Raw genomic sequence first — 115,343 nt, forward strand, 5'->3', positions numbered from 1 at the left:
CTTGGGCACTATAAAATATTTTGTGTAAATGTAAAATACGGGATTCAGTATGGGTTCCGTATTTTTTATTTAATAGCTTTGCAAAATGAAGAAAATTATGAAAGAGAAGAATCATGTAGTGCCTGATGAGGTATTAAGTAAGGAGTTCCTTAGCCAGTTCAAAACAGAAGCTGATGTCAGCAAGTTTCTGAAGCAGTTACACGCGCAGGTATTGGAGAAAATGCTTGAAGGTGAGATGGATGCCCATCTGGGTTATGAGAAGAATTCGGTTTCCGGTCATAACAGCGGCAATTCCCGTAACGGCAGCTACCCCAAGAAAATCCAAACCGAACACGGTGAAGCGGTCATACCTATTCCCCGTGACCGTAACGGTGAATTCGAGCCCATAGTTGTTCCCAAACACGAGAGTCGTGGGCTTTCCATAGAAAAACTTGTTATCTCCCTATATGCCAAAGGAATGAGCGTGTCCGACATAGAAGAGGAGATGCGTGAAATCTATGAGATAGAACTGTCCACATCAGCCATTTCCATCATCACGAACAAAGTCAATCAAGCTGCTCAGGAATGGCAGAACCGCCCTTTGGACCCGGTCTATCTTATCGTTTGGATGGACGGTATTGTCTTCAAGGTTCGTGACAACGGTAAAATCATCAACAAGACTGTCTATCTCTGTATCGGTCTGAAACAGAACGGCTTGAAGGAAGTCCTTGGCATGTGGGTGGGAAAATCAGAAAGTTCTTCATTCTGGATGGGTGTCCTGACAGATTTGAAGGCCCGCGGAGTGCAGGACATACTGATTACCTGCACTGACAACCTGAACGGATTTACCGACACCATACGTGCCGTATTTCCTCAATCTTCCACGCAAATATGTGTCGTACATCAGATTAGGAACTCCTGCAAATATGTCGTTTACAAGGACAAGAAAGAGTTTACAGCCGATATGAAGAACATCTATAACGCGCCCAACAAGGAGGCTGCTGCCGTGGAACTGGATAATTTGGAAAAGAAATGGGGAGGGAAGTACCCTTATGCCATCCTCTCATGGAGGAATAACTGGGATGACCTGACTGTTTTCTTCCAGTTCCCATTGGAAATCAGGAAAATAATCTACACAACAAACCTCATAGAAAATCTGAATGGAAAAATCAGAAAGTACACTAAATCAAAACTTTCATTCCCTTCGGATGATGCTGTGAAGAAAATGGTATACCTTTCTCTGATGGAGATTGAGAAGAAATGGACAATGCCGATTACTAACTGGGGATTGATTATGAATCAATTTATGCTTATTTTTGAAAACAGAATTCAGATATAAGAGAACTTATAACTGAATCCCGTTTCTATTTACACAAAATTATGGATACTGCCTCTACTTGACTACTTACTACTTAACTACTTACTACTTGACTACTTACTACTTGACTACTTACTACTTGACTACTTACTACTTGACTACTTACTACTTAACTACTTACTACTTGACTACTTACTACTTGACTACTTACTACTTGACTACTTACTACTTGACTACTTACTACTTACTACTTAACTACTTACTACTTGACTGCTTAACTACTTGACTACTGAGACTACTTAAGAACTGAAGTGTACATTCTTATAATAAAGAGTGTACACTTTTTATTTGTACTTTTGATATTAATCGTATATATTTGCTCCCGCTACAATCTCAAATTACATAATAGTTCAACTCGATATCACTATGAAACCACTTTATCAGGAACTCCCGTTTTCTGTGGAACACTACATCAACTTTTACAGGGAAGATCTGCCTTATTTCATTGTTCCGTGGCATTATCATCCCGAAATAGAGATCATGTGTATAGAGCAGGGAAGCGGTACCCGCTTTGTTGGTGATCATATCGAAAATTATGAAGTGGGCGATGTCTGTATCATCGGACCTCAGTTGCCCCATGAATGGAGGAATGACAAAGAGTTTTTCGGAGAAGGAACCGGATTGCGTTCCGTATGCCTGTGTGTGTATTTCCGTAAAGAGCTGTTTGAGGGGGTCATGATTAATTTGCCCGAATTCATGAATATCCGTAATCTGATAGAACGTTCCCGGCGGGGGATAAAATTCACCGGAACCGCCCGTGACCGTATTGCGGACTTTATCCGCAGCACTTTCAATTCGAATGGGGCGGTACGGGTTACCAATCTGATCACTTTGCTCGAAATGATGGCTAATACGGAAGAATATGAACTTCTCGCCAGTGTAGGTTTCACCCAGTCCGTCAATTCTTCCGACTTTGAACGTTTCAATAAGATATATCAATATCTGGTGAAGAACTTTAACCAACCGATTAAACTGGAAGAGGTAGCCGGCTTGGTAGGTCTTACCCCTACTGCCTTTTGCCGCTATTTCAAGGAGCGGACCAAGAAGACCTTCGTACAATATCTGAACGATATGCGTATCGGACATGCCAAGCGGCTCTTGATTGAAGGAAAAATGAAGATATCCACCGTAAGTATGGAAGTGGGATTCAATAACCTGTCCAACTTTATCGAGCAATTCAAAAAGAGCGTCCATATGTTGCCTACCGAATACCAAAAACAGTATGGTGTGAAAAATAAAAAAGCGATTTAGAAGCCCTCTATCCTACATTATTCACACTCAGTAGTCAAGTAGTAAGTAGTTAAGTAGAATACATCAGACAAGTCATTTCTACTTAACTACTTACTACTTGACTACTGTATATGAATTATTCAGGCTATATTCTGGAATATTATCAATTAAAATCCATATACCTGTATAAATGATAAGATAACATAATTATCGGGGAAGATAGGAGACAGACCGCCTATGGCTATGGCCTACCTTTGTTCCCATCGAATTATATGTGGAATCTTAAAATATAGGTGATTATGGAAAATAACAAAATTGTCTTTCCGGAACTGTTCTTTACCGATAAGAATCTGGTGGGACGCGATGTCCTCAAAATCTCCCGGAATTTATCCGACTTGAAAGGCATCTTTGCCGATGCGGAAGCTTTCGAACGAATGCCCCAGAATCAGCTTGCTTATGAAGTCAGCAGTTTTTTACCCGAAAAAGAAGGAACTCCGGGCGGATTGTACTTCGGCATTACCTATCTGTATCCGGGGAAAGTCGGCAATGAGTACATGATGACGAAAGGACATTATCATGCCAACGTCGACCGTGCGGAATTCTACTGGGGACTGGAGGGTGAAGGTATGCTGATCCTGATGGACGGGCAGCGTAATGTGTGGGCCGAACATGTATTTCCCGGCAGCTTGCATTACATTCCGGGAGGAGTAGCCCATCGGATGGCAAATACGGGAAGCTCCCTTTTCTCGTTTGCTGCCTGCTGGCCTTCGGACGCCGGGCATAATTATGCCGAGATTGCAGAAAACGGATTCTCTGCCAGATTGATGGAAGTGAATGGTGTCCCTCATTTAATCTGACCGGCAATGTATTGTATAGCAATAGATTTAGGAGGTACCATTATCAAGATCGGTTTGGTGAAAGGAGCGGAAATCCTTGAATTCAACTCGTTTCCCGCCAAAGCAGGGAGTCTGGCCGACAATCTTCCTGTTATGGAGACGGTAATAGACCGGTTGTTAGGAAAATGGAGGGTATCGAAAGAAGAACTTTCCGGCATAGGGCTGGCCTTTCCCGGTATGGTCAATCCGAAGGAGAAAAGGGTGACTTCCACCAATGATAAATACGATGATGCCTGTGACATAGATCTGGCTTCGTGGGTTTACAGGAATTGGGAAACTCTTTTCATTATCGATAATGACGCCCGCCTGGCACTTGCCGGAGAGTGGTGTTTCGGTGCCGGAAGAAATAGCAGGAACATGGTAATGATGACCATTGGTACGGGAATCGGTACCGGGGTCGTACTGGATGGACGGATTATAAAAGGAACTCATTATCAGGCAGGGTCGTTGGGCGGACACATCGTCGTGGACTATCGTGGACGGCGTTGTACTTGTGGAAACATCGGGTGTGTGGAAGCAATGGCTTCTTCCTTTTTCCTGCCGGAGATTATCCGTACCCATTCCAAGATCAGCAATGAGTATAAGGCGAAAGCTTCTTCTTACGACTTTAAAACCCTGTTCGGTTTAATGAGACAGGGAGAGCTGGAAGCCACTCTTTTATGTCAGGATTGCATGGATGTATGGGCGGCGGCCATTATCAATTACATCCATGCTTATGATCCGGAGATCATCGTGATAGGCGGCGGGATTATGCGTAGTGCGGATATCATATTGCCTTATCTGAAAGAACGGATCGACCGTCTGGTTTGGTCGCCGGAAAATGAAGTAGAGATCAGAGCCTCCTTATTGGGGGATAATGCCGCTCTTTTGGGAATTTCGTGTACGTTGTCAACAATAAAAAAAGAAAAATGCTATGAACAGATATTTTAATGAGAAATCTAATTATGATAAGTATCCGGTGGTGAACGTGCCGGGTATGGAGGAAGAGTGCCGGGTGGGTTGGAGAGCTATTTCCGATCGTCTGGAGAAAGACCTGTCGCAGATCGGAAAGAAAGTAAAGGTCGTGGTGCTGGAATGTTACCAGGGAGTATCGGATGAAGAGGTGGTTACGGCTTTGCAGTCTGCTTTCCCGGCTTCCCGTTGGTTCTTTTCGGCGGATGCCATGAAGTCTCCGGAACAGATAGATGCCATCTTGAAGCAGGACATCACGGAAGACGAGATTTTCGGTTATATGACCCGTCAGAACATGGACTGTTATTTCGACGGAGATAAATTGCCGGGTATCCGTTCGGAGATTGCTGCCGTTACAGAAGGCATTGTTTTTGTCTATGGGGTCGGTGCGGCTTACGTACAGCCTTCGTATGATTTGCTGGTGTACGCCGATATGGCCCGTTGGGAGATACAGATGCGTTTCCGTCGCAACGAGGTATCGAATGTCGGCATCAGCAATAGGGAAGAACGTGCTTCATTGCAATACAAGCGTGCCTTTTTTGTAGACTGGCGTATTTGTGACCGCTTCAAGAAGAAACTGATAAAGAAGTGGGATTATGTACTCGATACGAATACCGCCGGCAATCCAAAGATGGCGACTGCAAAGGCAATAGAAGCCGGACTGGAAAAGGCCTCCCGTACCCCCTTCCGGGTCGTTCCTTTTTTCGATCCGGGACCTTGGGGCGGACAATGGATGAAAGAGGTATGTGACCTCGACCGGGAGGTGCCTAATTTTGCCTGGTGTTTCGATTGTGTCCCCGAGGAAAACAGTCTTTATCTCGGTTTTGGAGACGTACGTTTCGAATTACCTTCTATCGATCTTGTTTTTGCTTATCCGGCACGTTTATTAGGCAATCCGGTATATGGCCGTTTCGGTGACGAGTTTCCGATCCGTTTCGACTTTCTCGATACGATGGAGGGAGGAAATCTGAGTCTGCAAGTACATCCTCTGACACAATATATACAGGAAAAGTTCGGTATGCACTACACGCAGGACGAAAGCTATTATATGTTGGATGCGGCAGAAGATGCTACCGTGTATTTGGGGGTGAAAGAGGGGATCGAACCGGAAGAGATGATTGATGCCCTTAATGAAGCACAGGAAAGCGGTTGCTTCGATGCGGAGAAATATGTGGGCCGCTATCCCGTTAAGAAGCACGACCATTTGCTGATACCTGCCGGCACGATACATTGTTCCGGAACAAACGGTATGGTGCTTGAAATCAGTGCGACTCCTTATATCTTCACTTTCAAGCTTTGGGATTGGGGACGTCTCGGGCTGGATGGCCGTCCGCGCCCCATCAATATAAAGCACGGGCAGGAAGTCATTCAATGGAACCGTACGGAGTCTTGGGTCAGAAAAGAGATTTTCAATCGTATAGAGCCGGTGGCCGAGGGCGAAGGCTGGAGGGAAGAACGTACCGGTTTGCACGAAAACGAGTTCATCGAAACCCGCCGTCATTGGTTTACCGCTCCCGTATTGCACCGGACGGACGGCAGTGTGAATGTTCTCAATCTGGTTGAAGGGAGAGAGGCCATTGTGGAAAGTCCGACAGGAGGGTTCGAGCCGTTTGTTGTTCATTATGCCGAGACGTTTATCGTGCCGGAATCGGTGAAAGAATATACGATCCGCCCTTATGGAGAATCCGCAGGTAAGCAGTGCGCTACTATTAAAGCTTTTGTTAAACACAATCCTTAATTCGATTTTGAGTATGAAATTTAATCCAGGTTTTGATATAGAACCCACAACGAATCCCATGGGGTTCGTTTATGGTCCCGATGTTTTTGGCCCTCCGGTAGAGAACCGTTTGCTGAAAGATATCCGCAAGAGTTTATCCGATCCCGATTGTGACGGTCCCGAAGTAGTGTATGCCATTGCCATGGATGTCGGAAAGAAAATCCATGAACCGCTTCTGAAAGAGATGCACCTTCTCTATGGGGTGGTGACTTATGCCGCCGGAAAATTAGGACGGGAACCCATACGTAGCCAGGGACATATTCACTGGGTTTCCAAATTCAGCCAATGGTCTACTCCGGAGGTTTATGAAATCTGGTCGGGCGAAGCGATTATCTATATGCAGGAGTTTGCCGAGGATAATCCCGGGCGTTGTTTTGCCGTTTATGCCCGTCCCGGTGACGTTGTGATTGTCCCCCCATACTGGGCGCATGCCACTATCAGCGCCAATCCGGACGAACCGTTGACATTCGGTGCCTGGTGTGACCGCGACTACGGTTTTGAGTACGAGGGCGTTCGCAGGCATAAAGGCATCGCTTGGTTTCCTGTCTTTAATGATAAGAATAAAATAGAGTGGCAAGCCAATCCGCTTTATGAGAAATCGGAACTGATCTGCAAAACTCCTGCCGATTACTCCGCCCTCGGCATCGTAAAGGGGGAAGCCATCTATACGACTTTTGAAAAAAATCCGGATACTTTCTTATATGTTCCCCGCCCGGAACTGAAAAAGGAGGTATGGGAGAATTATCAACCTTAGCTTGAATAATTTATATACAGTAGCCAAAATGTTAAGTGGTTGTTTAGTAGTCAAGTGATTTAGTAGTCAAGTAGCTTAGTAGTCAAGTAGTTTAGTAGTCAAGTAGTTAAGTAGTAAGTAGTTAAGTAGAAATGTCTTGTCTGATGTATTTTTTTGACAGTTTATTGCTTGACTGCTGATCCTTAATTATTCAAGTTGGGATACCGGTGACGTGAACTATCCGTCCTTACTACTTTATCTACTCAACTACTTAACTACTTACTACTTGACTACTTAACTACTTACTACTTGACTACTCAACTACTCACTACTTGATCACTTAGCAACTTAAATTTAAAAATAAATACCATGAAAACAGAGTATAATAGCAAGCTTATTTATGTGATTGCAGTCGTTGCCGCTACGGGCGGACTGTTGTTCGGGTTTGATACCGGAGTCATATCGGGGGCTATCCCTTTCTTTCAGAAAGACTTCGGAATCGATAACGGTATGATTGAAATTATTACGGCTTCCGGGTTGTGCGGTGCTATCTTGGGAGCGCTCTTTTGCGGGAAAGTGACGGATACGCTCGGCCGTAGAAAGGTGATTTTGGCATCGGCCGTGGTTTTTGCCATCGGTGCGTTGTGGTCCGGATTTGCGCCCGATGTGTATCACCTCATTGCTTCCCGTTTGTTTTTAGGAGTGGCTATCGGTGTCTCTTCTTTTGCTGTACCGCTTTATATTGCGGAAATTTCTCCGGCAAAAAAACGCGGAGCTTTGGTGTCGATGTTCCAGTTGATGGTTACTATCGGTGTTTTGGTATCTTATCTTTCCGATCTCTTTTTTGCCGATGAAAGCCGGATAGACTGCTGGCGGCCGATGTTTTATGTAGGCGTGATTCCCGCTATCGTATTATTTGTGGGTATGCTGTGTATGCCCGAGACGCCGCGTTGGTTAATCGGTCGCGGGAGAGAGCAGGAAGGACTGGCCGTGCTTTCGCGTATAGAGAGTCCGGAATCCAGAAACGATGCTTTTGAAGCGATCCGGAAAGAAGTGGCTAAGAGTCGTGAGGAGAAGTCCGGTTATCGCGAACTGTTCAAGCCCTGGCTGCGCAATGCCGTGATCATCTGCATCGGAATTATGTTTTTCCAACAGTTTGTAGGCATCAACACCGTGATCTATTACAGTCCCAAGATATTCCTTATGGCCGGGTTCGACGGTACGGTTTCCGCTATATGGGCCTCGGTGGGCGTAGGGGCGGTCAACCTGCTGTTCACGATCGTATCGGTGTATTTTGTAGACAGGCTTGGAAGGCGCAAACTCTATTTCACCGGTCTGACCGGGATCACGGTTTCGCTGATTCTGTTGGGCATTTGCTTTGCCTTCTCCGCTTCGTTGGGCGATGCCGGCAAATGGTTGTCCGTCCTGTTGGTCTTTTTCTATGTTGCCTTTTTCGCTATCAGCATCGGCCCGTTGGGGTGGCTTATCATCTCCGAAGTATTTCCCCAGAAACTCAGAGGATTGGGCTCATCCATCGGTTCCTTGTCCGTGTGGTTTTTCAATAGCATCGTTTCGTTTACTTTCTTCAAGATCGTACATGCTTTCACGATAAGCGGTACGGAGATTTATGCAGAAGGTGAGAACTTGGGGAGTCCGGCCGGTGCTTTCTGGTTTTATGCCGTGGTAGCTCTGGCAGCCTTGATATGGGGATACTTCTATGTGCCCGAAACCAAAGGAGTCTCTTTGGAAAAGATTGAGGAATATTGGCGCAAGGGGGGCAAACCACGTTTCTTGAAATAGGGAAAAAATGCCCGGAATATTGGAATCATATCAATATTCGGGCGATAATAAGACTATTATGGTAAAATATCATAATTATCAGCTAAAATGGTGGAAAGAAGGTATAACACTTCTCCGTACTTTTACATTCGTCATTTGATGCTGGCCGACCTTCTTTTTTTTACCGGGATATAATTATAGATTATAATAAATGAAAACACAATGAATATGAAAACAGAGTATCAATGTAAGAGTCGCATGAAGCACACTTTGCTTATAGGGACTGCGATGTTTCTTATCTCTCCGATCACCCTTTTCGCCGGTGTTACCGCACATTCCGATGCGGGCAGTGAAACCGGTATTTCGAACGTGACACAGCAGCAACAGACCGTAAAAGGTATTATAAAGGGCCCGGACGGCCTGCCTGTCATTGCTGCCAATATCTCTCAGAAAGGTACCAATAATGCTACCATAACAGATTTGAACGGAAACTTTACACTGAATGTCACCGGAAGGCAGCCTGTTCTGGTTATTTCTTATATAGGCTATGTCACTACGGAAGTAAACGTATCCGGAAGGGCTTTTGTCGAAGTGGTATTGCAGGAAGATGTGGCGGCACTGGATGAAGTGGTGGTAGTGGGTTATGGCACGATGCGTAAGAAAGACGTTACGGGTGCTGTCTCTTCCGTCCGTTCGGGAGAGATCACCAAGAATGCCACTTCCAATGTGATGCAGGCCATTGCCGGAAAGATGTCGGGGGTACAGGTCGTGCAGAATTCCGGTACGCCGGGCGGTGATGTATCCATTCTGATACGTGGTGTGGGTACCATCAACGACGCGTCTCCTTTGTATGTGATCGATGGGGTGCCTGTAAGCGGCGGCATGTGGTACTTGAATCCGAACGATGTAGAATCCATCGATGTCTTGAAAGATGCTTCGGCTACGGCTATTTACGGTTCGCGGGGAGCCAACGGAGTAGTGATGGTCACCACCAAACAGGCACAGGAGGGACATACGGAAATCAATTTTGATTATAGCTACGGCATACAGCATTCGGCCAAAACATACAAGATGCTGGATGCGTCGCAATACGCGGCTTTGCACAATGAGATGCGTACCAATGCCGGCCCGGAATACTCTTTGAATCCGGCTTTTGCCGATCCGGAGTCGTTGGGAGCAGGTACCGACTGGATGGATGCCATCTTCCGCACTGCGCCGATGCAGAAAGTCAATCTATCCATGCTGGGTGGCAATCAGAAGATAAGCCATGCCACCTCTTTGGGATATTATACTCAGGACGGCATCATGAAGAATTCGTCTTACAACCGTCTGAGCCTGCAATCGAACATCTCCTCCAAACTGGCATCGAACATCACCGTAAGGGCGAATGTAAACCTGAGTGCGGAGAATCGCCGTACCCAGCCCGTAAGTACGGTTATCCAGAATGCAATGCGCATATTGCCTTCCATTCCTATCTATGATGACAACGGAGAATATGCCGGGCCTACGGGCAATGCGGAGTGGAATGGAAACGCATTGAACCCGGTAGCCATCATCAATGAACAAAACTACCGGATGAAGGGATTCCGTATGCTGTCTAACATCTCTTTAGAGTGGGAAATCATAAAGGGACTGAAATTCAAGACGACAGGGGGAGCCGAGTTGGGATACGATTATAACAATTCGTACATTCCCAAATACAAATGGGGGATGAATGAATCGAAAAATACCATGCAGACGGTCACTTCCGCTTATGAGCAGTTGTATCTGTGGGACAATACATTGAATTATGACAAGGCTTTCGGAAAGCACCGCATCAATGCCATGATAGGTACTTCTTATCAGGAATACAAGAAAGAGTCCGTATCGGCCGCCGGTTCCGGACGTGCCAGCGAACTGACTACCGAACTGGACAATGCGACCAAGGCTACCGATGTAGGAGGCAATTCATACCGTTGGGCATTGATGTCGTACATGGCCCGTCTGCATTATTCATATGATGACCGTTACCTGCTGACAGCTACTTTCCGTGCAGACGGTTCGTCGAAGTTCGGTAAGGATAACCGCTTCGGCTACTTCCCCTCTTTTGCTGCTGCCTGGAATATCGGCAATGAAGCATTTATGCAGTCCGTCAAGCCCGTCTCTTTACTGAAACTCAGAGCCGGTTACGGACAAACGGGTAATCAGAATATCGGTGCATACGCCTTTGCCGATAAACTGAGTGTGAACGGTGTTTATAATTTCGGTTCGCAACGGGGTTTCGAGTCCAATTTAGTGAATCTGATTTATCCTTACCTCTTGTCCAATCCATCAGTGAAGTGGGAATCGGTGGAACAATATAATGTAGGTCTCGACATTGGTTTTCTGCAAAACCGTATTGTCGCCAATCTTGATTTCTATGTAAAGAATACCCGGGACATGCTTACCAAGAAACCGGTTCCGCAGACAAGCGGCACTTCTTTGGAACAGGCGGACTGGCCACCGGTAAACATCGGTAAAGTACTGAACCGTGGTTTCGAATTCACCGTCAACACTAAGAACTTTGTAGGAGAATTTAAGTGGGAAACCAGTCTGAATATGAGTTTCAATCACAATGAAGTGGTTTCGATCGGTGGCCCGGAGATACTGAACGGTGTGAGCCTGATCCGTGAAGGCCAGCCCATCAATTCTTTCTACGGATACGAGTTGGGCGGAATCTATCAGACACTCGATGAAGTGTTCACCGGCCCTGTCATGGAAAACCGTGCTCCGGATAAAGCCTCTCACAATCCTTATAAAAACACCTCTCCCGGTGATATGTGGTTTGTCGATGTAGACGGGAACGGTGAAATAAACGATCTGGACCGTACCGTTATCGGTAATCCTTCTCCCGATTGTATTTTCGGTTTCAACAACACATTCAGCTATAAGAATTTTGATTTAAGCATTTTCTTTCAAGGCGCTTTAGGAAACCAGGTGTGGAATGGCGTGCGGGCCAGTCATGAGAGTATGAACAGTACGTATAACCAGTTGGCAACTACTCTGGAAAGATGGACAGGCGAGGGGAGCAGCTACTCGATGCCCCGTGCCATTTATGCCGATCCGAACAACAATTCGCGTGCCTCTACCCGTTGGCTGGAAGACGGTGCCTATGCGAAGCTCAAGAATCTGACATTCGGATATACACTGCCGGAAAAGTGGATTCGCAAGGCAAAGATGAAAGCGTTGCGCCTTTACGTCAGTTTAGATAATCTCTGTACCATAACCAACTATTCGGGGCTGGATCCCGAAGCCGGATTGAGCGGATTGGATTACGGTGTCTATCCGTCCGCGCGTACCTATATGTTCGGTGTATCCGTTAAATTCTAATAACATAAAGCCATGAAAAAGTATATTTATATATTCGCCTTTTTAGGACTGTCGCTCTGTAACCAGAGTTGTATGAATAAGTTGGAGATATTGCCTAATGACCAGATTATTACCGATAATTTCTTTGAAAAAGGTACGGCCGAAGAGATCGAGAGTGGAGTGAACTCCATGTATCAGCGCTTGCAGAGTTCGTATATGTACAATCTCCGTATGTGGACACTCGATATTGTGGCCGGCGAGGGGAGTGTGGGCAATGAAGCGGGCGGCAACGGGCTGGAAACAACACAGCTTGCCAATTTTATAACTACCAGTGATAATTCCGGTGCAAAGGAATTATGGCGGGGACCCTGGGCCGGAATCAGCCGGACAAACTGGATTTTGAACAACATCGATGATGCGGCCCGGGTAAGTCCGGAAAAGATTGTCCAGTATAAGGGGGAAGCCCATTTCCTGCGTGCCTTGTATTACTTTAATCTGGTGCGTTTGTTTGGTGATGTTCCTCTGATCAAGACCCAGCAGACAGCAGGCGACGATCTGCAGGTATCCCGGTCTCCAAAAGAAGAGGTTTACGAACTGATAATACAGGATTTGAAAGATGCTGCTTCCATGCTGCCGGCGCAATACGAACTTTCTTCCGATATAGGCCGTGCCACCAAAGGCGCTTCCTTAGGACTGCTGGCCAAGGTATATCTCACCTTGAAGAAATACGATGATGTCATTTCTACTATTGAGGAACTGGATGCGCTGAATATATATACCTTGAACAGAAAATACGATTGGAATTTCGACTACCTGCGTGAGAATGGCCCCGAGAGCCTGTTCGAAGTACAGTATGAGAAAGATGTGACCACGTATTCCGAGTTTGACATCCTCGGACAGGGCGGGTGGCACAATGACTATATGGCTCCTTTGGCCCCGATAGCGATTGGTGGCAGATGGGGTAACTTCGGCTGGTTTGCCGTATATCCGGAATTTGTGAATTCTTATGAAGCGGGAGATTTGCGGAAATCCGTTTCCGTGTGGTGTCAGGGCGACCAGTACAAAGGCTGGGCTTATGATCCGTCGGTTTCTCAGACCGGACACAACGTAAAGAAATTCCTCTGTGAGGATATAGGACAGGATCGCGCTATGGATAGCCCGTTGAATTTCCCCATATTGCGTTATGCGGATGTATTGCTGATGTATGCCGAGGCCTTGAATGAAAAGGGGCGTACGTCGGAGGCTTGTGCTCCTGCCGCATCCTATGAGGAGGGCGGGCCGTTGAATCGCGTTCGTGTCAGGGCCGGATTGCCTGAGGTAACGACTGAAGACCAGGCGGAATTACGGGAGATTATCCGTCATGAACGCCGTATGGAGTTGGCTTTCGAGGGCGGACACCGTTGGTTCGACTTGATCCGTTACGATGAGAATGGGGAGTACGCCAAGAAATTCTTCCACAGTATAGGTAAAACGAATTTCACAACTCCCAAGCATCTGTTATTGCCTGTTCCTATGGACGATATCGATGCAAACCCCAATTTGAGACCTAATAACCCCGGCTATTAACCCGATATGAAAAAGAAGATGAAAAGGAATATGAAAAAGAATATGAAAAAGAAAATTCTCTTGTCCGTTGTCTCTTTCTCCCTGGCTGTAGGGGCCGGTGCTCACGATGATTTGATTTACAGAACGCAGGCGGGATGGAATTTCGACATCGGTAACCAGTCTGTTATTTCTCAAACGTTGGATGCCGTTTTCACAGGAGGAGCTTGCGTGGGCGATTATGACGGAGACGGACGGGTGGATATCTGCGAGGTGGAGACTACCGGCGAAATGATAAAATGGGTATGGAAAATAAATAATGGTAAAAAGGATTGGATAACAAGCACTCCGGTCGGCTTTGGCATCAGTGCTACGGACAAGTATGTGACGGGCGACTTTAACGGTGACGGAAAGACCGATATCGCCGTGATGCGTTCAGGAGCCGGAGGACTGGCAACCTGGTACATCGATTTTTCCCCTTGTGAGGGGAACATCGATGCCAGAGGTCAGTTCGGACTGCCCGGAGACATCCCTTTGTCCGGTGATTTTAACGGTGACGGAATAGATGACCTTGCCGTTTACCGTCCCTCTACGTCGACTTGGTATGTAGCGTTTTCGTCTCTTACCGGATATCCCGAGTTCGATATGCCCCTTGCCATCAACGGGGTGGTGTTCGGGACGGCGGAAGATGTTCCCTTTACCGGAGATTTCAATGGAGACGGCTATACCGATATGGCACTCTACCGTGCTTCGACCGGACAGATACTCATCAATTATTGGTCGGCAGACAAGCCGCAATACGAACACTATGCTGATTCCAATGGTTACGGGACGGTGGACTGCACCGTGACAGTGCCGTTGACGGGGGTACTTGCCGTTATGTCTGCGGATGCGGATCAGTCCCGCCCTGCCGTCCTGCCTTTGGCTACCCTTGAAGAGACGGGGAAAGAGGTGAATCTCCGGCACGGATGGACTTGTATCTTCGATAATTCGCTGGATGTGGATAAGTGGGCGCGCAATCTGGAAGCCGCAGGAATCAATACGCTGGAATATCATCCCTGGATGAGAGCCCATGAGGAGGTAGCCCCTCAGACGGAAACCTGGAATACATACGTCGGCGACGACCGTCTTTGGACGAGCAAGGCCATGATGAAAAAGAAGATAGAGAAATTCCGCAGCATCGGTGGACGTTCGGTCTGCTATACCGGCATCTATGCCGCAACTCCGGCTTTTGCCCATACCTGTCCCGATTGGGCCATGCGCAATGCGGGCGACCGTAGCTTTATCACTTATGGCGGTTCTTATCTCTACCTCATGTCTACCAACGAATCGGTGGATGCCCCGTATACCATCGGCGGAGAGACGTATAAAAACTTCAACGACTATTTTGTGCATCAGGCGGTGACGGCTCAGAAAGAGTATAATTGGGACGGATACCGTTGGGATTGGTACGGCCTGCCCGATAGCTATGTCTGTGACGGAACGGAGGCTGCCTGTAATTTCTCGTCGGAGATGGCTCCGTTGGTCAAACGCCTGGATCTGGCAGTGAAGGAACAGCGTGCGGACGTCACTACTACGGCATTGCAACTGCCGTCTACAAACGGGAATATCCCGCATTACACGACGGGAGCGGTAGCCAACCATCAGTTTATGGAACTCTGGCCTTTTGGCACGGGAACCAAATACACCGATCTTTACCGCGACATTTATGAAGCAAAATCGCGTTACCCCGATAAGCCGGTTTTCGCCAATTTCTATCCGCCTGCAGAGATGAACCTGACGACCGGCTGGCCGAAACAAAATATCGATTATCAATTTGCAACCTGTCTCTCGGCCGGCGGTTATCCTGCTGCGCAAGTGGTGGACGGAGTAGCGAGCTTTACCGATCCGGTTCCTTTCCATGCTGTGAACTATCCGTTGGAAGTGCTCGAACAGATCGCCCGTTGGAATAAGTTTACGGAAGCCTACGGAGCCTATCTGTATTATTCCAACCGCGCTTACGTCATTGCCGATTACAATCAGTCGGATTTGGTTCTGGATAATGCCGACGGCATCTATGCCAAACTGAAAAGACGTTGGGATAAACGGACTGGCCGGGCGGATGCTCTGATTGTCGATCTGGTGAACTACGGCAGCTCGGTAGATTTGCGTTGGGATGTGGTGAATACGGCGCCTGCGGCAAAGGCGACCGGTCTCTCTTTCACCTTACCGGAAGATGCAGTGCCGGCAGATCTTTATTGCGTTACTTTGGAAGGCAGCCGGAAGGTAGATTATACCAGAGAAGGCGATAAGGTAAAAGTGTCGTTGTCTTCACTCGGTACTTTTGCCACCTTGGTGCTGCATCTCAACAGCACGGTCGGAATGCCCGAAGCACCTGCGGAGAAAAGTGTCGCATTCGATCTATTCCCCTTCCGTTACGATGCCGGCGGAGAGACTTTGCGCTCCGAAGAGACTGCTGCGATTACCATTCTCGACGATCAGGAACCGCTTATCGTCTCCAACGACTATAACGGTAACGTGTCTCAGATCCAGACAGTGACAGATGCATTTGCCGGAGAGAAAGCATTGCAGGTTACTCCGGGAATGATCCGGTTTACCACCACTTCGGACGGTGCGATCCGTGTACCGCTCGATCGTTTCAACCGGTTTAAGATAGCTGTCCGTTCCCATAACACCACGGCTTGCTGGTTCGGTTTCCGTCTGATAAAGCCGTCCGACAGTTCTCCCGTATGGGAAACGAAAGACCTGTTCTATCGCGTGGGGTATTCCCAGCCGGGATTGGCTTATCTTACGCTGACTCCCGTGAAGCCCAAGGTAGACGAATGGGTGGAATATGAGCGGGATCTCCGGGAAGATATTACCGGCCTGTGGGGAGAAGATTGGGCGGATGCCATCGTGGTATCGGTCTTTATGGGGCCGGTAGACAGGAACAGCGCCGATTATGACAATCTGATTTTCATGTCGGACAAATATACGGGAATCGAATCTTCTAAAAAAAAAGAGGAGATAAGCGTCTGCTTCGATGACGGAGGTTCCCGGATGATTATATCCGGAGGAACGGGGCAGGAGCGTCTGTGCGAGATCCGGTTGGCGGATATGGGAGGACGTATCTGTTATGAAGACAGGCTCCGTTTTGGCAACGGAGTGCTCTCCTGTAGCATTCCTCCGTTGTCGCAGGGGGCCTATCTGCTGACGATCAGCGATGTGGAACAAGAGGGGTATCACCGGCTATACGCTTCGGTGGTACTCCGGTAAATCAAACAAACATGATTTAGAGCTTTTTAATTTTTGCTCAGCATTATCTGTTTTTTTTGAATTAAACAAATTATCATTATTGTATAATTAAAATTTAATAGTTATGAAAAATTTAGTACTTGCAGCTTTAGCCTGTACAATGGCGGTTTTCACTTATGCCCAGAAGTCCGACGGCATTGTATATTGGTCTTACGAGGCCGGTTATCAGTTCGATTTCGATTTGGACGGAAAGATAGACCTTACAGTTCCCACACAGACCAAAGACGTGCCGATAGCCGAAGTGTTTGTGTACGATGCCAATGGTGACGGTTATTTTGACTTGTGCGAAGTAGACCGTTCCTGCGCGGCAGACCAGCTCATCCATTGGAGATTTTACTATAACGACGGGAATAATAATTTTATCGACCCGCAGGATGTGGTTTACGGTATGGCGGTAGGTGATAAGGCGCTCTCGGCAGATTTCAACGGTGACGGTGCAGGAGATGTCGCTATCCGGCGCGATAATGAATACGGGCTTTGGTGGCTGATGTCTTTTAGGGCGATGGCTCCGGATGTGAACCTTGCTTTCGGCATTTCAGACAATGATTATCTGCTGGCCGGGGATATGAATAACGACGGGCAGGCGGATGTGGTTTTATACGATAGGGGAAATTGGTTATGCTCTTTCACCCCTTCCACTACGGAATATAAGACTCCCGATTTTGCCAATCAGGATATTGCGAATATGCAGTTCGGTACCAAAAACGATATTCCTTTGTTGCTGGATTTCAATGGCGACGGTTACGACGATATGGCCATTTGTTCGGTAAACGATGAAGAAGTGAGTGTCAACCTGCGTGATCCGGCTACCAAACCTGAGAACAACGGATACAGCAAAAGCGGGAGGGGATCTTTCGATAAAACGTTCTATATGCCTTCCGGACTCAAACCGACTTGTGTGCGTGGTGTGAAACTGAGCAAAGGTGGTACGGGATTATCCGGAAACAACCGTCAGGAGACCGTATCCGTATATCCGTCCGTTGTAGGGAAAGATGCTTCGTTTACGGTGGAAACCGGTTCTGCCAATGTCCGTATTATTGTTTACAACATGATGGGGCAGCCGGTTGAGTCGATGGTTGCGGAACGTACTGCCAACATCCGGGTGGCCGGCTGGAATAGCGGGCATTATGTGGTTCGCATCGAATCCGATGATCAGGTCGTTACCAAGAAATTAATTATAAAATAATTCTTCCATATGAAGTTATACCTATATTGTAGCTTGTTTGCACTGTTGTTTCTGGTGTCGTGCCGGAGCGATAAGGTCTATTCCGAGTGGAGTTTGCAGAATCGTGAAAGTGGCGAGTATTTGGGAGAGAAGCAGGGGAGCTTCTGTTTTGCTGCCGAGCCTTCCGGAGATGAATACCTCTGGATCATTGAAAGTACTTCCGGTGAGGAGTTTCTGATCAAGAACAAGAAAAGCGGAAACTATCTGCAACTCGACGGCGAAGGGGCGGTTTGTGCTGCTCCGGGAGGTCAAGAGACAGAGAACATGAAATGGAAGTATGGCGGTTTTGATTTTGTCACCCAGAAGAATTGCGGCTGGTATACGCTCGAAAACGGGGCGGCGGAGACGGAACGCCATTTAGCGCGGCGGGCAGACGGAATAGTCATGGATGATTCCGACCGTGTGAAGGACTATCGTTCGCATTGGAACATCGTACGGGAAACCGGTACGGAACTCTCTTTCGTGCTGACTCCGGACAAGGTGACCGATGCCTCTTTCCTCGGCACAAGAGAGGCGGTTGCCGTTTCCGATACCGAAATCGAATCGGACTATCACGGCAAGGATCGCTGGAAACTGCAAAAGGATATTTCTGCATTTCCCCGTTTCACGGCCGAAAACAACCGCTTGCTGGCAGCCCTTTACAACATGGCATTGGAAGAGATGCTGCTCGACATCCGTACGGACAGTACCTTCATGGCAGGTGCGTTGTGGCCCGATACATGGACGCGTGACGCGGTGTACAGCATTTATTTCTCTTATGCCTGGATATTGCCGGAGGTTTCGCGCAAGACATTGGAAAAACAAACCTTGCAGAATCCGAAAGAAGCCTTGCAGGATACCGGTAGCGGCGGTTCCTGGCCCATCTCTACCGACCGCGTTGTCTGGGCAATGGCGGCTTGGGAATATTATCTGTACACGGGCGATAAGAGTTGGCTGGAATCGGTGTACGATGGGTTGAAGTATACGGCACAGAAAGATATCCATGTGGCGTTTGATGCGAATGCCGGGTTGTTTAAGGGAGAAACCTGTTCGATGGACTGGCGTACCCATACCTATCCCAATTGGTTTATCAATTCCGTTATTGCCGATTCTTTTTCCAGTGGCACCAATGCACTGCACAAGTTCCTCTATCAGTTTCTCGGGGCTGCCGGACGGATCACCGGAAAGCCGGCGGAAGAGATTGCCGTGTGGGATCAATATGCCGATTTGCTGAAAGAGAATATCAATAAGCGTTTTTGGGACGAGAAACAGGGGTGCTATACCTGTTATCTCTATCCGGAGTATTTGGGATACCGGCCTGCTCAAAGAGTGGGGGTGATGTCGAATGGACTGGCAGCCGTGTTGGGTATAGCCACCCCGGAACAGAGTGCGAAGATGGTGGAAAATTTTCCGGTTTATCCTTATGGGGCAGCCGTGCTGTATCCCAGCATCCCGGATGATTTTTCTTATCATAACAAAAGCGTATGGCCGGTTTGGGAAACTCCTTATATGTATGCTGCCCGTGATGCGAAAAACGTGCAAGTGGTGGAACATATGATGAAATCGCTGATGCGTGCCGGAGCACTGTTTCTGACTCACAAAGAAAATATGACTTATGACACGGGCTACGATCGCGGTACGGCGTTGAACTCTTCCCGCCAGTTATGGTCTGTGGCATCTTATATCAGTATGGTATATCGTGTACTGTTCGGGATGACGATGAGCGAGGAGGGGATCACTTTCACTCCTGTGATACCGGACCTGGTAGATGGGAAGATCTCATTGGAGAATTTCCGTTACCGGGATGCCGTGTTGAACTTGAATGTCACCGGAAAGGGAAATACCGTGAAACGTCTTCTCGTGAACGGGGAGGAACAGAGCTTGCCTTATCTGTTTCCTGCAACGGCTCAGGGAGATTACACGATTGACATTGTGATGACAACAGTGCCTGCCGGAGAGAAAATGAATCTTGTTCAGCCGGGACCGCGTAAGGACTGGTCGCCGGTAGAGCCGGTGCTCATTCAGGAGGGACAGGTGATTAATTGTTCCGTAGAGCCGGGGTTGCGCTATTTTCTGTGTAGCCGGGAGAGAGAGGATAAGGAGATTACGTTTCCTTACGATTTGAGCCGGGAGCCTGCCGGGTTCTATTCTGTATATTCGATGGATAGCCGGGGATTCAAGTCCGATTGTTCCAATCCGGTGATAAAGACAGACTGGCGCAAAGTGTTCGAAGCGGAAGATGCCGTGTCGAAAGGGACATTCAGTCAGGCTCATTCCGGATATTCCGGCCGGGGATTTATAGTCGATTTGTATGCAAAACCGGCCGATGTGACCTTTACCGTCGATGTGCCTGTTGATGGTGATTATGCGCTCGTGCTTTCCGGTGCAAACGGTCATGGACCCGATGGCACCTACTGTACGATTCGTTCGGTATTTATCGACAATGTTGATGCCGGTACATTTATTCTCGAAGCTACGGGAGACTGGAATAAGTGGATGCGTTCCAATTATTTGTGGAAGAATATGAAGGCGGGACGCCATACGGTCAGTTTAAGACTCAATCCGGAGGGCAAGGGTTTTGATTCGAATATGTCTCATGGCAGGGAAGACGCCAACGATTGTAATCTGGACTATCTGGAAGTGATTCGGATGTAAGTTGCTGATAATACGATACGATCAAGGTATACAATCAATGTATGCGGTTAAAGCGGGAGAATATACGGTGGTTCTCCCGCTTTTTTATATCCATTTCTCACATTGTCAAGGATGACTGTTTCTTTTACGGCTGAATATTTTTTATGGTTGAAAGTAAATTGATGGGTATATTTATGCTATGGGGGGGATGGTTGGTAATGATATGTTTTCTGACATTTTTGATTTGATAAAACAATAAAAATGTTTTTATTTTGATTATGGTATTGAAAATTATGGGAATTTACTATTGAAAATCATTGGAGTTTTATATCTTCGCATTGGATTACAAATAAAAAATGGAGATATGTACTATAGTAGACTTGTTGAAAAAGAGATAGAACTGAAGTTGAGGACTTCGGGAGCTGTGGTTGTGGCTGGTCCGAAATTTTGCGGAAAGACTACAACGTGTATGCTTTATCAAAAGAGTTTCGTGAAATTGAACACGAAACAGGCCATTGCTATGGCAAGGATGAACCCGAAAGCTGTGTTGAAAGGTGAGACCCCGAGGTTGATTGATGAATGGCAGAAGGCTCCGGACATTTGGAATCAGGTGAAGGATGATTTGGACTTTAATTATGAGTTCGGTAAATATATTTTAACGGGTAGTTCGACTCCTGCCGACAAGACTGAGGTGCATCATAGTGGTGCAGGTAGAATTACTCCGGTGAAGATGCGCCCGATGAGTTTGTGGGAGTCAAAGGAGTCGAAAGGTACGGTTTCGTTGCAGAATCTTTTTGATGGTGGCGAAGATTTTCCTTGGGACTTGAATCAGGACTTTACGTTGGAGGACATGGCTCATCTGCTTTGCCGTGGTGGTTGGCCTATCTCGGTGCTGGCTCCGAAAGATATTGCCATTGAGATTACGAAGAATTATTGGAATGGGTTGTTTGTGTTTGAGGATTGTGAGAATGAGCGTTTTCGCAACAAGAAACCTGAGATACTGAAGATGATCGTGAGGAGTTATGCTCGTCATATTTCGACTGAGGCGGCTATCTCGACCATCATTGCAGATGTACGTCAGAGTAATGAGAGGACGATGGACCCGAAGACGTTTGATGACTACATGGAAGCTCTGAAAGATTTATATATTGTTGAGGATATGGCGGCTTGGAATCCGAATATTCGTTCGAAGACTTCAATTCGCTCAACCCCAACGCGACATTTTGTGGATACTTCGATTGCTTGTAGGGCATTAGGAGTGATGCCGGAAGATTTGCATCGGGATCTGGAAAGTTTCGGCTTGTTCTTTGAGGATATGGCTGTTCGTGACTTGAAGGTGTATGCGGGTACTCTGGGTGGTGAGGTGCTACATTATAGAGATAATGCCGGACTGGAGTGTGATGCTGTAGTGCATCTGGATGATGGGCGATGGGGGGCCATCGAAATTAAGTTGGGAGGTGATGAACTGGTTGAGGCTGGTGCTAATTCGCTGAAACTACTGAAGGCTAAAATTGAGGAAAAGAGCGATGAGATGGCTCCTTCATTCCTAATGGTACTGACGGCCGTGGGAGGAGCTTATCAGAGAGAGGATGGAGTGTATGTGGCTCCGATCAATCTGCTGAAACCATAAAAATGGGAGTATCAATCTGCTGCAACAGCAATTTATGTTTTGTGTGGCGTATGATTTTATAGGGGTACTTTCCGGTTTCGATCTGTGGCAACTTCTTTTTTATACTTCCCAGCATTTCCATCCCCGGTTGGCACAGATGTAAACCATATACGTCCGCACCTTATAGTTCGGGAAATGCCGCAGTGTGTCTTCGGCATAGCGGTGCACCTGCTCTACATGTTCGGGCAGGGGCACATCCAGTTCTAACATCTTTTCCGCCTCTTTGGCTTTGTAATATTTGAACTCCACCAGACGGTCGTCCGTGTAATAATCCGTGCCCGGTATGCCGGTCATTTCGAAGTCGGCACGTCCTTCCGAATTGTTCTGTTCGATGGCAAAGGTATAGCAACTGCTCAGGTAACGGGATACCAATTCGAAGAAAGAGCAACGGATGAAGTTTTCATTGATCTTGTCGAACACCTGCGCAGGGAACTGGCCGAGGTATTGCTCGAAATAGTTCCGTACAAGCGATTCAAAATCACGTTCGTCAACGAAGCGTTCGTAAGTAGGGACATACCGGTTGGCGCCACCGTCTATACGGTTCAACACGTTGTAGTAGTCCATATAGATGCTGCGCATGGTCAGGTTGGGGAGTGCCATCCGGAAGTTGTTTTGCAGGGTCGTCATGCCTAAATAGAAAAGGCTGACGGGATAGAAATTCTTGTCGAAGAACTTCTGCTTGTTGAATTTACTGGAGAGGTCGGCTACGTTGTAAGCCAGTCCGTTGTCTATCACTAATGCATCCAGCATGGCCTTCGAGTTTTCCAGCGAGAGGGTGAGCCGTCGCAGCCAGCCGATGTCGGTACGCAGGTTCTCGTCTATCATCTCTTCGGGAACTTCACCGTGACGGGTAGCAAAGTTTTTCAGAAAATAGGTCAGTATCGTTGCGTTGAACAGCTTTTCCCCCTTGGGGCTGAAACGGTAACCGTCGTAGTTGTTGACGATGAGCTGCCATATTTCGTCGTAGCGTTCCTGACTTCCGGTATACTTGTCGAGCACGTAGCGAAGATAAGCATCCGCTTCGGCATGGGTAAAGCCCAACATATTGATAAAATCAGGATGTAGTGTCAATATCTCGGCAATGTTATATCCACTGGTCAGGTCGTCCATCGTCACGGGCAGCACACCGGTACAGAAACAGGTGCGGATGCTGCCCTCACCGATCCCTTTTTTGATTACCTTGAAGAAGGTGCGCAGGAAGCTGTCGGCAGTGGTCACTTTCTCGTAGAGCGGGTCATTGTAAGAGGTCAGCAACTGGTTGGTGAAGTTGTCGTATTCGTCTATCAGGATGTAAACCGGAGGGAGGTCATGGGCGCGGGCATAAGCCAAGGCTTCCTCGAGCATCTGTGCGGCATTTTCGCGGGTGGAAAACTGAAAGTCTCCGAAGAGGTCACGGTTGTGTGTCACCATGATTTCCACGGGGCCACGGTTCAGAATATTAAAATTCTGTTCCAACCCTTCCATATTATCCGCCATCACCATTGCCGAGAAGTCATAGCGAATGATCATATAGCGGTTGTGCTCCGGTGTAGGATGGCTTCCGATGTATGTTCCTCCAAAGAGATCCTCAAACCGGTGGGCCAATGTGCGGTCATAATAATGTGCCAAGGTGGATACCAGCAGACTCTTCCCGAAACGGCGGGGACGCAGGAACACGGGAGCTTTATAGGCCTCGAGACGTGGAATGTAATCCGTCTTATCCACATAATAAAAACCACGGTCACGCATTTCGGCATAATTGGCCACAGCATAGGGAATCGTTATACTTGCTTGAATTTTCATATCCTATCACTCTTTGTTACACTAACAGTTACAAAGTTACACAAATTCTATGGAATAACCTCATGAAAAGCGCAGATTAGCGCAGTAGAATTTGAGAATTAAGAAGTTATAGGCAAATTGCGGAAATTGGGTAAAGTGCATAAAACCGTCTTAAAGCAGATTGCAGCGAAAGAATGGTTTCCAAATCATTACCCGATGGAAATGCAGATTTAACACTCTCCGTTTCGTTTGCGGCGTTCTGTGTAGGTTTACTTATCAAGAGGTAACTCGTTGATTTATAGTTTTGTAACCAAAAAGAAACGAGTATGGCAAGAAGCACATTCAAAGTGTTGTTCTATGTGAACGGCAGCAAGGAGAAAAACGGTATTGTCCCCATCATGGGGCGGGTAACGATTAACGGGACAGTGGCGCAGTTCAGTTGTAAGTGGACTATCCACAAAGAACTATGGGATGCCAAAGGTAACAAGGCGAAAGGCAAAAGCGTGGAAGCGAGGGAAACCAACCTTGCGCTCGACAACATCAAGGCTCAAATCATCAAGCACTACCAACGCATATCTGACCGTGAGGCTTATGTCACGGCTGAGATGGTACGTAATGCCTATCAAGGATTGGGCGGCGAGTATGAAACGCTACTCGGTGCTTTCGACAAGGAAAACGAGGTGTTCAAGAAACGTGTCGGGAAAGACCGTAAAAGATGCACCTACATGGCAAGGGTACGGGCAAGAAACCATGTGGCGGCATTCATCAAGTTACGCTATAAGCGGAACGATATGTCCATGCAGGAGCTAACCCCCGACTTCATCAAGGAGTTTGCTATCTTCCTTTCCAATGAAGCAGGATTGCACAACGGTTCGATATGGGAAAACTGCATGTGGCTGAAAGGCGTGGTGATGCGGGCGCACTTCAACGGACACATACCGAGAAATCCGTTTGCCCAGTTCCACATAAGCCCTAACACAAAGGAACGTGAATACTTGACGGAAGATGAACTAAAAACGCTGATGGAATTTCAGTTCAAAGACCCCAAGAACTCCTACCTGCGTGATATTTTCGTCTTTGCCAGTTTTACCGCCTTGTCTTTCGTGGATATCAAGGAATTGAGCAACGACCAAATTGTGGAGGTAAACGGAGAGAAATGGATTATCTCCAAACGGCACAAGACGGGTGTACCGTTTCAAGTGAAGCTGTTGGATATTCCTTTGCAGATAATCGAACGCTACAAGCCTTTCCAAGAAAACAACCTTATATTTCCTAACCTCAATTATTGGTCTGTCTGTAAACGGATGGGTAAAATGATAAAGGAATGTGGCATAACAAAGAAAATCAGCTTCCATTGCGCAAGACACGGGTTTGCAACTCTGGCTCTCTGCAAGGGTATGCCGATTGAAAGCGTGAGCCGTATCTTGGGGCATACGAACATAGAAACCACCCAAATCTATGCGAAGATAACCATCCAGAAACTTGACAACGACCTTACAATGCTGGGCGACAAACTGAGCAAGTCTTTCGGAAACGTAAAAATTGCAGGAATATGAAACGTGAAACAATCACAATGGACGAGTATGGCAGAGTGACCGTACCAACTGATACGGCGAACGTATGGATGAACGAAGCGGAACTGTTGGACTTGTTCGGGGTAATTGCCCCGACACTCCGTGCCGCTATTAAAACCATATATCGAAGCGGGGTGTTAAAACATTACGAAGCGAAAAGATACATCAAGCTGCCCAACAGTTACGGCATGGACGTGTATGCCCTGCCTATGGTCGTGGCTCTTGTTTTCCGTATCAACTCTCCGTATGCGGACAAGGTGCGCAATGCACTGTTAGAGAGATTGTGCTTGCGAAAAGAGAAACAAGTGATGTGGGTATCATTGTGCAGGCAGCCTTGCGAGTGTTAGGCTGTATGTACGGTCATGCGGCAATACGCCCGTGCGGTCATACAGTCACACATTACTGTCAGCCCGAAGAAGTTCACTTTTTTGGGCTGGCTATAGAATACCTTTGTATTTCATCTTATACATATCCAAGCCGTCCGCCCAATAATCTTTTTTAACCTCAAGCAGAACAAACCCCTGTTTTTCGTAAAACTTATAAACCAATTGCGATGTGCGTACTATTATTTTCTTTATGCTACTGATATTTCTAAGTTTTTCTATCCTATGGTTGAGCAATTTTGTTCCCAACGATTTTCCTTGATAAGCAGGATGAACAATATCCCAACTTATTTTTCCTGTCATCATGTTATCCGCAAAATTTATCCCTCCACAACCTACAATCATTCCGTCAAATAGCAGGACATAGTAAAGCTCTACTTCTTCATCTAAATACCTGCCTAAATCTGCTTCTTCTTTCACGGCGAAATACTTCGGAATGTTTAATCTTATCAAATTCATTACGTCATTCCTGTCAGTCGGGCAATATTCCCGAATTATAATATGGCTATCCATGTATGGCATTTTTGGTTTTATATGGATGCAAAGGTATTTATTTTTCTCGGCAACAAAAAAATAAGAACCGACATAATCTGCATTTTCTTATCTCTCCGTTCCGATTGCGCCGTTCTGCACAGGTTTACGTATCAATGCTTTATCCGTCCTTACGTAGCTTTGCCCCGATGTTAAACCCGTTGCCGAGATTGTTTGTCGGCGGCATAAATATAGCAAAGCCTATGGCAGAAAAAGAAGAATTCATCCGTGTGGGGACTACCCTATACAAGATTGTAAACCAGCCCCGAATGGACGGCGGCTACGTGAAGAAACGTATCGCATGGAATGCCGAAACCTTGCGGCAGGACTACGGCAAGGATTATATGGCGACCGTGCCGAAGTATGACGGCTTCTGCACCGTGCCGGCCCATGTGGACTATAAGCCCGTAATCGGCAAGTTCCTTAACCTGTACGAGCCTATAAGCCATGTTCCCGTGCAGGGTGATTTCCCCTGCATCCGTTCATTGATGGAACATATCTTCGGCGAGCAATACGAGTTGGGCATGGACTACTTGCAGTTGCTCTACCTTTACCCCGTTCAGAAGCTACCCATCCTGCTTCTCGTGTCGGAAGAACGCAACACGGGCAAAAGCACGTTCCTTAACTTCCTGAAAGCCATCTTCCAAAACAACGTGACGTTCAACACCAACGAGGACTTCCGCAGCCAGTTCAATTCCGACTGGGCAGGCAAGCTGCTCATCATGGTGGACGAGGTGTTGCTCAACCGCCGTGAGGACAGCGAACGGTTGAAAAACCTGAGCACCACGCTTTCCTACAAGGTGGAAGCCAAAGGCAAAGACCGTGACGAGATAGGCTTCTTCGCCAAGTTCGTGCTGTGCTCCAACAACGAACACCTGCCCGTTATCATCGATGCAGGCGAGACACGCTATTGGGTGCGGAAGATTACGCCGTTACAGAATGACGATACCGACATCCTGCACAAGCTGAAAGCTGAAATCCCCGCTTTCCTTTACTTCCTTGCACATCGGACATTCTCCACCGAGAAGGAAAGCCGCATGTGGTTCAATCCGAAGTTGCTGCACACGGAAGCCTTGCGGAAGATAATCCGCAGCAACCGCAACCGTTTGGAGATAGAAATGGCGGAACTGTTGCTCGACATCATGGCAAGCATGGGTGTCGGGTCTGTCTCGTTCTGTCTGAATGATATTGTCCCGTTGCTCGTCTGCTCGCAAGTTAAGGCGGAGAAATCACAGGTTCGGAAAGTGGTGCAGGAAATATGGAAGCTGACACCTGCATCCAACTCGCTTTATTATACGACTTATGAAATATCCGTCAGCCGTGAATGTCACTATGTGCCGACAAGGAAGATAGGCAGGTATTACACGGTAAGCAAAGCACAGTTGGAAACTCTCTGATATTTTGATGAAATGATGAAAACATATATGAACAATAAGAAATACGACAACTTACATCTTCATCAATCTTTCAACAAAAGGATATTGGCGATGAAAAGAGAAAGTGGTATCTCACATCACTTTTCTTTTGGCGAGCGGTTTGATGAAACGCTGATGAAAGGCTATTATAATGGAAGTCAAGTCATTATACTGTCAAATCATCATTTCATCGGATTTTCACCCTTCATCAAGTCTGCCGGGAAAGCAACAGAGGTGAACATCGCCATCCACAGGCAGGTCGGACGGACATCCGGTCTGCCGACCGACAAAGGGAAACCTATGTTACTGGCGAAAAGAAAAAGGAGACCAATGTCTGCCGACATCATCGCCGACACTGCCGCAGGCTTTTGGGAAGCAAAAAGCCATAACTTATTAGGGCATTTTCTTCACGCAGTGCAAGCACCGCTAAAAATGCCCCAATAAGCCAACGGGGTTGCACCCCTCTGGACACCCCCGCTTGCCATGCGGCATGACCGCAGCAGGCAGACAATGACAAACCGATTAGCAAACTTAAAAAAAACAGAACAAGCATGGGATATATAAGCATCCAAATCAACAAGGCGAAAGGCTCGGCGGACACGGGCGCATCCGACCCCACACGCACCCACCTCAACCGTGAACTGGTGGAATTTCCCGACGGTGTGACCGACCGCACCGAAGCGATAAGCCACCGCATTCGCATGGCTGGCATCAGGCGCAAGATAACGCCCGACCAAGTAAGGGCAATCCGCATCGTATTGTCGGGCACGCACGAAGACCTGATGCGAGTGCAGGAAGAAGGCAGGCTGGACGGGTGGTGCGCCGACAACCTGCAATGGCTGCACCGCACTTTCGGACAAGAGAACACCGTTTCAGCAGTCCTGCATTTGGACGAACACACGCCGCACATCCACGCCACAGTCGTGCCGATAGTGACGGGCGAACGCAGAAAGGCAAGGAAGAAGCAGGCGGACGGCAAACGCCAATACCGCAAGAAATCCGACACCGTGCGCCTGTGCGCCGATGACGTGCTGACACGTGAGAAACTCGTTTCCTATCACGACAGCTATGCCGAAGCAATGGCGAAATACGGCTTGCAGCGTGGCGTTCGTGGTTCGGAAGCACGCCATGTCTCCACCGCCCAATACTACCGTGACCTGAAACGCCGGACAGGGGAGCTGGAAGCCAACGTGCAGCAGTTGCAAACGGAACAGCGGCAGGCAGAACAACAGCTTGACGATGTGAGGAAAGAAATCAAGTCGGAGAAGCTGGAAGCCGCCAAGACGGAAGCAAAGACCGCACTCGTGGCAAAGGTGGGTTCTCTTTTCGGCAGTGGGAAACTCAAGGAGTTGGAAGCCGACAACCATACCCTGCAAAATGAGATTGCCGCACGTGATGAAAGCATTGAACTATTGCAGGCACAGATGCAACTCCAGCAGGAGGAACACCACCGCCAGCTAATGGAAATGCAAGCCAAGCACCGCAGGGAAATAACGGGCAAAGAAGCGGAACACCAAAAGAAGGTGTCATTTTTGAAATCCATCATTGCAAAAGCCCAAACATGGTTTCCGCTGTTCCAAGAGTTGGTGTACATGGAGAAGTTCTGCCTGAAAGTCGGCTTCAACGAAAGGCAGACTGCCACGCTTATCAGCGGCAAGCCGCTGTTTTATGAGGGTGAACTCTATTCGGAGGAACACAAGCGAGAATTCAAGACCGAGAGGGCAGGCTTCCAAGTAGTGAAAGACCCGAAAGACAGATCAAAACTTACACTTGCCATCAATGGGCAACTGATTGGCGAATGGTTCAAGGAGCAGTTCGACAAGTTGTTCTCATCCATTAGGAGGACTGTTGTGCCGCATAGAAAGAGCAAAGGCTTGTGATTGTAAACGATGCCAACGGGAGGGTAACAAGTTTGTGTTTGGAACAGACCAAAACCGCTTGCTATCCTCCCGTTGGTCAAAAACTCTGTTAGGCGAATCAAAGAATAACGTCTTAATGTAAAATTGGAGAGGATGAAATTCTTTTGTTGATTGATAGCATATAACTTTTCATATAGTTCCAATCAGGTTTTCCATTCCTATCTATTGGGAGTTTAATTTTTTCTCTCCTTAGCAAATTAGGGAATAATCCATTGCTGTAAGAGTATTTACCGGCTATAGTTTGAAGACAGGCTATTATAAAAAGGCAAGACTCCTTGGGAATATCACGTGTGTCTATGTAATAAATATCCCTTCCGGAACACCATTCCTCCTCTTGATAAAAGAACGTAGCATTCTCTGAACCAAAAGAAATGACACCGCAAGGCGAAGTCGTAATGCTACTGTATTTAGAAACCCTATATTTTATGCCGTTGCCGAATTTCGAACGTACAACATAAGGGATGCCATTCGGGTTTTCTTTTACTTCGTATGTATGATATACTTGGGGTTTGTAGATTTCAAACAACTTGCCAACCATGAATGTCCCCCACTTGCTTATGTTTAAATACTTTTTACCCCCCCCCTATAACTTTTATTAACTTATCAAGGGATGCTTGCGTTTGTTTCTTTACAGATTTCATGTACTGTTCCATATATCTCCAATCAGGCTCACCGCTACAGTTTGCTGGCAATTTGATTGTTTGGGCAAGAAGTTTATCCTTTGTTACAGCGTCACCCCAATGGTATTTATTCTGCAATGAACATTTTAGGACAGTGATAATAAATAAGTACACAAACTCGTTGCTACAATTTTTACAATAAAGCACAATGTTATGGCTATCGTTCGAAACAAAATCGTCCTTTTGATATGTCAACGTAAATGTCTTTCCACCAATTAAAATACAATCGCCTTTGATTATATCGTATTTACTCGCATCTATATAGGAGGCAACACCATTGTTGACACCACTTGCTGTAACAAAAGGTGTAGTGCCAGAACCATCTATTACGTCTCTGTTCAAAATATTGCCTGTATTTTTTGCGTCAAAATAGACATCAATCAAGAAATCTTTCCAGTCTTTTATGTTTATCTTACTCATACCTCTGCCTGTTTTGGAATTTCTATCACCACTGCGTCATCATTTTCTTTTATAGTACTGCTGTACAATACGGATTTCATAACCTTTTCATTAAATTCTTTCACGTCTATACCACGTTGGAACATTTCGTAATCCATCATCGTTTTAATGAAATCCTCCTCGAATATTTCAAACGGAGCGGTAGGCATTTGGTACGAAATATGTTCTAATGGATTAATGATTTGCCGGGTATTGTAAAGGTTATCTTCACCATCTCTGATGGCTGTAATCCAGTAGTCCTCTTTTTCTTGCCAACGGTCTTTGATGTCTTGCCGCCCTTGGTTCTTCACGGTTTCTAATCCGTCTTCCTCAATGTAATATCCTATGATGTTGCGCCCGTTTTGTGGTTTCCCTGCCTCAAAAACAAAGATGGAGGTTGTCACTCCAACACCAAAAAACAAATTTTCAGGCAGTTTAATTATTGTTGTGAGTGTATTGTTTTTTAAAAGTTTGTTGCCGTATTTTTTATCTGCGCCATCTTTCTCCAATTTCTTGTCAGGTAGTATGAACGCACATTTCGTTCCTATGGGTACAGACTTCAATACATTTTCGACAATCTTCAAACATCCGTACTTTCGTTCATATGGAGGGTTCATCAGCACCTTTGTTATTTTCTTGCCCTTAATCCATTCGCAAGCCTCCTCCGTGCGCGTGTCCAGTTGCTCAAGATTTGTTTTCCCGTCTTTGTGGATGAGCATGTTCGCACAGGCAAGCGCAAAAATTTCCCTGTCAAATTCGATACCGAATAATTGGCTTGATTTTATCACCATTGCTTCCGATGTGTTTACGCCACCTGCCTCTTTCACCATATTACACATCGCTTTCACAAGAAAAGCCCCTGAACCACATGTTGCATCCAGCACTCGGTCATGTTGGTTTACCTCTATGAGCCTGTACATGAAAGATGTAATATGGTCAGGCGTGAATACCTGTCCGCTTTCCGACTTTTTCTTGTAACGGTTAAACTCGTTGAAGAATATACCCATTACATCTTCACCATTCCAATAATCGGAATTAACACAATCGGAAATTTCAGAGACCCATGTTATAAAGTTGTCTATTGCCTCTTGATTGTTTGTCATATTCATTTTTATTTCTGAATAGACTTCAACAAGAAGGTCTAATTTCAAGTTCTGCTTTCGGTCTTTTTCAAGCGACTTAGACAAGGTATTCAGTATGGAAGATGTCATGAGAGAATATTCCATTCCCTTTTCAAGCATTGCTCCATACCTTTTTGCGACCAATGCACAAGCAGTGATAATCATCCTATGGTATAGATTCTTTATGCCAAATTGGACATGTAAACAGTCATTTATTTTTTTAGTAAGCGAATATATCAACTGCTTATTAATCCGATTTTCTTTGAATAGTGCAATATAATAGCGTTTGTTTTGTAGAGTTTTAGCAACATCTGCTATTTCCTCATATTGCCCGCTTCCTTTAATGTATTTGATAACACGAACATCCGTCCCGTTGTAAAGAATACCCACAACACGTTTGTATTGCTGGGCTGCTATTTCTACATTTTTGACTAACTCCGCATAGTGGTTTTCAGAAAAGACATCCTCTTTTTCGGATTTGGTTTCTAAAATAATAGCTATATCTTGTTTGTCATTGGGAAGATACCATCCATCGGGCTTGTCTGAAACACCTTTAAAGCCCAATTGATTGAAAGTTGTTATTTGCCCTGTTCCTTGCTTTACACCAGAGTCCTTTTCGTCAAAACCAAGTATAACTTTTGCGTTATCTCTTATTTCGTCTTCTGTCAAATACATTGTTCAAGATTGAGTAATTCCATTATTAGGTAACAATAATTCCCGTACATCCATTTTTAGAATGTCTGCAATTTGATATAGTACAGGAATAGGAGGTTGTACTTTGTTTGAGGCATACAGATTGACCATGTTGAAAGTCTTTCCAAGCCTATTTGCCAATTCCGTTTGGCTGATACCTCTTGCCGCCAATGCCTCTTTTATACGATTCCTGCACATATTATGTTTTGCACATCATTGTTTATTGAGTGCAAAAATATAAAATTTAATTTGGTAATCTTCGTATAGTATCGAAAAAATACTACTTTTGTACCTGAAAGAGTTACTCTATGAAGTAAAACAAAGCAGAACAAGGCAATGGAGACGGTTGCCAACTCATTACCTGAAAACAAGGTAATTATTCTAATCTTCTTTATTCTAAGAGGTTATAAATCATATACAGATTTACAAAAGTTTTTCGTATTGAGAGTGGAAAGCGGACAGAATATGAAATAGGTGGCAAATTACCGTTCAGTATTGTACCCATACTTGTAATTATCATACATTGGAAAATAAAAAGTAATAATAAAAGAATACGAGACCCATTACCGGATCCCGTATTCCACTGATTTCTCACAAAACAGGTATAGTGCCTGCCATTAGATACTCATTGCATTGGCTCCCAATGCTCCTAACACGGCTGATGCCACTGCTATCACGATTTTCAGGATTTTATCCCAAAGAGACTTCTTCATACTTTACACCTCCTTTCCCCAATTTTTAATTCTCAATTTTTACCTCGCATTTCCCATCTCCCATTTCCCATCTCCCAACTTTCAACTTTCACCTTTCAACTTTCAACTAAAACCATCATGCCGCCGGATCTTCCCCTTCTCCTCCTCCTTCCTCTTCTTCTTTCTTTTTCAGCAAAGTTTCCAGATCGTAGAAGTCGATTTTCTCTCCGGCACGTGTGGTAGTGATATCCGGGCGGATATTGGTGGACGGCCGGAAGTTTATTTTTACGGCTTTAATGTTTTTTGCCGTGCAATCTTCCGCCTTTTCCACGCCCATGGTGCGGGCTGAGAGACTGAATACGCCGAAATTCTTGATATTGACCGATTGCCCGCCGTAGAGCGTGCTTCGCATGGCTTCTACAAAATTCGTCAGTACGCTCTGTATGTCTCCCAGGGTGAGCGAACTCTTCTCTTTCATCACATAAGCAATACTTTCCAAATCTGCATTGGGTCCTAAGGTCACCAACTGTGGATAGAACTTTTCCACTGAATCTGCTTTTCGCGGGTCTTTTCTTGGAATTTTTTTAAATGGTACTCCCATAACAAAATAAATTTAAATGAATAAAAAAACGATCTCTTTTCTTCCGGAAGTAGCGCTTTCCTTCTTTCCGATGTGACAAAGATAGCGGTCGGCTTCCGACTGCTGCAACGTACTTTTATGCAGATTGGTCTCGATGGTAAATACTTTGATTCCCTTTGTATTATGTTGTCCTACAAATTGCCTCTGTCTCCGGTTTTTATTATATTTGAGTAGTGAAACCAATATCGGAAACAGTATGATTGTAGATGAAGAAAAGTTTGTTATCAAGGCCTATCTGAAAGCCGACCTTGCCCGGTTGTATAGCCCTAATCTCCCTGCGGGATACGCCATGTGTAAACTGCGTAGCTGGATACGCCGTAATAAAGAGCTCCATGCCCATATGTACGAAGGGGGAGAGGGGAAGGGAGACCATTCGTACACTCGCCGGCAGGTACGGCTCATTTTTGAATATTTGGGAGAACCTTGAAACCGGCCGGCAGACCATGAATAAGATTATATGTAATGCCCCGGCACATATATTCTGCCGGGACATTACATATAATCGGAAAGCTTAAAAGGGTAATTCTTCCTGTGTCTCCTTTGGGCCTGTCGATAGGGTATTCTTGTAGTTCCTGTCCACTTCATCAAAAGAGTACTGCACCACCTCGTATTCGTAAATCTTGTTTTCGCTGATTCTCTTCCGGAAGTTATCCCTTTCCAGTATTTGCACCAAGCTTTTCTGGTTCCGGTCGTTCATCTGTATTTTTCCGTTCATGCTGATAAGTACCAGTATCGCCGATACGGGCATCCATTTCACGTCCAGATCGTCCGCTTTCGGTTTGCGGAAATAGACATAGAGCAATTCCTCCTCTATGCTGGCTAAGCTGTATTCCCGGTTCACTTCATTCAATGTGGCTATCTCTTCGTTTTCATACCAGTAATGAAATCCGTTTTTCCAGAGGTAGAGTGCCTGAGAGTAGATTCCGGCATGGTTCACGGGCGCATGATAGTCGATTTCCTCCACGGTGACGGTAGGGTAACGCCTGAAAGCCCCTGCCGGATCTTTCAGGAAACGCGGTTCGTTGGTGCTGGCAATGAACGAGCAATGGCGTATGTAAGAGTTGGCATCCGTGTCGAAAGGCCGCCGTTCCGTCACTACGTCCTGTACGATAAGCCTTTTCAGTTCCGAAATGCTTCGGCCCGTCATGCCCTCGAATTCTTCCAGATTGATGAGCAGGCATTGGCTGAGAAAAAGCATGTGGTCCTTGTTTTCCGGGTTGATCATCCCGTTGCGGTAATATTTAGACAGTTCCGGAGGGAGAAGATGACGTATCCAGGAACTTTTGCCCTTTCCCTGCTCACCTTTCATGATGATGGCCAACTGGTTCTCTATCTTGTCATCCAGCGCGCAGGCCACCATGCCCACCAGCCACCGTTTCAGGCAGTCCTCCCAGAAAGGTTGGTTGGTCGTCTTTACCGTGGCTGCCAACAGCGCTATGTAATCCGTCTGCCCGTCATAGGGTTTCAGACCGTAAAAGTACGCTTCGAAAGGATTGAAGTTTTGTGCATATCGGGAGTCTATCAGGCTTTTTACGGTACTGGGGTGGCACGGTATTCCCGCCATTTGCAGGTCGTAGAACACGGTGTTGTAATCCTCCTTTTTCATGGAGCAGAATTCGTTTTTGCCGCCTTTATTCTTTTCTCTGAATTCCAGCCGCCCTTGTATCACGTTTCGTCTCACCTCGTATTGCTGCGTCATGAATTCGATGATACGCACCGCGACCGGCTTCTTCTTTTCTTCCTCCTGATGATCGGTGCGGGTGGTATAGTGGTAGGCGTTTCTTACGATGCTTGCAGCGTCCAGATCGGGGGCGCCGAACTGCTTTTGCGCGAGGACTGCCGCTACTTCCTCCGGCAGGTTCTTCCGATAACATTTGTTGCCGAGAGTGAATATGAAATTATTCCTGTTGCCGGGTTGGTATTTTTCCTGTCTTTCCACGCTGCGCACGCAACTCTGGAATTCCATTTGTATCCACGGATCGATGTGGGTGTGGTCTATGCTTTCATCTCCGGGCATCTCCTCCTTCATGAGCTGGCGTACGGTCTTTTTCTTTCCTTTCGCTGGGGGCGGGAGGATGGTCAGTTGCGGTTGCCGCACTTGCCTGAGCGCCTCTTCGCAGATGTAAATGTCCGGATCGTAGGAGGTGAAAAACAATCTGCCGATGTCGCTGCCACTGGCATCCACCTCTACGCTGCAAAGTGTCTCGTAATACTCCTTGGCATAGGCAAACATCTGTTTGTGGTAAGTTTCCAGTGCTTCGTAACTGATTTCACTGCGGCGCAGCAGTTCCATGCGCAGGCGACAGGAAAGTTCGTCCTGCATGTATACGCCCACTTTCAAACCGTTTCCCGATGGGCTGGTGAAGCAGAACAGCGTATTCGGACTGCCCGTGATCAGCTTTCTGCAATTTGTCATTTCCTCTTCCGACAACCCGTCCAGATCCATCATTTGCAGGTCGTTGTATGTATCTATCATTTCGGGCACCCTTCGCTCCTTGTAGGTGGCGGAGAGCGTACTGCCTTTCAACTGTTTCTTCACCAGTGCCGCTTCCTCTTTTTTTCCGTCGCGTACCAGCGCCCGTATCTTTTCGATGATTCTGCCGTTGGTATAAGAGCCTATTTCCAGGAGTTTATCAGTGAGTTTACTTTTCCCCGTATGCTTGCTGAAGCCCTTAAAAGATGAGATCAGGATTTGAATTTCTTCCATGTCTTTGCTTTGTTTTTATAGGTTTTAAAATATCCGGCAAAGGTAAGGCGGTTTTTTCGAATGCTAAATCGTGGTTTTTCATCTCCGAAAAACCACGATTCACTTTTTAGGCTATTCCGGCTCATGATAGAAGTAAGTCTCTGATCTGATGCTCTCTAAGCTCATACTCTCTTCCGGATCGTTTTCGTATCTTATATCATAATACCGGAAGATAAAATCGGCCAGATGATTGATGTTGTTTTTCCCCGGAAGGGTGAGTTGACCTTTGTCCCAAAGGGATACCAACAGCTCGATAAGTTCTTTGTGTGAGCCGGTTATGACACATCTTCCGGGTGGTTGTTCGAAGAGGTCGATGTGTTTTTGTAACTTCTGAGAGAACTTGCCGGCAGTGATTTTTATGCCTAAATCTTCACATTCGAATGTGATTGTACAATTAGTACTTTTTTTACTTCATTTTTCATATATGTTTATAATTAAAATTTTGCAAAGATAATATTTTGCGTGAAAAGAATGAAACTCTCGCGCAGGGGCGTACGCGCATATATAGTGATTTTGTTTGTGTGTATAGTAGGTAGGTGGTACCACCACTTGTTAATACACAAACACATACGTTTTATAGAGTTTGATGAGAAAGTTTGAAAGGGATGGAGATAAAAAAGTGTTTCAAAAAACGTTCGTTTAATGGCACATATATTTTTACCTTTCCACAAAGAGCTAAAATCCGGCAAAAAACAAATGGATAAAAGCACTATTGGAAATTTGTAAAATCTTAATTATCAGCATGAAAGATATTTGAAAAATAAAATAAATCAATTTATTTATAAAAATATTTTGCCGTTTCATTTATACGTTTTACTTTTGTGCCATTAAACGAACGTTTTTTGAAACACTTTTTACTTATATATCGCTCGTTTATAGCTTGTTAAGTGCTGAACCCCTTGTGCTTTGTACAAAAATGGGATATCACTTATAAGTAAATACTTCAAAACGATCCTACTGCGATAGGGGATATTTTTGAAATAACATGGATGCTCTCATATTTATATTTGCATTACATCATTTGACCGGGAGGTATTTCAGTACTCCGGTGTCCCCAAAGAATATCCTTTTGTGAACGATTCAACAGATAACAACTATTGGTATGCTCTTCGCGTCACCTACAGTCGCGAGCTTGCCTTGAAAAATTTTTTAGACCGTGAAGGCATCGAGAATTTTATCCCGATGCGTTACGAATACATTGTGAAGGATGAGCGTCGTGTCCGCAAGTTGGTTCCTGCCGTCCATAACCTTGTATTTGTCTGTTCTTCACGTGCCCGTATTGATGCCATTAAAGAATCCGTCGGTTTGTCTTCTCCCATCCGTTACATCATGGACCGGGAAACCCGTCAACCGATCATCGTTCCGGATATTCAGATGCGTAGTTTTATGGCTGTTGCCGGCAATTGCGATCAGCAACTGGTTTATCTGGAGCCTTCAACGGTTTCTTTTCGTAAAGGTGAACGTGTCCGCGTCACCGGAGGAATTTTCGAAGGAGTGGAAGGGGAGTTTATCCGTGTGAAGAACGACCGCCGTGTAGTGGTTTCCATTCGTGGTGTAATGGCAGTAGCCACCACCTTTATCCACCCTTCGCTCATCGAACCTATATTGTAGTCTATACACCCTGCTTCCCATCATAATTGTCAATTTGATATTGAACTGTTTTGTAAAGTAATATCAATCGTAAATCATACATTGTAAAATCGTAAATAAAATATATATGTTGAATTCTTTGGAATCTCAAATATCCGCTTTGTATGCTTCGGCGCACGAGCTGCTCTATTTGGGGGTTGACGGCAGTCCCATTTATAGTGATCATTTTAATCGTCTGAATCGTGAGGTTTTCCGTCAAGCCAATTCACTGTTCATCCGTCATGGCGTTACTTCCGAGGAGGAAGCCGCTCTTTGTCTGTCCCTGTTGATGGGGTATACCGCTACGATATATAATAACGGGGATAAGGAAAATCGTATTCAGAGTATCCTGAACCGTTGTTGGGAGGTGTTGGATAAATTGCCACCCTCGCTTTTGAAAGCCCGTTTGCTGACTTATTGTTACGGTGAAGTTTATGATGACAATTTAGCTCAGGACGCCCATACAATTATAAACAGTTGGTCGGGACGGGAACTGACAAAGGATGAATGCGAGGTGATCGATCTTCTGAAAACAATAGAAGATAACCCGTATCCGTGGAGTGAAGTATAATAATTAGTAAAATAAAGGGATAATATTTATTAGTGTTTTCTATGAACATAAAGATTCAGAATTGTGTTTTCTTGTGTCTGATAGCCTTTTTGGCATCCTGCTCAGCTCCGAAAGAGGTGCTTTATCTACAGGATATTGCTTCTATAAAAGAAGAGAATATAGATAAGAATTATGAAGTGATTATCCATAAGGATGATTTGTTGGCCATCCTTGTGAACAGTAAGGATCCGGAATTGGCTTTGCCTTTCAATATGCCGGTAGTAACCTACCAGATTGGCGCCCAGACTACGGCTCAACAACGTTTGTTGGGATATCTTGTTGACCAGAACGGCGATATCGATTTCCCCATTTTAGGTAAAATTCATGTAGAAGGTTTGACCCGTATGCAGGTTACCGAGTTGATAAAACAAAAACTGATGAGTGAAGACTTGATAAAAGATCCGATTGTCACCGTTCAGTTCCTGAACTTTAAAGTCTCCGTGATGGGTGAGGTGACCCGTCCGGGTACGTTCGATATTTCCGGTGACCGCATTACCCTGCTCGAAGCACTGAGTATGGCCGGTGACCTGACGATTTATGGCCGTCGTGACCGGGTCGCCGTGATTCGTGAAAAGGACGGCAAGCGTCGTATCCTCTATCATGATTTGCGCTCTTCGGATATTTTCCAGTCGCCTTGCTATTATTTGCAACAGAACGATATTGTTTACGTAGAGCCTAATAAAGCTAAGACCGGTCAGAGCCGCATCAACTCGAACAACTCGGTAGGAGTGTGGTTGTCCGCCGTTTCAGTGCTGGCCTCTATTACTTCTTTAATGGTAACCATGTTTAAATAATCAATTTTGGAATAAAAACGATAATGAGTATTGAGTCGCAAAATAGTGAACTCCGTGAAAAGGAGTCTGAAATAAGTATTGTTGATATTTTCCATCTTGTCATAGCCAATTGGTATTGGTTCGTTCTGTCAATTTTAATTTGTGCAGGTATTGCTTTCTTTTATCTGAAATCATCCTCAAAGGTATATAGCCGGAAAGCCTCCGTATTGATCCGTGATGATTCAAAGGGAGGCTCCATCAGTGAGTCCACCGCCTTTGCCGACATCTCCTTTTTAGGCGGTAAGCGCAATGTGGATAATGAGGTACTTGTTTTTCAATCCCGTCATCTGATGGAGAAAGTGGCCCGTCGTTTACATCTGGATATGAGTTATAAAGTGAAGAACGGCTTGCGCGAAGACGAGCTTTATACTCATTCTCCAATAACTGTTTTGTTTCCCGAATCGGAAGAACGGCAAGTCATAGAAATGACAGTGACTCCTGTGGATTCTGCCACGGTAAGGCTTTCAGATTTTAGTCTGAGTATAGCCGGTGAGGAAATCCGGTCTGCGGAAGTGGTTGATGCCCGTTTGAATGATACGATTTTGACCCCTGTCGGTACGATGGTGGTGACTCCTACTTTATATTACACGGATACTTACTATGGTAAGCCAGTCTATATTACTAAGTCGAATATGGAAAAGGTGGTTGAGGGGTATTTAAGAAGGATTAATATATCTCTTGCCAGTAAAACAGCTACGATTATAAATTTGGTTCTGGATGATGTATCCACTGCCCGTGCGGAGGATATTTTGAATATGCTTATTGCCGTTTATAATGAGGATGTGATCAATGACAAGAATCAGATTGCTGTTAATACCTCCAAATTCATTAATGATCGTTTGATCATTATTGAACGTGAACTGGGAAGTGTGGATGCTAATATTGAAAGCTTCAAACGAGAGAACCAATTGACGGATATTACTTCTGAAACAGGTATGTATCTTCAGAATACGAGCCGTTACAAGCAGGAGGGCCTCAGTTTGGAAAATCAATTGAGCATAGTAAAATATATTAAGGAATATCTGGTTGATCCTCAAAAAGGTTCTGATTTAATCCCTGCCAATACCGGTATTTCAGATAATAGTGTTGAATCTCAGATAAAAGAGTACAATGACATGTTGCTGAAGCGTGATAAACTGGTAGCCGGTAGTAGCAATAAGAATCCTATTGTGATTGATTTAAACAATTCTTTAGGGGCTATGAAACAGACGATCATCCGTTCTGTGGATAACTTAATTGTAGGATTAAATATTCAGTTGAAGAATATTCGTGAACAGGAAGAGCAGACAACTAAACGTATTGAGGCTGTTCCTACACAACAGAAATATGTTCTCACCGTGGAACGTCAACAAAAGATCAAAGAGGAACTTTATCTTTATTTGCTGAATAAACGTGAGGAGAATGCATTAACACAGGCTATTACTGAGAGTAATGCACGTATTATTGATCCTGCATCGGGTAGTAGTGTTCCTGTTGCTCCCAAATCGATGATGATTCTTTTGGCGGCTATTGTCTTGGGAGGTACTATTCCTATGGGTGTTCTGTGGCTATTGAATGTTACTGATACGAAAGTTCGTACCCGCAAGGAGTTGGATAATGTTTTGACGGTTCCTTTCTTAGGTGATATTCCTCGTCATGGTACCAGGAAGGGAGAAGATACTGATGCTATTGTCGTACATGAGAGTGGACGCGATTCTGTGTCTGAAGCTTTTCGTATTATCCGTACCAATATGGAGTTTATGCGTGTGAAATCAGACAACCTACAAGTAGTTATGTTTACTTCTGCTAATCCGGGCGCTGGTAAAACTTTTGTTTCAAGTAATCTGGCTATGAGTATTGCACAAACGAACAAGAAAGTTGTTTTGGTTGATGTTGATATTCGCAAGGGTACATTGAGCGGTATTTTTTCAAATCCTTCGGGGCGTATGGGATTGACTCATTATTTATCCGGGCATACAGATAATCTGGATGATATTATAGGAGTAAGCGAGGAATATGATAAACTGGATATTGTTTTTTCGGGTCCTGTACCTCCTAATCCTGCTGAACTTTTATTGAGTGAACGTTTTGATTACTTTATATCGGAACTGCGTAAGCGATATGACTATATTATTGTTGACAATGTTCCTGCGGGTATGGTTGCTGATGCTTCCATTGTGAATCGTGTGGCCGATCTTACCATTTTTGTAGTTCGTTCGGGGGTAATGGATCGTCGTCAGTTGCCGGAACTTGAGAAAATGTATCGTGAAGAACAACTTCGTAATATGTCTGTAATCTTGAATGGTGTTTCTTCAGAACGTAGAGGCTATGGTTATGGCTACGGTTATGGCTATGGTTATGGTTATGGCTATGGCTATGGAAATGAGCATCATAATAATAATGAGAAAGGAGTTATTAAACGAATAATAAATAGACTAACTGTTTTTTTTAGTCGAACTTAATGTTATAATTGTTGTTTTCAACGTGTTCTTTGAGTTTATAAATATTTATTAATAGAATGTTATATAGCTTTAAATCAACTGTCTCTTGTGATTTTGATAAGTAATGATATTTGTGAAAAATGATTTTTTAGTGGATAAGGAGATACGTGGAATCAAATTTAGTCTAAATGAGTAGTAGAAATAAGCGTATAGCTCACAACACTTTGATGCTTTATATTCGCATGATACTTGTCATGGGAATAACACTTTATACCTCTCGCATAGTACTAAAAGAACTTGGAGTAGAGAACTATGGTATTTATAATGTAGTGGGAGGAGTTGTTGCTATGTTTAATTTGTTGGTTGGTAGTCTCCGGGCTGCTACTCAGCGATTTATTACATTTGAATTGGGAAAAAGTGAAAACAGACAGCTCAAACGTATTTTTTCTGCCTCAGTAACAATTCATTTTATAATTTCTATAGTAATTTTTATTTTAGCAGAAAGTATAGGGATATGGTTCTTAAATACTCAAATGAATATTCCTGTCGAACGTATGGTTGCAGCTAATTGGGTGTTTCAATGTTCGGTATTTACTTTTATTATAAATCTTATCTCTGTTCCTTATAATGCAGCTATTATAGCTTACGAAAAAATGTCTGTTTTTGCTTATATTAGTGTAGTGGAAGTTATATTATCATTAATAATTGTTTATTTATTAGCTTTGACAAATTATGATAAATTGATAGTCTATGCATTGCTTTTATTGTCTGTTGCTTTTATTATTCGTTTAATTTATGTTAAGTTCTGTGCATCTTGCCTTTCTGAATGTAAATTTAGTTTTTTGTGGGATAAATTATTGTTTCGGGAGATGTTCTCTTTCATCGGATGGAATTTTATTGGTGCCGGGAGTGGTGTTTTAATGACACAAGGAGTAAATATTGTATTGAATATATTTTGTGGAGTTACTATTAATGCTGCCCGTGGAATTGCTACTCAAGTACAAACTGCGGTAATGTCTTTGACATATAATTTTATGACGGCTTTTAATCCGCAAATAACGAAATCATTTGCAGCAGGTGAAAATGAATATCTTCAAAAAATATTGAGACAAGGAGCTAAGTTTTCTTATTTACTTATGTTAATGCTTGCATTACCTATATTAATGGAAACAAAGACAATTCTTTCTATTTGGCTTAATAAAGTACCAGAATATACAGTAGTTTTTGTCAGACTTATTATAGTGTATTCTTTGATTCTTTGTATATCAACTCCTTTAGTAACAGCTATGTTAGCAACGGGGAAAATTAAGCGTTATCAGATTATTGTAGGTGGTTTCCAATTGCTTAATTTCCCTTTTTCATTTGTAGCGTTAATGTTGGGGGCATCTCCAGTAATGACTTATGTATTTCAGATAGTATTTGAGATATGTTGTCTTTCTTCTCGCTTATGGCTTTTGAGGGAGATGATTGGATTTGAAACGAAAAAGTTTATTTTTCAGGTACTTCAAAGAATTTTTTTGATATCTATAATTTCACTTTTTTTTCCTATGATATTTATATATTACTTTGAACCGTCTATAAGCCGATTTGTTTGTGTTACCATATTGTCTATTGCAGCGGTTATTATTTTTACAATATTATTTGGATTATCACATAGCGAAAAGAGTTTTTTGGTCGAACAGACAAAAATGATTGCGAGAAAGATTCAACGATAAAATTTATTTATAACTAAAAATGAAATTATTACTTTTCCCCCTTTATTATTTTTCAGTAATACGTTATTATGTCCTTGATATGATTCGGTATGTGAGGTATTCAGGTATATTTCATAAAAAAAATACTGAGATTAAGTTTATTTCTGATATTATAATGAGCTATCATGTTCTTGAAAAGGGGTTAACTATGCCCGATATGCGATTGGGGTTTGGAGTAGAACGAGTAAATGCTCTTATAAATTTGTGTAACGAATATATGAGTCGAGGATATGAAAAATCAAATTGTCAATTTTTGCATGCTATAGGAGTGATTGACGAATATAGACGAACTCATCAAGCCTCAAAATTTGAAATGAATACTGAATTGTTAGATAATATTGATAAATTGATTCAAAAGGTTGGTTCTGTTCCTTGTCTAAATCAAATTGGGTACACAAAAGAGTCCTATTTCAAAGAGAATGATTCTACTTTTGAATATTTTTCAGCAAGTAGACACAGTCTTCGAAATTTTACTTCTGAAGAGATTGATATTGAAATTCTTAAAAAAGCGATTTTATTGGCACAAAATGCTCCTTCTAGTTGCAATCGGCAACAAGCGAGAGTCTATGTAATCCAAGATAAGGAAAAAATCAAGCAGGTATTGAATTGTCAAAATGGACATCGAGGTTTTGGACATTTATCGAATAAGCTTATTATATTGACTGCGAGTGTTGAAGAATATAGTGGGATTGGTGAACGTAATTCCGCGTATATTGATGGTGGATTGTTCGGTATGAACTTGTTATATTGTTTACATTATTATAAAGTTGGGGTATGTACCCTAAATGCTTACTTCTCATATAAAACAGAGAAAAGAATGCGGCAAATTTGTGATGTGCCGCCAAGTGAAGTTTTTTTAATGGTTTTAGCGTGTGGAAAAGTACCCGAACAATTCAAAGTTACTTTATCGAAACGGAATGATATATCTAAGATTTTGCATATCGTATGAAAATAGGAATACTAACTTTTCATTGCGCACATAATTATGGAGCTGTTTTGCAGGCTTATGCAATTCAAGAGCAATTGAAACTTATGGGATTTGATGTTGAAATTATAAATTATAGACCCATATATTTACTTCGTCCTTATGGATATTTACCTCAATTCCATTTTCGTACGATAAAGGATGGCTATTTGAGGTGTTTAATTCTTAATGTGAAGATACTGTTACGATGGATTGGAACTCTAATTCCTACATATAGGCGCAGGAAAGGATTTAATAAGTTTATTCAATCAAAATTGTCTTTATCGTTTTGTTGGTATAATAGTCCTTTTGTTGAACATAATGAGTATGACTTTTATATAATGGGAAGTGATCAGGTATGGAATCCTAAAATAACAAAAAAGTTTGATGATGTCTATTTTGGAAACTTTAAAGTTAGAGTGGGAGTGAAAAAAATTAGTTATGCTGTATCAATGCCTTTATATACTTTTTCATCTCAACAAAAGGAACAATTAAATGTGAATTTACGTAATTTTTCGGCAATTAGTGTGCGAGAAACTCAATTGGAAGAATTTATATTTGACAATTTCAAAATTAAATCTCAAGTAGTATTAGATCCAACTTTGTTGGTGGATAACTTTGTGTGGAGGAAAATAGCTATTATACCTAATATAAATAAAAAATATGTTTTAGTTTATGCATTAGGATTACGTAATGAAGCTCTGCGAATAGCGAGAAATATAGCCTCAGAAATTGGAGCAGTTGTTGTTGAAGTGAGTGGAAGTGCTAAAGTTTTTGATATTAAAAACTCTTATTCGACAGCTTCACCGGAAAAGTTTGTAGGGTATTTTCAGAATGCCTCATTTATAGTTACTTCATCATTCCATGGAACTGCTTTTGCCATATCTTATCAAAAGCCATTTTATTCTATTATGAAAGGAAATACACTCGATTCTCGTCAACTTTCATTACTTACAGATTTAGATTTGCAAGAACGTTTCATTAATAAAGAAAGTAATCCTAAATATTCTGAAATAGATTATTCAATTGTTACGCAAAAATGGAGAACTATGCAGAATAAATCTCGTGATTTCTTAAAGCAGAGTATTTTAAATATATGAAAAAACGAATTTTACATATTAATACGAAAGAACTTGGAGGTGCAGCTAAGGCTGCATTGAGGTTGCATGAGAAATTTATTGATTTGGGTTATGAATCTAATTTTCTGATGTTGAAATATGTGTTGCCAGATGCAAAAAATGTGACTACGCTTTCTGACTTATTTAGCCGAATAATAAAACCCTTTTATCGTATGTTGGAGGCAATATTACTTTATAAGAGAAAGAGTGGTATGTTTTCTTCATTTATATTTGGAGCAAATGTTCATAAACATCCTTTAGTTTTGAATGCAGATGTGATATATTTACATTGGATAGCAGGAAATATGATTAATTGGTATTCTTTAAAAAAAATACTGGACTCAGGGAAACCCGTATATTGGTTTATGCACGATTATTTGGCTATGACTGGAGGATGCCATAATCCAATTGATTGTGTACAATACACGAAAGAATGTAAAAAATGTCCTAAATGTAATTCGTTGCTTTTTAATGTCCCTATTTTTGAGTTTATGAAAAAGGCAAAAATGTATAATAAATATTCTAACCTTAAATTTATAGTTCCTAGTTTGTTAGTTAAAAATCGGATAATGACTTCTTTTTTGTTGAAAAATGCGGATGTTACATATATCCCCAATTTTGTTGATATAGATATATATAAACCATTAAATAAACAAGATGCAAAGAAAGCCTTTAATTTTAATTTATGTAAGAAACAGATACTGTTTGGTGCCGCTGGAGGGATACATTCTAAATTTAAAGGTTGGGTATATTTGGAAGAAGCACTATTAGCTTACCGTAATTCGGATATAGAAGTAATTATTTTTGGTTGTACAAAACCAAGTAATTATAAGTCTCCTTTCGATAATGTTGATGTGAGATTTTTGGGAAGTTTTTATGATGATATTTCTCTTTCTTTATTATATAATGCTGCGGATGTTTTTGTTGTTTCTTCAGAAGATGAGACGTTTTGTTTGACAGCCTTGGAGGCATTAGCATGTGGTACGCCAGTTGTCGGCTTCCCAGTTGGTGCTATCCCTGAAATGGTTATTCATAAAGATAATGGTTATATCGCGGAATATAAAAATACTAAAGACTTATTGACTGGTTTGGAATTCGTTTTAAATAATCTTTGCTCAAATATATCTCAAGAATATATTTGTTCGAATGTATCTACCACGTTTGATTCAAATACAGTGATTATGTTGCATCAAAATCTGATTGATGATGAGGATAATTAATTATAAGAATAGAAATTGGATAATTGTTTGCTATTATATTTTTGATGCTTTAACTTATTATTTTTTATTTCTTAGACCGTTTCTATATCCGTTAAGATTAATATTAATTATTGATATCATATCAAATATTAAATACTCTACACGTTCTCAGAAAATAAGTGTTACTATTTTCTTTTGCCTTTTTATGTTGGCTTTGATAATAGGTTTGATAAAGGGAAATTATGATGTTTATTTGTTAACGGATATTTTTACATTTTCTCTCTTTTTATTTTTGTCTTTTGATTCTTCCAATTTTAATAGAACATATGAAGATTTAATTGATAAAATTAAAATTATCCAGCCTATATGTATCTTGATAACAATTTATTTTATCTATAAAACAGGCTTTTCAGTTGGCGATCTTGGGCATCGTGTAATTTTTGATAGTGAGGAAGGGAATTTGGGGTTATTGGCTCGGCCGTTGAAGCTGGGATTATTAATATCTCCTTTTGCTTTATCAAATTCAAGAAAAGATTTGTCGGTTTTGGCTTCTGTTGTATTAATGCTGATTATAGGATTGATGACATTGACTAAATCCGTTGTTTTAATTTCTTTATTTGCTTTATGCATAAATTTATTTCTTCGTGAGCTTTCATATAAAAAAATAATTTTTGTAGTGATAATAGGAATTCTATTTTTTTCTATTACAATTTATTATCTGAATATAAATATTGAAAATCAAATAAATTCCCTGCTATTTAGATTAGATGTTGACGATATAACCTCTGGGAGAAGCACCGAACTTGAAAGATATTTTGAATATTCAACACTTGAAGAGTTAATTTTTGGACGTGGTTTAGGTGGAAGTCATAATTATGCAGATTGGTCATGGAATTTTGAACATGGAGTTCCTTTCTGTCATTATGGTTTTCTTAATCTGATAATGAAGGGTGGCTTTATATATCTAATAATTTTGTATATAACTATAGTCAGGTCTATGAGTATAATGTATCGTAGGAAAATGATAGGTGGTATTTTTGTTCTTTTACTCTACTTTATAATGGATTTTGGTCATACAATTTTTTCCACTTATCCACTTGTATTGTTCTTGTTTGCAACTATTTCTTACGGGTTATCTGCTAACTATCGACAAAAAATAAGATGAACTTTAATAATTCGATATTAATTTTTGATTACCAATTGTCTGGCCACCATCTTGAATACATTCATCATTTGTATATGGCGGCTATAAAAAGAAAGAATGTGAATTTTGTTTTTTCTCTTCCAAACAATTTTCAGGAAATTTCGAATGTATTAGATTGGCCGTCATCTCCTAACGTAGCATTTTCATTTTTTAATAATGAAAAACTTTCTAATTCGAAAAGGTTATTGTTGAGATCATGGCATTTTTCAAAGATACTTAGGTGTGAGGTAATAAAACATGATACAAATCAGATTTTTCTTATTACCAGTATTTTGGGAACTTTGCCTTTTCTTCCTTTTTTTTTAAGTAAGGCCAGCGTTTCTGGTATCATATATAAGATTTATTTATATAAATGGAAAAAGTCATCATTATTAAACCGGATACAAGATGTTATAAAATACCAATTATTATCTAAATGTTCTTTGTTCAAATCTATATATATATTGAATGATGAAGTTAGTGCTATATATCTTAATAGAATTTATAAAACAGAACGTTTTCGCCATTTAGTTGATCCTTTTAAACCTCTTTCTGAAAGTTCTTTGAAGAAAATGAAATCTGACTTAGGTATTTCTTGTTCGAAATATTTGTTGCTTCATTTTGGTTCAATGTCAGATGCGAAAGGAACATTAGAAATTCTTCAATCTATTCCGTTCATCGAAAAAGAGAAACAGGAAAAGTATGCTTTTGTATTTGCTGGAGTAATTGCATCAAATATTAAAAGTGAATTTTATCGATTGGTAGAACAATATCGGAAAGATATACAGATTATTGTGATAGAAGGTTTTTTGGAATATGATACAATTGGGTCTTTGTGTATGTCATGTGATGTAATTCTTACGCCCTATAAAAGAATAAATACTAGCAGTGGCGCAATTGGATATGCTGCTCAATTTAAGAAACCTGTAATAGCGACGGGAGGAGGATTATTAGGGAAACTGGTTAATAAATATCATTTAGGGGTATTGATCTCTGATGTGTCAGGAGAGTCTATTGCTGATGGAATTCGAAGGTTTGAATCTTGGCATTATAGAAATAATAGTTATTTAGAAAAGAATAATATAACTAATTTTCAAAATAAAATTATAGAGGATCTGATAGAAAAGTATTAATTAAATACTCTTGGTGAGTACATATTCTGTAAGTTTTTCATTCGGAACGGTTTATAGCTACTACCATATTATAATCAATGTTCTTTATTCTTACATTAGTAACTTATGGATTTGTTTATTACTTTAGATTATGAACTTTTCATGGGGAAAAAGACTGGCAGTGTAGAAAGCTGTTTATTGTCTCCTATGAATAGCTTTATTTCTATGCTTGACCGTTACGGGATTAAAGCAACTATTTTTGTTGATGCAGCTTATTTATTGCGCTTAAGTGAATTAAAAGATAAGCATGATAAATTGAAATCTGATTTTGAATTGATTTCAGATCATTTGAAGTGTTTAGAGCAAGCCGGACATGATATTCAATTGCATTTTCATCCGCAATGGATATATTCAGATTATGATTCGAAACAATGGATAATGGATTTTGAACATTATAAATTGAGTGATTTACCCGAAAATGTTTTAAGAACATCTTTTTATTCAGCTAGATTATTGCTGGAAGAAATTATAGGGAAGAAAATTATTGCTTTTAGAGCAGGAGGATATTCTCTCCCTACTTATTCTGGATATATTGATTTGTTTAAGTTGAATGGAATAAAAATTGATTCTTCTGTTTTACGCGGGGCGTATGTCGATTCCAAATATCAAAAATATGATTACAGGAATATTCCAAAAGCTAGTATATATAATTTTAATAATAGTCTTTTTATAGAAGATAATAAGGGGGAGTTTTGTGAATGCTCAATTTCTACTGTCGCTTATCAAGGATTTGTATATTGGTTACTGAAACGGAGGCTTTCTTCGATTTATCACCCGACGATACAATATGGTGATGGCTACGGCATTGGGATTTCTGGTAGTAGACTGAAACGGTTAGTAAAGCGTATTAAAATATTATTCCAAAACAAAATCGTTTCTGCATCAATAGATGGTTTTATGTCTACAATGTTGTTGGATATTTATTCTATACATAAAAAACAAGTATCGTGTAATGGTTTTGTTATAATTGGCCATCCTAAAAATTTTTCAAATGTTTCTATTCGTAATGTGGAAGAGTTTATTTTAAAAGTACGTGATGAGGATACTTTTCTAACTTTCTCTTCTATGAAATAATTTTCGTACACAGATGACTACTCTAAAAATTAAGTTTATTCTTGGTCAGATATCTCAACCAAGATGTCTAAAACGTTTGGAAGCAATAAAGAATGCCGGTTTCGAAATAGCAGTATATGGCTTTGATAATGGATTGTATAACGAAAATATACGAAATAAAGATTATAAAATACATAGTATTCGAATAGATGGAAAAGGGAATAAGTTTGTTAAGTCAATAAAAAAGATATTGTTTATAAAAAAAGTTTGTTCTATATCGTCTTCACATGATATTTTATACGCCTTTGGTATTGACATTGCATTTTGGGTTTATTTATTTACAGGTGGAAGAAGAAAATATATTTATGAAGAGGCAGATTTAAATTATACGAAATTCTCGAATAAATATATCGTCCGTTTTTTTAAATCTGTTGATAAATATTTAATTCGACACTCGTATTATGCAGTTTTGACTTCTGATGGTTTTGTAGAATATCTATATGCATTTTCTATTCCACCTAAGCAAATTATAGTTTTACCTAATAAATTGAATGTTTATTTTAGAAATGTTTCCCGGAATTTTTACGAATTACAGAATGTTGAAAAAATTCGATTCGGATTTATCGGTGCAGTTCGTTATCCCAATACAATTGTGCGGTTTGCGGAAGTAGTAGGTAAGTATTTTCCTCAATATGAGTTTACTTTTTGGGGGACAGGCATTGGAATAAATGAGGCAATGATCAGATGTGAAACTTATAATAATGTAAAGTTTGAGGGCGCTTTTCGAAATCCGGAAGATTTAGAGACGATTTATTCTAATATTGATATTAATATTGTTTGCTACGATACAACTTATTTCAATGTCACTATAGCTGAACCGAATAAACTTTATGAATCTATCTTTTTTGGAAAACCTATGGTAGTAAGTGCAAATACCTTTCTTGCTACTAAAGTTAAAGAATGGGGAATAGGCTTTGCTGCAAACTGCTCGACTGATATATATATAAAAGAGTTTATTTCATCATTAGGTGTTGAACAAATAAATAGATGTATAAAAAACTGTGCGAAAATACAAAAGGAAGAACTTATTGATTCTACTACTATTTTAATAGAAAAAATCGTATAAAGATACATTGTACTGCATAATAAATTAATCGCATTTTAAATAAAAAAGAAGATGAAAGCATGTTTTATGGGGTTGGGCTATATTGGCCTGCCCACGGCTATTATTGCCGCAAAGCACGGGGTACAAATCACCGGTGTGGATATAAATCCAAGGGTGGTTGAGATGACTAATCAAGGTAAATTGCATATCATAGAACCCGGTATGCAAGAACTGCTTCAGGAAGTGGTGTCCGGTGGTCAGTTGAAAGCTTCCACTACTCCCGAGGAAAGTGATGCTTATTTCATGGTGGTTCCCACTCCCTTCAAAGGAAATCACGAGCCGGATATCTCTTATGTGGAATCTGCCACCCGTGCAGTTATTCCTTTGCTGAAAGAAGGTGATTTGTATGTGATAGAATCTACCTCCCCGGTAGGTACTACGGACAAGATGAAGGATTTGATCTTCTCTCTTCGTCCGGAACTGAAAGACAAGATTTATATCGCCTATTGCCCGGAACGCGTGTTGCCCGGCAATGTAATCTATGAGCTGGTGCATAACGATCGTGTGATTGGCGGTATGAATGAAGCTTCAACAGATAAAGCCGTTGAATTTTATAGCCAATTTGTGAAGGGGACCCTTCATCGTACCAACTGCAAGACAGCTGAAATGTGCAAATTGACCGAGAACTCTTCCCGCGATGTACAAATAGCCTTTGCCAATGAGTTATCGATAATTTGCGATAAGGCGGGTATTAATGTCTGGGAATTGATCAGCCTGGCCAATAAGCACCCCCGCGTTAATATTCTTCAACCCGGTTGTGGTGTCGGCGGACATTGTATTGCAGTGGATCCTTATTTCATAACGGCTGATTTTCCCATTGAATCCCAGATTATAGCCAAGGCCCGTGAAATAAATAATTATAAAGCTTTCTGGTGTGCGGAAAAGGTTGAAAATGCAATGCTTAAATTTGAACTGGAACACCATCACAAACCGGTGATAGCCATGATGGGCCTGGCATTTAAACCGGATATTGACGACCTTCGTGAAGCCCCCGCCAAGTATATAACCACCAAAGTGATGCAGAGCTGTAACAATGCTGACATTCTGGTAGTGGAGCCGAATGTAAATGAACATAAGGTATTTAAGCTGACTGACTATAAAGAGGCCTATGCAAAAGCCGATATCGTGGTTTTTTTGGTTGCCCACTCTGTATTTAAGACTTTACCTTACGATACGGATAAGGTAATTCTGGACTTCTGTGGTATTTATAAAAAATAAGATCAGACTTTTATGAAGAAAATATTGTTGGCTTTCGGGACTCGTCCCGAAGCCATAAAAATGGCTCCTTTGGTGAAGGAGTTTCAAAAACATCCGGACAAGTTTCAAACCATCGTTTGTGTGACCGGACAACACCGGGAAATGCTTGACCAGGTTCTTTCTATTTTTTCCATCCGTCCGGATTATGACCTTAATATCATGAAGCAGGGACAAGACCTGTATGACGTGACATCCCGTGTTCTTTTGGGAATGAGGGACGTTTTGAAAGAGGTGCTTCCTGATGTCGTATTGGTTCATGGAGATACGACTACCTCCACAGCCGTTGCATTGGCGGCTTTTTATCAACAGATTCCTGTGGGACATGTGGAAGCCGGTCTACGTACTTATGACATCTATAGTCCTTGGCCTGAGGAGATGAACCGGCAGATGACGGGACGTATAACGACTTATCATTTTTCTCCGACTTCACTGAGCCGGCAGAATTTGGTAAATGAAGGCGTGAAGGAAGATCATATATTGGTTACGGGTAATACGGTGATAGATGCCTTGTATATGGTTGTGGATAAGATCAAAGAGGATAAGGAACTTGATACTGAACTGGAAGGCATCTTAAAAAAATCCGGCTACGACGTAAACCGCCTGAATAATGGCAAGAAACTTGTGTTGATAACCGGTCATCGTCGTGAAAATTTCGGTGAAGGTTTTATCTCGATGTGCCGGGCTATTAAGGCCTTGACAGAAAAATATCCGGCGGTAGACTTTGTATACCCGATGCATCTGAATCCTAATGTAAGAAAAGCCATTCATGAGGTGTTCGGTGAAAACCTCTCCAATTTTGGTAATATATTCTTTATTGAACCTTTGGAATACCTGTCATTCGTGTATTTGATGGAGAAATCGGCTATTGTCCTTACGGATAGCGGCGGCATTCAGGAAGAGGCTCCCGGTCTTGGTAAACCGGTGCTGGTGATGCGCGATACGACCGAACGTCCGGAGGCATTGGAGGCAGGTACTGTCAAACTGGTCGGAACCGATTATGATAAGATTGTCAATGAGGTGTCCGCCTTACTGGATGACGGGGAATACTATAACAGGATGAGCAAGGCTGTTAATCCTTATGGGGATGGTCTGGCTTGCAGTCGGATAGTGAACCGGTTTATATAATTCTGAAATATACCGTCTGATACTTGAAATTTAACTGAACTATTGTCTACGTTGAAATCCGAAGGGAAAAATGGGTGTCAGTAAAATAATCACGCTTTATAATACGCTTCGATACTTAAAACCTATTCAGTTGTTATACAGAGGGAAACAACTTGTCGGAAAGTATACTTCTTCTGGCATTGACTTAAATGGTACATTGAAAATTAAATCTTCAGATATGGTCTTTGAAGGTTCGATTCCTTTTGCACCTACTTATGATGTTCAAAGCAAGTGTTTCTCTTTTCTAAACCGGTCGCATTCTTTTTCATCCCGGATTGATTGGAATTGGTTAGGTTATGGACGGCTATGGGTATATAACCTGAACTATTTTGAGTATTTGGACCAAGAAAATCTTCCAAAAGAAGAAGGATTGGTTCTCATTGATGATTTTATCAGTCGGTTGCCCGATTGTGTGGTCGGTCTGGAACCTTATCCTCTTTCTTTGAGATGTACCAATTGGATCCGTTTTTTGGGTAAGCATAAGATTAGAAACGATAAATACGATGTAATCTTGTTTAAGCAATTACAGTTGCTTACCCATAAATTAGAATATCATTTGTTGGGTAATCATCTATTGGAAAATGGTTTCGCTTTATTTTTTGGTGCCTATTATTTTGATGATTATAGATTTTACAAGCTGGCAAGGCGTATTTTACTTTCTGAACTGAATGAACAGACATTACATGACGGTGGTAATTTTGAGTTAAGTCCCATGTACCATTGTATCATATTGCTGCGTGTATTGGACTGTTATAATCTGGTGAAGAGCAATTCTTTGTTTAAAAAAGAACTGTTGTCCTTTTTTGAAGAAAAGAGCCTTAAGATGTTGGGGTGGCTGTCTTCTGTTTGTTTTGAAAATGGTGATATTCCATTATTTAATGATGCCGCTTTCGGGATATCTCCCTCGCCTGTTGCTCTGTTTGCGTATGCAAAACGTTTAGGATTGAATTTTGAGAAATCCGGGCTTTCTGATTCCGGATATAGAAAGCTTGTTACAAACAAGTTTGAGTGTGTGGTGGATGTATCCCGTGTTGGTCCGGATTATCAACCCGGACATGCGCATGCCGATACATTCACTTTTGAATTACATATCAATAATCGTCCGGTTATAATAGATACGGGTACTTCCACCTATGAAGTAAATGAAACCCGTTTTTATGAACGGTCTACTATGGCCCATAATACGGTGGTGGTGGATAATGTTAATTCCAGTGAAGTTTGGGCAGGCCACCGGGTGGGGAAACGTGCTTATGTGAAGCTTCTGAAAGATAAAGAGAACAAGATACAGGCTGTTCACTCAGGATATAAATCAAAGGGTATAAGACATTTACGTTCTTTTTCCATAAAGGATGAAACCTTGATAATAGAGGATGTCATTGGGGGGCAGGCTATGGCATATTTACATTTTCACCCTTCAGAACAGATAGAGATATTCGATAATGAGATTAAAGGAACGGATTATTCAATTCTGATAAATGGCGCAATTTCCATAGAAATGTTTGATTCTTATTATGCTCCGGAATTTAATAAAAAAATCCCCTCTAAAAGTATTCGTATCAATTTTAAAAATAAACTGGAAACTCTATTTAAATGAAGCTACTTTTTCTATCTTTCTATTTTGAACCGGATCTTTGCGCCGGCTCGTTTAGAAATACCCCTTTATTTCAGGAAATCAGGAATCAATTGGGAAAAGATGATTTTATCCATGTAATAACAACACAGCCGAACCGTTACAAGACGTTTCATGCGTCTGCCGAACAGGAAGAAAGGGGGGATAATTATATAATTAATAGAATAACCATACCTGAGCATAAAAGTGGGATGTTAGATCAGGCAAAGTCTTTTGCCATATTCTACTGGAAGGCGATAAAATTAGTGAAAGGAAGGAAATATGATTTGGTTTATGCCTCTTCTTCCCGTTTGTTCACAGCTTTTTTAGGACGTCGGATAGCTTCCGGTCAACGTGTTCCATTGTATTTGGATATTCGTGATATTTTTGTTGATACGATGAAAGATGTGCTCGGGGATAAAAAAATGATTCAAATTCCTGTGGTTTTGTTTGCCCGGATGATAGAGCGTTATACTTTTTCGAAGGCCAGTCACATAAATCTGGTGTCGGAAGGATTCAAGGACTATTTTAGTAAATATAAACAACCGTCCTATTCTTATTATACAAATGGGATTGATGATGTTTTTTTGTCTGCCGGTGCTGGAAAAGAAGAAAATGAATCCCTGCAAAAGCCAATGATCGTTACTTATGCGGGTAATATTGGAAGTGGGCAGGGCTTGGAAAAGATAGTTCCCCAGGCGGCGAAACGATTAGGGAAAGACTATTTATTTCGCATAATAGGTGATGGCGGTACAAAGCTCCTTTTACAGCAGAAGATGGAAGAGTTGCAAGTTGAAAATGTAGAGTTGATCAATCCTGTTTCCAGAGCTGAATTATTGGAATATTATCATCAATCTACTTTTTTGTTCTTGCATTTGAATGACCTGGAAGCTTTTAAAAAAGTTCTCCCTTCAAAACTGTTCGAATACGGTGTTTTTTGTAAACCCGTAATTGCCGGAGTGGGTGGTTATGCCGCCCGGTTTGTAGAAGAGAATTTACCCAATCATATTTTATTTAGTCCCACTAATGTGGATGAATTTGTAGATAAATTAACGCGATACAAGCTGGTTTTTGAAGAGAGAAAATCTTTTAAAGAAACATTTTCTCGAAAAAAGATAATGGTAAATATGGCTAATGATATATTAAAAACAGTTTCAATATAGATGAATATATTAATAACCGGTATTCACGGTTTTGTAGGTTCCAATCTTGTTTCTTCTTTGAAAGGCAGGCACACCCTTTACGGTTTGGATATTGTTACACCGGTGAAAGACGGTGTGGTGAAAACTTTTTCTTGGAAAGATATTGAACCAACATCTTTCCCATTGTACCACTTTCCTCAGTTTGACGCCGTCATCCATCTTGCCGGTAAAGCTCACGATACCAAGAACGAATCGGTGGCTCAAGCCTATTTTGATATCAATACCGGTCTGACTCGGAAGATATTCGATTTCTTCTTAGAGTCCTCTTCCAAGAAATTTATTTTCTTCAGTTCAGTGAAAGCTGCTGCCGACAGTGTGGTGGGGGATATACTGACGGAGGATGTCGTTCCTGCTCCGGTAGGTCCTTACGGCGAGAGTAAAATTAAGGCGGAGGAATACATATTAAAGGGAGAAGGGAAAATTGAGAAGGGAGCAGGAGAAGTTTGTGGTGCTGTTGGTCAGTCTGGTCGTTTGGGGTTGGATAGGCAAGTGTATATTCTCCGTCCCTGCATGATTCATGGTCCCGGGAATAAGGGAAATCTGAATCTGCTTTATAATGTGGTGAAGAAAGGTATTCCCTGGCCATTGGGCAGTTTTGAGAACCGCCGTTCGTTTACTTCGATTGATAACCTTTGTTATGTGATAGAAGGATTGCTGACGAAAGCTGTTCCGGGCGGTATCTATCACATGGGAGACGATGAAGCGATGTCTACGAATGAATTGATTGCTACCATTTGTGAGGCTATGGGCAAGCAACCGCATATCTGGAAAATAAATAAAAGTTTGATGGAAGGTTTCGCCGGGCTTGGAAGCTTACTGCATCTGCCTTTAAACAAGGAGCGTCTTCGGAAGCTGACGGAGAATTATGTGGTTAGTAATGCCAAAATAAAGAACGCATTGGGCATTGAAAAAATGCCGGTGACTGCCAAAGAGGGCTTGATAAAGACCATACAATCGTTTGAGTGATTTGTGATCGGGTCAAGATTATCCGTTTATAATCAGATGATTGGCTCTTTTATTATTTCCATGATCGAAGATACTTTTTAAATATATAAGACTGTGTATTATCTAATCATCTTAGTTCTGCTCTTCCTTGCAGAACTTTTTTATTTCCGCATCGCTGATAAATGTAATATCATCGACAAGCCGAATGAACGTAGTTCTCACACCCGCATTACTTTGCGTGGTGGAGGGATCATCTTTTATTTTGGTGTATTGACTTATTTTCTGACGAGCCATTTTGAATATCCATGGTTCATGCTTGCCTTGACATTGATCACCTTTATCAGCTTTGTAGACGACATCCGTTCCACTTCACAAGTACTCCGACTGGTGTTTCATTTCTCCGCCATGGCTTTGATGTTTTATCAATGGGGGTTGTTTTCACTCCCCTGGTGGACGCTTTTTGTGGCATTGATCGTTTGTACGGGCATCATCAATGCCTACAATTTCATGGATGGCATCAATGGCATCACCGGCGGATATTCATTGGTTGTTCTCGTAGCCCTTGCTTATATCAATGAGGCGGTCGTTTCTTTCGTAGAACAGGATTTTATTCTGACGGTGCTTTGCAGTGTCGTTGTTTTCAACTTCTTCAATTTCCGGAAACGTGCCAAGTGTTTTGCCGGTGATGTCGGTTCTGTCTGCATTGCATTCGTTCTGCTGTTCTTTATCGGCAAGTTAGTTATCCGGACGGAGGATTTCAGTTGGATTATCCTGTTGGCCGTATACGGTGTGGATAGTGTACTGACGATAATCCATCGCCTGATGCTTCATGAGAATATCGGTTTGCCACACCGGAAGCATCTGTATCAGATTATGGCGAATGAACTGAAGATCCCTCATGTGGTGGTTTCATCCGTATACATGCTGGTACAGGCATTGGTGATAGTCGGATACTTCTATTTTTATTCGTATGGTTATTGGTATTTGTTGGCTACCGTACTTATATTGGGTACGCTATACGTGTTGTTTATGAAAAAGTATTTTCGACTACATCTCATGAATAAATAGGCTGAGAAATATATAAACCTTTTATCCGCTTATCTTTTTATATTCTAAGTTACCACAAAGCAACTTTCCCTAAATTCCCAATTTCTAATTTGGCACTTATTCCCATTGCTTTAAAAATTCTTGCTATGGTAGAAAATGTTAGATTCTTTCCACTCTCTATACGAGAAATTTGTGCTCTTTGTACACCGATTAAACTACCAAGTTCTTCTTGTGTCATATTCTTTGATAGCCTGGCCTGTTTGATCGCTTCACCAATGAAGTGAGAATGCACATCAGTTTGCAAATCAACTTCATATTTGTCTCGCTTAGGAGTACCTTTTTTCCCTATATATTTGTCCTCAATTTCTCCGAGGGTATAAAATTTGTTATCTTTCATATCACTATTTTTTAGAGTTGAAATATTCTTTTCTTATTTCTTGGGCTTTTGTTATTTCTTTTGATGGAGTCTTTTGAGTTTTTTTGATAAATCCGTGTGTTGCAATCACTAAAGTATCTATATTACTCGTCTTATCCCAAAAAGCTAACAAGCGGTATTGAGCATTATTATATCTTGTTCTAAATTTCCATATATTTGTATCATCCAGCTTTTTAAAGAGCTCGGGGTCTATAGTATATGTAGATTTACGGATGTTATAAATGATCTTCTCCCGAATTTTAGAATTTAGTCCCTCAAGGAAATCACTCGCTTCAGATGATAATATCACATTAAATTTAGCCTTGGTTTCCATTACTTTATTTTGATATAAAGATAAAGAAATAGTTCCATATGAAGAAACATTTTGAGGGAAAAAGCATTAGCACTCAAATCTGAAACTGAAACAAGTTTAGTATTATCTCAGTACAGTCGTTTTGTCGTGTTATAAACATCGAGGTAATCATTTCCTCAGTTGTATTACGCAGTTGTTTGCTACGGATTTAAAGCCAAATATTTTTTGATTAATGGTAAATCGCGTATAAGTTGGTTTGTGTTGTAGAAAAGAATCTGGTTTGATTTTGTATATTTGGATAAATGTGTTACTTTTGTTATCAAAGAAGATTTTTATGACAGCAAACGAATGTATAAATACGTTTTCTAATCATCTTTTTTGGGATGTACACAAAGAAGATATTGATATTGACAGGCATTCTAAATATATAATAAAAAGAGTGTTGGAATATGGTGTCTGGAATGATTGGATGGTATTACGTATTTATTATGGTTTACCTCGAATCGTAGAAGAAGTAAAAAAGATGAGAGATTTGGAACCCCGTGCTTTAGCTTATATTGCTTCCATTTCGAATACTCCTAAAGAAGAATTCAGATGTTACACTTATCAACACTCGATACCACAACACTGGAACTTCTAAGGAAGTTACAGAGTATCCCCGCATTATGTAAAACTCGCTTGGTGGGAGGCACTGCTTTAGCTTTGCAAATAGGACATCGGAAATCTATAGATTTAGATTTTTTTGGTAAAATAGAGGTGGAAAAGGATGAACTTGTAATAGCATTGGAACAAATAGGTGCTTTGACAGTATTGAAAGAATCTCCTCGTATTCATATTTATTTGTTGAACAATGTTAAGATTGATATTGTAGATTATCAATATTCATGGGTTGATGATGTAGTAGTAAAACAAGGAATTCGGATGGCGAGTTTAAAAGATATAGCAGCAATGAAAGTTACAGCTATTATTGGGAGGGGGACTAAAAAGGATTTTGTTGATATTGCTTTCTTATTGCGGTATTTCTCTATGAATGATATATTGGATTTTTACTCTCAAAAGTATCCGGATGGGTCTATTTTTATGGCAATGAAAAGTTTAGCATATTTTGATGATGCTGAAGAGGACATAATGCCGTATATGTTAACTGATATAACGTGGGAAAATATTAAGCAACAGATATTGTCTAATATTTTTTGATAATAATTAATAATATACTTTCGATAATAAAAACGTAAAGCGGTATGTCTATTTTCCGAAGACATGCCGCTTTACATTTTATAGCTCTCCTTTGACGAACTATGTCAGTTTTACCACTCCCGTAACTTGATCCAGTGCTCCGGGAACCAATTCGTATCCCATCGCATAAGGTTCCGGAATTTCCGGGTTGGTAAGTCCGAATTCACGGATTGATTTGAATCCGAAGCGGTGATAATACTCAGGATCGCCACAAAGGAACGCTGCTTTGTATCCCAACTCGCGTCCCCGTCTGAGACCTTCTTTCATTAATGCGGAACCCACACCGTGGTCTCTATATTCCAATAACACGGATAGGGGGGCCACTAATAAAGATTCAAATTTGTTCCCGTCTTCCTGTATCACGTACATCCGGGTGAGCAGAATATGGCCGATTAATTTTCCATTCAGTTCGGCTACTAATCCTAATTCGGGGATGTAGTTTTCACTGTTCCACAGATTTACGGTGAAGTCCTGTTCATCGCCGTCGGCTACTTTGGCAGTCTGAAAGGCGGTTTGTATTAAGTGGTATAACTCGTGCCGGTCTTGTTTGGTTTCTTGTCTGATAACTATAATTTCTTTCTTTTCCATTGTTTTTTTATTTAATTTCCACCAGATACTGTCTGCTGATTCTTTAAACTGCTTCATCTTGCTTTTCTGCAATACATATTGGGAAGCGATATTGTCTTTTTCGGTTTCCGCTATGACGGATTGTACCCCTGCAATGTCGAAAGCCCACTTACATAAGGCTTTCAGAGCTTCGGTCATATAACCGTGGTTCCGGTAGGAAGCATATATCCCGTAACCGACTTCGACGCTGCCTTCCGCATCGGGGAGGTTTTTGAAACAGGCGGAGCCGATGGCTTTGTTTTCTGATTTCAAGATGATCTGCCAGTTGGTCAGCAGGAGAAAGTTTTCGGGATGCTTGCCGGCAAGCTGATATTGACCGGTCATAGCCTGACGGGTATGCGGATCAAGTGTTTCGTTGGAAGGAGTCAGCCTTAAGGCGTCTTCCATAAAGTGTACTCCATTCAGAAGCAGGGCGAACTGCTCCGAATCGAGTGGTATGATTCTTAAACGTTTTGTTTCTATCATATGATTTCTGTTGATAAAATGTTGAGTAAATAGGAGATGATCTCATGATTTGTCTCCGTTAAAAAAAATAAGAATAGGATTCCTGTCCGGATAGAATATGCCGGATTTTACAAAGGGGGGGATAGCCAGATGAGTAGTGAGAACTACAGGCTATTTAGCACACCAATATATTGGAAGATGAAGGATTTGTTTTCAAAAAATGTTTTTTATTTCGTTGTCAAATATAGAACTTTAAATTTAAATATTGCGTCTTTAGCTGAAAATAAAGACGATAACTCCTGTTATCACTACATAGGCCAGTGCATAGGGGATGGCTGCTTTTAGGATTTCTCCCTCTTTTCCCTGCTGGTTGCTTGCCGAGGTAGCGATAGCGATGCTTTGGGGAGATATGATTTTACCTCCTGTCGCACCGACCGTATTGGCGGCCGACAACCAGTCCGGACTCACGTTGATGTGTCCGGCGACGCTGGCTTGCAGCTTTCCGAAAAGGATATTCGATGAGGTATCACTGCCGGTGATGAAAGTACCGAGACATCCGATGACGGGTGCAAAAAGCGGATAAAGGCTTCCGGTAGCAGTAGCCAGGGCAGTGGCGACTACGGCAATCATTCCTGCCGTATCCATGATGGTGGAAAGGCCGACAAGGCAGATGACCGTGATGAACGTTTTCTTCAATTGCTTCACCGTATGCCAAAGTACGGTGAACATCTCTTTGACTCCGGCACCTTGTATGAGCCCGCCAATAAACGTGCCTATGAAGAGAAGTACTCCTGCATGGGTGAGCCACGAGATGGTATAGTTTAGGGTCGAGTCCCCGACAGGCAGGCTGATGCGGGTGACCCAATTATTTTCGAGTGTATGGCGCAGGCCGGGAAACAGAGGACTGGTCAGTATGATCAACAAGAGGATGAGCAGGTAGATGCTCCAGGCGTTGAGAATATCTTTCGTCCGCAGAGGGTTCTTGCGGGCACGTTCTTCTTTCGGGGCGGTGAGCTTTCCGTAGATGACGATCACGATGATCGAAAGAATACTTCCGATAATGGCCGGTGATTCGGCACCCATGTAGCGTGCGGCCATGTACTGGCTGGTCAGGGAGACGCCTCCTACCAATAGTGCTAAGAATAAATTTTTCGGAAGTGATTTCAACTTCGGATCGGTGAGGAACAGCAAAACCAATGGGATGAGGAACATGAGTACGGATAGCTGTAATACGACATTGGTACTCAGGTTCTGCACATCGAGGCTGGTTTCTTTGGCCAATACGAGTACAGGGGTACCGATAGCACCGAACGCCGTAGCAACGCTGTTGGCTATCAGGCTCACCACTGCGGAGAACACGGGCTTGAATCCGAGACTGATCAGGATGGCGGCAGGGATAGCTACGGCTGTCCCGAAACCGGCCATTGCTTCCAACAATCCACCGAAGCCCCAAGTCAACAGTAACACTTGAATGCTCTTGTCTGTGGAGATGGAGGTGAATTGCTGCTTGATGATTTCCATCTTCCGGGTTTTCAATAATACGTTATAGCTGAAAATAGCCATCACGATGATAATCAGAATAGGAGAAACCGCTTTCAACGCTCCGTACAGGAAGGAGCAGGCGAGATCGTCTATTGCAAAATGAAAGCCGAAAAGGGCGATTAGCATGGTCACGACGAGAGAGATGACACTGCTTCTGTCGCCCGGCATCTTAAAAAAAGCCATCAATACAATAAGAAGCAGAACCGGAACAATAGCAAGAATCAGTGTCATAATCGTCAGTTTAAGTTATGTATGTATAACAAAACTAACAGGTGTTTTGACTGTCCGGCCGGTCGTTTTTTATGATTTTATTTCAAAAAGTACAGAAATATTTATATCAGAGGTATAAAAGGTATGAGAAGAGCCGGACCAGGTTTCATCATGAACCCTGTCCGGCTCTTTGCTGTATATATCTATATGAATAGAAGGGTTCTTCCTGCTATTTACCGGATGGCTTTTTGGAATCCAGTATTTTCTGCAATTGCTTTAAGTTTGCTTTTGCGGCATCATTGCCCATATGGGCAGCCTGTGTGAAGGCGGCGATGGATTGGTTGATGTTGCCGTTGAGGAAATCATACACTCCGCTGTTGTTGATGTATTCGGCTGTCTGCTTGTTGGCCTTTTCCATAAATTTCACGGCTGTTTTCAGATCCTTCTTGGTCAGTGCCACAGCGGCGGCGTTCAAGTTGGCTACTTCATCGTCGGGGTATATACGTACGGCAACATCGAATACGTTTACAAAATCGTCACTGCCTTTCGGATAGCTGTTGGCTACCTGGTACATTTCGTTCAGGCTCAGATACTTCGGATTGGTTTTGATGACAATACGGCCTTGTTCCACATCGAAGTTGACTACCGTATAATCTATCTTGCAGTTCACTTTGCGCAATCCCGGATAAATCTCTTTCAGCATAGTGCGATAAGGAGTTCCGCCGCCTACGTGCATGATCTCTTTTTTGCGGAGGGCATCATCACCGGTATTTTTGATGATGTGGATGAAGGTCTCTTTATCTTTCATGGAAGAGGTTTCCAAAGCCTTTATCAATCCGTCCCAGTTTTCACCTCCAAAAGATACCTTATAGAGATTGGCCGGTACTTTTTCATTTGCGGTGAGATAGGCTTTCAGCGCTTCGGCACGTTTTTGCGAAAGCTGTTCGTTGAATTTCAACGGGCCTTCGGGCGAAGCAAATCCTTCGATGCTGATGCCGGTGATGGTGAGGTTCCGGTCATTCTGAACCTTGCCGAACATAGAACGTATGTTCATCAGTTCTTGGTGATTATTCATAAAGTCGGTCAGTATCACCGATTTGCTTACAGGGAAGTCCAGATGGGCTTCGTACTGTTCGCTACGCTCTTTTACTATTTCTACCGGTGGTTGGATGTAAGCTACGATCGGTGACATGGCTGCCAGTCGTTTGGCTTCGGTAGACACGCTGTTGGTGATCAGTTCCTGGGCAATCATCTCTTCATTATTGCCGCAACCGCAAAGATTCTCGACAAGATTGAGCGAGGCATTCTCCATCCACGGCTGGTAGGGGATGACTTGGGTATAGTTCAGTACTTCTCTTTTATCGTAGGGGATGACGATGGCCGTAGGAGCTTCGCGTTCGATGGCTAAACCGCGAACGTAAGCTTTCTGACGGCGGCGGCCGTTAATGATGATGTCTTGCAGAGGGACATTGTGTTGTCCGTCTGTCAATAGCGGTGTAAGAGTCAGTGAGCGTTGGGGGCTGACGGCCAGATTCTTCATGTCGATCGTCATGTCTATGTATAGAGAATTGCCCTGTTGCCATAGCGATACGCCCGACAGGCTGATGGCGTCATTATAAAGTTTCTGGGCACTGGCAGGAAGCGCGATGACAAGGGCCAGCAGAATATAGATAACTTTTCTTTTCATTGTTATAATTGGTTTATGGGTTGGTTGTTTATTTGAAAGTATAAATGAAGCTAAGGCCTATTTTGGTAGGTCCGAAGTAGTCTTTGGTATTATGGTCGATCTTGCGGCCGTCGTCTCCCGGCTCGTATTTGTCATATTTGATGTGGGCATATCCCACTCCGATGGTAGCTTCCATGCTCCAACGTTTTTTCAATATCCACTGATAACCGTAGGAGATGCCGGCACCGTAGATTTTACCGTCATACCGGTCGTGTCCCAAACCGAACATATCCAGGTTGCTGATGTCTGCATCGGCATAGTGTCCGTGCAGGCCGAAGAAGCTGCCATTGAACCGTTCGCAGAGCCAGTAACGCAGTTCGGGCTGTACGAGCCAGTGTTTCAATTGCTTGTTATCCGAAAACTTCCAGGGGTTGTAGTTTCCCGAAATGTCGAGGGTTAATTTTTTAGCCAATCCTATTTCAAGTCCCAGATTCGGAGTACTTGTGGCCCAATAGAGGGCATTGGTTTTGATGGCAATTTTGGGTAGATAGGTCTGGGTTCTTTGCTTTTGGGCATTTACCCCTGTGGCAAAAGCGAGCAGAAACCCTACTGCTAAAATCAATTTCATTGTTCTCATTTCCGTTTTGGTATAGGTTTTATTATTTATTTCGGGTATCAACACTTACCGCTACGGATTTGTTTTCAGGAGGAGGATAATAATTTGTCAATGTGCCAATATGCCAATGTGCCAATTGGCTGCGCTGTAGGGTAAGGAATATGCTGCAAACCAATTGCTATATTCTCTCCTTTTATTGGTACATTACACCTTTTTTCAATTACTGCATTCTTCAATTATCACATTGATATATTAATACATTCTTCAATTAATACATTCTTTAATTGGCATATTGGCACATTGTCCAATTGGCACATTATTAATTGGCACATTATTTTTTTTGCACACAACAATGGTGACTGCCGTAACGATCAGCATGATTCCGATGGCGCTTGCTACGGTGAATGATTCTTTAAAGGCTACTATGCCGATGATGACTGCCGTCAGAGGTTCCATTGCCCCGAATATGGAGGTGAGGGTAGGGCCGATGTGCTTGATTGCCTTGACCAGTGTGATGTTTGAAATGGCTGTAGCCGGTAATGCTAATCCTAAGATGTATAACCAGGTAACACCTTCTGTTACCAGCCGGATGCCACTGGTGAAACAGCCGCAAATGATGAAGAGAAGCGCTCCTAATCCCATTACATAACAAGTCAGCACAGTCGATTCGATCTGTACTGCACGGCTTTTTCTTACTCCGATAATGTATCCGCCGTAAGAGAATACGGATATACAGGCGGATATGATACCGAGCGTAGTGTTACCGTTGCCATGACCGATGTTTCCCGATGAAAGGAGTATGGCGCCGACGATCGACATCGATATGGCGGTAATGATCCATGTCGATCTCTTTTCATGGAAAAAGAGGATCATGCTCATGGCCACGGCCAATGGGTACATGAAGTGAATGATGGAAGCTACTCCGCTGGCTATGTTTTGATAAGCGATCAAAAGGCTCAGGGAAGTAGCTGCCCGAAACAGACTTAATAGAAAGACGGTTCCGAAATCTTTTTTATTCAATCGGAAGTTACACCCGGACAGCCAGCCGAAAAGTATCAGTGTGAGAGATGCTATTCCCCAACGATAACTCAACACCTCGAAGGAAGAGAAACCGATGTTGAGAAGCATCACGGAAAAGAAAGGCGCCAGTCCGAACGTGGAAGAGGAGACTGCCGCGTACAGGATACCTTTTGTTTTGTTTATTGATTGAAACTGCATGATCTTATATAACTGTAAAAACGTTGCAAAAGTATAAGTTTTGACAGGGATACGGATGATGTTTTCGCTCTTTTTTGCTTTCTCCGGTGAGGTATTCCTATATATTCATTAAATCATTTAAAGATTCGCTCATACTGGGATGTGTGAAGATAAAATCCCGTAAGAACGTATATTCTTGTCCGGTTTTCATAGCGAAAGTTACCAGATTGATTATTTCGCTCGATTCGGGGCCGAACAAGGTACATCCTAAAATCCGGTTGGTATCCGTATCTATGATTACTTTGAACAGGCCATCGGTCTCTCCCAATGTTTTTGCACGGGGGATGGCCGTTACGGGCAGTTTGTTTACTTTAAAATTCCGGCCGGCTTTCCGGGCTTCTTCTTCACTCATGCCGATGCGTGATAGCGGCGGGTCGATAAATACGGAATAGCTCACCGGATCACGATCATTCAGGGTGCGCTGCTGCTTTCCGAACAAATCTTCGCGAATGATACGGTAGTCGTCCAAAGAGATATAGGTGAATTGTAAACCGCCTTTCACGTCACCGATGGCACGGATTTGAGGGTTCGTTGTTTTCAGGAACTCGTCTACTATAATTGCTCCGCGTTCGTTGACCTCTACGCCAGCCGCTTCCAGACGAAGCTCCCGGGTGTTGGGGCGACGTCCGGTTGCCAATAAAATGGCATCTGCGTCCAGTACGTGAGTTTCTCCGTTTTCCGCATTCCGGTAAACGACCGTATTACCTTTTATCTCCTGTACTTTTGCATTCAGGATGAATGATATGCCTTTCTTTTCCAAGGTCTCTTTTACGCTGTCGGCTATATCCCTGTCCTCTCGTGAGATGAACTGCGGATAGCTTTCCAGTACGGTTACTTTGGCGCCGAACGAAGCATACATCGATGCAAATTCCAGGCCGATATAACCGCCGCCCACAATTACCAGTCTTTCGGGAAGCTCTTTCATTTCCATAATAGAAGTACTGGTGTATACCGAGGGATTGTCTTTGATCCCTTCGATTGGCGGAATCACTGTCTCCGATCCGGTGTTGATAAAAATTTGCGGAGCTTTGATCCGGAGAACCTCACTGCCGGTTGTTATTTTTACCACCTCTTTGTCTTCAAAGGAACCGGTTCCCGTATATACCGTGATATAAGGGTTATCAGCCAGATTATGATAGTTTTTCTTCCGTAACATCGAAGTAACTTCCTCCTTCCGGGCAATTGCCTGCCGGTAATATTCTCTTTTTTCTTTGAAAGAACTACCGGCAGGAGTCAGTTTGGACAGATGAACCAGTGTCTTGGTCGGAATGCAGCCGATGTTGATACACGTACCTCCGTACATCTTGTCCGAACGTTCGATTACTGCGACTTTCTGTTCGCGTTTTGCCAACTCTGCTGCTAAGGTTTTCCCCCCTTTGCCAAAACCTATGATAATTGCATCAAACTGTTTCATGACTTTGTTTTTTTTAATTATGCTGAAAAGCTATTTTTTTAATTGTGCCAAGACCTTTTTTGCCGAATCGGACAGTACTACGATGGCTCCTGCCAGTATGGCCGTGTCTTTGATAACCAGTCTTCCCGCTCCGGTCAACAGGGGAAAACCATGTTCTCCGCTACCCAAGTCCGGCACCCAGACTTCCGGTGTGGTGACCAGAAACGAAAGTGTCCCTAATGTCATGATGATAGCCAATCCTGCACCTGCCAGTCCTATTTTGGAAGAGAATATCCCTAAAAATGTCAGTATGCCGATACCCATAATTAAAATTCCCAACCCGCGTGAAAAGCCATACGTGTTGTTTTCCTCGTGCCATTTGTGTTTCGCTTCATTGAATTCCCCCTCTTTCAGTTTGTACTCTTTGTACTCGGGAGCACTCTTTGTATAGAAGAAACTCATGAAAGGGCTGTTCGCAACAAACGGAACAATGCCTTCGGCTTCATAGTTCCAGAATTTCAGACCACCGATCCAAACGAATATCACTAATATAGCTACACGGATCAGGTTGATACCTAATTTTTGTGTAGATGCCGCTACATTCAGAAATGCAATAAACAACGAATTCAATCTTGTCCTCATCTTAATCTTTTTTATGGGTTAAATTTTATGTTGCAAAGATCGGCTGTTTTTCCGTAGCCGGAAATGGCAATTTTGCAGAATAAATTGGCAATTATTCCTTTTCCTGTTTTTTTATCACAAAGGCCGGGAACAGTACGGGTGGGCGACAAGGTGGAAAGGCAGAAATAATACCTAAAAATGGGGATGGATAAAACGGATTTTTTATCTGAACTTTGCGGCCTTAAATAAAATAAGGTGAAATGAAGCGATTATTTCTATTGTGTGTCGTTGCGATGTGTGTGGTATTTTCTTTTCGGGCACAAGGGCAGGAGACGATTTCCATAGGAGAACGTCATACTCTGTTTTCCCGGCTATTGAACGAGGAGAGAGCCTACTGGGTTTATCAACCCGAGAAGCGCCCCGGAGAGACGGAACGGAATTACCCGGTTCTTTATCTGTTGGATGGCGATTCTTTCTTTCATACGGTGGTAGGGTTCACCCGTTTCTTTTCTTCTTCCAGAGTCTCTTCGCTGCCTCCTTGCGTCGTAGTGGCTGTTTTGAATACAGACCGTACGAGAGATTTGACACCGACCCCTTCGGCTGCCCGTCGCGACGGAACTGTCCATTCCGGTGATGAACCGAAAGGAGGGGGTGCAGAACAATTCTATCGTTTTCTGGTAGAAGAGTTACGTCCGGCTATCGAAAAAGAATTTCCGGTCGGTGGGCAGAATATGTTGGTAGGCCACTCGTTTGCAGGATTATTTGCTTTGCATGTTTTGTGGAATCATCCGGAATCGTTCGATACTTATATGGCACTCGATCCCAGCTTGTGGTGGGATCAGGGAGCTTTTCTGAAACAGGCCGGTACGCGGGGTGATAAAACGGTTTTTGATGGAAAACAGTTGTATGTTGCTTTTGCCACCCGTCCTCGTACCGAGAGGAATCTGATACATTTTCCGTTGACTGACACCTTTCTGGATACGGTAATTCCGGAGATGGAACGTTGCAACTTGCGTGTTGTTTCAAAGAAATTTCCGGAAGAGACACACGGTACGATTGCTCTTCCGGCAATTTACGACGGTTTGAAATGCTTGTTTGCCCGATGATATTTTTTCTTTTCAATGTGGCAAAATGACAAAGTGATATTCTTGTATCCTCAGAATCCCTTCATTAGGGAGAAGGTTGGGGTAACTGTATAAAATCTCCTTTATTTCCGGTTAGGCTTATTCGGATTGTATCATTTATTGCTGATTGTGTGACAAATGTCTCTTTATTTGAATGTTTAGTGCGTAAATTGTTTCTGAAGAATGTGTTTAGTACGCTTTGGGATATTTGAAGTCAGTGTATCTCCGGTCATCAGTTAGCGCTCCAAAATGTGTTTTAGGGCGGAATTGATTTTTCTCGTAGAGTCTTTCAGTGTTTCTCGTAGAGTTTTACTCCGTTCCTCGTAGAGGAACGGAGTCTATCATGCCGGGATAATGAGCCTGACATGCCGAGATAAATCACATATTTATCCATATATGACAGAAATATACAGAAAATATCTCATGTAAATTACTTTATTATGCAACCTATTCTCTATTTTTAATTGTTTTCAGGACTGCTGTGTTAGCGAAAGCGATGATATTGTAGCAAATGGATGCAATAAACGGCATTTGGCTAACTTGCTATTTGCTGTTCGCATACTCGTCCCAAGTTCTGTGTGCAATGGCACCACCGTCACCTTCACGTACGGGCTGTCCCTGTGCGTTATATCCAAGAACCGGTTTGCTTGATTTACCGCTGCTGTTGTCCATCGCCTTTACGAAACTGCTGTCTTTGACAAGTGCCATGATAGCAAATGCGACCACTGTCGGCAGTATGAAATAAATCAACCAGCTTGTTGCAAAAATAAGTGCAATGATCAGGAATCCGATCGACCATATCCCGGGAAAATAGATGATGAGCCACCATGTTTTGAATTTCTTTATCATTTCCCACAGCATTCCTATTGTAGAGGCGATCCAGAGGAGTATCATTAATGGCAGAAGTTTTAGCATGAACGGATATTCCGAGAAATGGGCGAAAAAGTCCGGATTGAATTTCAATGAGCTGACAAGATCCTCGTTGTAGTCTACGTAAAAGATGAATAGTCCTACAAGGGCCGAAACAATCAGATAAATAGCCTTGAAGTAGATTTTATCTCTTTGATAGAAACAGACGTTCTTGCGGATTTTGCTTACAACAAGCCAGTATATGAGTTTCCACAACAGAAAAACAAGAAAGAATGCGCCACCGAAAATAAAAAGTAATGCTAAAACATCTTGCGGTTGATAAAAAACGATGGCCCAGTTATGCTGTAAAGGATTAAACATACCGGCATCGCACCAGCCTTCTCCCACCGTTTTACCGTTTTTTATGGCCTTCACTATTACAGCATGCGAATAATCCGTCTTTTGCATAAATTTCTCACGCGAGAGACTTTTGTCATATCCGCCGACAATCTGTAAGGTGTCTCCCCTGAATATCTGGCAAACCTTGTTCGTGACGTTAAGATCCTGGTCTCTTTTCACTTCGGCTGACGTAGTCAGATAAATGGGAATAGCCGAATCATTGATTTCATTAAGTTCGTCTTTTGTAGATTTCTTCACGGTAACAAAGTCACCGGGCCTGACTCCTTGATAATAGTACAACATGGCCGAATCTTTGGCAGCCCCCTCGGGCATCGCTTCGATCTTTGTAATGTCAATTCCCCTTTGGCAGGAACATAAAACAGAAATTCCGAGAAAGAATAGAATGACGGCTTTTGCGGTTTGTTTCCGTCGAGTGCTGGATGGTTGTTTCATGGGCGATTAAGATTAATTTGTTGAACAGATGAATATTATTGTGTATATGTAACATAATCACAGAAAGCATCTTCTGATACTTTCATCTTTGGTTAACTCAAAAGGTTTAGTTTAAGTCTCCGGCACAACTATACGTGCATAAAAAGGATCGCATGCCTGTCCTTCATTCAACAAATATATGATTTTTTTAGTAAACTGCCTCAATAACCGTTTAAAAACTTCATTTCCATCCATTCCCGGCTCTCTTTATACCACTTGCAGGCGATACTCATTCGGAGTAATTCCGATAACTTTCTTGAATATCCTGCTCAAATGGTGTGGATATTTAAAGCCTAACTCATAAGCTATTTCGCTGATTGTCTTATTGCTTTCGGCCAACAATTCTTTTACTCTTTCCATGATGGCCAACTGAATATATTCTTGTGCCGATTTTCCGGTTTCCCTTTTCACCAGATCTCCGAAATAGTTCGGAGAAAGATGCATCTGTTCGGCACAATACTGTACGGATGGCAATCCTATGGTAGACGTCTTTTCCGAATCGAAATACTGTTGAAGTATTCGTTCGAAATTGGTAAGCAAGTCGCGATTGACCACTTCGCGGGTCACGAACTGGCGTTCGTAAAAGCGCACGCAATGATTGAGCAAAGTTTCTATGTTGGAAGTGATAATCTGCTTGGTATGCTTGTCGATGGTGTGCTCCAACTCTTCGCGTATCTCGTGAAAACAATTCAGGATGATCCGGCGTTCGCGGTCCGACATGTGGAGGGCTTCGTTAGATTCATAAGAGAAAAAAGTATAGTCTTTCATCCTGCGGGCGAGGGGAGTTCCGTATAGCAAGTCCGCGTGGAACATCAGCACGATGCCTTTGGGATTCACGGTTTCTCCGTCATCATTGATGCCGGCTATTTGCCCCGGAGAGATAAAAACCAGTGTACCGTCTTCATAATCGTATTTATTACGGCCATACTGAAGTGTTCCGCAAGCAAGTTCTTTGTAGAATACACAATAAAAACCGAAGTTCTTCCGGCAATGTCTGATCGATTTTAGGGTAGAAAGATCCGTTACACTGACTAAAGGATGCAGGGTTTTTGTTCCCAATAAATTGTTATAGTCTTGAATGGTTTCCAGTTTTATTATATTCTCCATATCGGTATCTGTTTATTTCATCATTCGGCATCTGTTTACTCCACTGGCATCTGTTTACTCCACTACAAAAATAAGTGTTTTATTTCGGATATTCATATTATGAGCATCATAATCCGTAATTCGTGTTAGCTATTCTGTAATCCATGTTAGGATGCTGATTAGCAGTGATTAATTCGAATGACATATTGTTTTTTGCAGAATCTGTAATTCGGGTATGAATACCGGGGATTTGTCTACAAAGCATGTGGCAGATACCATCTATATTTGCATCAAAATAAGAAATGAAATGAAAAAGTTATTATTGATTCCCATGATGCTGCTGACCGTCCTGTCGATGGCAGCATGCGAGGGCTCCGACGACGAGCCGTTTACACCCGGACAATCCGAAACTCCCGATGTATCTTCATTGGCTGTAAACATTACGGTCGGTGACCGCACGGTCACCGCAACGATGGAAGATAATGCTGCTGCACGGGATTTCCTCTCGCGTCTGCCGTTTGAAGTGACATTGAACGATTACAACAATGTAACGGAGAAAATTTTCTATCCCTCTCCGGCTCTGACGACCGGGGGCGTTACACGCGGTTGTACTCCTGTGCCCGGCGATATTACCATCTATGTGCCGTGGGGTAATGTCGCTATTTTTTGCAAAAGCTGGTCGCACAGCAACGATTTGATTAAAATAGGTCGTATCGACGGTAGCGGTATCGGGGTTTTGGGTGTGGCCGGAGATGTACCCGTAAAATTTGAAAGGAGATAAGAGATGACTACGAACGAATTCAAGGAATATGTAAAGACCCGCAAGGCACTCGATACGGAGGAGATACACCGCTTTATGGACGATATGAGTAACGAATCGAGACGTATCACTTTCCGGCTGAATACGGCATACCATACACCGGATGAAGTACGAGGATTGCTCTCCGAGTTATTCGGTTATCGAGTGCCGTCATCGCTGCGGGTATTTCCACCGTTCTATGCCGATTTCGGTAAGAATATCACTGTCGGTGAAGGTGTATTCATTAATGCCTGCTGTCATTTTCAAGATCATGGCGGTGTGACGATCGGTGACGGATGTCAGATCGGGCATAATGTAGTATTTGCCACGTTAAATCATGGTTTGGCTCCGGAAGAGCGTCAAACGACCTATCCTGCACCTATCATCCTCGGCAGAAATGTATGGGTAGGCTCTAACGCCACAATTCTTCAGGGGGTAACCATTGGAGATAATGCCGTCATCGGCGCCGGAGCAGTCGTGACAAAAGATGTGGAGGCAAATACGATAGTAGGCGGTGTTCCTGCAAGATTTATCAAGTCTATAATTGTAAAATGAGCATGAGAGTACTATCACATATGGCATTCGGAAGCCTGTCCGGCCGATGCTGATAACATGGCTTGCTTCTGTACAGAGAAACGATTCGCAAAGGCAGGGAGGTTGCTGAAAAACTTAAAGGGGGGGCAATGATGTCAAGGGAGACTGTTTGTGGTTGGCATGGATGAGCGGTGTTCAGAGTATCCCGTTCGATGCTCCATTGGGATAAGACATAAAAAGCAGGTTAATTTGATAGGCCTGATAAGGAAAGTGAAAATAAAAGTTTGAATGGTTTTTACTCTTAAAAATACTTTCTATCTTTGCGGCCGCTATGGTGAAGTATATCTTCTATATGTTGTTGGGGTTATTCCTTATGTCAAAAGTGGTATCTGTTTCCGGTGATATAGAGGAATGCGAGACACTGCATGCCATAGTAGACACACAGCATCATCCTGAAAAATGGCATACCTTGTCGGAAAAGTTTCTCAATCACTATGAAGCCGGGATGCAATGTGAGTCTTACGATAACCAGACGGATGATGTCAGTATAGGAAATAACTTTTCATTCCGTTGTACTTCTCCCTCCAAGATTTTAAGAAATAATACGGCTTCTATCATTGCCAGAATTGTGAAGTCTCTGAAGATTTTGCTTCCCGAAGAAAAAACAACCTCCTTTTCATTCAGTATCAATCCATTCAATTTCTCTTATAGATATTATATCTATACGCTGAGACGTATTCTTATTTAGTGCTTTCTTATTTAATGCTTTCTTTTTTTTTGAAAGTTTCTTCTCTTCTTTGTACTTGTTTTTTCTATTTAAGTACTGATTAATCATACAAAATGGATTTTTTATTGGATTTTATTCTTCATATCGATCAATATATGATTGATATCGTACAGGAATACCATACCTGGACGTATGTCATTTTATTCTTGATTATTTTTTGTGAAACCGGTCTGGTGGTAATACCTTTTCTGCCAGGTGACTCTCTGCTCTTTGTGGCAGGTGCTATTGCGGCATTGCCCGATACACCCCTTGATGTGAATATGCTGTTCTTGATTTTGTTTGTTGCCGCAGTTCTGGGTGACTCCTGTAATTATATGATAGGACGCTTCTTTGGGCGGACACTGTTCAGTAATCCCAATTCCAGGATATTCAGGCGAAGCCATCTTGAGAAAACCCATGAGTTTTATAAAAAATATGGCGGAAAGACTATTATTTTTGCACGTTTTGTGCCCATAGTCCGTACGTTTGCTCCGTTTGTGGCAGGAATGGGGAGTATGCATTATTACTATTTCATGCTGTACAATCTGATAGGCGGAGCACTGTGGATTGCCATATTCTGTTACGCAGGATATTTCTTCGGAGATCTTCCTTTCGTACAGGAGAATCTGAAACTGCTGATTGTCGCCATCATAGCGGTATCAGTATTGCCTGCTGCGGTCGAGGTGGTGCGCGCCCGGCTGAAATCCCGTAAACAAACGAAATAATTTAAAATATATACATTTATGAAAAATTCTTTTTTTAGTAGGTTTACACCCAAAGAACCCAAATTTTTTCCTTTGTTGAAACAATTGTCTGAAATCCTGGTCGCTTCATCGGAGCTTTTAGTGGAGAGCCTGAAGCATGATTCGCCTGAAGAAAGAGCCGGTTATTATAAACAGATCAAGGATATGGAACGTGAAGGAGATAAGCTTACCCATCTGATTTTGGATGAATTGGGTACCACTTTTATTACACCGTTTGACCGTGAGGACATTCATGATCTGGCTTCGAGCATTGACGATGTGATTGACGGAATAAATAGTTGTGCAAAACGTATTACCATCTATAATCCTCGCCCCATCTCTGAGAGTGGAAAGGAACTGAGCCGTATGATCCGGCAGGAGGCGGACTATATTGTCAAAGCGATGGATGAGCTTGAGACTTTTCGTAAGAATCCGAATACCTTGCGTGGGTATTGCTCAAAGATGCACGATATCGAGAATCAAGCAGATGATATTTATGAACTCTTTATTACCAAACTTTTTGAGGAAGAGAAAGACTGTATTGAACTCATCAAGGTTAAAGAAATTGTACACGAACTGGAAAAGACCACTGATGCGGCAGAGCATGTGGGCAAGATATTGAGAAGTTTGATTGTGAAATACGCATAAATACAGGTACGGCACATGGAATTATTAGTGATTATCATTGTATTGGCTCTGATATTCGATTACATCAACGGTTTTCACGATGCGGCAAATTCAATTGCCACTATTGTATCTACCAAAGTACTGACCCCTTTCCAGGCAGTGATATGGGCTGCATTCTTTAATTTTGTAGCTTTCTTTATTGCCAAATGTATCATCGGGGGCTTTGGCATAGCCAACACTGTATCGAAAACGGTAGTAGAGTCGTATATTACATTACCCATCATCTTGGCGGGAGTGATAGCTGCCATTGTTTGGAATCTGTTTACTTGGTGGAAGGGCATTCCTTCGTCGTCATCGCATACGTTAATCGGCGGTTTTGCGGGAGCGGCCATCATGGCTCACGGCTTTGAGGCCATTCAGATGAATATCATATTGAAAATTGCGGCTTTCATCTTCCTGGCCCCCTTGATAGGCATGGTTATTGCATTCGGATTTACTTTGTTGGTGCTTTATATCTGTAAGCGGGCACATCCCCATACTGCTGAAGTCTGGTTTAAGAAGTTGCAGCTTGTCTCTTCGGCTTTGTTCAGTATCGGGCACGGCTTGAACGATTCTCAGAAAGTGATGGGGATTATTGCTGCTGCCATGATAGCAGGACATTCTGAAGGTTTGGGGATGGGGATAAACAGCATTAATGATTTGCCGGATTGGGTAGCATTTTCCTGTTTTACGGCTATTTCATTGGGTACGATGTCCGGTGGGTGGAAAATTGTAAAGACTATGGGAACCAAAATAACCAAGGTGACCCCTTTAGAGGGAGTTATCGCGGAGACTGCCGGTGCTTTCACGTTGTATCTGACGGAGTATTTGAAGATTCCGGTTAGTACGACACATACCATTACGGGAGCTATTATCGGAGTGGGGGCTACTAAAAGACTTTCAGCAGTCCGGTGGGGAGTTACTAAAAATCTGATGACTGCTTGGGTGCTGACTATTCCGGTAAGTGGATTGTTGGCGGCGGTATTTTATCTCATTATGTCTTTTTTTCTGGGATGAATGTATTAGCAGGGTTGTTGCCGGACATTTTAGTTTGAAGTATGGTTGCTGATTTTGCAATCAATCAGTTTTATTGGGAGATGAAGCTATGTTGAAACTGGAAATGGATGGGCATATGAGGCTACTTGTGTAGAAAGTTACACAGTGTGTCGTTTCGATTGGATTTTTAGTCATTATAGATCGTTTTATCTCATCTGTATAGGACAAAACTGCTTGGTGTTGCGGTGGTTGGTTGGGCTGATGTTAAAGATGATACAAATCTTCAGGGATTCCAAAGAGCTTTTGTATGACCGTGCTGACAATATAATGAAGTTAGTTCCTTTTACAACTTCCGTATGAAAAGAAATCATGTCGGAACATAAGGCAGACTATACAAAAGATGATTTGTTGGCATTCTGTACTTTTACCGATGGTGTTCCAAAGTATATCGGGCAGCTTATGGATGTACAAGTATGGAAAGCATGGTTGATTTCATGTTACAATTTCGATGGAAGATATGTAAATATAGTATATTTATAAACCTAAAATAGTATTCAGATAATACTATTAACTATTTCAAGAACAACATCTTTAATATCAATGAGTCTCAACTTGGAAACATTCAAATACCAAGCTGTATTAGGATATACTGTTTGAAACAATTCATAACTTTTTTCCTGTTTAGGCAAAGCACTAAAGAAGCCGAATGTGTGTTGGCGGGCGTATTCAGGAACATTGTTTAGGTTGTTAAACGTTACAGTGGGATTAACCAAAATCTTTTTTTGCCGATAAAGGTTGATACATGCTGTCGCAGATTCTCCTAATGCAATTACCCAGTTGGGATTATGTTCTGTAATAATCCTGCGTATCTCTTTTCCATAATCTGCTTCTTGCAATGTGTTCACTTCGACAAAACTGCCGATACCATTCATTGCGGATTCATCCATCCATAATGGAATCAAATACGAGTTTTGTTCGTCACATGTAGGATTTTTAATACGGAATGGTTCTGGAAATATCAATATTTTGTTCATGAGTTCAAATCGGTTTAGCAAGATTTTGTGTTAGCAATAATTCGTTGCCAGCATTAATGTCGGAATACTTTGGATATGATACTACAAAGCATTGCTTGTGATATTTACGGGCAAAGGATGTCTTCTATTGCTAAAATGTTTTGTTCCATATTATTTTTGAAATTAATCGGTTGGTTTTAAGCTTGGAATCCGATTTTTTTTCGAGTCGAATTAGCTATACGCTCATTGCGGCAAATCTCAATGATTGACGGCAGATCAATGGTGTCTTGCCCGGATAAAATGGCATTGATTGTGTATTTTCGGGTAATATTCTCTATTTCTCCACCAGAAAGATCGAACTGAGAAGCAAGGCTGTGAGCATTACCCTCTTGCAAGGACGGCAACATAGCTTGCCAGATTTGAGTGCGGGCTTCCACCGTCGGACGATTGAACTGTATTTTATAAAGGAAACGACGTTCAAATGCCTTGTCGAGATTAGTCGTGAGGTTTGTAGTGGCAATCATGATGCCATCAAGTGTCTCCATTTCTTGAAGGATGATATTCTGTATGGAATTTTCCATTTTATCCACAGCATGGGTTGCCCCTTCCATACGTACACCAAGAATGGCATCGGCTTCGTTGAAAAGCAGAATTGGAGCGGGCGATGAGTCTTTGCAGATATTGCGGTATCTGTCGAAAAGCATCTTTATGTTCTGCTCACTCTCTCCAACCCAGCAACTCTTGATCTTATCAACATCTACACGGAGGATATCGCGACCCGTAACACGGGCTATCTGATATACTGTTTCGGTCTTTCCAGTTCCGGGCGAACCATAAAAAAGGCAACAGAACCCGGCTCTCATTCCTGCATTGCGCAAAAGGCTCTGAACTTCATTAAAACGATCGGCAGAAAGTATTGACGAAAGTTCATTTACCTGACTTTTTTCAGAAGCATTGTAAATCAGTTTCTTTTCCGGAAACGAATCAGATTTAATCAAACTATGGTCGGATTTGGACTTTACTGCTAAATTCAATTCTGCAAGCAAGTCGGTTTTAGCGTACTCTGTCAATTTGAAACAGTCCGAACGAGCCATTCCGTCCTCATTGACATTTTCAATCAGGTTATGTTCAAATAGTTCCGATGTATGACTGCGAAGTTCGCTTTTACACCAATGAGGAATTTTATCATTATCATATAAATTGTCTATGTCATGAAAACCGATATGGTCATCGTCGTTTTCAATGAAAAGATGAGCCATAAAGATGAACAGCAGAATATCTTCATCACTAAGATAAAAACTTTTCAATGTCCGTACAAAGTAGGTGGCCTTTATCTCTGTGATATAGTCATTTGTTTGTGTGAGAAGTGTTTCATGAGTTATTTCATCGTTATCCATTTCTTCCATCAAGTCGTTGAATCTGTCAAAGAAAGTCTGGAGGTCTACTATTGGCTCTACGTTATGAATATATGCCTGATCCTTTTTTAATGTTTTTAGAACATCTGATGGGACGCGATAGGATAGTGTATTGCGATGGGAACGTGAAGCACGTAAATAATGCTTTTCTTCAAGTGTATCAATCTCCGATGAAAGTCGCAGGATTTTAGTCGTCCGACATCCCGTGTAGGATGCAATTTCTGATATGCGGATGGAATTGTCCTCGCTTCTATCCACAAAAAGAGCTAACAAAACAGTCTGTATAGGTGACAGTTTCAATTTCCGGGAAGCATATCTTACATAAATAGAAATCTTTTCAAAAAACTCCTCTGATAGTTTTGAGTCTTCAGCAGCTTCCACTATATACTCGAAAGCTTCAAGCACGCTTTTGGGACGAGCTTTTATAGTTTCTTTTTGTTGTATCTCATCGGATAGTGTCTCTTTGTTGTTGAAATCATGTCTCATATCTATGCCATGTTTAGAATTATGAAACAAAAGTACAATAGAGATGTATCATTTGTTGATACAGGTCTATGAAAATCCCATCTTATAACAAAAATATTCGTTTAGACTAAATTTCAATGATATTCGGTGATGCCAAACTGGAATAGTCAGCATTCATTACTGCTCCATTTGAGAAAGTGATGCCATTGAGGACTTTCATTCCATGCTGGGCATGTATATGTCCGAAAAGGTGCATACGTGGTTTGACAACTTCTATACGAGATAGAAGTTCGTCAGAACCGTAATTAATGTTGTCATCAAAATCTAAAATGCCAAATGGCGGTGTATGCGTAATTAGCACATCGGCGTTGATTGGTATTTGTGCATAGTTCAGGCTTTGCTGTTCTGTAATGCAGTCACTCATAAACATTGGGACACCATAAAATTTTATGCCATACAATTCAATGCCGGAGTTGCACAAATAGTGGACATTGCCATCCAACCCATCTATGTTTGCCCCATACAGACATTCGTCATGATTGCCACAGATAAAAATCTTGTGCGGATAATCAAGGTCACAAAACCAATTCAAAAAGTCGATGGCTTCTTGTTCGCTTCCGTTCATAGTGAAATCGCCCGAATGGACAACTATATCCGCTTCAGGCAAATCGGTCAACCGCCTGTGGCAACCGTGAGTATCAGAAAGATGAATGATTTTTTTATTTACCATAGTAGCGTATTTCTACATACTTGTATAGTTCCTGATATTCTTTCTTAATAGGTTCCATAAAGTCTTGCGGGTCTACTATAACATACTTGGATTGGTCGTTAAGCATACTGCGCCATGTATCCTCCATATTTTGATTGGAAACTTTATATGTCTTTTCGAGTAAATCGACATTTGCTTTGGGTACTATATGAACGTGCAGATAGTGATCCGCTTTGATCTTTTCAGTTTCTCGATTCTTTATCATCTGTTCAGCCCATAAAGTTTGTCTCATAAGCTGATAGAACGGTTCAAAGTAATATACCGAACTTTCGTAATTCGTCAAGGTTTTCAGCTGGTTCGATTTAGTTATAAGATCATTATAACGTCTCATGCGTTCTTGACCTTTTCCGTGCTTGCCTATACCCCAAGGATAATCTTCAAGCGATTTATCTTCTTTCAAAGTGTCATCGTATGCTTCTGTATATTTCCATTCTATTGGTATAATCCATGTTTCCTTGTTGACATCCTCTGCATATATCAGAACATCAATAGAGGTACAATATGAACCTCTATTCTGTTCCTGCTCATTGAGATATGAATTGTCGCTAACTACTTCAAAAGCAATATACGATGTGTCTGTATCGCAAGGGACAGGTAATACTTTATTGAATCTAACCTTGTTTAGTCCATTAATTAATGATAGCACTGCTTCCGGTCTTTGCCGTAAAAACATCAGATGATTGATGCAAGCTATTTGCGAAGAAACTGTGTGTCCGGTGGGATATTCGGTGTTATCTCCCCACCATGTAATTTTATTGTCTTTGAAATACTTTAAGGCTTCAGTCCGGATAGGTTCATATAGATTATTAACTCCGTTCTGAAGAACGAAACTATACTGTTTTTGATATTTACCAAAACGCCCATTACCACAGTCATTACCAAAGAAGTGGTTTTTGATTAGCATTGCGTGATGCTGTTGTTCTTTGGGTCGGAATACCCATTTTTGTTGTTTGCTCATATTCAATATTTATATTGCAGATAATAGACTGACTTTACAATAGAAGCATGGTATATGCCATATATAGTTAGTGAAATAACAATTGTGCATATTTTAATCCAAGTAAATTTTTGAGTTGTTCTTCATTTAAGAAATCTTCCGTATCACCGGCGTATGTGTTCCAGCGCGATGTGACGGATACTATTTCATTATCAGGACTGATTTTAACTGCAATCAGCGAATAGCCGTAATTATCATGAGGGAAATTCATGCCGGGAACACAAAGTGCATCCCACCAATTATTGTTCTCCAAAAAGTAAAACCTATTTCCACTGGCTACATAGTCGTTGAACGATTCTTCGGATACAACGATGCGCCATGATACCGAATCATTGTATTCCTTTGCTTCTTCAAAACTTTTAATTGGAGTTATTGAGTAATCAAATGTTGTGTCAGGTTCTTCTTGCGGAACTATCGGAGCCATACCGATTATCTCACATACGGTATCAGGTGTACATTCGTTAAATGTATTGTCAAAAAAATCAAAGCCTGGTGTTTGGTCGAGAACTTTGAGGATAAGACGCACTCGTCCTACATCGTCAGGCTCATTTATATCAATTTGTCCGGTCATATTCCAAATATAAATGCCGATGGCAAACTTTGAAAGTCGGCTCTTTAACTCTGGAAACAACTCAAAATAGCGTTCCACTTCTGATTGTGCCGAAAATTCGGAAAACCACCATTCTACTTCCTTTATATACCTTTCTTCCATATTACTATAAACGTATTGAAATTGCCAAAATTATAGTATTCATGTCTCATTTTTCAATACAATAGATAAGAATTACAAGTTGCAAAGAAGTTATCCACTTCTCTTAATCTTGTATCATATAATGCGACATCTTTTTTGTACCTTTGCAATCGAATAATAGGAAAGATATGATTCAGCTACAAAAGTACACTTGGCTAATAGATACTATCCGTAGAGCCGGGAAAATATCGCTTGAAGAAATCTCGAATCGCTGGGAGCGTAATAAGGATTTGAGTGATTACAAACCTTTGAACCGTGCAACATTCAATCGCTGGAAAGATGCTATTTTCAGCCAGTTCGGGATAATCATCTCTTGCCAACGGGCAGGAGGTTATTTGTATTATATAGAAAATCCGGAGGCCATTGACGAAGACAGTTTAAAAAAGTGGATGCTTGATTCCTTTTCCGTAAGCAATCTTATCGGTGAGAATCTTTCGTTGAAAGACAGAATTATTGTCAATCAGATTCCGTCGGCTCACAACCATTTGGCCACATTGCTTGAAGCAATGAAAGAAAACCGTGCCGTAATAATCTCTTATTGTGCTTTTGGCAAGACAAAAAGCTACACATTCTCCATCGAGCCATATTGCGTAAAGCTGTTTGAAAACCGTTGGTATGTGTTGGCACACAATGTCCAATACGATGACATTAGAATTTACGGACTTGACCGTATAGAAGACTTAAAGGTAAGCGACAGTACTTTCAAACTTCCGAAGGATTTCTCTGCATCCGATTACTTTTCAGCCTACTACGGAGTTGTGACAGGTTATGACATAAAGCCGGAGCATATCATTATTCGGGCATATCGGGATCATATACCTTATTTGCAATCTCTTCCGCTTCATCATAGTCAAAGGCTGTTGGAAGACAACGGTGAATATGCCGACTTTGAACTATATCTCGCTCCGACATACGATTTTGTCATGAGATTACTTCATGTGGGGGCAATGATAGAGGTTATTTCTCCGGTTTCTCTCCGAAAGACAATGAAAGGATGGATTTCAGATATGTACAACTTATACAAGAATGATTGAGTATGAAAGATTTCGCTGCAATAGATTTTGAAACGGCCAATGGGCAACGCTCCAGTGTATGCAGTGTCGGTGTGGTAATTGTGCGAAGCGGTAAAATTGTCGATAAATTCTATAGTCTTATCCAGCCATCTCCAAATTATTATACATATTGGACAACAGAAACTCACGGACTTACCCGTACCGACACAGACAGACAACCCACATTCCCGGAAGTTTGGGCACAGATAAAAGACCGCATGGCAGGGCTTCCATTAGTGGCGCACAACCGACCTTTTGATGAAAGTTGCCTGAAAGCGGTTTTTGAAGAATACAACATGGAATATCCCAACTACGAGTTTCATTGTACACTCGCAGCGTCACGTAGATACCTTGATATTCCGATCCATCAACTTCATCTGTCGGCAGCAGCTTGCGGTTACAATATGGACAACCATCACAATGCCCTTGCGGATGCAGAGGCATGTGCATGGATAGCAATGAAATTACTTTAAAAATGGATTAATTGTGGATTTTAAGTATAACTAGTAAAAGTATCATGAATCTTGAAGAAAAAATAATCGGTGAGATAACAGGTGAGTTCGTAATTGAATCTTACCAAAGAGGTTATCGTTGGTCTAAAGATGAGATTGAACATCTTCTTGAGGACATAGAAGAAATTCCTGACGGGCAAAATTATTGTCTTCAACCTGTTGTTGTAAAAAGTATTAACGGTAGATATGAGTTAATTGATGGTCAGCAGCGTTTAACAACACTGTATCTGATAATGAAGTGTCTCTCGCTATATATAGATCTCCGCTATAGCATTGAGTATGCCACGCGAAAGAGTGAAAATGGCAATATCGGAAGTAAAGAATTACTTGACAATATAAACACTATTGATTTGAATGCCTCATCATCAAATATCGATGAGTTATTCATTAAGAAAGCATACTCTATTATTCAAGATTGGTTTGCTGGAGAGAAATCACGCATGAACCGTTTCGCTGGAAAACTTCAGAATTATGTTACCATTATTTGGTATGAAGTTGATTCAAATGAAGACAGTATAGGTATTTTTACTCGTTTGAATATTGGTAAAATTAATCTTACGAATGCGGAACTTGTCAAAGCACTATTCCTTAACAGAGGAAAGAAAGATGATCAAGGAATGTATGCAGGTAATCCTTACGGTATTGATAATAAGACACAACATGAAATAGCTCTTCAATGGGACGCGATGGAGAAAGGTTTGCACGATAGTAAATTTTGGGCATTCATTACTAACGAGAAAGAGGATAAATACCCAATTCGTATGGAGTTGTTCTTCGACATTATGGAGAATAAACCTGTTGATGAATGTAACTATTTTACCTTTAACAAATTCTGTAAAAAGTTCAAGACGAGTACAAATAAGTCAGAGACATGGGAAACCATTGTGAGATTCTATCAGCAATTATTAGAGTGGTACAATGATTTTAATCTGTATCATCAGATAGGCTATCTCGTTGCAACCGGAGTAAGAATTAAGACACTTCTTGATATCGCAATGAGCAAAGAGAATCCTATTAAGAAGTCCGAGTTTAGAGATAAGATAGTCGAAATGATTCGTGATAGCGTAACATTTGTCAATGGAGATAAAGAAAAAATAGACTATGCCGATTTGAATTATGAATATCACAAAGAGTTTATACATGTCTTGTTGTTGCTCTTTAATGTGGAAACGATACGGCAAAAGGGTGATGAAAATAACCGTTTCCCATTTGAGCGATATAAAAATGAGGGAACATGGTCACTTGAACATATTCACGCGCAAAATTCTGAAAATCTCAAAACGAACCAAGAGTGGAAAGATTGGCTTGTTCTGCATAAAAACTCTCTGAAAAGTTTGATAAAAACATATAACGATGATTCAGACCAAGCAAACTCCATCGCAGAAGCAATCATAAAGATAAATGTTGTAATATCACACATTGACGATAAAAATTATAAAGGTTCTATCCGAGATGAGTTTTCGGCCGTTGCATCTGTTGTGAATGATATTCTATCTGATGGTGACGATAAATCTCAGATGCACTCTTTGTCGAATATGGCATTACTTACAGTTGGGGAAAATGCAGCGTTGAGTAATTCTACTTTCGATGCAAAACGTGTTAAGATTCTTGATATGGATAGGAAAGGTGACTATATTCCATCCTGTACAAGAAATGTGTTTATGAAATACTATTCAACGTCTGACACAAAACTACATTTTTGGTCGGAGAAAGACCGTAAATGCTATATCAAGGCAATGAATGATGTATTATACAATCACATGGATAATAAAGGAAATAAAGTCAGATTGATTAAAGAAGAAATTCGTTATGGAAATGAACAGTAAACAATACGAACAGCATACATTTAAATCTTTTTTGAGTAAGTATCAAGTAACAATTCCCATGGTACAAAGGGATTATGCTCAAGGGCGAACTAGCATTGATGTAAATCGTGTTAGGAACAGATTCTTAACCGCAATCAAAAGCTACTTAGTTCAACCTAAGACAAATCACAAGATAATGAAAATGGATTTTGTGTATGGTGAAAAAGAAAATGTGTGGAGTAAAGTAGAAGTAGGCAAATTGGAAAAAATTATTGTAACACTGTTGGACGGACAACAACGTCTGACTACGCTATATTTGCTTCATTGGTACGCTGCGAAAAAAGCTAGTCTACAACCTACAGACTATGCCTTTTTGGAACATTTTACTTATGATATAAGACCTAGTTCAAGGGACTTTTGTACCCATTTACTTAGGTTCACACCCTCTTTCAACTCGTCTATTAAGGAACAGTTGATAGATCAATATTGGTTTATGGGAGATTGGCATAATGACCCCACAATTTTAAGTATGTTGGTTATGTTGGATGCCATTATGGAAAAATTCTCTGATGTGGACAATCTTTGGAATTTACTGACTGGAGATGATGAACGAATAGTTTTCTTTTTCTTACCTTTAGCAGAAAATGGGCTGTCAGATGAATTATACATCAAGATGAATTCCAGAGGTAAGAAACTAACTCCATTTGAGCATTTCAAAGCAGAATATGAGGCTTTATACGAGCATGATTCAGAAGAATCTATGGATATTAACCATAAGTTTGATGTGGAATGGGCAGATACTCTATTTAGTTACCGGGATGATGATGACCTTACTGATAAGGAATTTATGAGATACTTCTTTTACATTAGCCACATCCTTTGCTATCAACAGTCGGTTAAGAAGTCAACAGATGAATTTGAGCTGATAAAAACCTTATATCAAGAATCCCCAAAAGCTGTTGAGAATCGCAAGTTCTTTGAGAATGCTATGGATTGCTGGTATCAAGTAAAGAACGAATTTGGTAGCATCGGTAATTTCTTTTCTCGTTACTTATCGCAGTTCACTCATGAGAAAGATAAAGTTGCAACTTACAAGACGGTAAGCGAATATCATACAAATCAAAATTTCTTCCATGCTTGCATAAAGCTATATCAAGTTAACAACAACTTTTCGTATAGTGATTTTTTGTTTTTATTTGGTATCATTGTCTACTTGACTAATCGGGACAAGATTGAAGAAACGGCTTTTATTGAAAGATTGCGAATCCTTAGAAACCTGATATGGAACTCTAATTCAGGTGAAATTCGTGGAGACTCTGACTACATGAGTGATTTATTGACAGAAGTATCTGAATTAATGCTAAATGGTATCATAAGGACAGACCTTAAACACGGTTTCAACGGATTCCAAGAAAAGGAAGAAATCGAGAAACAGGAAAAGAAATCGCAGATGACCAATGATGATTTAGAAAGGATGTATAAATATGAAGACCATCCGCTTGTCTACGGTTATGTCTCAGGATTAGGTTATGATTATCTATATCTTACTGATACATTCTATTCTGTTTTTGGTGGCAACGATTATCTGAATATTCATCTGGCATTGATTGCGATTGATGGCTATATGCAGCATGATGATAAACGATATTATATGGCAAATCATAACCGCTCAACATGGACGCAGTTATTACATAAAAGTCGTAATAGGAATGGTTTTGAAGAGTCTATGGCAATAGTGAGAACAATGTTGGAACGTGTTCTAAATGGAGAAAGCATTGAAGATATTAGAAACGTCTTTATTGAAGAACAGGAGAGGAAACATGAATATACATGGAGATATTACTTCGCAAAATATCCTGATATGCTGAGGGGGGCAGATGGGGAATTAGTATGGAATACATCTAATGACTATATTTGTATCACTCTCAACAAGCATCAATTCAATGGTCAGCATTGGAATCCATTTTTGAATGTTATTTATCAACTATTGGCTGAAAAACTAAAGACGGAATACAAGGAAAAAATTCTATCGCTTGATAATTATGGAGGAAATCTAAACCTTTTCCATCCTGTTGCCTCTGTTGCTTCTTTAGGTGACGGATTTGAGTATTTTTATGGAGAGAACAGAAAACATTGGTCAATCATTCAAAATTCAGAAGGTATTGATACAGAAGACCGAATATTATTGGCAATAAGAAAAATTAAAGCCATTGTCCAGATGTATGTCGAAGGACAGAATGTTTCTGATTAAAGTTGTATCTATAAATCATTATTAGTTGACTCTTAAAAGGGTATACTTCCGGAGGCCAAAATGAAGTGCACCCTAAAAGTTTTATGTCTAACTTTTGGGGTACATTTCAAAACAGCCCAGCCCGTAATATGCGTATGATACTATGGGTTGGGCTGTAGTCTCCTAATCGATATCAATCAGGATTCTATATGAAAGTTTTTTATTGCTCCGTCAGGATACAGATAGAGTGATTTTATTGGCAAAAATTATGGGCAGGAGTGGAGATGATAAAAAAAAGATATTTTTTTTAATATTATGAATCAATCTGTTATATGATGTGTTATTAGAATGGTCTCCCGATTGAGCCCCCCCAAAAAAAAATCCCTTGAAAGTCAATCACTTTCAAGGGATTTGGAATGTTATCGCGGTGCGTACGGGACTCGAACCCGTGACCCCATGCGTGACAGGCATGTATTCTAACCAACTGAACTAACGCACCTTGTTTAATTTTGATTAATCTGATTTTACTTTTTCTCGCCTCATTTTTAATGAAGCGGTGCGTACGGGACTCGAACCCGTGACCCCATGCGTGACAGGCATGTATTCTAACCAACTGAACTAACGCACCAATATTTCATTTTAATCAGCTATCTCTCTCGATTGCGGGTGCAAAGGTAGCTGTTTTTACGTAATGTGCAATAGTTTTAAAAAGTTTTTTTGTGAATAAATTAGCAGTTTTTTTCTTAGTGCTTCATTATGAGATGTTTCTATATAGGATAAAAAAAGAATTTTTGATCTGTTTCTTTGCCGATTTCTGTCGGATGGTCTTCTTTTTTGTCGTTTTTTTATGTTTGAACAGAAAATTCTTATTTTGACTGTGCTGGTATTGTTTTTTGTTTATTACATCCGGATTTAAGGCTCTGCTCTTTCTATCTGTTATATTTCTTGCTTTTAAAGTAAACTTTTTGCTCAAATTATTCGGTGTTTTGCAATAATTAGTTATTTTTGCAAGCTAAAATCGTAGACGGTGAAATGATACCGTATGAATGTAGTTAAATAGTAAATACAATGATGACAACTGCCAAACTGTTATTGCACTGTCCTGACAAACCGGGAATCCTGGCGGAAGTGACAGACTTTATCACGGTAAACAAAGGGAATATTATCTATCTGGATCAGTACGTAGACCATGTGGAGAACATCTTTTTTATGCGTATAGAATGGGAATTGAAAGACTTTTTAGTTCCGAAGGAGAAAATAGAAGATTATTTTGAAACGCTTTATGGGCAGAAGTACGATATGATCTTCCGTCTCTATTTTTCGGATGTAAAACCGCGCATGGCCATTTTTGTATCCAAGATGTCACACTGCCTTTTTGATATGCTGGCACGGTATACGGCGGGCGAGTGGAATGTGGAGATTCCTTTGATCATCAGCAATCATCCCGATTTGCAACACGTAGCCGAGCGTTTTGGCATTCCGTTTCACCTCTTTCCCATTACCAAAGAAACAAAGGAAGAACAGGAACGCAAGGAAATGGAGTTGCTGGCGCAGAATAATATCACCTTTATCGTGCTGGCCCGTTATATGCAGGTGATTTCCGAACAGATGATCAGTGCGTACCCTAATAAGATTATTAATATTCATCACTCGTTCCTACCGGCTTTTGTGGGTGCCCGGCCTTATCATGCCGCTTTTGAAAGAGGGGTGAAAATTATCGGTGCTACCAGCCATTATGTGACAACCGAACTGGATGCCGGACCTATTATCGAACAAGATGTGGTTCGCATTACGCATAAAGATTCCATTGAAGACCTTGTGAATAAAGGAAAAGATTTGGAGAAGATCGTCCTTTCGCGTGCCGTACAGAAGCATATCGAGCGTAAGGTATTGGCTTATAAGAATAAAACCGTAATATTTAATTAGTTGGCAGTGAATGATTGTCAGTGCCGATTACCGGACCGTTGCCACGGCAAGGTAATTTTCACTTTCAACTTTCAACTTTCAACTTTCAACTAAAATAAGGATGAACGTTGCTGTAATAAAATACAATGCCGGAAATATCCGTTCAGTGGATTATGCCTTGAAACGCCTTGGGGTAGAAGCGGTGATTACTGCTGACAAGGAGGTGTTGCAGGCTGCCGATAAGGTGATTTTTCCCGGAGTGGGAGAAGCGGAGACGACGATGAAACATCTTCGGGCCAGCAGAATGGATGAACTGGTAAAAAATCTGCGGCAGCCGGTATTGGGAATTTGTCTGGGGATGCAGTTGATGTGCAGTCGTTCCGAAGAGGGAGAGGTCGATTGTCTGGGCATTTTTGATGTTCCGGTGAAGCGTTTTGTTCCTCAGAAGCATGAAGATAAAGTGCCTCATATGGGATGGAACACGATCGGACATCTGAAAAGTGACTTGTTCGAGGGCTTTACGCAGGATGAGTTTGTGTATTTCGTGCATAGCTTTTATGTGCCCGTTTGCGAATTTACAGCGGCGGAAACGGACTATATACACCCTTTCAGTGCAGCGTTGCATAAAGATAATTTTTATGCCACGCAGTTTCATCCTGAAAAGAGCGGTGCGGCAGGAGAGAGGATTTTAAGAAACTTTCTTGATAAGAAATAAATTATAGACAGATACAGATGATTGAAATTATTCCGGCTATTGACATTATCGACGGGAAATGCGTTCGCCTTTCCCAAGGAGATTATGACAGTAAGAAGGTGTACAACGAGAATCCGGTGGAAGTGGCCAAAGAATTCGAGGCTAACGGAATACGCCGCTTGCATGTAGTGGATCTTGACGGAGCGGCTTCCAACCACGTGGTGAACTATCGTACGCTGGAACAGATTGCTACCCGCACGTCGCTGGTTATAGACTTCGGTGGTGGAGTGAAGAGCGATGAGGATCTGATTATAGCTTTTGAGAGCGGTGCGCAGATGGTGACGGGGGGAAGTATTGCAGTGAAGAATCCGGAGTTGTTCAGCCATTGGCTCGACACGTACGGGTGTGAGAAGATTATTCTCGGAGCTGATGTGAAAGATCATAAGATAGCCGTCAACGGTTGGAAAGACGAAAGCGCCTGCGAACTTTTTCCTTTTTTGAAAGAGTATATCCATAAGGGGATAGAAAAGGTGATCTGTACGGATATCAGTTGTGACGGCATGCTTGCAGGGCCTTCCATCGAGCTGTACAAGGAGATACTTGCTGAGTATCCTGCTCTTTATCTGATAGCGAGCGGTGGAGTAAGCAATATCGGTGACATAGAAGCGCTTCATGAAGCCGGAGTGCCTGCCGTTATTTTTGGCAAGGCGCTTTATGAGGGTCATATCACGCTGAAAGACCTTCGTCGTTTTATAGATTGATTTGAGTTGTGAAATAGTAATGGGTACCTATGTGTTGGCGATCGGAGGTATTGTGTGGATGCAGATAAATTGTTTGTATGGACGCAGGTAAATGATCATCATCTTAGGGAATAAATTGTAGATAATATTGTGTTAGCAAAAAGAATTATACCTTGTCTGGATATCAAAGACGGACAAACCGTAAAGGGAACTAACTTTGTCAATCTCCGCCAGGCCGGTGATCCGGTCGAGTTGGGGCGTGCTTATAGCGAGCAGGGAGCAGATGAACTGACTTTTCTTGATATCACAGCCAGTCACGAAGGGCGTAAGACTTTTGCTGAACTGGTAAAGCGGATTGCAGCCAATATCAATATTCCTTTTACGGTAGGTGGAGGAATCAACGAATTGGGTGATGTAGACCGTTTGTTGAACGCCGGAGCGGATAAGATATCCATTAATTCGTCTGCTATCCGTAATCCGCAGTTGATTGACGACATTGCGAAGCATTTCGGGTCACAGGTTTGTGTGCTTGCCGTAGATGCAAAGATGACGGAGAATGGCTGGAAATGTTATCTTAATGGCGGGCGTGTCGAAACGGACAGGGAACTGCTGACATGGACGAAGGAAGCTCAGGAACGCGGTGCCGGTGAAATTCTTTTTACCAGCATGAATCATGACGGTGTGAAAACCGGATATGCCAATGAAGCTCTTGCTGCGCTGGCTGATCAACTCTCCATTCCGGTCATCGCTTCGGGTGGAGCGGGAAATATGGAGCATTTTCGGGATGCTTTCACATTAGGGAAAGCAGATGCCGCACTGGCTGCCAGCGTTTTTCATTTCGGAGAAATAAAGATTCCCGATTTAAAATCGTATCTTTGCGGGCAAGGAATATGGGTGAGATGAAGGATTGATTAAAGGGAGAAGGGAGAATTGAGAGGGGAGAAGTGCCATGCAGTTTATTTGAATGACGGGTCTTCCTATTGCAATGATGAGTTTCATCCTATTGAAACAATGAGTTTCATCTTGTTGAAACAATGGGTTTCATCTTATTGGAACTATGGGTTTCAATAGTTGGGATCAAATGGAAAAGAAGATGATACGGAGAGAGGATACGAAAGGAGAAGGGAAAATCGAGAAGGGAGAAGGAGGAGATTCCTGAAGCCGGGGCGTTGCTGATGATGAGGTGGCGCAGTTGAAATAGTTAATAGTAAAATCGTAAAATAGTAAATATCATTATGTTGGATTTTGATAAGATGAACGGGCTTATTCCCGCTATTATACAAGACAATGACACCCGTAAGGTGTTGATGCTCGGTTTCATGAATAAGGAAGCCTATGAGAAGACAGTGGAAACCGGAAAGGTGACTTTCTTCAGCCGTACTAAGAACCGCCTTTGGACAAAAGGGGAGGAGAGCGGTAACTTCTTGAACGTAGTTTCTATCAAGGCGGATTGTGATAATGATACGCTATTGATTCAGGTGAATCCTGTAGGGCCTGTTTGTCATACGGGTACGGATACTTGTTGGGGTGAAAAAAATGAAGAGCCGGTCATGTTCTTAAAACTGTTGCAGGATTTCATCGACAAGCGTCACGAAGAGATGCCGGAAAAATCATATACTACCAGTCTTTTCGAATCGGGCATCAATAAGATTGCCCAGAAAGTAGGCGAAGAAGCGGTAGAGACAGTGATCGAAGCTACGAATGGAACCAACGAACGGTTGATTTATGAAGGGTCTGATCTGATCTATCACCTCATTGTTCTGTTGACTTCCAAAGGTTATCGCATCGAGGACCTTGCACGCGAATTGCAGGTAAGACATAGCGGCTCATGGACGAAACATTAATTACATATAATAATGTAGAGATACACCAGCAGGAACTCTGTGTGTTGAGTGACGTCACGTTGCAGTTGCACAAAGGGGAGTTTGTCTATCTGGTGGGAAAGGTAGGTTCGGGTAAGACGAGCTTATTGAAAACATTTTATGGTGAACTCGATATTGCCGACGGTGAAGCGGAGGTTTTGGGATATAATATGCGGACTATCAAGCGTAAATATATTCCGCAGTTGAGGCGTAAGCTCGGCATCGTGTTTCAGGATTTCCAGTTGCTGACGGATCGTACCGTCTACAATAATCTTGAATTCGTGCTTAAAGCTACCGGCTGGAAGAACAAGATGGAGATAAAAGAACGCATCGAAGAGGTGTTGCAGCTGGTCGGCATGAGCAACAAAGGGTATAAGTTGCCTAATGAGCTCTCCGGCGGCGAACAGCAGCGTATCGTGATAGCGCGTGCCGTGCTCAACTCGCCGGCTATCATTCTGGCGGACGAGCCTACGGGAAATCTTGATGTGGAAACGGGAAAGGCTATCGTAGAGCTGTTGCATAATATTTGTGAATCGGGCTCATCGGTGGTGATGACTACCCACAATCTGCAATTGCTGAAAGAATATCCCGGCCGCGTGTACCGGTGTGCGGAGCATTGCATTAAAGATGTGACCGGTGAATTTGCAGGAAATAATAATTAATTATACATACTAATTTTAATACAGTAACGAAAATGAAAGTTTTAAAGTTTGGAGGAACTTCCGTAGGTTCTGCACAGCGGATGAAGGAAGTAGCCAAATTGATTACCGATGGTGAAAAAAAGATTGTTGTTCTCTCGGCTATGTCGGGTACGACAAACACATTGGTGGAGATTTCCGACTATCTGTACAAGAAGAATCCGGAAGGTGCCAACGAGATTATCAATAAGCTGGAAACTAAATATAAACAGCATATTGACGAACTTTTTGCTACGCCGGAATATAAACAGAAAGGATTGGAAATTATCAAATCTCATTTCGACTACATCCGTTCGTATACGAAGGACCTATTCACTTTGTTCGAAGAGAAGGTAGTGCTGGCACAAGGCGAGCTGATTTCTACCGCCATGGTGAACTTCTATTTGCAGGAGTGTGGCGTGAAGTCCGTATTGCTTCCGGCTTTAGAATTCATGCGTACTGATAAAAACGCAGAACCCGACCCTATCTATATAAAAGAGAAATTGTTGGCGCAACTGGAACTTTATCCGGATGCGGATATCTACATTACGCAAGGTTTCATCTGCCGTAATGCTTACGGTGAGATCGACAATCTGCAGCGTGGTGGCAGTGATTACACCGCTTCACTGATCGGTGCCGCCATCAATGCTTCCGAAATTCAGATATGGACGGATATCGACGGTATGCATAACAATGATCCGCGCATCGTAGACAAGACGGCACCGGTGCGTCAGTTGCACTTCGAAGAAGCTGCCGAGTTGGCGTATTTTGGTGCAAAGATCCTTCATCCTACCTGTATTCAGCCTGCCAAGTATGCCAATATACCTGTTCGCCTGCTCAATACGATGGACCCTGAAGCACCGGGTACACTGATTTCCAATGATACGGAGAAAGGGAAGATCAAGGCGGTAGCTGCCAAAGACAATATCACCGCTATCAAGATAAAATCCAGCCGTATGTTGCTCGCTCACGGTTTCTTGCGCAAGGTGTTCGAGATCTTCGAGAGCTATCAGACTTCCATCGATATGATTTGCACATCGGAAGTGGGAGTGTCCGTGACGGTTGATAATACCAAGCATCTGAATGAAATTCTGGATGATTTGAAGAAATACGGTACGGTGACTGTCGATAAAGAAATGTGTATCATCTGTGTGGTAGGTGATCTTGAATGGGAGAATGTCGGTTTTGAAGCGAAAGCGCTCGATGCGATGCGAGACATTCCGGTGCGTATGATCTCGTTCGGTGGCAGCAACTACAACATCTCTTTCCTCATTCGTGAGTGCGATAAGAAGGTAGCGTTGCAGTCGCTGAGTGATATGCTGTTCAACGGAAAATAATATAATCACATTTCACTACGGAAAGTACACAGGGGACACGGAGTTTTAAATTGTTCGGTAATCAAAATAAAAACTCTGTGCCCTCTGTCTTTTCTGTGGACGAAGCTAAACAAAGAGTTTTTTTATGAAAGGAATATTCCCTATTGATAAGTTTCGTGAGTTGCGTACTCCTTTTTATTACTATGATACGAAAGTTTTGCGCGATACGCTGGATGCCGTCAATAAAGAAGTTGCCCGTTACGAACGTTTTGACGTGCATTATGCTGTAAAGGCGAATGCCAATTCGAAGGTACTTACCATAATCCGTGAGAGTGGCATGGGAGCCGATTGTGTGAGTGGCGGTGAAATTCGTGCGGCGGTGAAAGCCGGTTTCCCGGCACAGAAGATTGTTTTTGCCGGTGTAGGCAAAGCGGATTGGGAGATTGAACTCGGTCTGGATTACAACATTTTCTGTTTCAATGTAGAGTCTATCCCCGAACTGGAGGTCATCAACGAACTGGCTGCCGCGAAAGGCAAAGTGGCCAATGTCGCTTTCCGTATCAATCCGAATGTGGGGGCGCATACCCATGCGAATATTACTACCGGACTGGCAGAGAATAAGTTTGGCATCAGCATGGAAGATATGGATAAAGTGATCGACGTGGCGCAGGAGATGAAGAATGTCAATTTCATCGGCCTGCATTTCCATATCGGTTCGCAGATATTGGATATGGGAGACTTCATAGCCCTGTGCAATCGTGTGAATGAGTTGCAGGACAGGCTTGAGGCGCGTCAGATATTTGTGAAACATATCAATGTAGGTGGTGGACTGGGCATTGATTATGATCACCCCAACCGTCAGTCGATTCCGGATTTCAAGAGTTATTTCTCTACGTATGCCGGACAGTTGAAGTTGCGGCCTCACCAGACTTTGCACTTTGAGTTGGGACGCGCTGTGGTGGGGCAGTGTGGTACGCTTATCTCTAAAGTGCTGTATGTGAAGCAAGGGGTAAACAAGAAATTTGCCATACTCGATGCCGGGATGACGGATTTGATCCGTCCGGCTCTTTATCAGGCACATCATAAGATGGAGAACCTCACTTCGGACGAGACGATGCAAACGTACGATGTGGTAGGCCCGATCTGTGAATCGTCCGATGTTTTCGGCAAGGCGATAGACTTGAACAAGGTGAAACGGGGGGATTTGATTGCCCTACGTTCCGCCGGTGCTTATGGCGAAATTATGGCGTCCGGTTATAATTGTCGTGAGTTGCCTAAAGGATATCTCTCGGACGAGTTTGTATAATAAATTAAAAAAAAGAGATTCGGTTGAACAAATTAAACAGTATTCTTGTTATTTTTGTAATCATTTCAATCAAATAAATACAAACGATTATGATTTCAGAAAAATTACAAAATGCAATTAATGAGCAGATAACTGCCGAGATGTGGTCTGCTAACCTGTACTTGTCTATGTCTTTCTACTTTGAAAAAGAAGGATTTAGCGGATTTGCCAATTGGATGAAAAAGCAATCTCAGGAAGAGTTGGAACATGCTTATGTCATGGCCGATTATATTATCAAGCGTGGCGGTGTAGCTAAAGTTGATAAAATAGACGTAGTTCCTTCAGGATGGGGCACTCCGTTGGAAGTGTTCGAGCACGTTTACAAGCACGAATGCCATGTTTCTAAAATGATTGACGAACTGGTATCTGTTGCTTCTGCCGAAAGAGACAATGCTACTCAGGATTTCCTTTGGGGATTTGTTCGCGAACAGGTGGAAGAAGAAGCAACTGCACAAGGCATTGTTGATAAGATCAAGAAAGCCGGTGATGCAGGAATATTCTTTATCGATTCTCAGCTGGGACAGCGCAAATAAGTTTCTGTTGAAGATATACCGTACAGATAATACGAAGAGGGTATGTCAAAACGTAATTTGATGAAAGGACAACTTTTAATCTGAGACTTGACTCCCTAAATCAATGATGAAAAGAGCCATATCATTACTCAAAAACAGAGTTTGATATGGCTCTTTTATAATTGTTAGTTACAATCTATAACTTTTTAGAGTGGTCATTTTAGTTTTGACACACCCTCTTTCTTATTTCTTTTTAGGCGTTCCCCGTTCCATCGTGCTCAGGTAGATTTCCAGTGAGCGGGTCGATATCTGTATCTCTCTTAATGATACTCCCAATGAAGCAATCAGCAGGAGCAATGCCAGTCCGAAGATGTATGCCGAAAGTAGTTGTAGCCCGATATAAATCAGGAACATACTGATCACACAGAAAAATAGGCTGGCAATACCCAATCCTTGCATCGTACGGGTGAGGTTGAGCCGTTTACGCAGATTCTCTATTTGGGCTACGGTGATATCCGTCGGATTTTCCATATAGCGGTCGCGCAATTGGCGAACCAACTGGGCATACGATAAGAAACGATTCGTGTATGCCAGCAGAATCAGAGAAACTGCTGAAAACAAGAGGGCGGGGGTGGTGAGGGTAAGTTCTTCCATTATTTCAATATGCCAAGTTCTTTGCCCACCTTGATGAACGCATCGATACATTTATCCAAATGAACCTTGTCGTGTCCGGCAGAAATCTGGACGCGGATGCGTGCTTGTTCTTTCGGCACAACCGGATAATAGAATCCCGTTACATAGATACCTTCCTCGAGCATACGGGCTGCATAGTCTTGAGATAATTTGGCATCATACAGCATGACGGCACAAATGGCACTTTGGGTCGGTTTGATGTCGAATCCGGCAGCCATCATCTTGTCGCGGAAATAGCTGACATTCTCTACTAACTTGTCATGGAGCGCGTTGCTCTCTTTCAACATCTTGAATACTTCGAGACTGGCACCGATAATGCCCGGAGCCAAGGAGTTTGAGAACAGGTAAGGACGGCTGCGCTGGCGCAACAGGTCGATAATCTCTTTACGTCCGGTGGTGAATCCTCCCAATGCACCGCCAAAAGCTTTACCCAATGTGCCGGTATAGATATCTACACGTCCGTAAGTATGATACAGCTCGCTTACGCCGTGTCCCGTAGCACCTACCACTCCGGCAGAGTGAGACTCGTCTACCATAACCAGAGCGTCGTATTTCTCGGCAAGGTCGCAAATTTTATCCATCGGAGCCACGTTGCCGTCCATCGAAAAGACACCGTCCGTAACGATGATACGGAAACGTTGTGCCTGAGCCTCTTGCAGGCATTTTTCCAATTCAGCCATATCGGCATTGGCGTAGCGGTAGCGTTTTGCTTTGCAAAGACGCACACCGTCGATGATGGAAGCATGGTTCAATGAATCGGAGATGATGGCATCTTCCTCGGTAAAGAGCGGTTCGAACACACCACCGTTGGCATCGAAACAGGCTGCATATAAAATGGTGTCTTCTGTCTGAAAATAATCGGAAATAGCTGCTTCCAGTTCTTTGTGGATATCTTGCGTTCCGCAGATGAACCGGACGGAAGACATGCCGTATCCGCGACGGTCCATCATCTTCTTTGCCCCTTCTATCAGGCGGGGGTGATTCGAGAGTCCCAAATAGTTGTTGGCACAGAAGTTCAACACTTCTTTTCCTTTTACAGTGATGGCTGCTTGTTGTGCACTTTCAATCAGTCGTTCTTCTTTATAGAGGCCGGCTTCCTTAATTTCAGCAAGCGTATTGCTGAGGTGTTCTTTCATTTTACCGTACATAGCGTTTGGATTTTTAGTTTCTATGCAAAGGACATTATTTTTCTTCAAATAACAATGACTATTTGCTATAAAAATGGAAAAAAAGTACTTACTTTGCGCACCATTTAGCTTAATATACTCTATAAGTTGGAAGAATGAAAAATATTTTGGTAATTGGAGCTACCGGACAGATCGGTTCGGAACTCACGATGGAATTGCGTAATCGCTATGGAAATGAGAATGTTGTAGCCGGATATATACCGGGCGCGGAGCCTAAAGGAGAATTAAAGGAATCGGGACCTTCGGCTGTGGTTGATGTAACCGATGCCGGGATGATCGAGTCTGTAGTGAAGGAATATAATATTGACACTATCTATAATTTGGCCGCCTTGCTGTCTGTGGTAGCCGAATCAAAACCTAAATTGGCTTGGAAGATCGGTATCGACGGTCTTTGGAATGTGCTCGAAACGGCACGCATCCACGGTTGCGCTGTTTTTACTCCGAGTTCCATCGGCTCGTTCGGGGCGGATACCCCTCATACGAAGACTCCGCAAGATACTATCCAGCGTCCGCGTACCATGTATGGCATTTCCAAAGTGACTACGGAGTTGCTGAGCGACTATTATCATAATAAATACGGTGTCGATACACGTGCCGTCCGTTTTCCCGGAATTATATCCAATGTGACCCCTCCGGGCGGTGGTACGACGGATTATGCTGTCGATATATACTATTCTGCCGTAAAAGGGGAAACTTTTGTATGCCCCATTGCCAAAGGCACGCTGATGGATATGATGTATATGCCGGATGCCTTGAATGCCGCCATTTCGCTGATGGAAGCCGATCCGGAAAAGCTGGTTCACCGGAATGCTTTCAATATCGCTTCCATGAGTTTCGATCCGGAGGCTATTTATGAAGCCATCCGTAAGCATGTGCCCGATTTTAAGATGATTTACCAGGTAGATCCTTTGAAACAGCGCATTGCCGACAGTTGGCCTGACAGCCTGGACGATACTTGCGCTCGTGAAGAGTGGGGCTGGAAGCCGGCTTATGATTTGGAAAGTATGACGGTAGATATGCTTGAGAAATTAAGAGCTAAACTGAAATAATGAAAAAACTTATTGCGGGAGTCATGGCTCTCGCTCTTCTTGCTTCCTGCGGGAATAAGAAGACGGGGATTGACCCTTTTGCATCCCTTACCAATGAGGTGGATTCGGCTCTTCATCGGGCTGATACGCTCCACCGTCCGAAGGCACCGGAAGAACCGAAACCGACAGAGGCGGACGAGTCGTTCGATGACTTCATTTATAACTTTGCTTCTGATGACGAGTTGCAACGGCAACGCGTTAAGTTTCCGTTGTCCTACTACAACGGTGACGAGCCTTCAAAAATAGATAAAAAGTATTGGAAGCACGATGACCTGTTTACGAAACAGAATTATTATACTCTTCTTTTCGATCGTGAGGAAGATATGGATTTGGTAGGAGACACCACGCTGACATCCGTGCAAGTGGAGTGGATTTTTATCCGGACTCATAAGATGAAGAAATATTACTTTGAACGGATAAAGGGAGCGTGGATACTGGAAGCGATCGATCTGCGCCCGCTTGAAAAAGGGGATAATGAAGATTTTGTAGAGTTTTTCGGGCGTTTTGCCACCGATAGCTTGTTTCAGAGCCGCCGTATCAAGCAGCCATTGGCTTTTGTCACGACCGATCCGGATGACGACTTTTCGGTACTGGAAACAACCCTCGACCTGAATCAATGGTTTGCCTTCAAACCGGAACTGCCCACCGACCGTTTGTCGAACATTAATTACGGACAAAAAAGCATTGATGATTCTAATGTCAAAATCGTTGCCTTGAAGGGAATAGGGAACGGGCTTTCTAATATTCTCTATTTTAAGAGGAAAGAGAGGAGCGGGGATTGGGAGCTGTATAAGTTTGAGGATGTTAGCATCTGAGTGTACTTTTCTTTCGTCTTGATACGAAAGAAAAGATACCAAAAGAAAGGATCAAGGCTGTATTTTTTCTCCTACTCTCTTCCTTCGTTCCGCTAAAGGGGCTCGAACTCGCTTCGCTCAGACAATCGCCCCTTTTTGACGCTCCACTACGGGCGTTCGCTTGACGGAGAAAAAATAAGGCCGGACGGAAATCTCCCGACACTACGGTAGTGGAGGGAGTTTTTTATGATGGAAGGATTGCTTTCAGTGCTAAAGGGATTGCTTTCGGTGCTGAAGGGATTGCTTTCGGTGCTGAAGAGATTGCTTTCAGTGCTGAAGAGATTGCTTTCGGTGATGGAAAGATTATTTTCGGTATTGAAGAGATTGCTTTCACGCCGCAAGGTTTCCCGGCCTCATTTCCTTCGCGTCAAACGGAACGTAGGTAAAAAGCGTAAGAAGGGGCGATTGTCTGAGCGAAGCGAGTTCGAGCCCCTTTAGCTTTTTACCGTAGTGCAGTAGCGAAGGAAATGCAGCCTTGATTTTTTCTTTGATTCTTTCTTTTGTATCAAGACAAAAGAAAGAATAGAATAATTTCATTAATTTTGTGCGCCTGTCCTCAGAACCCCTGCCGTCGGTCCGGCCTGTTTCTTTGTTACAGGATTAACCCTATAAAAGTTATGAAACAAGAAAATTATTCTCTTTTAGCTCATAATACATTTGGCATTGATGTGAAAGCCGCTTGTTTTTTGGAATATCATTCGGTGGACGAACTTCGCAGGATGGTTGCCGAAGGGCTTATATCCGAGCCTTACCTGCATATTGGCGGCGGTAGTAACCTGTTGTTTACAAAAGATTATCCGGGCACGGTGCTCCATTCCTGTATTGGGGGGATAGAAATCATCGGTGAGACGGATGATGAAGTCCGGGTACGTGTAGGTGCTGGTGTGGAGTGGGATGACTTTGTGGCGGAATGTGTACGTCGCAGTTGGTATGGAGCCGAAAACCTCTCGCTTATTCCCGGAGAGGTGGGAGCGAGTGCGGTGCAGAATATCGGTGCTTATGGAGTGGAAGCGAAGGATTTGATAACTTCTGTTATCACGATGAACATCCGGGGAGAAGAGCGCGTTTACTCTGTGGATGAGTGCGGATATGCCTATCGTAAAAGCATTTTCAAATTTGCGGAGATGAAAGATGTTTTTGTAACGTATGTCTGTTTCCGGTTAAGTAAACGGGAACATTATACGTTGGATTACGGCACTATTCGTCAGGAGTTGACAAAGTATGATGAGATAACGTTGGAAACGGTACGCCGCGTGATTATCGATATTCGGAAAAGTAAACTGCCTGATCCGAAAGTGCTGGGAAATGCCGGTAGTTTCTTTATGAACCCCATTGTAGACAGAGAATGTTTTGAAGCTCTGCAGAAGGAATATCCGCGCATGCCTTTCTATGAATTGGCTGACGGTCGGGTGAAAATTCCTGCCGGATGGATGATAGACCAGTGCGGCTGGAAAGGAAAGGCATTGGGGCCTGCTGCTGTACACGACAAGCAGGCGTTGGTGTTGGTGAATTGTGGCGGTGCCACAGGAAAAGATATTATTTCTCTTTCGGATGCCGTACGGGCTTCCGTACATGAAAAGTTCGGGGTGGATATTCATCCGGAAGTAAACTTTGTTTGACGTAAAACTAATAAATTAAAGCCTCTCCCCAATCCTCTCCGCAGGAGAGGTAGCAAGGAGATACTCTTGTCTACTGATTAGTCGCAAAACTAACTTAGTCCCCTCTCCCACGGAGAGGGTTGGGGAGAGGCTGCTTGGTTAAGTATGAAAGTAACGATATTAGGAAGCGGTACTTCTACCGGAGTACCCGAAATTGGATGTACCTGTGAAGTTTGCACCTCTGCCGATCCGCGAGATCACCGGCTGCGTACTTCTGCTTTGGTTGAGACGGATGATGCGCGTATATTGATCGATTGCGGTCCTGACTTTCGTGCGCAGGTTCTCGGACTTCCTTTCAAAAAGATAGATGGGGTACTTATCACCCATGAACATTATGATCATGTGGGAGGATTGGATGATCTCCGTCCTTTCTGTCGTTTTGGTGAAGTGCCCATTTATGCCGAGGCATATACGGCCGAACGTCTGCGAAACCGCATGCCTTATTGTTTTGTAAATCATAACTATCCGGGCGTGCCCAATATTCCGTTGCAGGAGATTGAGCCCGGCCGGACTTTCCGGATAAACCGCACTTCGGTGACTCCCTTGCGGGTGATGCACGGACGGCTCCCCATCTTAGGGTATCGTATTGAAAATATGGGATATATTACGGATATGCTCACGATGCCCGACGAATCTTATGAACAATTATGCAATCTTGATGTTCTCGTGGTAAATGCGCTCCGGATTGCTCCTCATCCTACGCATCAGAGTCTGGCGGAAGCCCTCGAAGTGGCGCGGCGGATTGGGGCCAAAGAAACTTATTTCATCCATATGAGTCATCATATCGGATTACAGGCCGAAGTTGAAAAACAGTTGCCTCCCCATGTGCATTTTGCATTTGACGGATTAGAAATAATTTAGCAGAAGTTTTGGTTTTTTTATGGAAATTATTACTTTTGTCCGTAGCCGGTAAAACAACAATATTATGAAGCTTCGTACTTTGGTAAAAATTTCGATTACTACTTCTGTCGCGCTTTTGTGTACAGGTTTTGCGGTGTTCTCTTTTTTTAAGTTGTCGGCCGCAGAAAATAAAGAAGAATTTGAACTTTATACTTTGGTTCCGCCCAGTGCGGTCGGGGTTCTCGAAACAGATAATATGACTGCCTTGATACAAGATATAGATGAACTGACTTGTAGCAAGGACAACCATTTTCTGTATATTTCTAAAATCTTTTCCTGTCTGAAATCGCATCTTTATACACTTCTTGAAGAAACTCCGCACGGATTGAGCCGGCAGATGAGCAAGGTGTTGCTCAGTTTCCATGAGCCGGACAATGACCGTAATCAAGTGCTTTATTGCGCGCTCGGTTCGGGTGATTACGAGTTGATCGGAAAGTTCATAAAGAAATATTGTTCCAGTACGTTTCCTTCTAAAATGTTCGATTACAAAGGTGAAGAGATACGTATTTATCCATTGCCGGGCGATGACTTCCTTGCCTGTTATCTGACTTCTGATTTTTTAGTGGCGAGTTATCAGAAAAAGCTGGTCGAAGAGGTGATCGACGCACGTCTGTCGGGGCAGTCACTGCTCGGAGATTCGGTGTTTTCTGATATGCGTGCAGCGAAAAAAAACAATGCGGCTGCCACTATTTATACTCGTGTGCATTCACTTGATATGGGAAAAATGAAGGATGATGCGCAGGAGCAGACACCTTTTGGGGGGTGGGTAGAATTTGATATGAAGTTGAATGGCGATGCTGTTTATTTTTCGGGTGTCAATCATGACACGGATACCTGCCTGACTTTTATGAATATGCTGCGCCGGCAACAATCTCTTGAGGGATTTCCGGGGGAGATTCTTCCTGTGACGACTTTCTTTTTTAACCAGCGATCGATTAGTGATTTGCAGTCTGCCCTCGATTTTGCTGCCAATGATCGGAATCCTGCGGGTGATATAATGATGTCTGCCGATTCTGTCGGGGTTTATGACGAGGCATTTGCGGCCTATCTGAAAGAACATGCCTTGCACGATATGACAACCTGTCTTTTTGCATACAATGATACCACGAAGTATCCGGCTGCAGTTGCAAGTCTTTCGGTTCGGGATGCAGTGCGAGCCGAGCAGATGCTTAAGATATTGATTGATAATTGTCCGCACGAGCGGAAATTTGTATCCGGTCCGGCTGTAACTTTTTGTTATACTCCGTCCAGAGCTTATCCCGTATATTTATTGCCCCGCAATACATTGTTTGCGCAACTGACAGGTATTGCTTCATCGTCTTTGTATACTTATGCATGCTTGTATGGCGGGCGCTTGTTGCTGGCCCCTGATGCGGAGAGTCTTTCCTGTTATGTCCGGCATTTGGATAAGGGGGAGATACTGGAAGGGATGCCTGGTTACAGGGAAAGCATAGTCGGCCTGTCTGATGTGTATAATTTTATGTTTGTGGCCGATCTGGAACATATGTTTGTGCAGCCCGAGAGCTATGTCCGTTTGCTCCCGAGCTTCTTTTTCCGTAATCCGGATTTCTTCCGTTATTTTGTCCTTTCCGCCCAGTTTTCCTGTACGGATGGGGTGGCTTATCCGAATGTGGTTTTGCAGTACAAAGGTGAGTAAAAGTCACTTCGAAATTCCTCTGGCTTTTGACGAAATTATAGTCCGGTATTTGTTCCGGAAAATGGAGGATGGTCGAAGGGATACGAACGATTGATGAAATTCTCATAAACTAAAAATCACCCTCGCCACAGGCTGAACTGCACCCCAAAAGTTGGACATAAAACTTTAGGAGTGCAGTTCAGGCAATTGTAGCGAGGGTGATTTCGATAAAAGGGGAGTCTTGATTCATCCCCTTCGGTTTTCTGGTATTCCAAGTAATCCCGTTTTCTTAGGATCGATTTGAAATCTTGCTGGTAATTTCTTTTTTAGAACGGCAGGTCGTCTTTGGCGTCGCCGGCAATAAATTCCGGTGCAGCTGTCGGTGCCGGAGGAGGAACGGGTGCTCCCGGAGTCATCGGCGCTCCTGCTCCTACGCGTTCTACCTTCCAAGCGCGGATACTATTGAACCAACGGTCTTGCCATTGGCGTGCATCGACGTCGAAAGACACGGTAAGTTCTTCGCCCATCTGGATGTTGAATTGTTCTATTTTGTCAGCGCCAAATACGTCGAAACACATTTTGCGCGGATACTGGTCGTGGTTTTCGATAACGTACTCCTGGGATTTCCATTCGTTCCCGGTTTTAGAAACTCCGCCTCTGGGTTGGAGTATAGCGATAATTTTTCCTGTAAATTCCATTGTGATAATTTTTAATTCTGCGGCGAAGTTACGATATTTTAGGAATATTCGAAATACAACCCTGTGTTTTTTCTTTTGTTTTGTTGGTGCACCCCAATCTTTTTTCGTAACTTTGTGCATTAATAAAATTAAAAATTAAACATTCGGAAATATATGAAATTTATCGTTTCAAGTACTGCGCTTTTCAGCCATTTACAGGCCATCAGCCGTGTGATAAACTCAAAAAACGCGTTGCCTATTTTGGATTGTTTCCTCTTCGAACTGGAAGACGGAACGTTGTCTGTGACCGTTTCCGATAGCGAAACGACGATGGTAACTTCTATCGAAGTCAATGAAAGTGACATGAACGGCCGTTTTGCCGTGACTGCCAAAACCCTGCTCGATGCTTTGAAGGAGATTCCCGAACAGCCGTTGACTTTCGATGTGAATACCGGAACATACGAAATAACAGTGCAGTATCAGAACGGAAAATACAGCCTTGTAGGGCAGAATGCCGATGAATTTCCTCAATCGGCAGTGTTGGGGGACAATGCCGTACGTGTGGAAATGGACGCACAGATTCTGTTGGGTGGAATCAATCGGAGTGTGTTTGCTACGGCAGATGATGAATTACGTCCGGTGATGAATGGTATTTATTTTGATATTACTACCGAAGACATTACGATGGTGGCTTCGGACGGACATAAGTTAGTACGTTGTAAAACGCTGGCTGCCCGTGGAAATGAGCGTGCCGCCTTTATCCTGCCTAAAAAACCGGCTACGCTGCTCAAGAATCTGTTGCCGAAGGAAAGCGGGATGGTTGTTATCGAATTCGACGAACGCAATGCCGTGTTTACGCTTGAAAACTACCGTATGGTATGCCGTCTTATCGAAGGCCGTTATCCGAACTACAACTCGGTGATACCGCAGAATAATCCGCACAAGGTGACGGTGGACCGTCAGCAACTGATCGGTGCTTTGCGTCGTGTGTCCATTTTCTCGTCACAGGCAAGCAGCTTGATCAAGCTACGTATTCAGGAAAATGAAATTGTAGTTTCCGCCCAAGACATCGACTTTTCCACTTCGGCCGAAGAAACGCAGGTATGCCAGTATGCGGGTGCTCCGATGAGTATCGGCTTCAAATCGACATTCCTGATTGATATTCTGAACAACATTTCGGCAGAAGAGGTGGTGATAGAATTGGCAGATCCTTCACGCGCCGGCGTAGTAGTGCCAGTGGAACAGGAAGAAAACGAAGACCTGCTCATGTTGTTGATGCCGATGATGCTAAACGACTAAATGCAGTTGAAAGTTGAGAGTTGAAAGTTGAAAGTTACTATGCAGCATGATAGTGTGGTTGACTTTTAATTTTCAACTCTCAATTTTCAACTCTCAACTAAATAAGCTTTCAACTTTCAACTAAATTAAGCATGAGATTGAACCTAAAGAACCCTATTGTTTTTTTTGATCTGGAAACAACGGGTACCAATATCAACACAGACCGGATCGTAGAAATTTGTTATCTCAAAGTATATCCTAACGGCAATGAAGAGGCTAAAACCTTGCGTATCAATCCGGAAATGCACATTCCCGAAGCTTCTTCGGCCATTCATGGCATTTATGATGCCGATGTAGCGGATTGTCCCACATTCAAGGAGGTTGCCAAAAACATTGCCTATGACATTGAAGGAGCCGATCTGGCGGGATTTAATTCCAACCGTTTCGATGTGCCGGTATTGGTGGAAGAATTTCTTCGTGCCGGTGTCGATATAGACATTAGCAAGCGTAAGTTTGTGGATGTTCAGGTGATTTTCCACAAGATGGAGCAACGTACCCTTTCGGCTGCTTACAAGTTTTATTGCGAGAAGAATCTGGAAGATGCGCATACGGCCGAAGCTGATACGCGTGCTACCTATGAGGTACTGAAAGCGCAGCTTGACCGTTATCCGGAGTTGCAAAACGACATAGCCTATCTGGCCGATTATTCCAGCTTTAACAAAAATGTGGACTTTGCCGGCCGGATGGTTTATGATGACAACGGAGTGGAAGTTTTCAACTTCGGTAAGTACAAAGGGCAGTCGGTAAGCGAAGTGCTGAAAAAAGATCCGGGGTATTATAGCTGGATTCTGAACAGTGACTTTACACTCAATACCAAAGCCATGCTTACGAAAATCCGGTTGAGGGAGATGAGCAATTTGATCACAAAATGAGATGATTTATGAATTATAATTCATAAAATCACAATTCATAAATCACATTATCCCTCATAAGTCATAATTCATAAATCATAAATCTTTTCATGCTGAAAGGTAAAAAAATAGTTTTAGGAATTACGGGTAGTATCGCTGCATATAAGGCGTGTTACATTATTCGCGGACTGGTAAAACGGGGTGCGGAAGTGCAGGTTGTCATCACGCCGGCGGGGAAAGAGTTTATAACTCCGATCACACTGTCTGCATTGACGAGCAAGCCTGTCATCAGCGAGTTTTTTGCTCAGCGTGATGGTACGTGGAACAGTCATGTGGATTTGGGGCTGTGGGCGGATGCCATGCTGATAGCGCCTGCTACGGCTGCCACCATCGGTAAAATGGCCAATGGAATAGCGGATAACATGTTGATAACTACCTACCTGTCTGCCAAAGCTCCAGTGTTTGTTGCACCGGCGATGGACCTTGATATGTATGCCCATCCTTCTACACAAGCCAATCTGGATACTTTGCGTTCGTATGGAAATCATATCATCGAGCCGGGTACCGGATTCTTAGCCAGTCATTTGGAGGGAAAGGGGAGAATGGAAGAACCGGAAAATATCATTCGTGTCCTTGATGAGTTTTTTCCGTCCTCTTGTGATTTGGCGGGGAAAAAGATATTGATTACGGCCGGTCCTACCTACGAAAAAATTGATCCGGTGCGTTTCATCGGGAATTATTCTTCCGGGAAAATGGGTTTTGCGTTGGCTGAAGAATGTGCCGGACGTGGGGCTGAGGTTGTGTTGGTAACCGGTCCGGTGCAGATGCAAACACATCATTCGCGTATCCGTCGTATCGATGTGGAAAGTGCTGCCGGAATGGCAGAGGAAGCGCAACGTCATTTCCGGGAGGCCGATGCGGGAATTCTTTGTGCGGCGGTAGCTGATTTTACACCCGAAATGATGGCGGATCATAAGATAAAACGTGAAAAAGAGGATTTGGTATTGCGTTTAAAACCGACTCAGGACATTGCCGCTACTTTGGGACAGATGAAAAACGGACGGCAGAAGCTTGTCGGTTTTGCTCTTGAAACAAATGATGAGCGGCATAATGCCCAAAGTAAATTAGAACGTAAGAATTTTGATTTTATCGTGCTTAACTCTTTGAATGATACCGGTGCCGGATTCCGTTGCGATACCAATAAAATCAGTATTATCGATCGTCAGGGGAACACGGATTATCCGTTGAAACCGAAGACAGAGGTAGCACAAGATATTATCGACCGTTTAGTGGAGGAATTGCGATGAAGACGAGTAGGATGCGGGACAAATGGAGTGGTGTGTTGTGGAGAATGCTGGGCGTTTTTGCCACAGTGTCGTTTCCTTTGTGGCTTTCGGCTCAGGAGTTGGACTGCAAAGTGGCTGTCAACCATTCTCAAGTGCAGGGAACCAATGTGCAAGTGTTCAAAACGTTTGAAACGGCACTGACCGAGTTTATCAATGAACGTCACTGGACGCAGGCGCAGTACGAGGTAAACGAACGTATCCGGTGTTCGATGAATTTCACAGTGAAGAGTTATGACGAAGCGGAGGGGCGTTGGGGCTGTGAACTGATTGTGCAGTCTACCCGTCCGGTCTATCAGTCGGGGTATCAATCTCCGGTATTCATGTTCAAAGACAACAACGTGGAGTTCAATTATCGCGAGTTCGATCCGTTGGAATTACGGGATAATCAGATTGACAACAACCTTACAGCCGTTATCGCCTATTATGTCTATCTGATGATCGGTCTGGACATGGATACGATGGCGCCGGAAGGTGGAACGGAGATACTTCATGCGGCGGAGAGCGTGGTGACAGCTGCGCAGACGCTCAATGAAAAAGGTTGGAAGGCATTTGATGACAGTCGTAACCGTTATGCCGTTATTAACGATTATCTGGACCCCGGTATGAGTCCGCTCCGTCAGATGATGTATGATTATCATCGCAAAGGACTGGATGAAATGGCGACTAACGCTACTCGGGGGCGTGCTGCTATCACTGCCTCGATTGCCGGGCTGAAACAGGCGCGGGATAACAAGCCGATGTCCTCATTGCCTGTCATTTTTACGGAGATAAAGAAAGATGAACTCATCAATATCTATGGTGGAAAGTCGCCTGCTGCCCAGAATGAACGGGAAACGGTTTACCAGATTGTTTCGAATATCAATCCTTCGCAAAATACTTCGTGGGATCAGATAAAATCGAAACAGTGAGGTGCTTGAATACGGGGCATTGAAGCAGTATGGTGTTACTTTTCCTTGTATTCGGGTTGAGATTTTATAAATTGAATAATTAAAATGTAAATAGATCTATGTGTGTACACCGCCAATCGACATATCTGGCAATCGCTACATTGAGCAATTGGCACATTGATTAATCGGTGCATTGACATATTGGTTAATTGGCACATTGGCATATTGATTAATTGGCACATTATTATTATGTTACGTTCACTGTATATTCAGAATTATGCTTTGATAGAGAAGCTGGATATCCGCTTTGAAACGGGATTTTCCGTCATCACGGGCGAAACCGGTGCCGGAAAGTCTATTATACTCGGCGCCATCGGGCTGTTGTTGGGGCAACGTGCCGATGTGAAAGCCATCCGGCAAGGAGCATCAAAATGTATTATAGAGGCTCGTTTTGACATTTCCGCTTATGGAATGCAATCTTTTTTTGACGAGAATGAACTGGAATACGAAGAAGAGTGTATTCTTCGCCGCGAGGTGCAAGCCTCGGGCAAGAGCCGTGCGTTTATCAATGATACGCCTGCTTCACTGGCACAGATGAAAGAACTGGGTGAGCAGTTGGTCGATGTGCATTCACAGCATCAGAATTTGCTGTTGAACAAAGAGGGCTTTCAACTGAACGTGCTTGATATTCTGGCACATAACGAGGACATTTTAGCTGACTATCGTCGGGCCTATACCGACTGGAAACTGTTGGAAAAGGAATTGGATGAGTTGACGGTTCGTGCCGAGCAGAGCAAGGCGGACGAAGACTATATTCGTTTTCAGCTTGAGCAGCTCGAAGAAGCGCATCTCGCCGAAGGTGAGCAGGAAGAGTTGGAACAAGAGTCCGAAACCCTCAGCCATGCCGAAGAAATCAAGGCAGGGTTGTATCGGATCGGACAAGCGTTCTCTGCGGATGAAGGCGGTTTGTTGCCGGTATTGAAAGAGAGTGCCGCTATGCTTTCGTCATTGCAGAAAGTTTATCAGCCGGCTACGGAACTTGCCGGACGCATGCACAGCACTTATATTGAGTTGAAAGACATCATTGATGAAATCAGCACTCAAAGTGAAGATATAGAGTTTAATCCTGTGCGGTTGGATGAAGTGAACGGCCGTCTGAATCTGATTTATTCTTTAGAGCAAAAACATCGTGTACAAACGGTGGAAGAGTTGGTAAGGCTGACGGAAGAGTATCGTGACAGGCTTGCCACTATTACCTCCTTTGACGACCGTATTGCTGCTTTGGCCGCCCGGTGGGATACGCAATATAATAAAGTGAAAAAGCAGGCTGCCTTGCTCACCAAGGCCCGTACTGTTGCCGCCCGTGAGGTGGAAAAACAGATGGCTTCCCGGTTGGTGCCGTTGGGGATGCCCAATGTGCGTTTTCAGGTGGAGATGGGGTTACGCAAGGAACCCGGAATGCAGGGGGAAGATACAGTGAGTTTCCTTTTCTCGGCCAATAAGAACGGTGCGTTGCAGAACATCTCTTCGGTGGCTTCCGGCGGTGAAATAGCCAGAGTCATGTTGTCTGTTAAGGCCATGATAGCCGGTGCGGTAAAACTTCCCACCATTGTGTTCGATGAAATCGATACCGGTGTTTCCGGTGAAATCGCCGATCGGATGGCGGATATCATGCAAGAGATGGGAGAGCAGGAAAGGCAGGTGATCAGTATCACGCATCTGCCGCAAATTGCTGCACGCGGACGTGCGCACTATAAGGTATACAAACGTGATAATGACATGGAAACGAATAGCCATATCCGCCGTCTCACCGATGAAGAAAGGGTAGAGGAAATAGCACATATGCTGAGTGGGGCTACGCTGACGGAGGCTGCATTGGAGAATGCAAAATCCCTGCTGAATAGTAAATTAGAACTATCAAATAGTAAATAAATAGATGATTGATAAAAGTGAAATGATTTTCGGCGTTCGTGCCGTCATAGAGGCTATACAGGCCGGTAAAGAGATTGATAAGATTCTGGTGAAGAAAGATATCCAGAGTGAATTGTCTAAGGAGTTGTTTGCCGCCTTGAAAGGTACGCTCATCCCGGTACAGCGTGTTCCGGTAGAACGTATCAACCGCATTACCCGCAAAAATCATCAGGGAGTGGTAGCGTTTATTTCCTCCGTTATTTACCAGAAGACGGAAGATCTTGTGCCTTTTCTTTTTGAGGAAGGTAAGAACCCTATCTTTGTGATGCTCGACGGTATAACCGATGTGCGTAATTTTGGTGCCATTGCCCGTACTTGCGAGTGTGCGGCGGTAGATGCCGTTATTATCCCTGCACGTGGCAGTGTGTCGGTGAATGCCGATGCAATGAAGACCTCTGCCGGAGCTTTGCATACCCTGCCGGTTTGTCGCGAACAGAGCCTGAAAAGTACTTTGCAGTACCTCAAAGACAGTGGCTTCCGTATTGTTGCCGCTACCGAAAAAGGCGATTATGACTATACGAAAGGCGACTATACAGGCCCGATGTGCATAATTATGGGAGCGGAAGATACGGGAGTGTCATACGAGAATCTTGCTCTTTGTGACGAGTGGGTGAAAATACCGATGTTGGGTAGTATCGAGTCACTCAATGTTTCGGTGGCTGCCGGTATTTTGATTTACGAAGCGGTAAAGCAACGTCATTTGGATTAGCAGGAAATCATCTGCCGGTTTTTGTTTTTTAATATTCAACTTAAATAGAAAGTGAAGTCTCTCCCCAACCCTCTCCGTGGGAGAGGGAGATAAGTTAGTTTCATAACTGATTAATAAACAATAGTATCTGTACCCCCTCTCCTGCGGAGAGGGTTGGGGAGAGGCTTTAAAAACAATAAAATTATGAAGAAATTCTTATTATTACCTTTTATATTTGTCTGCCTGTCGGTACAATGGAGTATGGCACAGGCGCCTAAATGGGTAGAGAAAGCCAAACGTGCCGTGTTCTCGGTGGTTATTTATGACAAAAATGATAAGATTCTGAATACCGGAAACGGCTTTTTTGTAACCGAAGACGGGGTGGCGTTGTCTGATTATTCCTTGTTCAAGGGAGCGGAACGCGCCGTTATTATTAATTCGGAAGGAAAGCAAATGCCGGTGGATGCCGTTTTGGGAGCGAATGATATGTACGATGTCATCAAGTTCCGGGTAGCTATCACGGAAAAGAAAGTGCCTGCCCTTACAGTAGCTACTGTGGCACCGGCTGTCGGTGCAGAGGCTTACCTGTTGCCTTATTCCACTCAGAAAGACCGCACATGCACACAAGGAAAGGTAAAGAAGGTGACAAAAATAGAAGATAATTACAGTTATTATACGCTCGACATGCGTCTGAAAGATAAAATGGTGAGTTGCCCGGTGGCTGATGCCAACGGACAAGTATTCGGGCTTGCGCAAAAAGCGTCCGGACAGGATACTGCCAGTATCTGTTATGCAGCCGGTGCCGCTTTCGCTATGTCGCAAGGCATCAGCGCATTGTCGCTCGGCGATATTACACTGCGGAACATTGGTATAAAGAAAGGATTACCCGATACGGAGGAGCAGGCGCTTGTATATTTGTATGTGGCTTCTTCGCAGGTAAGTCAGGAAGAATATGTGTCGTTGCTTGATGATTTTGTGAAACAATTCCCGAATAGCCCGGACGGATACCTTCGTCGTGCTTCGACGTTTGTTTTTGGCGGTAAAGAGGATGCGGATTTCGATAAAGCGGCGGCGGATATGGAACGGGCTCTGAAAGTGGCCAAGAAGAAAGATGATGTGTATTATAACATATCCAAGCAGATTTATAATTATCAGTTGGGTAAACCTGAAAAGACCTATAAAGACTGGACATATGAGAAAGCCCTGGATTATGTGCACAGTGCTTTGGCTATCGATTCATTGCCTGTATATGTGCAGTTGGAAGGCGATATTCTATTTGCAAAACAGGATTATCCTGCCGCACTTGCCTGTTATGGAAAGGTGAACCGCAGTAATCTGGCATCGCCTGCCACTTTCTTTAATGCTGCCAAGACGATGGAAATGATGGATGCCGATCCGAAGGAAA

The 115,343-nt window shown here is 42.6% G+C and carries 101 protein-coding genes and 2 tRNA genes (1 of these 103 running past the window's edge); 73 read left to right on the forward strand and 30 right to left on the reverse strand.

Annotated features, from left to right (window positions below; translation table 11 throughout):
- Nucleotides 1-97 precede the first annotated feature (97 nt).
- From HMPREF1532_RS13910 to HMPREF1532_RS13970, 13 genes are all read left to right on the forward strand, one after another.
- The gene (locus HMPREF1532_RS13910; protein ID WP_240043655.1) at nucleotides 98-1,318 is read left to right on the forward strand and encodes an IS256 family transposase; all 1,221 of its coding nucleotides are present in this window, start codon (nucleotides 98-100) and stop codon (nucleotides 1,316-1,318) included.
- Nucleotides 1,319-1,723: 405 nt separating this feature from the next.
- Entirely contained in the window at nucleotides 1,724-2,608 is an 885-nt protein-coding gene (locus tag HMPREF1532_RS13915; RefSeq protein ID WP_005930706.1) for an AraC family transcriptional regulator, read from the forward strand.
- Between the two features lie 278 nt (nucleotides 2,609-2,886).
- Nucleotides 2,887-3,444, forward strand: a complete 558-nt coding sequence (locus HMPREF1532_RS13920; protein ID WP_005930707.1) for a glucose-6-phosphate isomerase family protein — start codon at nucleotides 2,887-2,889, stop codon at nucleotides 3,442-3,444.
- 6 nt (nucleotides 3,445-3,450) lie between these two features.
- Nucleotides 3,451-4,413 carry an ROK family protein gene (locus HMPREF1532_RS13925; protein ID WP_005930709.1) on the forward strand — a complete coding sequence of 321 codons (963 nt, stop codon included), beginning with the start codon at nucleotides 3,451-3,453 and terminating at the stop codon, nucleotides 4,411-4,413.
- A complete protein-coding gene (locus HMPREF1532_RS13930; protein ID WP_005930711.1) occupies nucleotides 4,397-6,172 on the forward strand; it encodes a class I mannose-6-phosphate isomerase in 1,776 nt (591 codons plus the stop codon). The genes HMPREF1532_RS13925 and HMPREF1532_RS13930 overlap by 17 nt, the downstream gene beginning before the upstream one ends.
- 13 nt (nucleotides 6,173-6,185) lie before the next feature.
- A complete protein-coding gene (locus HMPREF1532_RS13935; protein ID WP_005930712.1) occupies nucleotides 6,186-6,965 on the forward strand; it encodes a glucose-6-phosphate isomerase family protein in 780 nt (259 codons plus the stop codon).
- 348 nt (nucleotides 6,966-7,313) lie between these two features.
- Nucleotides 7,314-8,744: a sugar porter family MFS transporter gene (locus tag HMPREF1532_RS13940; protein ID WP_005930714.1), complete on the forward strand. Its 1,431-nt coding sequence runs from the start codon at nucleotides 7,314-7,316 to the stop codon at nucleotides 8,742-8,744.
- Nucleotides 8,745-8,951: 207 nt separating this feature from the next.
- Nucleotides 8,952-12,071 (forward strand): SusC/RagA family TonB-linked outer membrane protein, encoded by a 3,120-nt coding sequence (locus tag HMPREF1532_RS13945; protein WP_224203226.1) that lies wholly within the window; start codon nucleotides 8,952-8,954, stop codon nucleotides 12,069-12,071.
- 12 nt (nucleotides 12,072-12,083) lie between these two features.
- The gene (locus HMPREF1532_RS13950; RefSeq protein ID WP_005930719.1) at nucleotides 12,084-13,616 is read left to right on the forward strand and encodes a RagB/SusD family nutrient uptake outer membrane protein; all 1,533 of its coding nucleotides are present in this window, start codon (nucleotides 12,084-12,086) and stop codon (nucleotides 13,614-13,616) included.
- 42 nt (nucleotides 13,617-13,658) lie between these two features.
- Nucleotides 13,659-16,847: an FG-GAP-like repeat-containing protein gene (locus HMPREF1532_RS13955; RefSeq protein ID WP_244266431.1), complete on the forward strand. Its 3,189-nt coding sequence runs from the start codon at nucleotides 13,659-13,661 to the stop codon at nucleotides 16,845-16,847.
- A gap of 103 nt (nucleotides 16,848-16,950) precedes the next feature.
- On the forward strand, nucleotides 16,951-18,072 hold the full coding sequence (locus HMPREF1532_RS13960; protein ID WP_005930724.1) for a T9SS type A sorting domain-containing protein: 1,122 nt from the start codon (nucleotides 16,951-16,953) through the stop codon (nucleotides 18,070-18,072).
- Between the two features lie 9 nt (nucleotides 18,073-18,081).
- Nucleotides 18,082-20,745 (forward strand): hypothetical protein, encoded by a 2,664-nt coding sequence (locus HMPREF1532_RS13965; protein ID WP_005930727.1) that lies wholly within the window; start codon nucleotides 18,082-18,084, stop codon nucleotides 20,743-20,745.
- Nucleotides 20,746-21,088: 343 nt separating this feature from the next.
- On the forward strand, nucleotides 21,089-22,354 hold the full coding sequence (locus HMPREF1532_RS13970) for an ATP-binding protein (protein ID WP_005930730.1): 1,266 nt from the start codon (nucleotides 21,089-21,091) through the stop codon (nucleotides 22,352-22,354).
- Between the two features lie 99 nt (nucleotides 22,355-22,453).
- Here HMPREF1532_RS13970 and HMPREF1532_RS13975 read toward each other — a convergent pair whose 3' ends face one another.
- A complete protein-coding gene (locus HMPREF1532_RS13975) occupies nucleotides 22,454-24,175 on the reverse strand; it encodes an ATP-binding protein (RefSeq protein WP_005930732.1) in 1,722 nt (573 codons plus the stop codon).
- A 305-nt stretch (nucleotides 24,176-24,480) separates the two neighbouring features.
- On the opposite strand from HMPREF1532_RS13975, the gene HMPREF1532_RS13980 reads away from it, so the two are divergent.
- Both HMPREF1532_RS13980 and HMPREF1532_RS13985 read left to right on the forward strand, forming a co-directional pair.
- Nucleotides 24,481-25,710: a site-specific integrase gene (locus HMPREF1532_RS13980; protein WP_005930735.1), complete on the forward strand. Its 1,230-nt coding sequence runs from the start codon at nucleotides 24,481-24,483 to the stop codon at nucleotides 25,708-25,710.
- Entirely contained in the window at nucleotides 25,707-26,075 is a 369-nt protein-coding gene (locus tag HMPREF1532_RS13985; RefSeq protein WP_005930737.1) for a virulence RhuM family protein, read from the forward strand. The genes HMPREF1532_RS13980 and HMPREF1532_RS13985 overlap by 4 nt, the downstream gene beginning before the upstream one ends.
- Nucleotides 26,076-26,165: 90 nt before the next feature.
- On the opposite strand, the gene HMPREF1532_RS13990 is transcribed toward HMPREF1532_RS13985, so the two are convergent.
- The gene (locus HMPREF1532_RS13990) at nucleotides 26,166-26,624 is read right to left on the reverse strand and encodes a GNAT family N-acetyltransferase (protein WP_005930740.1); all 459 of its coding nucleotides are present in this window, start codon (nucleotides 26,622-26,624) and stop codon (nucleotides 26,166-26,168) included.
- A gap of 221 nt (nucleotides 26,625-26,845) precedes the next feature.
- Between HMPREF1532_RS13990 and HMPREF1532_RS13995 the strand changes: the two genes are divergently transcribed.
- The 3 genes from HMPREF1532_RS13995 to mobV all read left to right on the forward strand — a co-directional run bounded on the left by HMPREF1532_RS13995 (nucleotide 26,846) and on the right by mobV (nucleotide 29,937).
- On the forward strand, nucleotides 26,846-28,039 hold the full coding sequence (locus HMPREF1532_RS13995; protein WP_025819898.1) for a primase-helicase family protein: 1,194 nt from the start codon (nucleotides 26,846-26,848) through the stop codon (nucleotides 28,037-28,039).
- A gap of 27 nt (nucleotides 28,040-28,066) precedes the next feature.
- On the forward strand, nucleotides 28,067-28,501 hold the full coding sequence (locus HMPREF1532_RS14000) for a hypothetical protein (RefSeq protein ID WP_005930746.1): 435 nt from the start codon (nucleotides 28,067-28,069) through the stop codon (nucleotides 28,499-28,501).
- A gap of 77 nt (nucleotides 28,502-28,578) precedes the next feature.
- The gene (mobV, locus tag HMPREF1532_RS14005; protein ID WP_279626067.1) at nucleotides 28,579-29,937 is read left to right on the forward strand and encodes a MobV family relaxase; all 1,359 of its coding nucleotides are present in this window, start codon (nucleotides 28,579-28,581) and stop codon (nucleotides 29,935-29,937) included.
- A gap of 112 nt (nucleotides 29,938-30,049) precedes the next feature.
- Here mobV and HMPREF1532_RS22045 read toward each other — a convergent pair whose 3' ends face one another.
- The 6 genes from HMPREF1532_RS22045 to HMPREF1532_RS14030 form a co-directional block, all read right to left on the reverse strand.
- A complete protein-coding gene (locus HMPREF1532_RS22045; RefSeq protein WP_392387723.1) occupies nucleotides 30,050-30,535 on the reverse strand; it encodes a restriction endonuclease subunit S in 486 nt (161 codons plus the stop codon).
- A gap of 13 nt (nucleotides 30,536-30,548) precedes the next feature.
- The gene (locus HMPREF1532_RS14015; protein WP_005930753.1) at nucleotides 30,549-31,076 is read right to left on the reverse strand and encodes a restriction endonuclease subunit S; all 528 of its coding nucleotides are present in this window, start codon (nucleotides 31,074-31,076) and stop codon (nucleotides 30,549-30,551) included.
- The gene (locus tag HMPREF1532_RS14020; protein ID WP_005930754.1) at nucleotides 31,073-32,890 is read right to left on the reverse strand and encodes an HsdM family class I SAM-dependent methyltransferase; all 1,818 of its coding nucleotides are present in this window, start codon (nucleotides 32,888-32,890) and stop codon (nucleotides 31,073-31,075) included. Before HMPREF1532_RS14020 ends, HMPREF1532_RS14015 begins: the two co-directional genes overlap by 4 nt.
- Before the next feature lie 3 nt (nucleotides 32,891-32,893).
- Nucleotides 32,894-33,106: a helix-turn-helix domain-containing protein gene (locus HMPREF1532_RS14025; RefSeq protein WP_005930757.1), complete on the reverse strand. Its 213-nt coding sequence runs from the start codon at nucleotides 33,104-33,106 to the stop codon at nucleotides 32,894-32,896.
- A gap of 419 nt (nucleotides 33,107-33,525) precedes the next feature.
- Nucleotides 33,526-33,621 carry a smalltalk protein gene (locus tag HMPREF1532_RS21350; protein ID WP_005930760.1) on the reverse strand — a complete coding sequence of 32 codons (96 nt, stop codon included), beginning with the start codon at nucleotides 33,619-33,621 and terminating at the stop codon, nucleotides 33,526-33,528.
- A 115-nt stretch (nucleotides 33,622-33,736) separates the two neighbouring features.
- Nucleotides 33,737-34,201, reverse strand: a complete 465-nt coding sequence (locus tag HMPREF1532_RS14030; protein ID WP_005930763.1) for an HU family DNA-binding protein — start codon at nucleotides 34,199-34,201, stop codon at nucleotides 33,737-33,739.
- Between the two features lie 235 nt (nucleotides 34,202-34,436).
- Here HMPREF1532_RS14030 and HMPREF1532_RS14040 point away from each other — a divergent pair, with 235 nt between their 5' ends.
- Nucleotides 34,437-34,667, forward strand: coding sequence for a DUF4248 domain-containing protein (locus HMPREF1532_RS14040; protein ID WP_005930767.1), 231 nt, complete (start codon nucleotides 34,437-34,439; stop codon nucleotides 34,665-34,667).
- Between the two features lie 84 nt (nucleotides 34,668-34,751).
- Here HMPREF1532_RS14040 and HMPREF1532_RS14045 read toward each other — a convergent pair whose 3' ends face one another.
- The gene (locus HMPREF1532_RS14045; RefSeq protein ID WP_005930770.1) at nucleotides 34,752-36,947 is read right to left on the reverse strand and encodes a VapE domain-containing protein; all 2,196 of its coding nucleotides are present in this window, start codon (nucleotides 36,945-36,947) and stop codon (nucleotides 34,752-34,754) included.
- 1,110 nt (nucleotides 36,948-38,057) lie between these two features.
- On the opposite strand from HMPREF1532_RS14045, the gene HMPREF1532_RS14050 reads away from it, so the two are divergent.
- The 18 genes from HMPREF1532_RS14050 to HMPREF1532_RS14135 all read left to right on the forward strand — a co-directional run bounded on the left by HMPREF1532_RS14050 (nucleotide 38,058) and on the right by HMPREF1532_RS14135 (nucleotide 59,331).
- Entirely contained in the window at nucleotides 38,058-38,597 is a 540-nt protein-coding gene (locus HMPREF1532_RS14050) for a UpxY family transcription antiterminator (RefSeq protein ID WP_005930772.1), read from the forward strand.
- Between the two features lie 109 nt (nucleotides 38,598-38,706).
- Nucleotides 38,707-39,186 carry a UpxZ family transcription anti-terminator antagonist gene (locus tag HMPREF1532_RS14055; protein ID WP_025820192.1) on the forward strand — a complete coding sequence of 160 codons (480 nt, stop codon included), beginning with the start codon at nucleotides 38,707-38,709 and terminating at the stop codon, nucleotides 39,184-39,186.
- Between the two features lie 41 nt (nucleotides 39,187-39,227).
- A complete protein-coding gene (locus tag HMPREF1532_RS14060; protein WP_005930777.1) occupies nucleotides 39,228-40,019 on the forward strand; it encodes a polysaccharide biosynthesis/export family protein in 792 nt (263 codons plus the stop codon).
- A gap of 23 nt (nucleotides 40,020-40,042) precedes the next feature.
- Nucleotides 40,043-42,499: a GumC family protein gene (locus HMPREF1532_RS14065; RefSeq protein ID WP_005930779.1), complete on the forward strand. Its 2,457-nt coding sequence runs from the start codon at nucleotides 40,043-40,045 to the stop codon at nucleotides 42,497-42,499.
- Between the two features lie 167 nt (nucleotides 42,500-42,666).
- Nucleotides 42,667-44,193 (forward strand): MATE family efflux transporter, encoded by a 1,527-nt coding sequence (locus HMPREF1532_RS14070; protein ID WP_005930782.1) that lies wholly within the window; start codon nucleotides 42,667-42,669, stop codon nucleotides 44,191-44,193.
- Between the two features lie 19 nt (nucleotides 44,194-44,212).
- Nucleotides 44,213-45,181: a nitroreductase family protein gene (locus tag HMPREF1532_RS14075; RefSeq protein WP_005930784.1), complete on the forward strand. Its 969-nt coding sequence runs from the start codon at nucleotides 44,213-44,215 to the stop codon at nucleotides 45,179-45,181.
- Nucleotides 45,178-46,296: a polysaccharide pyruvyl transferase family protein gene (locus tag HMPREF1532_RS14080; protein WP_005930788.1), complete on the forward strand. Its 1,119-nt coding sequence runs from the start codon at nucleotides 45,178-45,180 to the stop codon at nucleotides 46,294-46,296. The genes HMPREF1532_RS14075 and HMPREF1532_RS14080 overlap by 4 nt, the downstream gene beginning before the upstream one ends.
- The gene (locus HMPREF1532_RS21840; protein WP_005930790.1) at nucleotides 46,293-47,534 is read left to right on the forward strand and encodes a glycosyltransferase; all 1,242 of its coding nucleotides are present in this window, start codon (nucleotides 46,293-46,295) and stop codon (nucleotides 47,532-47,534) included. Before HMPREF1532_RS14080 ends, HMPREF1532_RS21840 begins: the two co-directional genes overlap by 4 nt.
- A gap of 205 nt (nucleotides 47,535-47,739) precedes the next feature.
- Nucleotides 47,740-48,678, forward strand: coding sequence for a hypothetical protein (locus HMPREF1532_RS14090; protein WP_147398876.1), 939 nt, complete (start codon nucleotides 47,740-47,742; stop codon nucleotides 48,676-48,678).
- Nucleotides 48,675-49,829 carry a glycosyltransferase gene (locus tag HMPREF1532_RS14095; RefSeq protein ID WP_005930794.1) on the forward strand — a complete coding sequence of 385 codons (1,155 nt, stop codon included), beginning with the start codon at nucleotides 48,675-48,677 and terminating at the stop codon, nucleotides 49,827-49,829. The genes HMPREF1532_RS14090 and HMPREF1532_RS14095 overlap by 4 nt, the downstream gene beginning before the upstream one ends.
- Nucleotides 49,830-49,934: 105 nt before the next feature.
- Nucleotides 49,935-50,942 carry a polysaccharide deacetylase family protein gene (locus tag HMPREF1532_RS14100; protein WP_005930798.1) on the forward strand — a complete coding sequence of 336 codons (1,008 nt, stop codon included), beginning with the start codon at nucleotides 49,935-49,937 and terminating at the stop codon, nucleotides 50,940-50,942.
- 76 nt (nucleotides 50,943-51,018) lie between these two features.
- Nucleotides 51,019-52,047 (forward strand): glycosyltransferase family protein, encoded by a 1,029-nt coding sequence (locus HMPREF1532_RS14105; RefSeq protein ID WP_130059926.1) that lies wholly within the window; start codon nucleotides 51,019-51,021, stop codon nucleotides 52,045-52,047.
- Nucleotides 52,048-52,098: 51 nt separating this feature from the next.
- The gene (gene wecC, locus HMPREF1532_RS14110) at nucleotides 52,099-53,304 is read left to right on the forward strand and encodes a UDP-N-acetyl-D-mannosamine dehydrogenase (RefSeq protein WP_005930804.1); all 1,206 of its coding nucleotides are present in this window, start codon (nucleotides 52,099-52,101) and stop codon (nucleotides 53,302-53,304) included.
- A gap of 12 nt (nucleotides 53,305-53,316) precedes the next feature.
- A complete protein-coding gene (gene wecB, locus HMPREF1532_RS14115; RefSeq protein ID WP_005930807.1) occupies nucleotides 53,317-54,468 on the forward strand; it encodes a non-hydrolyzing UDP-N-acetylglucosamine 2-epimerase in 1,152 nt (383 codons plus the stop codon).
- A gap of 70 nt (nucleotides 54,469-54,538) precedes the next feature.
- Nucleotides 54,539-56,101, forward strand: a complete 1,563-nt coding sequence (locus HMPREF1532_RS14120; RefSeq protein ID WP_005930809.1) for an alginate lyase family protein — start codon at nucleotides 54,539-54,541, stop codon at nucleotides 56,099-56,101.
- Nucleotides 56,098-57,279: a glycosyltransferase family 4 protein gene (locus HMPREF1532_RS14125; protein ID WP_005930811.1), complete on the forward strand. Its 1,182-nt coding sequence runs from the start codon at nucleotides 56,098-56,100 to the stop codon at nucleotides 57,277-57,279. Before HMPREF1532_RS14120 ends, HMPREF1532_RS14125 begins: the two co-directional genes overlap by 4 nt.
- The gene (locus HMPREF1532_RS14130) at nucleotides 57,280-58,284 is read left to right on the forward strand and encodes an NAD-dependent epimerase/dehydratase family protein (protein WP_005930812.1); all 1,005 of its coding nucleotides are present in this window, start codon (nucleotides 57,280-57,282) and stop codon (nucleotides 58,282-58,284) included.
- Between the two features lie 93 nt (nucleotides 58,285-58,377).
- Nucleotides 58,378-59,331 (forward strand): MraY family glycosyltransferase, encoded by a 954-nt coding sequence (locus HMPREF1532_RS14135; protein WP_005930814.1) that lies wholly within the window; start codon nucleotides 58,378-58,380, stop codon nucleotides 59,329-59,331.
- 49 nt (nucleotides 59,332-59,380) lie between these two features.
- On the opposite strand, the gene HMPREF1532_RS14140 is transcribed toward HMPREF1532_RS14135, so the two are convergent.
- Complete coding sequence (locus tag HMPREF1532_RS14140) at nucleotides 59,381-59,707, reverse strand: helix-turn-helix domain-containing protein (protein WP_005930816.1); 327 nt, start codon at nucleotides 59,705-59,707, stop codon at nucleotides 59,381-59,383.
- A 4-nt stretch (nucleotides 59,708-59,711) separates the two neighbouring features.
- Nucleotides 59,712-60,059, reverse strand: a complete 348-nt coding sequence (locus tag HMPREF1532_RS14145; protein ID WP_005930817.1) for a type II toxin-antitoxin system RelE/ParE family toxin — start codon at nucleotides 60,057-60,059, stop codon at nucleotides 59,712-59,714.
- A gap of 313 nt (nucleotides 60,060-60,372) precedes the next feature.
- Here HMPREF1532_RS14145 and HMPREF1532_RS14150 point away from each other — a divergent pair, with 313 nt between their 5' ends.
- Complete coding sequence (locus tag HMPREF1532_RS14150) at nucleotides 60,373-60,678, forward strand: DUF6922 domain-containing protein (RefSeq protein WP_005930820.1); 306 nt, start codon at nucleotides 60,373-60,375, stop codon at nucleotides 60,676-60,678.
- Nucleotides 60,633-61,235: a nucleotidyl transferase AbiEii/AbiGii toxin family protein gene (locus HMPREF1532_RS14155; protein ID WP_005930823.1), complete on the forward strand. Its 603-nt coding sequence runs from the start codon at nucleotides 60,633-60,635 to the stop codon at nucleotides 61,233-61,235. Before HMPREF1532_RS14150 ends, HMPREF1532_RS14155 begins: the two co-directional genes overlap by 46 nt.
- Before the next feature lie 99 nt (nucleotides 61,236-61,334).
- Here HMPREF1532_RS14155 and HMPREF1532_RS14160 read toward each other — a convergent pair whose 3' ends face one another.
- From HMPREF1532_RS14160 to HMPREF1532_RS14190, 7 genes are all read right to left on the reverse strand, one after another.
- Nucleotides 61,335-62,366, reverse strand: coding sequence for a GNAT family N-acetyltransferase (locus HMPREF1532_RS14160; RefSeq protein WP_005930826.1), 1,032 nt, complete (start codon nucleotides 62,364-62,366; stop codon nucleotides 61,335-61,337).
- A 252-nt stretch (nucleotides 62,367-62,618) separates the two neighbouring features.
- Complete coding sequence (locus HMPREF1532_RS14165) at nucleotides 62,619-64,118, reverse strand: L-lactate permease (protein WP_005930829.1); 1,500 nt, start codon at nucleotides 64,116-64,118, stop codon at nucleotides 62,619-62,621.
- A gap of 208 nt (nucleotides 64,119-64,326) precedes the next feature.
- A complete protein-coding gene (locus HMPREF1532_RS14170) occupies nucleotides 64,327-65,784 on the reverse strand; it encodes a DUF3868 domain-containing protein (RefSeq protein ID WP_005930832.1) in 1,458 nt (485 codons plus the stop codon).
- Nucleotides 65,785-65,812: 28 nt separating this feature from the next.
- Complete coding sequence (locus tag HMPREF1532_RS14175; RefSeq protein WP_005930834.1) at nucleotides 65,813-66,400, reverse strand: DUF3575 domain-containing protein; 588 nt, start codon at nucleotides 66,398-66,400, stop codon at nucleotides 65,813-65,815.
- Nucleotides 66,401-66,643: 243 nt separating this feature from the next.
- Nucleotides 66,644-67,582, reverse strand: a complete 939-nt coding sequence (locus HMPREF1532_RS14180; RefSeq protein WP_244266440.1) for a DMT family transporter — start codon at nucleotides 67,580-67,582, stop codon at nucleotides 66,644-66,646.
- Nucleotides 67,583-67,694: 112 nt separating this feature from the next.
- A complete protein-coding gene (locus HMPREF1532_RS14185) occupies nucleotides 67,695-69,050 on the reverse strand; it encodes an FAD-dependent oxidoreductase (protein WP_005930839.1) in 1,356 nt (451 codons plus the stop codon).
- A 30-nt stretch (nucleotides 69,051-69,080) separates the two neighbouring features.
- The gene (locus tag HMPREF1532_RS14190; protein WP_005930842.1) at nucleotides 69,081-69,671 is read right to left on the reverse strand and encodes a DUF417 family protein; all 591 of its coding nucleotides are present in this window, start codon (nucleotides 69,669-69,671) and stop codon (nucleotides 69,081-69,083) included.
- A gap of 239 nt (nucleotides 69,672-69,910) precedes the next feature.
- On the opposite strand from HMPREF1532_RS14190, the gene HMPREF1532_RS14195 reads away from it, so the two are divergent.
- On the forward strand, nucleotides 69,911-70,756 hold the full coding sequence (locus tag HMPREF1532_RS14195; RefSeq protein WP_005930845.1) for an alpha/beta hydrolase: 846 nt from the start codon (nucleotides 69,911-69,913) through the stop codon (nucleotides 70,754-70,756).
- A 561-nt stretch (nucleotides 70,757-71,317) separates the two neighbouring features.
- On the opposite strand, the gene HMPREF1532_RS14200 is transcribed toward HMPREF1532_RS14195, so the two are convergent.
- Together HMPREF1532_RS14200 and HMPREF1532_RS14205 are read right to left on the reverse strand one after the other, a co-directional pair.
- The gene (locus tag HMPREF1532_RS14200) at nucleotides 71,318-72,475 is read right to left on the reverse strand and encodes a hypothetical protein (RefSeq protein WP_005930848.1); all 1,158 of its coding nucleotides are present in this window, start codon (nucleotides 72,473-72,475) and stop codon (nucleotides 71,318-71,320) included.
- A gap of 246 nt (nucleotides 72,476-72,721) precedes the next feature.
- Nucleotides 72,722-73,621, reverse strand: coding sequence for a helix-turn-helix domain-containing protein (locus tag HMPREF1532_RS14205; protein ID WP_005930851.1), 900 nt, complete (start codon nucleotides 73,619-73,621; stop codon nucleotides 72,722-72,724).
- Nucleotides 73,622-73,907: 286 nt separating this feature from the next.
- On the opposite strand from HMPREF1532_RS14205, the gene HMPREF1532_RS14210 reads away from it, so the two are divergent.
- The 7 genes from HMPREF1532_RS14210 to HMPREF1532_RS21845 all read left to right on the forward strand — a co-directional run bounded on the left by HMPREF1532_RS14210 (nucleotide 73,908) and on the right by HMPREF1532_RS21845 (nucleotide 78,644).
- Entirely contained in the window at nucleotides 73,908-74,381 is a 474-nt protein-coding gene (locus HMPREF1532_RS14210; RefSeq protein WP_044097547.1) for a cyclophilin-like fold protein, read from the forward strand.
- A 3-nt stretch (nucleotides 74,382-74,384) separates the two neighbouring features.
- Complete coding sequence (locus tag HMPREF1532_RS14215) at nucleotides 74,385-74,954, forward strand: sugar O-acetyltransferase (protein ID WP_005930857.1); 570 nt, start codon at nucleotides 74,385-74,387, stop codon at nucleotides 74,952-74,954.
- Between the two features lie 352 nt (nucleotides 74,955-75,306).
- Entirely contained in the window at nucleotides 75,307-75,681 is a 375-nt protein-coding gene (locus tag HMPREF1532_RS14220; protein WP_240060020.1) for a hypothetical protein, read from the forward strand.
- Between the two features lie 92 nt (nucleotides 75,682-75,773).
- Nucleotides 75,774-76,424, forward strand: a complete 651-nt coding sequence (locus HMPREF1532_RS14225) for a DedA family protein (RefSeq protein ID WP_005930866.1) — start codon at nucleotides 75,774-75,776, stop codon at nucleotides 76,422-76,424.
- A gap of 18 nt (nucleotides 76,425-76,442) precedes the next feature.
- Nucleotides 76,443-77,090 (forward strand): DUF47 domain-containing protein, encoded by a 648-nt coding sequence (locus HMPREF1532_RS14230; protein ID WP_005930868.1) that lies wholly within the window; start codon nucleotides 76,443-76,445, stop codon nucleotides 77,088-77,090.
- 15 nt (nucleotides 77,091-77,105) lie between these two features.
- Entirely contained in the window at nucleotides 77,106-78,125 is a 1,020-nt protein-coding gene (locus tag HMPREF1532_RS14235) for an inorganic phosphate transporter (RefSeq protein WP_005930870.1), read from the forward strand.
- 348 nt (nucleotides 78,126-78,473) lie between these two features.
- Complete coding sequence (locus HMPREF1532_RS21845; protein ID WP_005930872.1) at nucleotides 78,474-78,644, forward strand: hypothetical protein; 171 nt, start codon at nucleotides 78,474-78,476, stop codon at nucleotides 78,642-78,644.
- A gap of 14 nt (nucleotides 78,645-78,658) precedes the next feature.
- Here HMPREF1532_RS21845 and HMPREF1532_RS14240 read toward each other — a convergent pair whose 3' ends face one another.
- The 5 genes from HMPREF1532_RS14240 to HMPREF1532_RS14260 all read right to left on the reverse strand — a co-directional run bounded on the left by HMPREF1532_RS14240 (nucleotide 78,659) and on the right by HMPREF1532_RS14260 (nucleotide 83,475).
- Nucleotides 78,659-79,138 (reverse strand): hypothetical protein, encoded by a 480-nt coding sequence (locus HMPREF1532_RS14240; RefSeq protein WP_005930874.1) that lies wholly within the window; start codon nucleotides 79,136-79,138, stop codon nucleotides 78,659-78,661.
- A 176-nt stretch (nucleotides 79,139-79,314) separates the two neighbouring features.
- Nucleotides 79,315-81,018: an ATP-binding protein gene (locus HMPREF1532_RS14245; protein WP_005930875.1), complete on the reverse strand. Its 1,704-nt coding sequence runs from the start codon at nucleotides 81,016-81,018 to the stop codon at nucleotides 79,315-79,317.
- Between the two features lie 106 nt (nucleotides 81,019-81,124).
- Nucleotides 81,125-81,727 carry a metallophosphatase domain-containing protein gene (locus HMPREF1532_RS14250; protein ID WP_005930877.1) on the reverse strand — a complete coding sequence of 201 codons (603 nt, stop codon included), beginning with the start codon at nucleotides 81,725-81,727 and terminating at the stop codon, nucleotides 81,125-81,127.
- On the reverse strand, nucleotides 81,717-82,724 hold the full coding sequence (locus HMPREF1532_RS14255) for a PGN_0703 family putative restriction endonuclease (protein WP_005930879.1): 1,008 nt from the start codon (nucleotides 82,722-82,724) through the stop codon (nucleotides 81,717-81,719). The genes HMPREF1532_RS14250 and HMPREF1532_RS14255 overlap by 11 nt, the downstream gene beginning before the upstream one ends.
- Before the next feature lie 67 nt (nucleotides 82,725-82,791).
- The gene (locus tag HMPREF1532_RS14260) at nucleotides 82,792-83,475 is read right to left on the reverse strand and encodes a hypothetical protein (RefSeq protein WP_005930882.1); all 684 of its coding nucleotides are present in this window, start codon (nucleotides 83,473-83,475) and stop codon (nucleotides 82,792-82,794) included.
- Between the two features lie 167 nt (nucleotides 83,476-83,642).
- Here HMPREF1532_RS14260 and HMPREF1532_RS14265 point away from each other — a divergent pair, with 167 nt between their 5' ends.
- Genes HMPREF1532_RS14265 through HMPREF1532_RS20580 form a run of 4 tightly spaced genes read left to right on the forward strand, consistent with a single transcriptional unit; the run spans nucleotide 83,643 to nucleotide 89,134 of the window.
- Nucleotides 83,643-84,548, forward strand: a complete 906-nt coding sequence (locus HMPREF1532_RS14265; RefSeq protein WP_005930887.1) for a helix-turn-helix transcriptional regulator — start codon at nucleotides 83,643-83,645, stop codon at nucleotides 84,546-84,548.
- 2 nt (nucleotides 84,549-84,550) lie between these two features.
- Nucleotides 84,551-85,039, forward strand: a complete 489-nt coding sequence (locus HMPREF1532_RS14270; protein WP_005930890.1) for a 3'-5' exonuclease — start codon at nucleotides 84,551-84,553, stop codon at nucleotides 85,037-85,039.
- Between the two features lie 44 nt (nucleotides 85,040-85,083).
- Nucleotides 85,084-86,904, forward strand: coding sequence for a DUF262 domain-containing protein (locus HMPREF1532_RS14275; protein ID WP_005930893.1), 1,821 nt, complete (start codon nucleotides 85,084-85,086; stop codon nucleotides 86,902-86,904).
- Complete coding sequence (locus HMPREF1532_RS20580; protein WP_005930896.1) at nucleotides 86,888-89,134, forward strand: GmrSD restriction endonuclease domain-containing protein; 2,247 nt, start codon at nucleotides 86,888-86,890, stop codon at nucleotides 89,132-89,134. Before HMPREF1532_RS14275 ends, HMPREF1532_RS20580 begins: the two co-directional genes overlap by 17 nt.
- A gap of 404 nt (nucleotides 89,135-89,538) precedes the next feature.
- Here HMPREF1532_RS20580 and HMPREF1532_RS14285 read toward each other — a convergent pair.
- A tRNA-Asp gene (locus HMPREF1532_RS14285) sits at nucleotides 89,539-89,612 on the reverse strand.
- Between the two features lie 55 nt (nucleotides 89,613-89,667).
- Nucleotides 89,668-89,741, reverse strand: a tRNA-Asp gene (locus tag HMPREF1532_RS14290).
- A gap of 440 nt (nucleotides 89,742-90,181) precedes the next feature.
- Here HMPREF1532_RS14290 and purU point away from each other — a divergent pair.
- From purU to HMPREF1532_RS14340, 9 genes are all read left to right on the forward strand, one after another.
- Complete coding sequence (purU, locus tag HMPREF1532_RS14300; RefSeq protein WP_005930898.1) at nucleotides 90,182-91,039, forward strand: formyltetrahydrofolate deformylase; 858 nt, start codon at nucleotides 90,182-90,184, stop codon at nucleotides 91,037-91,039.
- Between the two features lie 100 nt (nucleotides 91,040-91,139).
- Complete coding sequence (hisH, locus tag HMPREF1532_RS14305; RefSeq protein ID WP_005930899.1) at nucleotides 91,140-91,733, forward strand: imidazole glycerol phosphate synthase subunit HisH; 594 nt, start codon at nucleotides 91,140-91,142, stop codon at nucleotides 91,731-91,733.
- A 17-nt stretch (nucleotides 91,734-91,750) separates the two neighbouring features.
- The gene (hisA, locus tag HMPREF1532_RS14310; protein WP_005930901.1) at nucleotides 91,751-92,473 is read left to right on the forward strand and encodes a 1-(5-phosphoribosyl)-5-[(5-phosphoribosylamino)methylideneamino]imidazole-4-carboxamide isomerase; all 723 of its coding nucleotides are present in this window, start codon (nucleotides 91,751-91,753) and stop codon (nucleotides 92,471-92,473) included.
- A 129-nt stretch (nucleotides 92,474-92,602) separates the two neighbouring features.
- Entirely contained in the window at nucleotides 92,603-93,355 is a 753-nt protein-coding gene (gene hisF, locus HMPREF1532_RS14315; protein ID WP_005930903.1) for an imidazole glycerol phosphate synthase subunit HisF, read from the forward strand.
- Nucleotides 93,356-93,684: 329 nt separating this feature from the next.
- Nucleotides 93,685-94,296, forward strand: a complete 612-nt coding sequence (gene hisIE, locus HMPREF1532_RS14320) for a bifunctional phosphoribosyl-AMP cyclohydrolase/phosphoribosyl-ATP diphosphatase HisIE (RefSeq protein WP_025820103.1) — start codon at nucleotides 93,685-93,687, stop codon at nucleotides 94,294-94,296.
- On the forward strand, nucleotides 94,281-94,976 hold the full coding sequence (locus tag HMPREF1532_RS14325; protein ID WP_005930906.1) for a cell division ATP-binding protein FtsE: 696 nt from the start codon (nucleotides 94,281-94,283) through the stop codon (nucleotides 94,974-94,976). The genes hisIE and HMPREF1532_RS14325 overlap by 16 nt, the downstream gene beginning before the upstream one ends.
- Before the next feature lie 32 nt (nucleotides 94,977-95,008).
- Nucleotides 95,009-96,328, forward strand: a complete 1,320-nt coding sequence (locus tag HMPREF1532_RS14330; protein ID WP_005930909.1) for an aspartate kinase — start codon at nucleotides 95,009-95,011, stop codon at nucleotides 96,326-96,328.
- A 124-nt stretch (nucleotides 96,329-96,452) separates the two neighbouring features.
- A complete protein-coding gene (gene lysA / locus HMPREF1532_RS14335) occupies nucleotides 96,453-97,613 on the forward strand; it encodes a diaminopimelate decarboxylase (protein ID WP_005930911.1) in 1,161 nt (386 codons plus the stop codon).
- 89 nt (nucleotides 97,614-97,702) lie between these two features.
- Nucleotides 97,703-98,185 carry a ferritin gene (locus HMPREF1532_RS14340; RefSeq protein WP_005930912.1) on the forward strand — a complete coding sequence of 161 codons (483 nt, stop codon included), beginning with the start codon at nucleotides 97,703-97,705 and terminating at the stop codon, nucleotides 98,183-98,185.
- Nucleotides 98,186-98,407: 222 nt separating this feature from the next.
- On the opposite strand, the gene HMPREF1532_RS14345 is transcribed toward HMPREF1532_RS14340, so the two are convergent.
- Together HMPREF1532_RS14345 and kbl are read right to left on the reverse strand one after the other, a co-directional pair.
- Nucleotides 98,408-98,818 carry a DUF2721 domain-containing protein gene (locus tag HMPREF1532_RS14345; protein WP_005930916.1) on the reverse strand — a complete coding sequence of 137 codons (411 nt, stop codon included), beginning with the start codon at nucleotides 98,816-98,818 and terminating at the stop codon, nucleotides 98,408-98,410.
- Complete coding sequence (gene kbl, locus HMPREF1532_RS14350) at nucleotides 98,818-100,005, reverse strand: glycine C-acetyltransferase (RefSeq protein WP_005930919.1); 1,188 nt, start codon at nucleotides 100,003-100,005, stop codon at nucleotides 98,818-98,820. Before kbl ends, HMPREF1532_RS14345 begins: the two co-directional genes overlap by 1 nt.
- 134 nt (nucleotides 100,006-100,139) lie before the next feature.
- Here kbl and HMPREF1532_RS14355 point away from each other — a divergent pair, with 134 nt between their 5' ends.
- The 6 genes from HMPREF1532_RS14355 to HMPREF1532_RS14380 all read left to right on the forward strand — a co-directional run bounded on the left by HMPREF1532_RS14355 (nucleotide 100,140) and on the right by HMPREF1532_RS14380 (nucleotide 106,201).
- Nucleotides 100,140-101,093 (forward strand): NAD-dependent epimerase/dehydratase family protein, encoded by a 954-nt coding sequence (locus HMPREF1532_RS14355; protein ID WP_005930922.1) that lies wholly within the window; start codon nucleotides 100,140-100,142, stop codon nucleotides 101,091-101,093.
- On the forward strand, nucleotides 101,093-101,947 hold the full coding sequence (locus HMPREF1532_RS14360; RefSeq protein ID WP_005930925.1) for a DUF4348 domain-containing protein: 855 nt from the start codon (nucleotides 101,093-101,095) through the stop codon (nucleotides 101,945-101,947). Before HMPREF1532_RS14355 ends, HMPREF1532_RS14360 begins: the two co-directional genes overlap by 1 nt.
- 209 nt (nucleotides 101,948-102,156) lie before the next feature.
- Nucleotides 102,157-102,372, forward strand: coding sequence for a hypothetical protein (locus HMPREF1532_RS21355; protein ID WP_044097521.1), 216 nt, complete (start codon nucleotides 102,157-102,159; stop codon nucleotides 102,370-102,372).
- A gap of 231 nt (nucleotides 102,373-102,603) precedes the next feature.
- Entirely contained in the window at nucleotides 102,604-103,605 is a 1,002-nt protein-coding gene (gene murB / locus HMPREF1532_RS14370) for a UDP-N-acetylmuramate dehydrogenase (protein ID WP_005930927.1), read from the forward strand.
- 144 nt (nucleotides 103,606-103,749) lie between these two features.
- Nucleotides 103,750-104,505, forward strand: a complete 756-nt coding sequence (locus tag HMPREF1532_RS14375; protein WP_005930930.1) for an MBL fold metallo-hydrolase — start codon at nucleotides 103,750-103,752, stop codon at nucleotides 104,503-104,505.
- A gap of 64 nt (nucleotides 104,506-104,569) precedes the next feature.
- Complete coding sequence (locus tag HMPREF1532_RS14380; protein WP_005930933.1) at nucleotides 104,570-106,201, forward strand: DUF3352 domain-containing protein; 1,632 nt, start codon at nucleotides 104,570-104,572, stop codon at nucleotides 106,199-106,201.
- Between the two features lie 305 nt (nucleotides 106,202-106,506).
- Here the strand turns inward: HMPREF1532_RS14380 and HMPREF1532_RS14385 are convergent, their stop codons facing one another.
- Nucleotides 106,507-106,878 (reverse strand): DUF3127 domain-containing protein, encoded by a 372-nt coding sequence (locus HMPREF1532_RS14385; RefSeq protein ID WP_025819990.1) that lies wholly within the window; start codon nucleotides 106,876-106,878, stop codon nucleotides 106,507-106,509.
- A gap of 153 nt (nucleotides 106,879-107,031) precedes the next feature.
- On the opposite strand from HMPREF1532_RS14385, the gene dnaN reads away from it, so the two are divergent.
- The 7 genes from dnaN to HMPREF1532_RS14420 all read left to right on the forward strand — a co-directional run.
- Nucleotides 107,032-108,156 carry a DNA polymerase III subunit beta gene (gene dnaN / locus HMPREF1532_RS14390; RefSeq protein ID WP_005930939.1) on the forward strand — a complete coding sequence of 375 codons (1,125 nt, stop codon included), beginning with the start codon at nucleotides 107,032-107,034 and terminating at the stop codon, nucleotides 108,154-108,156.
- Nucleotides 108,157-108,287: 131 nt separating this feature from the next.
- On the forward strand, nucleotides 108,288-109,067 hold the full coding sequence (locus HMPREF1532_RS14395; RefSeq protein WP_005930941.1) for a 3'-5' exonuclease: 780 nt from the start codon (nucleotides 108,288-108,290) through the stop codon (nucleotides 109,065-109,067).
- Nucleotides 109,068-109,156: 89 nt separating this feature from the next.
- Nucleotides 109,157-110,353, forward strand: coding sequence for a bifunctional phosphopantothenoylcysteine decarboxylase/phosphopantothenate--cysteine ligase CoaBC (coaBC, locus tag HMPREF1532_RS14400; protein ID WP_005930944.1), 1,197 nt, complete (start codon nucleotides 109,157-109,159; stop codon nucleotides 110,351-110,353).
- Complete coding sequence (gene porD, locus HMPREF1532_RS14405; RefSeq protein ID WP_005930947.1) at nucleotides 110,350-111,300, forward strand: type IX secretion system protein PorD; 951 nt, start codon at nucleotides 110,350-110,352, stop codon at nucleotides 111,298-111,300. Before coaBC ends, porD begins: the two co-directional genes overlap by 4 nt.
- 228 nt (nucleotides 111,301-111,528) lie before the next feature.
- On the forward strand, nucleotides 111,529-113,211 hold the full coding sequence (gene recN / locus HMPREF1532_RS14410) for a DNA repair protein RecN (RefSeq protein WP_005930950.1): 1,683 nt from the start codon (nucleotides 111,529-111,531) through the stop codon (nucleotides 113,209-113,211).
- A 4-nt stretch (nucleotides 113,212-113,215) separates the two neighbouring features.
- Complete coding sequence (gene rlmB / locus HMPREF1532_RS14415) at nucleotides 113,216-113,959, forward strand: 23S rRNA (guanosine(2251)-2'-O)-methyltransferase RlmB (protein ID WP_005930952.1); 744 nt, start codon at nucleotides 113,216-113,218, stop codon at nucleotides 113,957-113,959.
- Nucleotides 113,960-114,142: 183 nt separating this feature from the next.
- Nucleotides 114,143-115,343, forward strand: partial view of a S1 family peptidase gene (locus HMPREF1532_RS14420; RefSeq protein ID WP_005930954.1) — the 5' portion only. 506 nt of this gene lie beyond the right edge of the window; 1,201 of the gene's 1,707 nt are visible here — the first part of the coding sequence; its start codon is at nucleotides 114,143-114,145; the stop codon falls past the right edge of the window.

Origin of the sequence: Bacteroides salyersiae WAL 10018 = DSM 18765 = JCM 12988 (assembly GCF_000381365.1) — a bacterium.
Lineage (GTDB): Bacteria > Bacteroidota > Bacteroidia > Bacteroidales > Bacteroidaceae > Bacteroides > Bacteroides salyersiae.

What these genes read in the sequence shown, in the direction of transcription:
- HMPREF1532_RS13910 (WP_240043655.1), top strand. Translation starts at nt 98, where the DNA reads ATGAAAGAGAAGAATCATGTAGTGCCTGATGAGGTATTAAGTAAGGAG.
- HMPREF1532_RS13915 (WP_005930706.1), top strand. Translation starts at nt 1,724, where the DNA reads ATGAAACCACTTTATCAGGAACTCCCGTTTTCTGTGGAACACTACATC.
- HMPREF1532_RS13920 (WP_005930707.1), top strand. Translation starts at nt 2,887, where the DNA reads ATGGAAAATAACAAAATTGTCTTTCCGGAACTGTTCTTTACCGATAAG.
- HMPREF1532_RS13925 (WP_005930709.1), top strand. Translation starts at nt 3,451, where the DNA reads ATGTATTGTATAGCAATAGATTTAGGAGGTACCATTATCAAGATCGGT.
- HMPREF1532_RS13930 (WP_005930711.1), top strand. Translation starts at nt 4,397, where the DNA reads ATGAACAGATATTTTAATGAGAAATCTAATTATGATAAGTATCCGGTG.
- HMPREF1532_RS13935 (WP_005930712.1), top strand. Translation starts at nt 6,186, where the DNA reads ATGAAATTTAATCCAGGTTTTGATATAGAACCCACAACGAATCCCATG.
- HMPREF1532_RS13940 (WP_005930714.1), top strand. Translation starts at nt 7,314, where the DNA reads ATGAAAACAGAGTATAATAGCAAGCTTATTTATGTGATTGCAGTCGTT.
- HMPREF1532_RS13945 (WP_224203226.1), top strand. Translation starts at nt 8,952, where the DNA reads ATGAAAACAGAGTATCAATGTAAGAGTCGCATGAAGCACACTTTGCTT.
- HMPREF1532_RS13950 (WP_005930719.1), top strand. Translation starts at nt 12,084, where the DNA reads ATGAAAAAGTATATTTATATATTCGCCTTTTTAGGACTGTCGCTCTGT.
- HMPREF1532_RS13955 (WP_244266431.1), top strand. Translation starts at nt 13,659, where the DNA reads ATGAAAAAGAAAATTCTCTTGTCCGTTGTCTCTTTCTCCCTGGCTGTA.
- HMPREF1532_RS13960 (WP_005930724.1), top strand. Translation starts at nt 16,951, where the DNA reads ATGAAAAATTTAGTACTTGCAGCTTTAGCCTGTACAATGGCGGTTTTC.
- HMPREF1532_RS13965 (WP_005930727.1), top strand. Translation starts at nt 18,082, where the DNA reads ATGAAGTTATACCTATATTGTAGCTTGTTTGCACTGTTGTTTCTGGTG.
- HMPREF1532_RS13970 (WP_005930730.1), top strand. Translation starts at nt 21,089, where the DNA reads ATGTACTATAGTAGACTTGTTGAAAAAGAGATAGAACTGAAGTTGAGG.
- HMPREF1532_RS13975 (WP_005930732.1), bottom strand. Translation starts at nt 24,175, where the DNA reads ATGAAAATTCAAGCAAGTATAACGATTCCCTATGCTGTGGCCAATTAT.
- HMPREF1532_RS13980 (WP_005930735.1), top strand. Translation starts at nt 24,481, where the DNA reads ATGGCAAGAAGCACATTCAAAGTGTTGTTCTATGTGAACGGCAGCAAG.
- HMPREF1532_RS13985 (WP_005930737.1), top strand. Translation starts at nt 25,707, where the DNA reads ATGAAACGTGAAACAATCACAATGGACGAGTATGGCAGAGTGACCGTA.
- HMPREF1532_RS13990 (WP_005930740.1), bottom strand. Translation starts at nt 26,624, where the DNA reads ATGGATAGCCATATTATAATTCGGGAATATTGCCCGACTGACAGGAAT.
- HMPREF1532_RS13995 (WP_025819898.1), top strand. Translation starts at nt 26,846, where the DNA reads ATGGCAGAAAAAGAAGAATTCATCCGTGTGGGGACTACCCTATACAAG.
- HMPREF1532_RS14000 (WP_005930746.1), top strand. Translation starts at nt 28,067, where the DNA reads ATGAACAATAAGAAATACGACAACTTACATCTTCATCAATCTTTCAAC.
- HMPREF1532_RS14015 (WP_005930753.1), bottom strand. Translation starts at nt 31,076, where the DNA reads ATGAGTAAGATAAACATAAAAGACTGGAAAGATTTCTTGATTGATGTC.
- HMPREF1532_RS14020 (WP_005930754.1), bottom strand. Translation starts at nt 32,890, where the DNA reads ATGTATTTGACAGAAGACGAAATAAGAGATAACGCAAAAGTTATACTT.
- HMPREF1532_RS14025 (WP_005930757.1), bottom strand. Translation starts at nt 33,106, where the DNA reads ATGTGCAGGAATCGTATAAAAGAGGCATTGGCGGCAAGAGGTATCAGC.
- HMPREF1532_RS21350 (WP_005930760.1), bottom strand. Translation starts at nt 33,621, where the DNA reads ATGAAGAAGTCTCTTTGGGATAAAATCCTGAAAATCGTGATAGCAGTG.
- HMPREF1532_RS14030 (WP_005930763.1), bottom strand. Translation starts at nt 34,201, where the DNA reads ATGGGAGTACCATTTAAAAAAATTCCAAGAAAAGACCCGCGAAAAGCA.
- HMPREF1532_RS14040 (WP_005930767.1), top strand. Translation starts at nt 34,437, where the DNA reads ATGATTGTAGATGAAGAAAAGTTTGTTATCAAGGCCTATCTGAAAGCC.
- HMPREF1532_RS14045 (WP_005930770.1), bottom strand. Translation starts at nt 36,947, where the DNA reads ATGGAAGAAATTCAAATCCTGATCTCATCTTTTAAGGGCTTCAGCAAG.
- HMPREF1532_RS14060 (WP_005930777.1), top strand. Translation starts at nt 39,228, where the DNA reads ATGAACATAAAGATTCAGAATTGTGTTTTCTTGTGTCTGATAGCCTTT.
- HMPREF1532_RS14065 (WP_005930779.1), top strand. Translation starts at nt 40,043, where the DNA reads ATGAGTATTGAGTCGCAAAATAGTGAACTCCGTGAAAAGGAGTCTGAA.
- HMPREF1532_RS14070 (WP_005930782.1), top strand. Translation starts at nt 42,667, where the DNA reads ATGAGTAGTAGAAATAAGCGTATAGCTCACAACACTTTGATGCTTTAT.
- HMPREF1532_RS14075 (WP_005930784.1), top strand. Translation starts at nt 44,213, where the DNA reads ATGAAATTATTACTTTTCCCCCTTTATTATTTTTCAGTAATACGTTAT.
- HMPREF1532_RS14080 (WP_005930788.1), top strand. Translation starts at nt 45,178, where the DNA reads ATGAAAATAGGAATACTAACTTTTCATTGCGCACATAATTATGGAGCT.
- HMPREF1532_RS21840 (WP_005930790.1), top strand. Translation starts at nt 46,293, where the DNA reads ATGAAAAAACGAATTTTACATATTAATACGAAAGAACTTGGAGGTGCA.
- HMPREF1532_RS14095 (WP_005930794.1), top strand. Translation starts at nt 48,675, where the DNA reads ATGAACTTTAATAATTCGATATTAATTTTTGATTACCAATTGTCTGGC.
- HMPREF1532_RS14100 (WP_005930798.1), top strand. Translation starts at nt 49,935, where the DNA reads ATGGATTTGTTTATTACTTTAGATTATGAACTTTTCATGGGGAAAAAG.
- wecC (WP_005930804.1), top strand. Translation starts at nt 52,099, where the DNA reads ATGAAAGCATGTTTTATGGGGTTGGGCTATATTGGCCTGCCCACGGCT.
- wecB (WP_005930807.1), top strand. Translation starts at nt 53,317, where the DNA reads ATGAAGAAAATATTGTTGGCTTTCGGGACTCGTCCCGAAGCCATAAAA.
- HMPREF1532_RS14120 (WP_005930809.1), top strand. Translation starts at nt 54,539, where the DNA reads ATGGGTGTCAGTAAAATAATCACGCTTTATAATACGCTTCGATACTTA.
- HMPREF1532_RS14125 (WP_005930811.1), top strand. Translation starts at nt 56,098, where the DNA reads ATGAAGCTACTTTTTCTATCTTTCTATTTTGAACCGGATCTTTGCGCC.
- HMPREF1532_RS14130 (WP_005930812.1), top strand. Translation starts at nt 57,280, where the DNA reads ATGAATATATTAATAACCGGTATTCACGGTTTTGTAGGTTCCAATCTT.
- HMPREF1532_RS14140 (WP_005930816.1), bottom strand. Translation starts at nt 59,707, where the DNA reads ATGAAAGATAACAAATTTTATACCCTCGGAGAAATTGAGGACAAATAT.
- HMPREF1532_RS14145 (WP_005930817.1), bottom strand. Translation starts at nt 60,059, where the DNA reads ATGGAAACCAAGGCTAAATTTAATGTGATATTATCATCTGAAGCGAGT.
- HMPREF1532_RS14150 (WP_005930820.1), top strand. Translation starts at nt 60,373, where the DNA reads ATGACAGCAAACGAATGTATAAATACGTTTTCTAATCATCTTTTTTGG.
- HMPREF1532_RS14155 (WP_005930823.1), top strand. Translation starts at nt 60,633, where the DNA reads ATGTTACACTTATCAACACTCGATACCACAACACTGGAACTTCTAAGG.
- HMPREF1532_RS14160 (WP_005930826.1), bottom strand. Translation starts at nt 62,366, where the DNA reads ATGATAGAAACAAAACGTTTAAGAATCATACCACTCGATTCGGAGCAG.
- HMPREF1532_RS14165 (WP_005930829.1), bottom strand. Translation starts at nt 64,118, where the DNA reads ATGACACTGATTCTTGCTATTGTTCCGGTTCTGCTTCTTATTGTATTG.
- HMPREF1532_RS14170 (WP_005930832.1), bottom strand. Translation starts at nt 65,784, where the DNA reads ATGAAAAGAAAAGTTATCTATATTCTGCTGGCCCTTGTCATCGCGCTT.
- HMPREF1532_RS14175 (WP_005930834.1), bottom strand. Translation starts at nt 66,400, where the DNA reads ATGAGAACAATGAAATTGATTTTAGCAGTAGGGTTTCTGCTCGCTTTT.
- HMPREF1532_RS14185 (WP_005930839.1), bottom strand. Translation starts at nt 69,050, where the DNA reads ATGAAACAGTTTGATGCAATTATCATAGGTTTTGGCAAAGGGGGGAAA.
- HMPREF1532_RS14190 (WP_005930842.1), bottom strand. Translation starts at nt 69,671, where the DNA reads ATGAGGACAAGATTGAATTCGTTGTTTATTGCATTTCTGAATGTAGCG.
- HMPREF1532_RS14195 (WP_005930845.1), top strand. Translation starts at nt 69,911, where the DNA reads ATGAAGCGATTATTTCTATTGTGTGTCGTTGCGATGTGTGTGGTATTT.
- HMPREF1532_RS14200 (WP_005930848.1), bottom strand. Translation starts at nt 72,475, where the DNA reads ATGAAACAACCATCCAGCACTCGACGGAAACAAACCGCAAAAGCCGTC.
- HMPREF1532_RS14205 (WP_005930851.1), bottom strand. Translation starts at nt 73,621, where the DNA reads ATGGAGAATATAATAAAACTGGAAACCATTCAAGACTATAACAATTTA.
- HMPREF1532_RS14210 (WP_044097547.1), top strand. Translation starts at nt 73,908, where the DNA reads ATGAAAAAGTTATTATTGATTCCCATGATGCTGCTGACCGTCCTGTCG.
- HMPREF1532_RS14215 (WP_005930857.1), top strand. Translation starts at nt 74,385, where the DNA reads ATGACTACGAACGAATTCAAGGAATATGTAAAGACCCGCAAGGCACTC.
- HMPREF1532_RS14220 (WP_240060020.1), top strand. Translation starts at nt 75,307, where the DNA reads ATGTCAAAAGTGGTATCTGTTTCCGGTGATATAGAGGAATGCGAGACA.
- HMPREF1532_RS14225 (WP_005930866.1), top strand. Translation starts at nt 75,774, where the DNA reads ATGGATTTTTTATTGGATTTTATTCTTCATATCGATCAATATATGATT.
- HMPREF1532_RS14230 (WP_005930868.1), top strand. Translation starts at nt 76,443, where the DNA reads ATGAAAAATTCTTTTTTTAGTAGGTTTACACCCAAAGAACCCAAATTT.
- HMPREF1532_RS14235 (WP_005930870.1), top strand. Translation starts at nt 77,106, where the DNA reads ATGGAATTATTAGTGATTATCATTGTATTGGCTCTGATATTCGATTAC.
- HMPREF1532_RS21845 (WP_005930872.1), top strand. Translation starts at nt 78,474, where the DNA reads ATGTCGGAACATAAGGCAGACTATACAAAAGATGATTTGTTGGCATTC.
- HMPREF1532_RS14240 (WP_005930874.1), bottom strand. Translation starts at nt 79,138, where the DNA reads ATGAACAAAATATTGATATTTCCAGAACCATTCCGTATTAAAAATCCT.
- HMPREF1532_RS14245 (WP_005930875.1), bottom strand. Translation starts at nt 81,018, where the DNA reads ATGAGACATGATTTCAACAACAAAGAGACACTATCCGATGAGATACAA.
- HMPREF1532_RS14250 (WP_005930877.1), bottom strand. Translation starts at nt 81,727, where the DNA reads ATGGTAAATAAAAAAATCATTCATCTTTCTGATACTCACGGTTGCCAC.
- HMPREF1532_RS14255 (WP_005930879.1), bottom strand. Translation starts at nt 82,724, where the DNA reads ATGAGCAAACAACAAAAATGGGTATTCCGACCCAAAGAACAACAGCAT.
- HMPREF1532_RS14260 (WP_005930882.1), bottom strand. Translation starts at nt 83,475, where the DNA reads ATGGAAGAAAGGTATATAAAGGAAGTAGAATGGTGGTTTTCCGAATTT.
- HMPREF1532_RS14265 (WP_005930887.1), top strand. Translation starts at nt 83,643, where the DNA reads ATGATTCAGCTACAAAAGTACACTTGGCTAATAGATACTATCCGTAGA.
- HMPREF1532_RS14270 (WP_005930890.1), top strand. Translation starts at nt 84,551, where the DNA reads ATGAAAGATTTCGCTGCAATAGATTTTGAAACGGCCAATGGGCAACGC.
- HMPREF1532_RS14275 (WP_005930893.1), top strand. Translation starts at nt 85,084, where the DNA reads ATGAATCTTGAAGAAAAAATAATCGGTGAGATAACAGGTGAGTTCGTA.
- HMPREF1532_RS20580 (WP_005930896.1), top strand. Translation starts at nt 86,888, where the DNA reads ATGGAAATGAACAGTAAACAATACGAACAGCATACATTTAAATCTTTT.
- purU (WP_005930898.1), top strand. Translation starts at nt 90,182, where the DNA reads ATGATGACAACTGCCAAACTGTTATTGCACTGTCCTGACAAACCGGGA.
- hisH (WP_005930899.1), top strand. Translation starts at nt 91,140, where the DNA reads ATGAACGTTGCTGTAATAAAATACAATGCCGGAAATATCCGTTCAGTG.
- hisA (WP_005930901.1), top strand. Translation starts at nt 91,751, where the DNA reads ATGATTGAAATTATTCCGGCTATTGACATTATCGACGGGAAATGCGTT.
- HMPREF1532_RS14325 (WP_005930906.1), top strand. Translation starts at nt 94,281, where the DNA reads ATGGACGAAACATTAATTACATATAATAATGTAGAGATACACCAGCAG.
- HMPREF1532_RS14330 (WP_005930909.1), top strand. Translation starts at nt 95,009, where the DNA reads ATGAAAGTTTTAAAGTTTGGAGGAACTTCCGTAGGTTCTGCACAGCGG.
- lysA (WP_005930911.1), top strand. Translation starts at nt 96,453, where the DNA reads ATGAAAGGAATATTCCCTATTGATAAGTTTCGTGAGTTGCGTACTCCT.
- HMPREF1532_RS14340 (WP_005930912.1), top strand. Translation starts at nt 97,703, where the DNA reads ATGATTTCAGAAAAATTACAAAATGCAATTAATGAGCAGATAACTGCC.
- HMPREF1532_RS14345 (WP_005930916.1), bottom strand. Translation starts at nt 98,818, where the DNA reads ATGGAAGAACTTACCCTCACCACCCCCGCCCTCTTGTTTTCAGCAGTT.
- kbl (WP_005930919.1), bottom strand. Translation starts at nt 100,005, where the DNA reads ATGTACGGTAAAATGAAAGAACACCTCAGCAATACGCTTGCTGAAATT.
- HMPREF1532_RS14355 (WP_005930922.1), top strand. Translation starts at nt 100,140, where the DNA reads ATGAAAAATATTTTGGTAATTGGAGCTACCGGACAGATCGGTTCGGAA.
- HMPREF1532_RS14360 (WP_005930925.1), top strand. Translation starts at nt 101,093, where the DNA reads ATGAAAAAACTTATTGCGGGAGTCATGGCTCTCGCTCTTCTTGCTTCC.
- murB (WP_005930927.1), top strand. Translation starts at nt 102,604, where the DNA reads ATGAAACAAGAAAATTATTCTCTTTTAGCTCATAATACATTTGGCATT.
- HMPREF1532_RS14375 (WP_005930930.1), top strand. Translation starts at nt 103,750, where the DNA reads ATGAAAGTAACGATATTAGGAAGCGGTACTTCTACCGGAGTACCCGAA.
- HMPREF1532_RS14380 (WP_005930933.1), top strand. Translation starts at nt 104,570, where the DNA reads ATGAAGCTTCGTACTTTGGTAAAAATTTCGATTACTACTTCTGTCGCG.
- HMPREF1532_RS14385 (WP_025819990.1), bottom strand. Translation starts at nt 106,878, where the DNA reads ATGGAATTTACAGGAAAAATTATCGCTATACTCCAACCCAGAGGCGGA.
- dnaN (WP_005930939.1), top strand. Translation starts at nt 107,032, where the DNA reads ATGAAATTTATCGTTTCAAGTACTGCGCTTTTCAGCCATTTACAGGCC.
- HMPREF1532_RS14395 (WP_005930941.1), top strand. Translation starts at nt 108,288, where the DNA reads ATGAGATTGAACCTAAAGAACCCTATTGTTTTTTTTGATCTGGAAACA.
- coaBC (WP_005930944.1), top strand. Translation starts at nt 109,157, where the DNA reads ATGCTGAAAGGTAAAAAAATAGTTTTAGGAATTACGGGTAGTATCGCT.
- porD (WP_005930947.1), top strand. Translation starts at nt 110,350, where the DNA reads ATGAAGACGAGTAGGATGCGGGACAAATGGAGTGGTGTGTTGTGGAGA.
- recN (WP_005930950.1), top strand. Translation starts at nt 111,529, where the DNA reads ATGTTACGTTCACTGTATATTCAGAATTATGCTTTGATAGAGAAGCTG.
- rlmB (WP_005930952.1), top strand. Translation starts at nt 113,216, where the DNA reads ATGATTGATAAAAGTGAAATGATTTTCGGCGTTCGTGCCGTCATAGAG.